The organism is Enterobacter cloacae complex sp. P16RS2, assembly GCF_014982155.1.
Lineage (GTDB): Bacteria > Pseudomonadota > Gammaproteobacteria > Enterobacterales > Enterobacteriaceae > Enterobacter > Enterobacter cloacae_M.
This window is the reverse complement of record NZ_JADCKW010000018.1, coordinates 897-105,424: the sequence shown is the minus strand read 5'-3', so window position 1 is coordinate 105,424 and position 104,528 is coordinate 897. Positions and strand designations below refer to the sequence as shown.

General features: G+C 53.9%; 98 protein-coding genes, 3 tRNA genes and 2 pseudogenes. 62 read left to right on the top strand and 41 right to left on the bottom strand.

Translation table 11 applies throughout. The features are described from left to right. Nucleotides 1–271 precede the first annotated feature (271 nt). The gene (locus tag INF68_RS13145) at nucleotides 272–3,052 is read left to right on the top strand and encodes a flavocytochrome c (RefSeq protein ID WP_045356684.1); all 2,781 of its coding nucleotides are present in this window, start codon (nucleotides 272–274) and stop codon (nucleotides 3,050–3,052) included. A 94-nt stretch (nucleotides 3,053–3,146) separates the two neighbouring features. After that, complete coding sequence (locus tag INF68_RS13140) at nucleotides 3,147–4,109, top strand: FAD:protein FMN transferase (protein WP_109845226.1); 963 nt, start codon at nucleotides 3,147–3,149, stop codon at nucleotides 4,107–4,109. Here INF68_RS13140 and dcuR read toward each other — a convergent pair. Then, complete coding sequence (dcuR, locus tag INF68_RS13135) at nucleotides 4,090–4,809, bottom strand: two-component system response regulator DcuR (protein WP_023312324.1); 720 nt, start codon at nucleotides 4,807–4,809, stop codon at nucleotides 4,090–4,092. The two genes, INF68_RS13140 and dcuR, sit on opposite strands and share 20 nt — an antisense overlap. Beyond that, entirely contained in the window at nucleotides 4,806–6,422 is a 1,617-nt protein-coding gene (locus tag INF68_RS13130; RefSeq protein ID WP_126786453.1) for a sensor histidine kinase, read from the bottom strand. The genes dcuR and INF68_RS13130 overlap by 4 nt, the downstream gene beginning before the upstream one ends. A gap of 164 nt (nucleotides 6,423–6,586) precedes the next feature. Here INF68_RS13130 and INF68_RS13125 point away from each other — a divergent pair, with 164 nt between their 5' ends. Next, entirely contained in the window at nucleotides 6,587–7,450 is an 864-nt protein-coding gene (locus INF68_RS13125; RefSeq protein WP_126786452.1) for an N-acetylmuramic acid 6-phosphate etherase, read from the top strand. A 52-nt stretch (nucleotides 7,451–7,502) separates the two neighbouring features. Here INF68_RS13125 and ompC read toward each other — a convergent pair whose 3' ends face one another. Continuing rightward, complete coding sequence (ompC, locus tag INF68_RS13120; protein WP_126786451.1) at nucleotides 7,503–8,615, bottom strand: porin OmpC; 1,113 nt, start codon at nucleotides 8,613–8,615, stop codon at nucleotides 7,503–7,505. Between the two features lie 284 nt (nucleotides 8,616–8,899). Here ompC and INF68_RS13115 point away from each other — a divergent pair, with 284 nt between their 5' ends. From INF68_RS13115 to INF68_RS13105, 3 genes are all read left to right on the top strand, one after another. Beyond that, entirely contained in the window at nucleotides 8,900–9,601 is a 702-nt protein-coding gene (locus tag INF68_RS13115) for a phosphohydrolase (protein ID WP_126786450.1), read from the top strand. A gap of 61 nt (nucleotides 9,602–9,662) precedes the next feature. Next, a complete protein-coding gene (locus tag INF68_RS13110) occupies nucleotides 9,663–11,078 on the top strand; it encodes a DNA cytosine methyltransferase (protein WP_045356674.1) in 1,416 nt (471 codons plus the stop codon). Beyond that, nucleotides 11,059–11,550 (top strand): very short patch repair endonuclease, encoded by a 492-nt coding sequence (locus INF68_RS13105; protein ID WP_126786449.1) that lies wholly within the window; start codon nucleotides 11,059–11,061, stop codon nucleotides 11,548–11,550. Before INF68_RS13110 ends, INF68_RS13105 begins: the two co-directional genes overlap by 20 nt. Here INF68_RS13105 and yedA read toward each other — a convergent pair. Continuing rightward, nucleotides 11,522–12,436 (bottom strand): drug/metabolite exporter YedA, encoded by a 915-nt coding sequence (gene yedA / locus INF68_RS13100; protein WP_126786448.1) that lies wholly within the window; start codon nucleotides 12,434–12,436, stop codon nucleotides 11,522–11,524. The two genes, INF68_RS13105 and yedA, sit on opposite strands and share 29 nt — an antisense overlap. 178 nt (nucleotides 12,437–12,614) lie before the next feature. On the opposite strand from yedA, the gene INF68_RS13095 reads away from it, so the two are divergent. The 3 genes from INF68_RS13095 (at nucleotide 12,615) to dgcQ (ending at nucleotide 15,549) form a co-directional block, all read left to right on the top strand. Then, nucleotides 12,615–13,526 (top strand): DUF808 domain-containing protein, encoded by a 912-nt coding sequence (locus INF68_RS13095; protein ID WP_023312316.1) that lies wholly within the window; start codon nucleotides 12,615–12,617, stop codon nucleotides 13,524–13,526. A gap of 78 nt (nucleotides 13,527–13,604) precedes the next feature. Continuing rightward, a complete protein-coding gene (locus INF68_RS13090; RefSeq protein WP_023312315.1) occupies nucleotides 13,605–13,787 on the top strand; it encodes a YodC family protein in 183 nt (60 codons plus the stop codon). 73 nt (nucleotides 13,788–13,860) lie between these two features. Next, nucleotides 13,861–15,549 carry a cellulose biosynthesis regulator diguanylate cyclase DgcQ gene (gene dgcQ, locus INF68_RS13085; RefSeq protein ID WP_126786447.1) on the top strand — a complete coding sequence of 563 codons (1,689 nt, stop codon included), beginning with the start codon at nucleotides 13,861–13,863 and terminating at the stop codon, nucleotides 15,547–15,549. Here the strand turns inward: dgcQ and INF68_RS13080 are convergent. Both INF68_RS13080 and yodD read right to left on the bottom strand, forming a co-directional pair. After that, entirely contained in the window at nucleotides 15,546–16,346 is an 801-nt protein-coding gene (locus INF68_RS13080) for a mannosyl-3-phosphoglycerate phosphatase-related protein (RefSeq protein ID WP_126786446.1), read from the bottom strand. The genes dgcQ and INF68_RS13080 overlap by 4 nt on opposite strands. A gap of 301 nt (nucleotides 16,347–16,647) precedes the next feature. Continuing rightward, nucleotides 16,648–16,875 carry a YodD family peroxide/acid resistance protein gene (gene yodD, locus INF68_RS13075; protein ID WP_008500310.1) on the bottom strand — a complete coding sequence of 76 codons (228 nt, stop codon included), beginning with the start codon at nucleotides 16,873–16,875 and terminating at the stop codon, nucleotides 16,648–16,650. Nucleotides 16,876–17,004: 129 nt separating this feature from the next. Here yodD and dsrB point away from each other — a divergent pair, with 129 nt between their 5' ends. Beyond that, nucleotides 17,005–17,193, top strand: a complete 189-nt coding sequence (gene dsrB / locus INF68_RS13070; RefSeq protein ID WP_013097741.1) for a protein DsrB — start codon at nucleotides 17,005–17,007, stop codon at nucleotides 17,191–17,193. A gap of 101 nt (nucleotides 17,194–17,294) precedes the next feature. Here the strand turns inward: dsrB and rcsA are convergent, their stop codons facing one another. From rcsA to fliF, 14 genes and pseudogenes are all read right to left on the bottom strand, one after another. Next, nucleotides 17,295–17,918: a transcriptional regulator RcsA gene (gene rcsA, locus INF68_RS13065; protein ID WP_008500313.1), complete on the bottom strand. Its 624-nt coding sequence runs from the start codon at nucleotides 17,916–17,918 to the stop codon at nucleotides 17,295–17,297. A gap of 286 nt (nucleotides 17,919–18,204) precedes the next feature. Continuing rightward, nucleotides 18,205–18,997, bottom strand: a pseudogene (gene fliR, locus INF68_RS13060) (flagellar biosynthetic protein FliR); the annotation flags it as partial. A 7-nt stretch (nucleotides 18,998–19,004) separates the two neighbouring features. Further along, a complete protein-coding gene (gene fliQ, locus INF68_RS13055) occupies nucleotides 19,005–19,274 on the bottom strand; it encodes a flagellar biosynthesis protein FliQ (protein ID WP_008500315.1) in 270 nt (89 codons plus the stop codon). A gap of 9 nt (nucleotides 19,275–19,283) precedes the next feature. Then, entirely contained in the window at nucleotides 19,284–20,021 is a 738-nt protein-coding gene (gene fliP / locus INF68_RS13050) for a flagellar type III secretion system pore protein FliP (RefSeq protein ID WP_008500316.1), read from the bottom strand. Next, a complete protein-coding gene (fliO, locus tag INF68_RS13045; protein ID WP_063409477.1) occupies nucleotides 20,021–20,395 on the bottom strand; it encodes a flagellar biosynthetic protein FliO in 375 nt (124 codons plus the stop codon). Before fliO ends, fliP begins: the two co-directional genes overlap by 1 nt. A gap of 2 nt (nucleotides 20,396–20,397) precedes the next feature. Continuing rightward, a complete protein-coding gene (gene fliN, locus INF68_RS13040; protein WP_008500318.1) occupies nucleotides 20,398–20,811 on the bottom strand; it encodes a flagellar motor switch protein FliN in 414 nt (137 codons plus the stop codon). After that, nucleotides 20,808–21,812: a flagellar motor switch protein FliM gene (fliM, locus tag INF68_RS13035; protein WP_008500320.1), complete on the bottom strand. Its 1,005-nt coding sequence runs from the start codon at nucleotides 21,810–21,812 to the stop codon at nucleotides 20,808–20,810. Before fliM ends, fliN begins: the two co-directional genes overlap by 4 nt. 4 nt (nucleotides 21,813–21,816) lie before the next feature. Continuing rightward, nucleotides 21,817–22,287: a flagellar basal body-associated protein FliL gene (fliL, locus tag INF68_RS13030; RefSeq protein ID WP_193525325.1), complete on the bottom strand. Its 471-nt coding sequence runs from the start codon at nucleotides 22,285–22,287 to the stop codon at nucleotides 21,817–21,819. Between the two features lie 106 nt (nucleotides 22,288–22,393). Continuing rightward, nucleotides 22,394–23,626 (bottom strand): flagellar hook length control protein FliK, encoded by a 1,233-nt coding sequence (gene fliK, locus INF68_RS13025; protein ID WP_109845217.1) that lies wholly within the window; start codon nucleotides 23,624–23,626, stop codon nucleotides 22,394–22,396. Beyond that, entirely contained in the window at nucleotides 23,623–24,066 is a 444-nt protein-coding gene (fliJ, locus tag INF68_RS13020) for a flagellar export protein FliJ (protein WP_126786445.1), read from the bottom strand. The genes fliK and fliJ overlap by 4 nt, the downstream gene beginning before the upstream one ends. Before the next feature lie 21 nt (nucleotides 24,067–24,087). Continuing rightward, nucleotides 24,088–25,458: a flagellar protein export ATPase FliI gene (gene fliI, locus INF68_RS13015; RefSeq protein ID WP_126786444.1), complete on the bottom strand. Its 1,371-nt coding sequence runs from the start codon at nucleotides 25,456–25,458 to the stop codon at nucleotides 24,088–24,090. Next, nucleotides 25,458–26,165, bottom strand: a complete 708-nt coding sequence (fliH, locus tag INF68_RS13010; protein WP_023312302.1) for a flagellar assembly protein FliH — start codon at nucleotides 26,163–26,165, stop codon at nucleotides 25,458–25,460. The genes fliI and fliH overlap by 1 nt, the downstream gene beginning before the upstream one ends. Then, nucleotides 26,158–27,156: a flagellar motor switch protein FliG gene (fliG, locus tag INF68_RS13005; RefSeq protein WP_023312301.1), complete on the bottom strand. Its 999-nt coding sequence runs from the start codon at nucleotides 27,154–27,156 to the stop codon at nucleotides 26,158–26,160. The genes fliH and fliG overlap by 8 nt, the downstream gene beginning before the upstream one ends. Then, a complete protein-coding gene (gene fliF, locus INF68_RS13000) occupies nucleotides 27,149–28,828 on the bottom strand; it encodes a flagellar basal-body MS-ring/collar protein FliF (protein ID WP_126786443.1) in 1,680 nt (559 codons plus the stop codon). Before fliF ends, fliG begins: the two co-directional genes overlap by 8 nt. A 228-nt stretch (nucleotides 28,829–29,056) precedes the next feature. Here fliF and fliE point away from each other — a divergent pair, with 228 nt between their 5' ends. Beyond that, on the top strand, nucleotides 29,057–29,371 hold the full coding sequence (fliE, locus tag INF68_RS12995; protein ID WP_008500329.1) for a flagellar hook-basal body complex protein FliE: 315 nt from the start codon (nucleotides 29,057–29,059) through the stop codon (nucleotides 29,369–29,371). A 74-nt stretch (nucleotides 29,372–29,445) separates the two neighbouring features. Next, nucleotides 29,446–29,859 carry a lipoprotein YedD gene (yedD, locus tag INF68_RS12990; protein WP_109845215.1) on the top strand — a complete coding sequence of 138 codons (414 nt, stop codon included), beginning with the start codon at nucleotides 29,446–29,448 and terminating at the stop codon, nucleotides 29,857–29,859. A gap of 102 nt (nucleotides 29,860–29,961) precedes the next feature. Here yedD and amyA read toward each other — a convergent pair whose 3' ends face one another. Genes amyA through fliD form a run of 4 tightly spaced genes read right to left on the bottom strand, consistent with a single transcriptional unit; the run spans nucleotide 29,962 to nucleotide 33,731 of the window. Next, nucleotides 29,962–31,449 (bottom strand): alpha-amylase, encoded by a 1,488-nt coding sequence (gene amyA, locus INF68_RS12985; RefSeq protein WP_126786442.1) that lies wholly within the window; start codon nucleotides 31,447–31,449, stop codon nucleotides 29,962–29,964. Between the two features lie 51 nt (nucleotides 31,450–31,500). Then, nucleotides 31,501–31,875, bottom strand: a complete 375-nt coding sequence (gene fliT / locus INF68_RS12980; RefSeq protein WP_087855440.1) for a flagella biosynthesis regulatory protein FliT — start codon at nucleotides 31,873–31,875, stop codon at nucleotides 31,501–31,503. Next, a complete protein-coding gene (gene fliS / locus INF68_RS12975) occupies nucleotides 31,875–32,285 on the bottom strand; it encodes a flagellar export chaperone FliS (RefSeq protein ID WP_087855439.1) in 411 nt (136 codons plus the stop codon). The genes fliT and fliS overlap by 1 nt, the downstream gene beginning before the upstream one ends. A gap of 9 nt (nucleotides 32,286–32,294) precedes the next feature. Beyond that, nucleotides 32,295–33,731, bottom strand: a complete 1,437-nt coding sequence (fliD, locus tag INF68_RS12970) for a flagellar filament capping protein FliD (protein WP_087855438.1) — start codon at nucleotides 33,729–33,731, stop codon at nucleotides 32,295–32,297. Nucleotides 33,732–34,051: 320 nt separating this feature from the next. Here fliD and INF68_RS12965 point away from each other — a divergent pair, with 320 nt between their 5' ends. From INF68_RS12965 to sdiA, 9 genes are all read left to right on the top strand, one after another. Next, nucleotides 34,052–34,912: a flagellin domain-containing protein gene (locus INF68_RS12965; RefSeq protein ID WP_087855437.1), complete on the top strand. Its 861-nt coding sequence runs from the start codon at nucleotides 34,052–34,054 to the stop codon at nucleotides 34,910–34,912. A gap of 158 nt (nucleotides 34,913–35,070) precedes the next feature. Beyond that, a complete protein-coding gene (locus INF68_RS12960; RefSeq protein WP_126786441.1) occupies nucleotides 35,071–38,502 on the top strand; it encodes a methyltransferase in 3,432 nt (1,143 codons plus the stop codon). A gap of 161 nt (nucleotides 38,503–38,663) precedes the next feature. Next, nucleotides 38,664–39,383, top strand: a complete 720-nt coding sequence (locus INF68_RS12955; protein WP_008500338.1) for an RNA polymerase sigma factor FliA — start codon at nucleotides 38,664–38,666, stop codon at nucleotides 39,381–39,383. 54 nt (nucleotides 39,384–39,437) lie between these two features. Continuing rightward, nucleotides 39,438–39,989 carry a flagella biosynthesis regulatory protein FliZ gene (gene fliZ, locus INF68_RS12950; RefSeq protein ID WP_008500339.1) on the top strand — a complete coding sequence of 184 codons (552 nt, stop codon included), beginning with the start codon at nucleotides 39,438–39,440 and terminating at the stop codon, nucleotides 39,987–39,989. A gap of 86 nt (nucleotides 39,990–40,075) precedes the next feature. After that, nucleotides 40,076–40,876 carry a cystine ABC transporter substrate-binding protein gene (gene tcyJ, locus INF68_RS12945; RefSeq protein ID WP_023336163.1) on the top strand — a complete coding sequence of 267 codons (801 nt, stop codon included), beginning with the start codon at nucleotides 40,076–40,078 and terminating at the stop codon, nucleotides 40,874–40,876. 106 nt (nucleotides 40,877–40,982) lie between these two features. Beyond that, a complete protein-coding gene (gene dcyD / locus INF68_RS12940; protein WP_109845211.1) occupies nucleotides 40,983–41,969 on the top strand; it encodes a D-cysteine desulfhydrase in 987 nt (328 codons plus the stop codon). A gap of 21 nt (nucleotides 41,970–41,990) precedes the next feature. Further along, nucleotides 41,991–42,659: a cystine ABC transporter permease gene (gene tcyL / locus INF68_RS12935; protein ID WP_023312289.1), complete on the top strand. Its 669-nt coding sequence runs from the start codon at nucleotides 41,991–41,993 to the stop codon at nucleotides 42,657–42,659. Beyond that, on the top strand, nucleotides 42,656–43,408 hold the full coding sequence (gene tcyN / locus INF68_RS12930) for an L-cystine ABC transporter ATP-binding protein TcyN (protein ID WP_008500343.1): 753 nt from the start codon (nucleotides 42,656–42,658) through the stop codon (nucleotides 43,406–43,408). Before tcyL ends, tcyN begins: the two co-directional genes overlap by 4 nt. Nucleotides 43,409–43,628: 220 nt before the next feature. Further along, nucleotides 43,629–44,351 (top strand): transcriptional regulator SdiA, encoded by a 723-nt coding sequence (sdiA, locus tag INF68_RS12925; protein ID WP_045356857.1) that lies wholly within the window; start codon nucleotides 43,629–43,631, stop codon nucleotides 44,349–44,351. Between the two features lie 66 nt (nucleotides 44,352–44,417). Here sdiA and INF68_RS12920 read toward each other — a convergent pair whose 3' ends face one another. Further along, on the bottom strand, nucleotides 44,418–44,642 hold the full coding sequence (locus INF68_RS12920; RefSeq protein WP_008500345.1) for a DUF2594 family protein: 225 nt from the start codon (nucleotides 44,640–44,642) through the stop codon (nucleotides 44,418–44,420). Nucleotides 44,643–45,108: 466 nt separating this feature from the next. Here INF68_RS12920 and uvrY point away from each other — a divergent pair, with 466 nt between their 5' ends. From uvrY to INF68_RS12890, 6 genes are all read left to right on the top strand, one after another. Continuing rightward, nucleotides 45,109–45,765 (top strand): UvrY/SirA/GacA family response regulator transcription factor, encoded by a 657-nt coding sequence (gene uvrY / locus INF68_RS12915; RefSeq protein WP_013096026.1) that lies wholly within the window; start codon nucleotides 45,109–45,111, stop codon nucleotides 45,763–45,765. Then, entirely contained in the window at nucleotides 45,762–47,594 is a 1,833-nt protein-coding gene (gene uvrC / locus INF68_RS12910) for an excinuclease ABC subunit UvrC (RefSeq protein WP_193525324.1), read from the top strand. Before uvrY ends, uvrC begins: the two co-directional genes overlap by 4 nt. A gap of 56 nt (nucleotides 47,595–47,650) precedes the next feature. Next, nucleotides 47,651–48,199 (top strand): CDP-diacylglycerol--glycerol-3-phosphate 3-phosphatidyltransferase, encoded by a 549-nt coding sequence (pgsA, locus tag INF68_RS12905; protein ID WP_023312285.1) that lies wholly within the window; start codon nucleotides 47,651–47,653, stop codon nucleotides 48,197–48,199. A 152-nt stretch (nucleotides 48,200–48,351) separates the two neighbouring features. Then, nucleotides 48,352–48,427 (top strand) — tRNA-Gly (locus INF68_RS12900). A 46-nt stretch (nucleotides 48,428–48,473) separates the two neighbouring features. Further along, nucleotides 48,474–48,547: transfer RNA gene (locus tag INF68_RS12895), tRNA-Cys, on the top strand. A gap of 12 nt (nucleotides 48,548–48,559) precedes the next feature. Next, nucleotides 48,560–48,646 (top strand) — tRNA-Leu (locus INF68_RS12890). 513 nt (nucleotides 48,647–49,159) lie between these two features. Here INF68_RS12890 and INF68_RS12885 read toward each other — a convergent pair. Beyond that, nucleotides 49,160–49,801, bottom strand: a complete 642-nt coding sequence (locus INF68_RS12885) for a hypothetical protein (protein WP_126786439.1) — start codon at nucleotides 49,799–49,801, stop codon at nucleotides 49,160–49,162. Nucleotides 49,802–50,481: 680 nt separating this feature from the next. Here INF68_RS12885 and INF68_RS12880 point away from each other — a divergent pair. Beyond that, entirely contained in the window at nucleotides 50,482–51,153 is a 672-nt protein-coding gene (locus tag INF68_RS12880) for a DUF2076 domain-containing protein (RefSeq protein WP_126786438.1), read from the top strand. Between the two features lie 278 nt (nucleotides 51,154–51,431). Here the strand turns inward: INF68_RS12880 and INF68_RS12875 are convergent, their stop codons facing one another. The 5 genes from INF68_RS12875 to INF68_RS12855 all read right to left on the bottom strand — a co-directional run bounded on the left by INF68_RS12875 (nucleotide 51,432) and on the right by INF68_RS12855 (nucleotide 56,438). Continuing rightward, nucleotides 51,432–52,148 carry an ABC transporter ATP-binding protein gene (locus INF68_RS12875; protein WP_047741683.1) on the bottom strand — a complete coding sequence of 239 codons (717 nt, stop codon included), beginning with the start codon at nucleotides 52,146–52,148 and terminating at the stop codon, nucleotides 51,432–51,434. Continuing rightward, nucleotides 52,145–53,020: an ATP-binding cassette domain-containing protein gene (locus INF68_RS12870; RefSeq protein ID WP_045356847.1), complete on the bottom strand. Its 876-nt coding sequence runs from the start codon at nucleotides 53,018–53,020 to the stop codon at nucleotides 52,145–52,147. Before INF68_RS12870 ends, INF68_RS12875 begins: the two co-directional genes overlap by 4 nt. After that, complete coding sequence (gene livM, locus INF68_RS12865; RefSeq protein ID WP_126786463.1) at nucleotides 53,017–54,291, bottom strand: high-affinity branched-chain amino acid ABC transporter permease LivM; 1,275 nt, start codon at nucleotides 54,289–54,291, stop codon at nucleotides 53,017–53,019. Before livM ends, INF68_RS12870 begins: the two co-directional genes overlap by 4 nt. 11 nt (nucleotides 54,292–54,302) lie before the next feature. Continuing rightward, nucleotides 54,303–55,217, bottom strand: coding sequence for a branched-chain amino acid ABC transporter permease LivH (locus INF68_RS12860; RefSeq protein WP_126786437.1), 915 nt, complete (start codon nucleotides 55,215–55,217; stop codon nucleotides 54,303–54,305). Between the two features lie 99 nt (nucleotides 55,218–55,316). After that, nucleotides 55,317–56,438: a branched-chain amino acid ABC transporter substrate-binding protein gene (locus INF68_RS12855; RefSeq protein ID WP_126786436.1), complete on the bottom strand. Its 1,122-nt coding sequence runs from the start codon at nucleotides 56,436–56,438 to the stop codon at nucleotides 55,317–55,319. Between the two features lie 425 nt (nucleotides 56,439–56,863). On the opposite strand from INF68_RS12855, the gene INF68_RS12850 reads away from it, so the two are divergent. The 9 genes and pseudogenes from INF68_RS12850 (at nucleotide 56,864) to INF68_RS12810 (ending at nucleotide 67,090) form a co-directional block, all read left to right on the top strand. Then, on the top strand, nucleotides 56,864–57,532 hold the full coding sequence (locus INF68_RS12850; RefSeq protein ID WP_126786435.1) for a YecA family protein: 669 nt from the start codon (nucleotides 56,864–56,866) through the stop codon (nucleotides 57,530–57,532). A gap of 377 nt (nucleotides 57,533–57,909) precedes the next feature. Continuing rightward, the gene (locus INF68_RS12845; RefSeq protein WP_126786434.1) at nucleotides 57,910–60,420 is read left to right on the top strand and encodes a type VI secretion system Vgr family protein; all 2,511 of its coding nucleotides are present in this window, start codon (nucleotides 57,910–57,912) and stop codon (nucleotides 60,418–60,420) included. Further along, a pseudogene (locus INF68_RS23505) lies at nucleotides 60,420–62,584 on the top strand (DUF3274 domain-containing protein). The gene INF68_RS12845 and the pseudogene INF68_RS23505 overlap by 1 nt, the downstream one beginning before the upstream one ends. A 13-nt stretch (nucleotides 62,585–62,597) precedes the next feature. Then, nucleotides 62,598–63,296 (top strand): hypothetical protein, encoded by a 699-nt coding sequence (locus INF68_RS12835; RefSeq protein ID WP_126786433.1) that lies wholly within the window; start codon nucleotides 62,598–62,600, stop codon nucleotides 63,294–63,296. Between the two features lie 3 nt (nucleotides 63,297–63,299). After that, nucleotides 63,300–63,995: a hypothetical protein gene (locus INF68_RS12830; protein ID WP_126786432.1), complete on the top strand. Its 696-nt coding sequence runs from the start codon at nucleotides 63,300–63,302 to the stop codon at nucleotides 63,993–63,995. 1 nt (nucleotide 63,996) lies between these two features. Beyond that, on the top strand, nucleotides 63,997–64,704 hold the full coding sequence (locus INF68_RS12825) for a hypothetical protein (RefSeq protein ID WP_126786431.1): 708 nt from the start codon (nucleotides 63,997–63,999) through the stop codon (nucleotides 64,702–64,704). 3 nt (nucleotides 64,705–64,707) lie between these two features. Continuing rightward, nucleotides 64,708–65,460, top strand: a complete 753-nt coding sequence (locus tag INF68_RS12820; protein ID WP_126786430.1) for a hypothetical protein — start codon at nucleotides 64,708–64,710, stop codon at nucleotides 65,458–65,460. After that, on the top strand, nucleotides 65,460–65,717 hold the full coding sequence (locus INF68_RS12815) for a PAAR domain-containing protein (RefSeq protein ID WP_047652360.1): 258 nt from the start codon (nucleotides 65,460–65,462) through the stop codon (nucleotides 65,715–65,717). The genes INF68_RS12820 and INF68_RS12815 overlap by 1 nt, the downstream gene beginning before the upstream one ends. Next, the gene (locus INF68_RS12810; RefSeq protein WP_126786429.1) at nucleotides 65,717–67,090 is read left to right on the top strand and encodes a hypothetical protein; all 1,374 of its coding nucleotides are present in this window, start codon (nucleotides 65,717–65,719) and stop codon (nucleotides 67,088–67,090) included. The genes INF68_RS12815 and INF68_RS12810 overlap by 1 nt, the downstream gene beginning before the upstream one ends. Nucleotides 67,091–67,209: 119 nt before the next feature. Here the strand turns inward: INF68_RS12810 and tyrP are convergent, their stop codons facing one another. Then, on the bottom strand, nucleotides 67,210–68,421 hold the full coding sequence (tyrP, locus tag INF68_RS12805) for a tyrosine transporter TyrP (RefSeq protein WP_126786428.1): 1,212 nt from the start codon (nucleotides 68,419–68,421) through the stop codon (nucleotides 67,210–67,212). A gap of 229 nt (nucleotides 68,422–68,650) precedes the next feature. Between tyrP and INF68_RS12800 the strand changes: the two genes are divergently transcribed. Beyond that, nucleotides 68,651–68,992 (top strand): hypothetical protein, encoded by a 342-nt coding sequence (locus tag INF68_RS12800; protein ID WP_126786427.1) that lies wholly within the window; start codon nucleotides 68,651–68,653, stop codon nucleotides 68,990–68,992. A 36-nt stretch (nucleotides 68,993–69,028) separates the two neighbouring features. Here INF68_RS12800 and ftnA read toward each other — a convergent pair whose 3' ends face one another. Beyond that, complete coding sequence (ftnA, locus tag INF68_RS12795) at nucleotides 69,029–69,526, bottom strand: non-heme ferritin (protein ID WP_014884366.1); 498 nt, start codon at nucleotides 69,524–69,526, stop codon at nucleotides 69,029–69,031. Between the two features lie 204 nt (nucleotides 69,527–69,730). Then, complete coding sequence (yecR, locus tag INF68_RS12790) at nucleotides 69,731–70,069, bottom strand: YecR family lipoprotein (protein ID WP_023312272.1); 339 nt, start codon at nucleotides 70,067–70,069, stop codon at nucleotides 69,731–69,733. A gap of 234 nt (nucleotides 70,070–70,303) precedes the next feature. Between yecR and azuC the strand changes: the two genes are divergently transcribed. Together azuC and INF68_RS12780 are read left to right on the top strand one after the other, a co-directional pair. Next, complete coding sequence (azuC, locus tag INF68_RS12785; protein WP_014884364.1) at nucleotides 70,304–70,387, top strand: stress response protein AzuC; 84 nt, start codon at nucleotides 70,304–70,306, stop codon at nucleotides 70,385–70,387. A 107-nt stretch (nucleotides 70,388–70,494) separates the two neighbouring features. Continuing rightward, nucleotides 70,495–70,746 carry a DUF2766 family protein gene (locus tag INF68_RS12780; protein ID WP_008500405.1) on the top strand — a complete coding sequence of 84 codons (252 nt, stop codon included), beginning with the start codon at nucleotides 70,495–70,497 and terminating at the stop codon, nucleotides 70,744–70,746. A gap of 42 nt (nucleotides 70,747–70,788) precedes the next feature. Here the strand turns inward: INF68_RS12780 and INF68_RS12775 are convergent, their stop codons facing one another. Together INF68_RS12775 and INF68_RS12770 are read right to left on the bottom strand one after the other, a co-directional pair. Further along, nucleotides 70,789–72,132 (bottom strand): anaerobic C4-dicarboxylate transporter, encoded by a 1,344-nt coding sequence (locus INF68_RS12775; protein ID WP_023312271.1) that lies wholly within the window; start codon nucleotides 72,130–72,132, stop codon nucleotides 70,789–70,791. A gap of 545 nt (nucleotides 72,133–72,677) precedes the next feature. Next, complete coding sequence (locus tag INF68_RS12770; protein ID WP_023312270.1) at nucleotides 72,678–73,181, bottom strand: non-heme ferritin-like protein; 504 nt, start codon at nucleotides 73,179–73,181, stop codon at nucleotides 72,678–72,680. Nucleotides 73,182–73,968: 787 nt separating this feature from the next. Between INF68_RS12770 and araF the strand changes: the two genes are divergently transcribed. From araF to otsA, 5 genes are all read left to right on the top strand, one after another. After that, nucleotides 73,969–74,958, top strand: a complete 990-nt coding sequence (gene araF, locus INF68_RS12765) for an arabinose ABC transporter substrate-binding protein AraF (RefSeq protein ID WP_003859687.1) — start codon at nucleotides 73,969–73,971, stop codon at nucleotides 74,956–74,958. Between the two features lie 71 nt (nucleotides 74,959–75,029). Then, nucleotides 75,030–76,544: an L-arabinose ABC transporter ATP-binding protein AraG gene (araG, locus tag INF68_RS12760; protein WP_047173093.1), complete on the top strand. Its 1,515-nt coding sequence runs from the start codon at nucleotides 75,030–75,032 to the stop codon at nucleotides 76,542–76,544. An 11-nt stretch (nucleotides 76,545–76,555) separates the two neighbouring features. Continuing rightward, nucleotides 76,556–77,545 carry an L-arabinose ABC transporter permease AraH gene (gene araH / locus INF68_RS12755; protein WP_185874187.1) on the top strand — a complete coding sequence of 330 codons (990 nt, stop codon included), beginning with the start codon at nucleotides 76,556–76,558 and terminating at the stop codon, nucleotides 77,543–77,545. A gap of 176 nt (nucleotides 77,546–77,721) precedes the next feature. Further along, nucleotides 77,722–78,525, top strand: coding sequence for a trehalose-phosphatase (gene otsB, locus INF68_RS12750; RefSeq protein ID WP_023312267.1), 804 nt, complete (start codon nucleotides 77,722–77,724; stop codon nucleotides 78,523–78,525). Next, nucleotides 78,500–79,924, top strand: coding sequence for an alpha,alpha-trehalose-phosphate synthase (gene otsA, locus INF68_RS12745; RefSeq protein WP_109845188.1), 1,425 nt, complete (start codon nucleotides 78,500–78,502; stop codon nucleotides 79,922–79,924). The genes otsB and otsA overlap by 26 nt, the downstream gene beginning before the upstream one ends. Nucleotides 79,925–79,939: 15 nt before the next feature. On the opposite strand, the gene uspC is transcribed toward otsA, so the two are convergent. After that, nucleotides 79,940–80,368 (bottom strand): universal stress protein UspC, encoded by a 429-nt coding sequence (gene uspC / locus INF68_RS12740; protein ID WP_023312265.1) that lies wholly within the window; start codon nucleotides 80,366–80,368, stop codon nucleotides 79,940–79,942. 794 nt (nucleotides 80,369–81,162) lie between these two features. On the opposite strand from uspC, the gene flhD reads away from it, so the two are divergent. From flhD to cheW, 6 genes are all read left to right on the top strand, one after another. Continuing rightward, nucleotides 81,163–81,513, top strand: coding sequence for a flagellar transcriptional regulator FlhD (gene flhD / locus INF68_RS12735; protein ID WP_008500415.1), 351 nt, complete (start codon nucleotides 81,163–81,165; stop codon nucleotides 81,511–81,513). Between the two features lie 2 nt (nucleotides 81,514–81,515). Next, nucleotides 81,516–82,094, top strand: coding sequence for a flagellar transcriptional regulator FlhC (flhC, locus tag INF68_RS12730; protein WP_013096051.1), 579 nt, complete (start codon nucleotides 81,516–81,518; stop codon nucleotides 82,092–82,094). A 123-nt stretch (nucleotides 82,095–82,217) separates the two neighbouring features. Continuing rightward, nucleotides 82,218–83,105 (top strand): flagellar motor stator protein MotA, encoded by an 888-nt coding sequence (motA, locus tag INF68_RS12725; RefSeq protein ID WP_008500417.1) that lies wholly within the window; start codon nucleotides 82,218–82,220, stop codon nucleotides 83,103–83,105. Then, a complete protein-coding gene (motB, locus tag INF68_RS12720; RefSeq protein ID WP_028018604.1) occupies nucleotides 83,102–84,031 on the top strand; it encodes a flagellar motor protein MotB in 930 nt (309 codons plus the stop codon). Before motA ends, motB begins: the two co-directional genes overlap by 4 nt. Before the next feature lie 4 nt (nucleotides 84,032–84,035). After that, the gene (gene cheA, locus INF68_RS12715; protein ID WP_126786426.1) at nucleotides 84,036–86,072 is read left to right on the top strand and encodes a chemotaxis protein CheA; all 2,037 of its coding nucleotides are present in this window, start codon (nucleotides 84,036–84,038) and stop codon (nucleotides 86,070–86,072) included. Nucleotides 86,073–86,091: 19 nt separating this feature from the next. Continuing rightward, complete coding sequence (cheW, locus tag INF68_RS12710; RefSeq protein WP_023312262.1) at nucleotides 86,092–86,595, top strand: chemotaxis protein CheW; 504 nt, start codon at nucleotides 86,092–86,094, stop codon at nucleotides 86,593–86,595. Between the two features lie 104 nt (nucleotides 86,596–86,699). Here the strand turns inward: cheW and INF68_RS12705 are convergent, their stop codons facing one another. Then, nucleotides 86,700–87,959, bottom strand: a complete 1,260-nt coding sequence (locus tag INF68_RS12705) for a dicarboxylate/amino acid:cation symporter (RefSeq protein ID WP_109845185.1) — start codon at nucleotides 87,957–87,959, stop codon at nucleotides 86,700–86,702. A 429-nt stretch (nucleotides 87,960–88,388) separates the two neighbouring features. Between INF68_RS12705 and INF68_RS12700 the strand changes: the two genes are divergently transcribed. The 11 genes from INF68_RS12700 to cheZ all read left to right on the top strand — a co-directional run bounded on the left by INF68_RS12700 (nucleotide 88,389) and on the right by cheZ (nucleotide 100,005). Next, nucleotides 88,389–88,961, top strand: coding sequence for a spore coat protein U domain-containing protein (locus INF68_RS12700; RefSeq protein ID WP_023312260.1), 573 nt, complete (start codon nucleotides 88,389–88,391; stop codon nucleotides 88,959–88,961). A 12-nt stretch (nucleotides 88,962–88,973) separates the two neighbouring features. Then, a complete protein-coding gene (locus tag INF68_RS12695) occupies nucleotides 88,974–89,522 on the top strand; it encodes a spore coat U domain-containing protein (RefSeq protein ID WP_126786424.1) in 549 nt (182 codons plus the stop codon). A gap of 16 nt (nucleotides 89,523–89,538) precedes the next feature. Continuing rightward, nucleotides 89,539–90,294 (top strand): molecular chaperone, encoded by a 756-nt coding sequence (locus INF68_RS12690; RefSeq protein WP_126786423.1) that lies wholly within the window; start codon nucleotides 89,539–89,541, stop codon nucleotides 90,292–90,294. Then, on the top strand, nucleotides 90,270–92,654 hold the full coding sequence (locus INF68_RS12685; RefSeq protein ID WP_126786422.1) for a fimbria/pilus outer membrane usher protein: 2,385 nt from the start codon (nucleotides 90,270–90,272) through the stop codon (nucleotides 92,652–92,654). Before INF68_RS12690 ends, INF68_RS12685 begins: the two co-directional genes overlap by 25 nt. Further along, nucleotides 92,651–93,613, top strand: coding sequence for a spore coat U domain-containing protein (locus INF68_RS12680; protein ID WP_126786421.1), 963 nt, complete (start codon nucleotides 92,651–92,653; stop codon nucleotides 93,611–93,613). Before INF68_RS12685 ends, INF68_RS12680 begins: the two co-directional genes overlap by 4 nt. Nucleotides 93,614–93,697: 84 nt before the next feature. Then, a complete protein-coding gene (gene tar, locus INF68_RS12675; RefSeq protein ID WP_126786420.1) occupies nucleotides 93,698–95,365 on the top strand; it encodes a methyl-accepting chemotaxis protein II in 1,668 nt (555 codons plus the stop codon). A 44-nt stretch (nucleotides 95,366–95,409) separates the two neighbouring features. After that, a complete protein-coding gene (gene tap, locus INF68_RS12670; RefSeq protein WP_045356785.1) occupies nucleotides 95,410–97,011 on the top strand; it encodes a methyl-accepting chemotaxis protein IV in 1,602 nt (533 codons plus the stop codon). Nucleotides 97,012–97,030: 19 nt separating this feature from the next. Then, the gene (cheR, locus tag INF68_RS12665; protein ID WP_023312253.1) at nucleotides 97,031–97,897 is read left to right on the top strand and encodes a protein-glutamate O-methyltransferase CheR; all 867 of its coding nucleotides are present in this window, start codon (nucleotides 97,031–97,033) and stop codon (nucleotides 97,895–97,897) included. Then, on the top strand, nucleotides 97,894–98,943 hold the full coding sequence (locus INF68_RS12660) for a chemotaxis response regulator protein-glutamate methylesterase (protein WP_023312252.1): 1,050 nt from the start codon (nucleotides 97,894–97,896) through the stop codon (nucleotides 98,941–98,943). Before cheR ends, INF68_RS12660 begins: the two co-directional genes overlap by 4 nt. A 17-nt stretch (nucleotides 98,944–98,960) precedes the next feature. Next, nucleotides 98,961–99,350 (top strand): chemotaxis response regulator CheY, encoded by a 390-nt coding sequence (cheY, locus tag INF68_RS12655; RefSeq protein ID WP_008500431.1) that lies wholly within the window; start codon nucleotides 98,961–98,963, stop codon nucleotides 99,348–99,350. A 10-nt stretch (nucleotides 99,351–99,360) separates the two neighbouring features. Continuing rightward, entirely contained in the window at nucleotides 99,361–100,005 is a 645-nt protein-coding gene (gene cheZ / locus INF68_RS12650; RefSeq protein ID WP_023312251.1) for a protein phosphatase CheZ, read from the top strand. A gap of 48 nt (nucleotides 100,006–100,053) precedes the next feature. Here cheZ and INF68_RS12645 read toward each other — a convergent pair whose 3' ends face one another. The 3 genes from INF68_RS12645 to INF68_RS12635 all read right to left on the bottom strand — a co-directional run. Further along, nucleotides 100,054–101,220: a fimbrial protein gene (locus INF68_RS12645; protein WP_126786419.1), complete on the bottom strand. Its 1,167-nt coding sequence runs from the start codon at nucleotides 101,218–101,220 to the stop codon at nucleotides 100,054–100,056. A gap of 4 nt (nucleotides 101,221–101,224) precedes the next feature. Beyond that, entirely contained in the window at nucleotides 101,225–103,681 is a 2,457-nt protein-coding gene (locus INF68_RS12640; protein WP_227412846.1) for a fimbria/pilus outer membrane usher protein, read from the bottom strand. 93 nt (nucleotides 103,682–103,774) lie between these two features. Next, a partial coding sequence (locus tag INF68_RS12635) for a molecular chaperone (protein WP_370552452.1) occupies nucleotides 103,775–104,528 on the bottom strand: 754 nt, incomplete at its 5' end.

Below are 104,528 nucleotides of genomic sequence, written 5' to 3'. Positions count from 1 at the left end.
GTTTTTATTAATCTTAAGTTTGTTTTGGTGAATTGGTTTTACCATTAATCATTTAACGAATTTTAAATTATTGTGAATGGCTGAATTACAATCGCTAACACCAATGTGTTATTTGTGTTATCGAAGGGATTAAATAGTTTTTTAACTAACGTAATAACTTTAGAAACTAAAAAAATCATTATATTAATATCATGACATCGGCAAATAACGACGAAATAAAAAATCAATCCGATAACGAATTCTTAATTTTTAAAAGTTTGGAGTTTCTATTATGAGCACTAACGAACGCATTCTTAGCCCTTTCACATTACCGAATGGTACTGAACTGAAAAACCGTTTGTTAATGGCCCCTATGACAACCTGTACCGGCTATTTTGACGGCACCGTCACCAGCGAGCTGGTGGAGTACTATCGTGCCCGTTCCGGCAGCATTGGCACCATCATTGTGGAATGCTGCTTCGTCGACGATCTCGGTCTCGCCTTCCCGGGTGCCATCGGTATTGATAATGACGAGAAAATCGCCGGGCTGGCGAAAATCGCAGAAGCCATTAAATCCAAAGGATCTAAGGCGCTACTGCAGATCTACCACGGCGGCCGCATGGTTGACCCGAAACTGATCGGTGGCCGCACCCCGGTTGGCCCGAGCGCCGTAGCCGCGCCGCGTGAAGGTGCCGCAACGCCGGTTGCTCTGACCGCAGAAGAAGTGGAAGGCATGATCGGCAAGTTTGGTGAGGCGGTGCGTCGCGCCATCCAGGCCGGTTTCGACGGCGTGGAAATCCACGGAGCAAACACCTATCTGATTCAGCAGTTCTACTCACCGAATTCAAACCAGCGCGATGACGAGTGGGGCGGCAGCCGCGATAACCGCGCGAAGTTCCCGCTGGCCGTGCTGGACATTACCCACAAAATGGTGCGCCAGTACGCGGACGACGCGTTTATTATTGGCTACCGCTTCTCCCCTGAAGAGATGGAAGTCCCGGGCATCCGCTTTGACGACACCATGTACCTGCTGGAAAAACTGGCGGCGCGCGGCGTGGACTATCTGCACTTCTCCGTCGGCGCGACCCTGCGTCCTTCCATTGTCGACACTCAGGATCCAACTCCGCTTATCGAAAAATACTGCGCGATGCGTTCTGAAACGCTGGCGCAGGTTCCGGTCATGGGCGTGGGCGGCGTGGTGAATGCTTCCGATGTGAATGAAGCGCTGGATCACGGTTACGACCTGATTGCCGTTGGCCGCGCCACCATCGCTTATCCGGACTGGACAGACCGCATTGCGGCCGGGGAAAGCCTGGAGCTGTTTATGGACAGCACCAAACGCGAAGAGCTCAGCATTCCTGAACCGCTGTGGCGCTTCTCGCTGGTAGAAGCGATGATCCGCGACATGAGCATGGGCGAATCCAAATTCAAACCGGGTACCTTTGCTGAGAAAGTGCAGGATGACGCTAACGAACTGGTGATTAACGTCAGTCTGGAAACCGACCGCATTGCGGACATTGAGCTGGCCTCCGGCCCGAGCGAAGACGTTGAGTTTGTGACCAGCTTTGAAGAGATCCGTACCCGCATTCTGGATGCCAACACCCCGCACGTGGATGCCATCACCGGCGCAACCAGCCAGAGTGAAGCGGTGAAGAAAGCGGTCTCTAAAGCGATGCTGAAATCCAGCAAAGCGCTGGCCGCGGAAGAGGGCGTCGACCCGAACGAAACCCGCAGCGTGGACGTGGTCGTTGTCGGCAGCGGCGGCGCCGGTCTGGCGGCAGCGATCCAGGCTCACGACGAAGGCGCGAGCGTGCTGATTGTCGAGAAAATGCCGACCATCGGCGGGAACACCATTAAAGCCTCTGCCGGTATGAACGCCGCCGAAACCCGCTTCCAGCGCGTGAAGGGCATTCAGGACAGCAAAGAGCTGTTCTATCAGGAAAGCCTGAAAGGCGGCGGCAACAAGAACAACCCGGAACTGCTGCGTCGCTTCGTCGAAAACGCGCCGCAGGCAATTGAGTGGCTGGCAACGCGCGGCATCATGCTGAACGACATCACCACCACCGGCGGGATGAGCATCGACCGTACTCACCGTCCAAAAGACGGTTCTGCGGTGGGCGGCTACCTGATCAGCGGCCTGGTGCGTAACGTCAACAAACGCAACATCGAGGTGATGCTGGATACCTCCGTCAGCGACATCATCTTCGAGAACGGCGAAGTGACCGGCGTACGTCTGACCACCGAAGAGAACGAAACCGTCACCGTGGCAACCAAAAGCGTGATTGTTGCCACCGGCGGCTTCAGCGCCAACAGCCAGATGGTGGTGAAATATCGTCCGGATCTGGAAGGGTTCGTCACCACCAACCACAAAGGGGCAACCGGCGGCGGCATCGCGCTGCTGGAGCGCATCGGGGCGGGTACCGTGGATATGGGCGAAATTCAAATTCACCCAACCGTTGAGCAGAACACCTCGTACCTGATTTCCGAATCCATTCGCGGCGGCGGGGCGATTCTGGTCAATCAGAAAGGGGAGCGCTTCTACAACGAAATGTCAACCCGCGATAAGGTCTCGGCGTCAATCATCGCGCTGCCGGAGAAATACGCATACATCGTCTTTGACGAGCACGTACGTGCCAAAAACAAAGCCGCGGATGAGTACATCGCAAAAGGTTTCGTGACCAGCGCCAGCTCGCCAAAAGCCCTGGCGGAAGCGCTCGGTATGGATTACCACGCTTTCCTCGCGACGCTGGAACGTTACAACGGCTTCGTTGAAAAACAGCATGATGACGATTTTGGTCGTACCACCGCGCTGCGTGCGCCTATCAACGAAGGGCCATTCTACGCCATTCAGATTGCGCCGGGCGTGCACCACACCATGGGCGGCGTGACCATCAACACCGAAACCTGCGTGCTGGACAGCAACCACAACGTGCTGCCAGGCGCGTTTGCGGCCGGTGAAGTAGTCGGCGGGATCCACGGCGGTAACCGTATCGGCGGTAACGCAGTGGCAGATATCATTATTTTTGGTACGCTTGCAGGACATCAGGCGGCTATGCGTTCGAAAAAGCAGTAAGACCCCTGTGTTGTAGGCCGGATACGCCCAGCGCTATCCGGCATTTTCCCCGGCGGCGCGGTGCCTGCCGGGGCTACATCTGAGGACTCCAGTCATGCCTGATGACCATCGCGTTTACAGTTATTCCGCCGTCCTGATGGGCTCACCCATTCTCCTGAAACTCTTCTCCCACGACGAAGCCCTCGCGTCCCGCGTGTTTCGCCTGATCAAACAGTACGAAGATCTGCTCACCGTCAACCGCGCGCACTCGCAGGTGATGGACATTAACCATGCGGCTGGCCAGCATCCGGTTACCGTCAGCCGGCCGGTGTTTGAGCTGATCCGCTGTGCAAAAGCGGCAAGCCTGTTCAGGGACAGCGCCTTTAACCTGGCGATAGGTCCGCTGGTGAAGCGCTGGAAAATTGGCTTTCAGGGGGACAGCGTTCCGCCTGCGGAGGAAATTGCGTCGCTGCTGGCGATAACCCGTCCTGAAGATGTCCTTCTTGATGAGGCCAGCAGCAGCGTGTTTCTGACCAGAGCGGGGATGGAGATCGATCTGGGGGCCATTGCCAAAGGCTATATCGCCGACAGGGTGCGTGATTACCTGCATAAAGAGGGCGCTGAGCTGGGGCTGATCAACCTCGGTGGAAACATTCAGACGTTAGGCTCGCCGGAAGGGGGCTGGAGCGTGGGGCTGAAAAAACCGTTCGCGGGGGATGCGCTGATCGGCACGATGACCGTAGAGAACCTGTCCGTCGTGACGTCTGGAACCTACGAGCGCTACTTTGAGCAAAACGGCAGGCGCTATCACCATATTCTCGATCCGCGCACCGGGTATCCGCTGGACAACGAGCTGGACAGCGTGACGATTGTTTCGAAAGACTCTATCGACGGCGATATCTGGACCACGCTGATGTACGGCATGGGGGTAGAGAAGGGCTGCGCTGTGCTGCGCTCTCGTCCTGATATCGAAGCGATTTTTGTGACCAAAACAAAAGAAGTGGTGATCTCATCGATGCACCACTTCCGTTTTACCTTGCTGGATAACGACTACCGCGTTACTGACAGTATTGCTTGAGCAGGCCGGTCTGCTCCGGCTGGAGACGATAGCGATACACCGGACGCCCGGTGGCACCGTAGTGAATGCTGGTGAACAGAATGTTGATTTGCGCGAGCCAAATCAGGTATTTACGGCAGGATACGCGGGAGATATTGACGGCGTTAGCCAGGTCATCGGTAGAAAATTCCGTCTCCGGGTGAGCGTCAATCCACTGGCAAATCGTGCGCAGCGTTTGCGGCGTTAACCCCTTCGGCAGCTTTTTACTGTCCGCCAGTTCCGGCGCCCCACCGTGGATCAGCCGGTCGACGTCGGCCTGCTCATAATACTGGTGCGAACCCATCAGGCTGTGCTTTGCCTTCCAGCCGTTCAGCGCCTCTTCAAAGCGCGGGAACTGGAACGGCTTAATCAGATAATCCACCACGCCGTAATGGATAGAGGTCTGGATCGTGGCGGCGTCAGCAGCCGACGAGATCATAATCACATCGATTGGGCGCCCGGATGCGCGAATAACGGGCAGCAGATCCAGCCCGTTATCCTGCTGCATATAGACATCCAGCAGCACCAGATCGACAGGGTGCCCGGGGTTATTAATGATGGCCTCGGCCTGGTTTAGCGTGGAGGCGACGCCGCAGCAGCTAAAACCTTCAACACGGTTGACATACAGACGGTTGAGGTCGGCTACCATGGCGTCATCATCGACAATTAATACATTTATCACGCGATATTCCTCTCGCTATCCCAGGGGATGTGAACAAAAAATTGGGTAAATACGCCTGGCTCAGACTCGACGGTGATATCGCCGCCGAGGTTCTGGATTTGCTGGCGAGCAAGGAACAGCCCAACGCCGCGGTTTTCACCTTTTGTTGAGAAGCCCTTTGTAAAAATAGCCTCCAGCTGAGCGGGATCAATGCCGGGGCCATCGTCGCTCACTTCGCAGCTGAGCCAGCCGTTCTGATAATGCAGCAGCAGGCCGATCTCACCTTCCTGCTGTCCTTCCATCGCGTCGAGCGCGTTTTCAATGAGGTTACCCAGCACGGTGATCAGCACCGCGACCTGCTCTTCACTCGCGGTATCCGGTATCTGGCATTCATCCGCCAGCGTCAGGGTGATGCCCGCTTCTTTCGCCCGATTGATTTTACCCAGCAGGAACCCGGCAATAACCGGGGATTTTACCTTGCTCTGTATCGTACCGATATCCGTCTGGTAATTATGTGCCGTCTGGATGATGTACTCTTCCAGCTTGTCGTAGCGCTTCATGTGCAGCAGGCCCAGGATCACATGCAGTTTATTCATAAACTCGTGCGTATGGCTGCGCAGGGCATCGACGTAGTTAACCATGCCATCAATACGCTGCATCAGCTGGCTGATTTCCGTTTTATCACGGAAGGTGGTGATGGCGCCGATCACCCGGTCCTGGCTTTTAACGGGCACCATATTGCACAGCAATAGACGACCGTTACAGCTGATCTCCTGATCCTGGCGCGCGGCGCCCGTCTTTGAAACTTCGCGCAGGCTGGCCAGAAGGGGGGCGCTGGCGTTTTCGGTCTGCTTGCCGGAGGGGAGAAGCAATATTTCTCTGGCGGTCTGGTTGATCATCGTCACGCGCCCGTGAATATCGACGGCCAGCACCCCCTCGCGAAGCGACTGCAGCATCGCCTGACGCTGTTCGAACAAGGCGGAAATTTCGTAAGGTTCGAGCCCGAACAGGATGCGTTTCAGTACCCGCACCAGACCCCAAATCGCCATGGAACTCATAAAAATACTGAACAAAATGGTCCAGACGGCGTTTAGCCGTCCGCGGGCAATCTGATCTTCCACTTTTTTGAGGGAGATACCGACCACCACCACGCCGATCTGGTCGTGCTGGCTGTCGTAAACGGGGGTGAAGACGCGAAGCGCTTCCGCGAGGGCACCACGGTTTACGGAGACATTCTCTTTACCTTCCAGTGCAGGCTCCAGGTCGTTGCCAATAAAGTGCAGGCCGATGAGGGCTTCGTTCGGGTGCGAATAGCGAATCCCCCGCATGTCGGTCACCACGGTGAGCAGCAGATCGTTGCGTTGGGTGACGGCTTTGGCGATGGGCTGAATGATATCCGCCTGGGGTGGCTGCATCAGGCCGCGTTGGATCTCCGGGCTGTTGGCCAGCGTTCTGGCGATACCCAGAGCCGTATCTTTAACATCATCGCGGGTCGCCCGGGTGATTTGTACGGAGTAGAGCGCAAAGACCACCAGCAGCACAGAGGCAATAATCGCGCACACCATCAGCGTGACCAGGGTGTTCAGCTTCATGGGGCGCTTGCGCGTCGTAAGGAAAGGCTGCAAATCGCTCATCAACACTCCGCGATAATTAAGAAAGGGGTAATTATCGCCGATGACGCACTTTTCTTAAAGCCATGTAAAGGCGTGGATTTGCTCCCCTTTTCGTGACCCTCCTCGCAGGTCGTCTATATAAAACACTTTATAGTGTGTGGGTACTCATAATAAGGAGGCTGTTTATGAGCGTTATGCTTACCGGTTTGGTCAAGGAAAGACGGCACGCCAGCACGATGAATATTGATAGATTGTCCACGCTGGACATGCTGAAAGTCATTCACCAGGATGATGCACTCATTTCTGCTGCTATTACCCCCTGTCTAGATGCTATTGCCCGCGTGGTGGACAACGCCGCCGCGACGCTCAGCCACGGCGGTCGCCTGATTGTTGTTGGCGCGGGGCCGTCAGGGCGCGTAGCGCAACAGGTTGCCGATGAATATGCGCCGGGCAAAACTCCTGTTATGGCCGTTACGGCACAAGAAGGGGAAGGGAGCTACGAGCGCGGCGTTGCCGATCTGCAGGCCATCAAGTTTGGTGAACACGATATGATGCTGGCCGTGACCGTCAGCGGAAAAACGCCGTGGGTCTGGGGGGCAATGCGCCATGCGTGGTCGCTGGGTTCACCGGTCGCCATTGTTACCGGCGATGCGCAAAGCGAAGCCGCGCAGCTGGCAAGCATGGTTATCGCTCCGGAGCTGGGGGCCGATGTCGTCGCAGGCTATATCAACACTAAAGCGGGGATCGCGCAAAAAATGATCCTCTCGATGATCGCCACCGGGCTGGCCGTCCGCACCGGACGGGTTTACAGCAACCTGCGCGTGGATCTTGAAGCAGGCACAACCAAATGGGCTGAACGGCAAATTGCGATTGTAATGGAAGCGGGGGGATGCACTCGGGCCGAGGCAAAAGCCGCGCTGGCGAGCTGTAACCATAACTGTAAAACGGCGGTATTGATGGTGCTAACAGGGCTGGATGCATGGAAAGCCCATGAGCTGCTGGCGCAGAATAACGGGTTTATCCGCGTGGCGCTGCAGGAAGCGCCGTAATGACAGCGAAGAAATAAAAAGGCCGCTATTGCGGCCTTTAGTATTTTGGGGATTAGAACTGGTAAACAAGACCTGCTGCTATGATGTCATCGGTGCTGATGCCATTCGCCTTGTAGAAATCGTCACCTTCATCCAGCAGGTTGATTTTGTAGTCAAAATAGGTGGACATATTTTTGTTGAAATAATAGGTCGCACCCACGTCCGCATATTTCACCAGATCTTTATCACTTCCGTAGTAGGAATTCAGATCCTTACCTTTAGACATCAGGAAAGAGACCGCAGGACGCAGGCCAAACTCAAACTGATACTGCGCGGTGGCTTCGACGTTCTGTGTTTTATTAGCGACAGCATATTCCTTATTGCCGTAAGGCGTCATATTGCGGGTTTCCGCATACATGGCTGCGAGATAGATATTGTTGGCGTCGTATTTCAGGCCAACGGTCCAGACGTCAGCCTTGTCACCACCAGCCGTTGTTTTGGTAACCTGATCGTTGGTACGGTCAGATGAGGCATATGCCGCAGCGGCGTTGAATCCCATACCGAAATCGTAGGAGGTTGAAATACCCCAACCATCACCGTTTTCTTTGCGGATATTACGGCTATTGTTGGTCCCTTCCTGATCGTTAGAGGCACTTTCATTATTGCCCTGATACTGAACCGCGAAATTCAGGCCCTGAGCCAGACCAAAGAAATCATTATTACGGTAGGTTGCAACACCGTTTGTACGGCCGGTCATAAAGTTATCGGTATAGGTATAGGAATCTCCGCCGAACTCAGGCAGCATATCGGTCCAGCCTTCAACATCGTAAACCACGCCGTAGTTACGACCGTAGTCGAATGAACCGTATTCACCAAATTTCAGACCAGCGAAGCCAAGGCGTGTCCATGACTGATTGCCTGAGTTCTCTGTTTTGTTAGCCTGAATATTATATTCCCACTGGCCATAGCCGCTCAGCAGGTCGTTGATCTGCGTTTCGCCTTTGAAGCCCAGACGAACGTAGCTTACGTCGCCATCTGAACCCGTGTCGTCAGAGAAATAATGCAGACCATCTACTTTACCGTACAGGTCGAGTTTATTGCCATTGCTGTTGTAAACTTCAGCCGCATTTGCTATGCCTGCAATTAATAATGCAGGTGCAATAATTGCCAAAACTTTTCTTTTCATTATATATTCCCTTAAAAGATAATTTATATGAATATATGTAATCACTCTCCGCAATTACAGGATGGATACTATTCCAGGATGTGTTATTTAGTTCTAAAAACAAATGTAATTAAAACCTTTTAAATATTACTAAATATTTCAATTGATCTCTTTATTTTTCTTGTGAATTAGTTTCTTGAATTTATATGGTGTAATTATTATTAAGTATTTCGAATTTCTATTTTTTAATTGCTTTAATTTGCCTGTGTTATAATTCTTTCTCTTTTAGACGACAGGACATGACGATGGAACTTGCCCGGTGGCAGCAACGATTTGAACACTGGCTCGAGGAGAATCACAGCACCGACGATACCGCACATGATATTTCGCATTTTCGTCGGGTCTGGATGACGGCGCAAAAAATCATGGCTGACCAGGCGGTGGAGCCGCTGGTGATTCTGACCGCATGCTATTTCCACGATATTGTCAGCCTGCCGAAAAACCATCCCGAACGCGGCCGGTCATCCCAGATTGCAGCGCGCAGGACGTGTGACATTCTGCGCCGCGACTTCCCTGATTTTCCGCCAGAGCACGCAGCCAGCGTCGCGCACGCGATTGAGGCGCACAGCTTCAGCGCCGGGATTGCGCCGCAGAGCATGGAAGCCAAAATTGTGCAGGACGCAGACCGACTGGAAGCGTTAGGCGCTATCGGTCTGGCGCGCGTCTTTGCCGTCTCGGGCGCGCTGGGCGTGCCGCTTTTTGATGCTGACGATCCCTTTGCCGATGCGCGTATCCTTGACGATCGTGCGTTTGCCCTGGACCATTTTCAGACCAAGCTGCTGCGATTGCCTGATACAATGCAAACGGAAATGGGCCGCGAGCTGGCACGTCACAATGCCGATTTCCTGATCCAGTTTATGGCGAAACTCAGTGCCGAATTACACGGTGACTGCATCGGGCTGGATAGCCAGGTGTTGAGCCGCTTCCGTCGCAGTTTGCGCAACTGAACTGTGGTAATCTGTTCCCAGTCTTTACTCTCCGGTTAAAAGAATGCAGGAAAATCTATCAGTGACAGAGCCCGCGCCCGAGCAGGCTGAGAAATCAACGGCAACGGTGCAGGCGTTGCTGCACCAGCTGTTGGATATCTATGATGCTAAAACGCTGGCCAATATGCTGGTGGCGCACGGCGAGAGCCACTGGAGCCCGGCGATCCTTAAGCGTCTGCTGACTAGCGAACGCGCAGGGCGTCGCCTGAGTGAAGGCGAGTTTCGTTATCTGCAAAACCTGCTTCCGCGTCCTCCTGCCGCGCATCCGAACTATGCCTTCCGCTTTATCGATCTGTTTGCCGGTATCGGCGGTATCCGACACGGTTTTGAAGCTATCGGCGGACAGTGCGTGTTTACCAGCGAGTGGAACAAGCATGCCGTCCGGACCTACAAGGCCAACTGGTACTGCGATCCGCACGAGCATCATTTCAACGCGGATATCCGCGATGTGACCCTGAGCCATAAAAGCGGCGTGAGCGATGAACAGGCCGCCGAGCATATTCGCCAGACGATCCCGGCGCATGACGTGCTGCTGGCCGGCTTCCCTTGTCAGCCCTTCTCGCTGGCCGGTGTCTCCAAAAAGAATGCCCTCGGACGCGCCCACGGTTTTGCCTGCGATACCCAGGGAACGCTGTTTTTTGATGTGGCGCGCATCATCGATGCCTGCCGCCCGGCCATCTTTGTGCTGGAAAACGTCAAAAATCTAAAGAGCCACGACGGCGGAAAAACCTTCCGCATTATCATGCAGACCCTGGACGAGCTGGGGTATGACGTGGCTGATTCACAGGATATGGGTGCGGACGATCCCAAAATCATTGATGGAAAACATTTCCTGCCCCAGCATCGCGAACGTATCGTGCTGGTGGGTTTCCGCCGCGATCTCAATCTCAAGGGGGATTTCACCCTGCGGGATATCCCGTCTCTGTATCCCGAGCGTCGTCCTACCGTAGCCGACCTGCTGGAACCTGTCGTTGACGCGAAATTTATTCTTACCCCGGTGCTGTGGAAATACCTCTACCGCTATGCCAAGAAGCATCAGGCGAAGGGCAACGGCTTCGGTTTTGGAATGGTAAACCCCAACGATCCGCACAGCGTGACCCGCACGTTGTCCGCTCGCTACTATAAGGATGGGGCAGAGATACTGATCGACCGAGGCTGGGACAAGGCGCTGGGTGAAAAAGATTTCGACGATCCGCACAACCAGCGTCACCGTCCGCGACGCTTAACGCCGCGGGAATGCGCCCGGTTGATGGGATTTGAGACCCCGCAGGGCTACCGCTTCCGCATTCCGGTTTCGGATACCCAGGCGTACCGCCAGTTTGGTAATTCGGTGGTGGTTCCCGCGTTCGCGGCCGTGGCAAAACTGCTGGCCTCGCGCATCAGACAGGCGGTGGCACTCCGTCAGGGTGAGGCCGTCAATGACGGATGTGCACGATAAGGCCACGCGCAGCAAAAATATGCGTGCCATCGGCACGCGTGACACCGCCATCGAAAAGCGCCTGGCCGGGCTGCTGACGCAGGCGGGGTTTGATTTTCGCGTGCAGGATCCCGCGCTTGCGGGTCGCCCCGATTTCGTCATCGACGCCTGGCAGTGCATCATCTTTACCCACGGCTGTTTCTGGCATCACCACGACTGCTACCTGTTTAAGGTCCCCGCGACGCGCACCGATTTCTGGCTGGATAAAATTGGCAAGAACGTCGAGCGCGACCGCCGGGATCTCAGCGCGCTGATTGCGCAGGGCTGGCGGGTGCTGATCGTCTGGGAGTGCGCGCTGAGAGGCAGATTAAAACTGAACGATACCGATCTGAGCGAACGGCTGGAAGAGTGGATCTGCGGCGGCGGCCAGACCGCGCAGATCGACACGCAGGGTATTCACCTGCTTAAGGTTTCTCCACCTCGCAAGGCGTGACCACCGGTTTTGCGGGCAGTAAATATTTGCCCAGGGTGACCAGCACGACGGCAAACACGATGATCCCTAAAGCGATCCATTCCACAGGTGAGAGCGTTTCTCCCCCCAATCCCGTTCCGAGCAGCACGGCCACGACCGGGTTGACGTAGGCATAGCTGGTCGCGACAGCCGGGGAGACGTTGCGGATCAGGAACATATAGGCGTTAATGGCGATGATAGAGCCGAACAGCGCCAGGTAGCCTACCGCCAGCAAGCCCGACAGCGGCGGCAGGGTTGTCAGCTTTTCTCCCGTAAGCATGGAGGCGAGCAGCAATACAATCCCGGCGGCGAGCATCTCTATCGCCCCCGCCATCATGCCGGTCGGCAGTTCGATACGCGAACCGTAGACGGAACCAAACGCCCAGCTCATCGAGCCAATCAGAATGATGATTGCACCCCACGGATTCCCGCTCAGGTTACCGCCGCTGTTCAGCAGAATGATGCCGGCAAGGCCAATACCAATCCCCAGCCATTCCAGCTTGCGGGTGCGGATACCAAAAAGGCGGCTAAAGCAGAGGGTAAACAGCGGTACGGTGGCAACGACCACGGCGGCGATCCCGGACGGTACGTTCTGGTGCTCGGCAATCGTTACAAACCCATTTCCCACCGCAAGCAGCAGCAGGCCGATCAGGGCGGCATTCATCATCGGGCGCAGCGGGGGAAGTTTATGCCCGCGCAGCAACAGGAAGGCCAGCAGCAGCACGCCAGCCGAGAGAAAGCGGATGCCAGCCATCATCAGCGGCGGCCAGCTTTCCACGCCGATGCGAATGACAAAGTAGGTTGAGCCCCAGATGATGTACAGCGAAAAGAGTGCCCCAATGAGCGGTAGCAATTGCCGGAAACGCATAATCCCTCACGACGAAATAAAAAGGTCGCTGATAGTAAACGCGAAAACTATCGCGCTGGCGAGCCCTTTAATTGTGTAGCTGATGTGAATTTTTTGTTGACGTGAGGTGGGTGTTTCCGGGTTTGCGCTTTTGCTCCATACTATTCACCTAATTACCAAAAAATGAAGGATTAAGATTTTGGCAGGAAGTAGCTTATTAACATTGCTGGATGATATTGCGACCTTACTGGATGACATTTCAGTGATGGGGAAACTGGCGGCGAAAAAAACCGCAGGCGTGCTGGGAGATGATTTATCGCTTAACGCCCAACAGGTGAGTGGGGTAAGAGCTAACCGTGAACTGCCGGTGGTGTGGGGCGTGGCAAAAGGCTCCTTCCTGAATAAGGTGATTCTGGTGCCGCTGGCGCTGCTGATCAGCGCGTTTATTCCCTGGGCCATCACGCCGCTGCTGATGATTGGCGGTGCATTTCTCTGCTTCGAGGGCGTAGAGAAGGTCCTGCACTCCTTTAGCGCGCGCAAGCAGAGCGATACGCCGGAGATGCGCCAGCAGCGTCTTGAAGCGCTGGCCGCTCAGGACCCGAAAACCTTCGAGCGCGATAAGGTCAAAGGCGCTATTCGGACCGACTTTATCCTCTCCGCGGAGATTGTCGCCATTACGCTGGGCATCGTGTCTGACGCGCCGCTTCTGAATCAGGTTCTGATCCTCTCCGGCATCGCCATTCTGGTCACCGTCGGCGTCTACGGCCTGGTGGGACTGATCGTCAAGCTGGACGATATTGGCTACTGGCTGGAAGAGAAAACGAGCGCGGTGGCAAGAGGCATCGGCAAAAGCCTGCTGGTGCTGGCCCCGTGGCTGATGAAGAGTTTGTCGGTGGTAGGCACGCTGGCGATGTTCCTCGTGGGCGGCGGGATCGTGGTTCACGGTATCGCGCCTCTGCACCATGCTATCGAACATTTTTCCTCGGCGCAGGGGGCCGTTGTCGCGGCAATTCTGCCCACGCTGCTGAATCTGGTGCTGGGCTTTATCATTGGCGCTATCGTGGTTGCGGCAGTGAAGCTGGTTGAAAAAATACGCGGCACGTCGCACTAATTGTTACCCCTTGTGGGATGCAAAAAGACCATTCCTCGTCTAAATTGAAACAGTTTCACCCTGATACAGGAGGCAGGTATGGTCTTTTTGGTCAGTGATGAAGTTAAGCCTAAGAAGGGCGGCCCACGTATGATTGTGACCGGGTATTCCAGCGGAATGGTGGAATGTCGGTGGCACGATGGCTATGGCATCAAGCGGGAAGCATTTCGTGAAGATGAGCTTCAGCCGGGGGACGGGCAGCACCAGCGGGACAAGGCTTAATCACATAACGCCCGGCTTTGCCGGGCGTTTTTATCTCCAGTACCGGGTGTAAGGCAGCGATCAGGGAGTGTGTGTGCAGCGCGATACCTTTGTTGTAAAAGAATCCTTTTTGCAATGGCTGCATAAGCGTAGCAATCCGGGGTTGATTGTTAATCTCTGTTTTCTGGTCGTTCTGGTATTTTCGACTCTACTGACCTGGCGCGAGGTGGTGGTACTGGAAGAAGCGTACATCTCCAGCCAGCGTAACCATCTGGATACGGTGGCCAGTTCGCTGGACAGGCAGCTGCAGAACAGCGTGGACAGGATGCTGCTGTTTCGTCAGGGCATGCGCGATGCAATCCAGACGCCGCTGGCATTTGATGTACTCCAGAACGCGGTATCACGCTTCGATACTGTCCGCATGCTACCTACCTGGCAGCTTGCCGTTGATAAAAAACGCACCCTTCCCATTAACGGTGTCTCGGATGCATTCGTCGAGAAAACCACGTTTCTGAATCGTGACGCTGAACGCCTCAGCCACGAGATTTCTGCCACGCTCGAAGTGGGGTATCTGCTCAGGCTGGCGTCGTCGAGAGCACAAACGGAAGCGCGCGTGATCTACGTCTCCCGCGCGGGATTTTTCGTTTCCACGGATACGCCGGACCAGGCGGGCGACATTACTTCCCGCTATTACCATCTTGTCACGCAGTCCTGGTTTACCCAGCAGTCAGAGCGGAACAATCGCGCTCGCGCGGTGCGCTGGTTCATCTCCACCCCCTCATCCAGGACCAATGATGAACGAATGATCACCGCCAGCGTCCCCATCTATTTCGATCATTACTGGTATGGCGTCGTGGCGATGGATTTTACGTTGGGCACCATGCAGCGTCTGCTGGCCGATGCGACGGAAGACCGAACGGAAGGGGAGTATCAGCTGTACGATACCCGGCTCAATATGATTGCCACCTCTGCCCATACGGAAAACGCGGTTAACCATTTTGACGAACGCGAAACGGCGCAGATTGCGCAGGCGATTGAGCACGCTACCGGCGGCGGGATCCGTCTCGGAAGCCGTTTTGTGAGCTGGGAGCGGCTCGATCACTTCGACGGCGTTGTCCTGCGGATCCACACCCTGCACGAAGGGGTACAGGACGACTTCGGCAGCATCAGTATCGTGCTGGCGCTGATGTGGGCGCTCTTTACCGCCATGCTGTTGATCTCGTGGCTGGTGATCCGCCGCATGGTGAGTAACATGTACACGCTTCAGCACTCGCTCCAGTGGCAGGCCTGGCATGACCCGCTTACCCGACTGAATAATCGCGGCGCGCTGTTCGACCGCGCAAGATTGCTGGCGGAAACCTGTCGCCAGCAGTCGCTGCCGTTCTCGGTGATTCAGATCGATCTCGACTGTTTTAAAAACATCAACGACCGCTTCGGCCATCAGGCCGGGGACAAGGTGCTCTCCCACACGGCAGGACTGATTGCCAGCGCGTTACGCAAGAATGATGTGGCAGGGCGCGTGGGCGGGGAAGAGTTTTGCGTCGTCCTGCCGGGGATCGGCCTGGAGGAGGCGAGAAGCGTCGCGGACCGTATTCGCTGCCGCATCAACAGTAAGGAGATCCTGGTGAAGAAGAGCACGACCCTGCGCGTCAGCGCGTCGCTGGGGGTCAGCAGCGCGGATGAAGCGGGAAACTACGAGTTTGAACAGCTGCAGTCCGTGGCGGACGTCCGGCTGTATCAGGCCAAACAGAGCGGGCGTAACCGGGTCGTCTGGCGGGATTAAGAGAAGAAGTGATCCAGCCCCTCCTGCCAGCCTGCCGGGCCGGGCTGTCGGGTGTGATAAACCCGGGCGGGGTTATCGTCCCGTAGCGTGATGCCCTCACGGTTAATGCCCTTAATCACTACCGCGAAGTCAACGCTGTCGAGCAGCGGCGCATCATTGGGACCGTCGCCGAGTCCCAGCGTGGTGGGTTCAATCTCTTCCAGCTCGCGGTATTGCTCAATCAGCCAGTTCACCGCAACGTCTTTGCCGCAGCGGGCGTCCAGTACATGCCAGAAGCGCGCGCCCTGCAGGCATTTCAGTCCGACATTCGCCAGCTCCTCTTCAAACTGAACCATTTTCTCGTCGGTATCGCGCCAGATGAGCGTGACGGACGCTTCATGCTTGCGGGCAAGCGCCGAACGGTAGCGCGACAGTCCGGTCCACTCGCTGATAACATGCTCATCCACGTCGTCAAAGGTAGTGAATTTATAGCCCGTCTGCAGGCGTATTTGCTCGATTCGCGGGCGAATATCCCGGTGCGTCATCCCCCTGATCTGGCGCTGAATCTTATCCCAGCGTACGTCAGGCTGAATCACCGCGCCGTTCTCGGCAATAAAAGGCAAGCCTTCAAGCCCCAGATCCAGCTGGAGATCCAGCATCTCTGCCGCGGTCTTGCTGCTGCAAAGAATGACCGGAACCTGATTATCCATCAGCCTGTCCAGCCAGGACATGGCGGGTTGCCACTCATAGGTGTGAATATCCAGCAGTGAACCATCCAGGTCAGAGAAAATCAGCAATGTATCCCGCAGTGAAGGCATAGCGACTCCTGGTAACAGATGCGTTTCGACCTAAGAAAATTCCTAAAAAATGATTGAGGCGAAAACCGGAGGTAAGAGGGGTGCCCCTGGCAAACCCGCATTCGGCGTGTGTTATTGCTCATAACAAAAAGCATTATGTTAAAAATATTATATTCATCGTAAGAATATATGCTTGTCAGCCAAATTCGTTGGGGATAGTGTGGCATGTACATCAGATTTCCTGGTGTAACGAATTTTCAAGTGCTTCTTGCATAAGCAAGTTTTGATCCCGGTCATCCCCATGACCGGGATTTTTTTCGCCCTACCGATTGGCTTCAGACACGCTAAAGTCGTGAATATCAAGCTCGAAGGCCTCCGCCAGCTCGCGATAGGTGTGATAATCCCTTCCGTTGACAATGACGCGGTCCGAATTGTCGTCCGACCGGCGGACTTCTGACTCACTGATCTCATTGATGGCGGCCAGCAGGGCATCGACATCCACCTCGACTTCGCGCTTGATGGTGTCGCTGTACTCTTTATCGGTCTTCATTACGGGGTTCCTCATTCAACCGTGTCCAACGGTAAGTATAGACTGTGCATAAAAACGCCATTCACACCGGGCGGCGATGTGCGTTTTTGCGTTTTGTTCTACACTGGCTCAAAACCAGAGGAGGAATGTATGAAGGTCAACGATCGGGTAACCGTTAAAACGGACGGTGGGCCGCGCCGCCCGGGTGTGGTGCTGGCAATTGAAGAGTTTAGCGAAGGCACAATGTACCTGGTATCGCTTGAAGACTACCCGCTCGGCATCTGGTTTTTTAACGAACTGGGGCATCCGGACGGTATTTTTGTCGAGAAGGCGGAGTAGCACGGCGTCGGGTAGCACATCGCGTGCCCGACAACCTCTCCAGAAGCAAAAATCTCTGGCCAGGCCAGAGATCAAAGGTAGGGTGCACAGGTCTTAAGCGACTAACGCATGTTGACGAAAATCCCGTTCGTCACATTATCGGTCAGGCGTACCACGTGGTAGATCACTTGCTTATTATGCGTTTTAATTTTCCTTTTAATATTTCCTTTGTGTGACGAAACGGTTTTCGCTTTAATATTCATCTGGTCAGAGATCTGAATAGTTCCTTGTCCCGCCATCCACATTCGCAGCATACTTGATTCAGTCCTGCTTAATGATAGGGTGGGTAAGTTAACCGCTCCTACATTTTTAACTTCTTTATTCAAATAATCACCCAGAATGTCATCCAGCGACTCGGGTTTAATCGATTTAGAACTGATCAATAAATTTTTACGGACCAACAAATACTCATCGAAATGGATATTCGCGATCGCCATAAAAACAATAAACAGGGTTTTTGGATGCTGATTAATGATTTGCTTAATGTGCTGACTGTTGGCTGGATCGTGAATGAAACAGTCCTCATTAATAAACACCACGCCTGGTTTTAGTTCGTCACAAGCGGCTGCGAGTTCGTCAACGGTGTGTGCATCGTTGATGTCTCTCTTTCTTACCCCTCTGCTTGCCAGGTACCCGGTTAACCCTAGCCGGGTGTAGCTGCATAAATCCATAATGATCGTTGACATGGCATACCCTCACTCAATGCGTAACGATAATTCACCATCTGCCTGAGAGCTCAAAACAGCCATACGGGATGGAAAAAATAATAAACCTGTGAGCATGACAAAGACTTTCAGGCGGACTCACTATCCCGTAAAGTTACGTATAATTTGCCAGGAATCTTCTTAAAGTAAAGTAAATATTAAGTATTGTGAGATGGTTAGAAACAATTAAACCGCGTCAGATATATCCTGGAAGATGTTTTACGCGTTTTATTTTAGGAATATCCTCAGAAAGACAATAGCAACAGTGAGGGTTATTATTTACGTGGCAGCTCGCTGACAATATCCGCTAACAGGTTGAATATCTCGCCGAATAAATGTTCACAGAAGGGAGCGATAAGTGGCATTAGTAATGACATTAATAAAATCCCAACCGTCAGCGTCAGCGGAAAACCAATGACAAATACTGAAAGCTGCGGTGCCATTCGGTTGAGTAAACCTAACGCCAGGTTGACGGTCAGCAGCAGGGTGATGATCGGCAGTGCCAGCATCAGCCCGTTCAGGAAAATTAGCCCCGCAGCGCGGGTAAGCGCGAGGAAAGCGTTGCTGTTCACCGGATTTTCGCCAATCGGCAGCGTATGGAACGTATCCACCAGCATGGAGATAAGCCAGAGATGGCCGTTGAACGACAGGAACAGTAGCATGGCGAGTAGATCGATAATGCGCGCCAGCACGGGCATGTTGAGATGACTACCGGGATCAACAAACGTGGCGAACGATAGCCCCATCTGCAGGCCGATCAGTTCCCCTGCGGTACGCACCGCGGCAAAGGCGAGCTGCATGGTAAAGCCGACGGCGACGCCAATCATCACCTGTTGCAGGGCCACCCACACCGCGTTCGCCGAGAAGATCGGAATATCCACGGGGGGAAGAGAGGGTGCGACGATAATGGAGATGATAATGCCCAGCCCCACCTTGACGCGCTTGGGTATCGATTTCTCACTGAGAATCGGGGCGGTGGATATCAGCGCCATGATGCGCAGCATCGGCCAGAAATAGACGCCGAGCCACTGAACCCACTGGTCGCTGGTGAAGTGCAGCATCGTCAGGTCAGCCGATGATGTACGGCAGATTGGTAAACAGGTTGCGCATATAGTCCAGCAACAGGTTCAGCATCCACGGCCCGGCCACGATAATCGCCACGAACACGGCGATGATTTTCGGGATGAACGACAGCGTCATTTCGTTAATCTGCGTGGCGGCCTGGAGAATACTGATAATCAGACCGGTAACCAGCGCGACAAGCAGCAGCGGCGCGGCAACGGCAATCGCGATTTTCATCGCCTCCGTGCCCATCATCATGACCGATTCGGGTGTCATTGCCGTTCCTTAACTGTAGAAACTCTGCGCCAGCGAACTGACCAGCAGCTGCCAGCCGTCGACCAGTACAAAGAGCATGATCTTAAAGGGCAGGGCAATGGTCGCGGGCGGCACCATCATCATACCGAGCGCCATCAGGACGCTGGCGATCACCAGGTCGATAATCAGGAACGGAATAAAGATGGTAAAGCCAATCTGGAACGCGGTTTTCAGCTCGCTGGTGACATAGGCAGGCAGAAGAATACGCATTGGCACCGCTTCCGGTCCCTGCAGCTCGCCGGTGTTGGACAGGCGGGCAAAGAGGGCCAGGTCGGCTTCGCGCGTCTGGCGCAGCATAAATTCCCGCAGCGGCTGCGCGCCTTTATCCAGCGCCTCCTGCATGGAGATTTTGTCTTCGCTGAACGGCTGATAGGCGTCGGTATAAATCTTGTCGATAACCGGCGACATAATGAAAAAGGTCAAAAACAGCGCCAGCCCAAGCAGAACCTGGTTTGGCGGTGCGGAAGGAGTTCCAAGCGCGTTTCGCAGCAGACCAAAGACGATGATGATGCGGGTGAAGCTGGTCATCATCAGCAGGATGGCCGGAATAAACGTCAGCGAGGTGATGAACACCAGCGTCTGCACCGGAAGCGACCAGCTTTGTCCGCCGCCCGCGAGAGGGGTGGAGACCAGACCGGGCAGCTGTGCATAAACCGCGGGAGCAAACAGGCCAACGCCCGCAAGCGTCAGGGATAACAAACGGCGCATCAGGATCTCCCGGAACGCTTAAGCAAACTCTTCATGACGGACTGAAAATCCGCAGGGACGTCTGCGCGCTCGTCAACCACAACAGGGGCGGGCGGCAGCTTGTGTAATACGCTGATGTTTGAGGCCGTGACGCCCAGGACCAGGCGCGCATCGTCTACCTCGACGATGACCACGCGCTCGCGTGGACCCAGCGTGGTGCTGGCGCTGACCTTCAGGCCGCGGGCACCGGCGGTTTTACCCGCCAGGCCAAAGCGCTTCGCCAGCCAGGCGGCGATAAGAATAAAGGCAATAATACCGAACAATGCCCCGCTCACCTGGAGCAGAGGCGAGCCGGGAACGGCAGAAGGCTGTGATATTGTTGCCTGGGTTTTCATGCTTAACGGCTCAGACGACGCATACGTTCAGACGGGGTGATGATATCGGTGATGCGTACGCCGTATTTATCGGCAACCACCACCACTTCACCCTGGGCAATCAGATAGCCGTTGATCAGGATATCCAGCGGCTCACCGGCCAGACCGTCAAGGGCCACCACGGAACCCTGCGTCAGGCGCAGCAGCTCTTTAATGGTCATGCGGGTGCGTCCCAGCTCAACGGTCAGCTTAACCGGGATATCCATGATCAGGTCGATGTCCTGCAGCGTGCCGCTGACGTCACCGCCGCCGAGCTGCTGGAATACGGCATCCGCTGCGCTTTTGGCCGGGGTCGCTTTTTGCTCGTTTAACGCGTCAGCCCACAGATCGTCCAGTGCTCCGCTGTTTTCATCGGACGGATTGTTCATGTCACTCATTTGGGCTGTTCCTCATTCAGCGAATTCAAAATCGGGTTGATCAAGTGCTCAACGCGTAACGCATACTGACCGTTAATCGTGCCGTACTGGCTTGTCAGCACGGGGACACCATCCACATGGGCAATAATGCGGTCGGGTTTTTCTATCGGCAAAACATCACCGGGTTGTAATTTCAGGATCTGAGATAACCGCAGCGGGATATCGGCGAAGCTCGCCACCAGCTCAAGCTGCGAATGCTGGACCTGGCGGACCAGGTTTTCACGCCAGTTCTGGTCTTCGTTGCGGGAATTCTCCAGCGGCGGGTTCACCAGCAGCTCGCGCAGCGGTTCGATCATGCTGAACGGCAGGCAGATGTTGAACTCGCCGGTCAGGTTACCGATCTCCACGTGGAACGGCGTGTTAACAACGATATCGTTCGGGGAGGTGGTGATATTGGTAAATTTCACCTGCATCTCAGAACGGACGTATTCCACTTCCAGCGGGTTAATCGCTTTCCACGCGTCGCTGTAAGATTCCAGCGCCAGCTTCAGCATGCGGTTAATGACGCGCTGTTCGGTGTGGGTGAATTCACGACCTTCTACTTTGGTCGGGAAACGCCCGTCGCCGCCGAACAGGTTATCCACCGCGATGAACACCAGGCTTGGCGAAAACACCACCAGGCCGGTGCCGCGCAGCGGCTTCAGATGAATCAGGTTAAGGTTGGTCGGCACCGGCAGGTTGCGGGCAAACTCATGATACGGCTGAATGCGGATCGCACCGACCGTGATATCCGGGCTACGACGCAGCAGGTTAAACAGCCCCATACGGAACTGACGTGCAAAACGTTCGTTAATGATCTCCAGCGCCTGCAGACGTTCACGTACCACGCGACGCTGTGTATTCGGGTCATAGGGACGAATATCGCTATCGCCGCCAATACCCGGTTGCGGATCATCACTTTTATCGCTGTCGCCGTTGAGCAGCGCATCGATTTCTGCCTGAGAAAGAATACTGTCGCCCATGTCGTTACCGCAGAATGAAGGCTGTATACAGAACGTCAGTGACTTCCTGCTTAGGTTGGCCGTTTACCAGCGGGGTCGCCAGCGTTTGTTTAATGGCGTCGACCAGCTTTTGCTTACCCACATCGGTAGCCAGCGCCGAAGCGTCCTGACGAGAGAACAGCAGCAGAAGGCGGCTACGCACTTCCGGAAGATAATCATTCAGACGCGCGCGCGTGGCTTCATCCTTCAGGCGCAGCGTAATACCGACATACAGCACACGATCCGCGTCACCGAGGTTCACGGTGAAGGTGTCCAGAGGGAAAAATACCGGCGCCGGCGGTGGTGCAGGTTCGGCTTTGGCCGCAGCGGTCGAAGGTTCCTGCTGCATACGCCAGTAACTATAGCCCGCGGTAGCGCAGGCGGCGAGCGTGATCAACACCAGCAGCAGGATCCAGATGGAACGCTTACTTTTTTTGGTGATAGCGGAGTCAGTCATCTGATACGAGCTTCCTGTTTCGGTACAGCTTAATAAGGTGATTATCCCGTGTCCTGCTGTCGTCAAAGCGTGGAAAAGACGGGGATAATCACGCTACCTCTGGCGTTTAGGCGAAGATGTCTACGGCACTGTTACCGCGCGCGGCGGATTGCAGAGCGGCAGGGACAGGCAGTAACTCATCGCTCTCGTCATTAAAGCCGCCGGTGTTGCCGGAACGCGAAGCCTGGTGCTGCTGCTGGGATGAGGACTGCTGCTGCCCGGCAAAGCTCTCGCTGCTGACGCTGCTTTGCGCAAGCTGAATGCCGTTCTCCGCCAGTGAGGTTCGCAGGACCGGCAGCGCGGCTTCCAGCGCCGCACGGACATGGCTGTGCGCAGAAACCATCTGCAGCTGCGCCTGGTTATCATCCAGCTTAAGCGAAATTTGCACCTGACCCAGATCTTCCGGGTGCAGACGCAGCTCGGCCGTCTGCTGGCCCTGTTTAGTGAACAGGGTGATGTGTTGGCTCAGGGACTGCTGCCATTCATGCGTACCCAGAGGCTGGCTTAACACCGGTGCGGTGGCGACGGTGGCGGCCGTCTGACTGGTCGCATGGCTGGACATAATCGGTGCCAGGGTCGCCGTCGGTGAGGCTGAGGAGGAGGAACTGGCAAGCTCCTGCTTCTCTGCCGTTGCGGCCACGGCCGGCGTGGCCGGCGCGTTACCCGACAGGGCCGGGTCGCTGTTTTTCGCCTGGCTCTGATAAGGCGCAGCACTCTGGGCTTTATCATGGCTTCCCGGAAGCGCGTTCAGGGACGGCTGGCCCGCGCCGTTTTGCGTCAGCGCCGCTGAACTCAGCGTTGCGGTGGCGGACACACCGTCACTGCCTGCCGCACGTGAGGTGCTGGTCTGCTGGTGCGGCAGCATGGCCATCAGCGCGCTTAACCCGGCCAGCTCCTCTTCGCTCAGCTCGCTTTTGCCGTCATCTTTGCTGTTGACCGCATTAAGCGTTTTCAGGGCATCACCCTTTGACAGCGGCACCAGCCCGGTAACCAGCGTATCAAGCGACGTAACGGGCGACGTTTCATCGCCATTCAGCGCAGTTTGACGCGAGAGCAGGTCGGCAATTTTGGCCTGCAGGGTGGTATCCCCTTTGGCGTCCTGAGCCACTTTTGACAGTTTACTGCCGGCGGCTTTCAGGTCAGCCAGGGTCAGCGGCGCATCTTTGCCCTTGCCCGTTGCGTCCGAGAGGGCGCCCGCCAGCAGAGAGAGAAAGTCCTGTGCACCGTCGGCGCCTTTCCCCGTTTGCGTGCCGCCTGACAGGTCGCTGTCGCTCATCAGCAGTTGTTGCAGTGTGATCATTCCGGTTTCCTCATTGATGCGCGCTGGGCAAACTCATCCATTTTTTTCTGATCCAGGCGGTTTTCCGCCAGGGTCGTTGCCGCGATCTGTCGGTCCTGTAAGGTCTGCCAGGCCTGCAGTCGCTGCTTCTTCTCGCGCCAGAAATTCAGCGCGGTATCGACTTTCTGGGTCCAATGGTGAAGCTGCTGGCGATGCTGATCTATCGCCTTCTCCAGCGTCTGGATAAACTGCTGATAGTTAATCCAGCGCTGGCTTCCAATGCCCTGTGTCATATCGGTATTGAGGTTGGTGCGATATTCATGCTGATAGTCGATTAACATCTTCAACTGTTCTTCAGCCTGCTGGCACCCGCGTCGCATTGCGCCAAGCTGCAATGCGGCATCATCAACTTCTTTTTCAGCCAGATCTTTCAGCGTTGATAACGCGCTGTTTTGCGCCATGACCTTCGCCCTCCACCTGTGTTACACCTGCGGGAAAATCAGCTCCAGAGCCTGAATTGAATCTTCCCAGTCGGCGCGTTCAAAAATGCCTTGTTGCAAAAATGCCTCCAGCTGCGGCCACAGGCTAATCGCCTTGTCGAGCATCGGGTCGCTGCCTTTGGCATACGCCCCCACGCTGACCAGATCGCGGTTGCGCTGGAAGCTGGAAAGCAGTTGTTTGAAGTTACGCACGCGGGCGTAGTGCTTCTCGGTTATCAGCGCCGTCATTGCGCGGCTGATAGAGGCTTCAATATCGATGGCCGGATAGTGTCCGGCTTCGGCCAGACGACGCGACAGCACAATATGACCGTCAAGGATCGCGCGCGCGGAATCGGCAATCGGGTCCTGCTGGTCATCGCCTTCCGTCAGTACCGTATAGAACGCGGTGATGGAGCCGCCGCCGCTGATGCCGTTCCCCGCGCGTTCCACCAGCGCAGGGAGTTTGGCGAAGACCGAAGGCGGGTAGCCTTTGGTCGCCGGTGGCTCACCGATGGCCAGCGCGATTTCACGCTGCGCCATCGCGTAACGGGTCAGGGAATCCATGATCAGCAGCACGTGCTTGCCGCGGTCTCGAAAATCTTCGGCGATACGGGTGGCATACGCGGCACCCTGCATGCGCAGCAGCGGCGACACGTCTGCCGGTGCGGCGATCACCACCGAGCGGGCGCGGCCTTCCGCACCCAGAATGTTTTCAATAAAGTCTTTTACTTCACGACCACGTTCACCGATCAGCCCCACGACGATCACGTCGGCCTGGGTATAGCGCGCCATCATGCCGAGCAGGACGGATTTGCCTACGCCTGAGCCGGCGAACAGGCCCATACGCTGTCCACGTCCCACGGTCAGCAGGGCGTTAATCGGGCGCACGCCGGTGTCCAGCACATGCTCGATGGGGGTACGCTGCAGGGGGTTGAACGGCTGGGTGATCAGCGCGCCGGTTTCGGTGGTGTCCGGGGAGGGCAGACTGTCGAGCGGTTTCCCGCTGCCGTCCAGCACGCGGCCCAGCAGGGCAGGACCGAGCGGCAGCTGTTTCCCGCTTTGCAGCCCGTCGCCAGAAATATTTTTGGCATACACGCGCGCGCCGGGCAGAATGCCTTCCACCTCTTCAAGCGGCATCAGGAACAGGCGCTGGCCGTTAAATCCGACCACTTCGCTTTCAACTTCACGCGTTTCCAGACCATCCTGACGCTCAATGACGCAGGTCGCGCCCAGCGGAAGCTGCAGGCCGGTGGCTTCGAGAACCAGACCGGTGGCGCGCGTCAGTCGCCCATAACGACGAACGGATGGCAGTAGCGCCATCTTCGTCTCAAAGTTGTCGAGCGTGGTGAGCCAGCGGGTGAGGCGCGCGGTCATCAGACGACTCCCGGTGCCGCCAGGCGGCACAGTTCCTGCCAGCGGGTGGCGACGCTGGCATCCAGATCGCCTTCATCGGCAGAGACTTTGCAGCCGCCGTGATGTAGCGACGGGTCGCCGCGCAGGCGCCAGCCGTGCAGGTTAAGCGTCGCGCCCAGGCTTTCTTCAACGCGCTGCAGGTCGTCCGGATGGACGCGCAGCTGAGGTTTCCCGCTGAACAGCGGCTCCTGCTGAAGCAGACCCTGAATTTGTTTGATAAGCGCGGTGTTATCCACCACGGGCGTCTGGCCGATGACCTGACGCGCGGCTTCCAGCGCCATCTGCATCAGTCGCGAGGCAATCACGCTGTCCAGCGCGTCCAGGGTGTGCTGAAACTCGCTGACCAGCTGCTGCATGCGGGCATGGATCGGCGCCTGCTGCTGGCGCGCCTGATCGATACCGTGCTCTAACCCTTTCGCCAGACCTTCCTGATACCCCTGCTCGTGGCCTTTCTGGCGGCCTTCGTTCAGACCGGCGTTATAGCCCTGCTCGTGCGCCTGCATTTGCAGCTGCGCCAGCATCTGGGCCTGCTGCTCCTCTTCGGTCAGCTCGGGCTGCTCGACGTCCGGGTCAAGCTCTTCGGTTGCGATGACGGCCGGCGTGAACTCGGAGAGGGGAGGCGCCAGATCGTCCGGCGTCCAGCGCTTCCAGGGCAGCTCATTAGACATAGGTGTCGTCTCCGCTGCCAATCACCATCTCGCCGGTTTCCGCCAGACGACGAACAATAAGCAGAATGGCTTTCTGTTCGTTTTCCACCTGAGACAGACGAACCGGGCCGCGGTTGGCAAGGTCGTCGCGCAGGATATCGGCCGCACGCTGAGACATGTTGCGCAGGAACTTCTCGCGCAGCGGCTGCTCGGCGCCTTTGAGGGCGATAAGCAGCGACTCGGAGTCCACTTCCTGGAGCAGGCGCTGGATGCTGCGGTCGTCCACTTCGACAAGGTTTTCGAACAGGAACATCTCGTCGATGATTTTCTGTGCCAGCTCGCCGTCGAATTCGCGAACCGCCGTAATGACGGCCTCTTCCTGCTGCGTTTTCATCAGGTTGATGATTTCCGCCGCCGTTCTCACGCCGCCCATTTTGCTGCGCTTGAGGTTCTGACCGTCGAGCAGGTTGTTCAGCACTTCGGTCAGCTCCGCCAGCGCGGCCGGCTGGACGCCGCCGAAGGTCGCGATACGCAGCATCACATCGTGACGCAGGCGTTCTTCGAACAGCGCCAGAATATCTGCCGCCTGACCGCGTTTGAGGTGGACAAGGATGGTGGCGATAATCTGCGGGTGCTCGTCGCGGATAAGGTCGGCGGCACTCTGCGGCTCCATAAAGTTGAGCGTTTCGATACCGCTGGCGGTATCGCGCGTTTCCAGAATGTCTTCCAGCAGGCTGGAGGCACGCTCTTCGCCCAGCGCCTTGACCAGCACGGAGCGCAGGTAGTCGTTGGCGTTGATGTTCAGCGCGGCAAACTGTTCGGCTTCCTGTTCAAACTCTGCCAGCACTTCGGTCAGCTGCTTGTTGGAGATCTGACGCACGTTGGCCATGGCCGCACTGAGAATTTGCACTTCTCGCTGGGAGAGGTGTTTAAACACCTCTGCCGCACGATCTTCGCCAATGGTCATCAGCAGGATGACGCTTTTATCGGTGCCCGTAAGCGTATTACTCATGTTCGTTACCCATCCACTGGCGGATGACCAGCGCCACGACGCGCGGATCGTTATCTGACATTTCGCGAATGCGCTGGCTCATCACCTCAGCGCCCATGCGCTGGTTAGCACGACGCTGCTGCAACTGTTCATCTTTGCTGAGGCGCACTTCAACCGCTTCTTCCGTTTCCTGGCGCGCATTCATCTGCTCGCGAGCCGCTTTTTCGGCTTCAGCACGGCGCTGGAGCTGCGGACGAACGCCCTTACGCCACAGCAGCCACGCGACAATCAGCACCAGCAGCCAGCGTCCTGCGGACATCAGCTGGTCGATAAACGCCTGCTGTTGCCAGAACGGCAGTTCACCGCCGGTCTCATCAACCGAGTTGAACGGTGAGTTCACCACGTTGAGGGTATCGCCGCGCTTCTCGGAGTAACCCATCGCTTCACGGGTCAGGTTTTCAATCTGCTTCATCTGCTCGGCGGTCAACGGCAACGGTTTGCCGTCCGCCAGCGTTTTGTAGTTCACCACTACCGCAACGGAAAGACGCTGAATATCGCCCACGTTCAGTTTAGTGTGGCGAATCGTCCGATCCACTTCGTAGTTCGTGGTTTCGTTACGGCTGCTGGTACGCGGACCGGCGTTACTGGTCGTTGAGGTGGTCTGCTGATTATTTTGTTGACCGTTCTGCTGATTGGCCGGCGGCGTAGAAATCGGTGCCGCGTTAGCCGGGGCAGGCTGGTTAGACAGCGCGCCCGGCACGCCGCCCGGGTTTGCACCGCCAATCTGCTCGCTGGTGTTGATCTGGCGCGAACGCATCACCGCCTGAGCCGCATCGCCGTTCGGGCTGTATTGTTCTTCAGTTTGTTCTTTATTCGCGAAGTCGATCTGGGCGGTTACCTGCGCGTGCACGTTGCTGTTGCCCACTACCGGGCCCAGGATCGCTTCGATACGACGCTGGAGACGGTTTTCGACATCGGCGGCATACTTCAGCTGCGCGTCATTCAGATCGCGACCGGCGGTATTGGACTGCGTCAGCAGGTGACCGCTTTGGTCGACCAGCGTCACGTTACCCGGCGGCAGACCGGCGACGGCGCTGGAGACGAGGTGCGTCACCGCGCTGATTTGCCCTTCGTCCAGCGCGCGGCCGGGTTCAAGGTTCACGGTAACGGACGCTGAAGGTGATTTCTGTTCGCGGACAAATAAAGAAGGTTTAGGCATCGCCAGGTGCACGCGGGCACTCTTCACCGGGCCTAATGTTTCAATGGTGCGGGCCAGTTCACCTTCCAGCGCACGCTGGTAGTTCACCTGCTCGCTGAACTGGCTGATACCGAATTTTTCCTGATCCAGCAGCTCAAAGCCAACCGCACCGCCTTTCGGCAGCCCCTGCTGAGCCAGACGCAGACGCAGCTCGTGCACCTTATCTGCCGGTACTTCAAGCGCACCGCCATTATCGGCAAAGCGATAAGGGATGTTCATCTGGGTCAACTGGGTGACGATGGCGCCGCCATCCTGATCGGAAAGGTTGCTGTAGAGCGTCCGGTAATCAGGGCTTTTCGCCCACAGGACCATCGCTACAAGGATCGCAATTGCGGCAGCGCCTGCCACGATCAACGGGATTTTAGGATTCGCGCGAAGGCGGTTCATCCACTCGAGTGATTTATTCTGCGGCGCTGTCGATGCTGTTGCACTCATTGCGCACCTCTTAAATCCTGGTGGTTTACGTTATTCGTGTAGAGAAACAAAACTGACTCCCGGGTCGGCAAACACGACAAAAGTTCCATATTGATGGCCCTGCCATTATTTGATGATTCGTGATTTTCTATGCGTCAAATAACCTGGTTTTTTCATGCTATTTACCGCCATTATCTTATTGACAAGCTGTTAGTCTTGACCGCGTAAAAAACCATCCAGGGGAGAGTCATGGCTATACAGGGCATTGAAGGGGTAATCAGTCAGTTGCAGGCAACGGCGATGACGGCCCGTAATCAGAATGTGGCAGATCAGCAGCCGAGCATCAGCTTCGCGGGGCAACTGCATGCCGCTCTTGACCGTATCAGTGATACCCAGACCGCCGCGCGCACTCAGGCAGAGAAGTTCACCCTCGGTGAGCCGGGCGTGGCGCTGAATGATGTGATGACCGATTTGCAAAAAGCCTCGGTTTCCCTGCAGATGGGGATCCAGGTGCGTAACAAGCTGGTCTCGGCGTATCAGGAAGTGATGGGGATGCAGGTTTAAGATCTGTCGATCTTCGCTGGCAGCCGCAGCGCTTTAATGCCACAATATTTTTTTCTTCGAATGCAGGAAAGATGATGAAAAAAATAGCAATTGCTGGCGCGCTGCTGGCACTGACCGGGTGCGTTCAGGTCGATAACTATAACGACGTGATCAAGCACCCTGTCCCGGCGCATCTGGCGGGATACTGGCAGTCGAAAGGGCCGCAAAGCAACATGGTAAGCCCGAATGCGATTGCCACGCTGGTGGTGACGGAAGAGGGCGATACGCTGGACTGCCGTCAGTGGCAGCGCGTGATTGCCGTGCCGGGTAAAATCATGCTGCGTTCAGACAGTTATTACAACGTGACCCGTAAGCTGGATATCTATCCGCTGGAGCGTGATGGCTCAACGCTGGAGTACGACGGGCTGGAGCTGCAGAAGGTCGATCGTCCAACGGTTGAGTGTGCCGATTACCTGAGCAAGAATCCGCTCGAGAGTAAGCTGCCCTGAGGGTAAACGCAAAACGGCAACCTCGTTGCCGTTTTTGGTGTTTGCGCCCTCTCCCTGTGGGAGAGGGACGGGGTGAGGGCATCAGGCCGCACTTTGCCAGTACTACAGCGCATCCTCTATCACCCAAACGCTGACGCTTCCCCCATTACAGGTAAACGTCCCTTCGCCATCCGCCGCCGTGGTGATGGTTTCTTCGCGATTGCCGAGAAAATCCCGCCACGTTTTGTTGCCGTAGTTTTCCCCAAGACAAATCACCTTCTCGCCAACGTCCCCGTTCGACATCACCACCACGCAGCCGGGATCGTCTTCCGTACCGCTGCGGCTGAAGGCGATGCAGTTTGGATGGTCGAAAAACAGCGTTTGCACGCCGTGGGCAAAACGCTGGCGCGCGAGGATCAGCTCGTGAAGCTGCTCAATCACCGGCATATCAATATGGTACGTTTCACCGTCTCCTCCCGCATCGTCATAGCTGGCGCCGAAGAGATCCGGATAAAAGACGCTCGGCACGCCATTTTCCCGCAGCAGGATCAGCGCGTAGGCCAGCGGTTTAAACCAGGCTTCGACCGGTGCTTCAAGCGCCTGCAAAGGCTGGGTGTCATGGTTCGCGACGAGGGTGACCGCATGAAACGGATCGGCTTCTACCAGGGTGCCGGTGAAGATTTGGCTCATGTCGTAATCCCGGCCCTGACGTGACGCCTCGTGGAATTTCATCTGCAGAGGGGCATCAAACAGCATGGTTTTGCCTTCGACCTGGTCAATATAGGCCTGAAGTTTATCCACCTCATGGGACCAGTATTCCGCCACGATAAACAGCGGCTGGTCGGCGACTTCCTGGACGTGCTCAATCCACTCTTTGTAAAACCACGCGGGAATATGCTTGACGGCGTCCAGACGAAAACCGTCGCAGCGCGTCTGTTCCATGACCCAGCGGGCCCAGTATTTGATCTCCTCGGTCACGGCGTGATTGCGAAAATCGATATTTTCGCCCATCAGATAATCGAAGTTACCCATCTCATCATCAACCTGATCGTTCCAGCCTTCGCCGGTGTAGTCGTTGACGATTTTAAAGATGCCGTCTTCATCGGGGTTTTCAATGTGGTCGACGCCGCTGAAGCATTTGTAGTCCCAGATAAACTGTGAGTACTGCCCGGCCCGGGCAGGGAAGGTATAGCGGGTCCAGGCTTCACACTCGATGACCTCATCGTCGATTTGCGTGCGGTCCTGTTCGTTCACGCGCTGAACGCGCACGGGCTCTTTTTCATCGGCGCCCATTTTGTGGTTCACCACCACGTCCAGCAGTACGGCAATGTCGTTGCGCTTGAGGGCGTCGATGGCTTCCAGCAGCTGCGCTTTGTCACCGTATTTCGTGGCGATACTGCCTTTCTGGTCAAACTCGCCCAGATCGAACAGGTCATAGGAGTCATAGCCGACAGAATACCCGCCTGACGCGCCTTTATAGGCGGGCGGGAGCCAGATCATGTTAATGCCGATTTCGTTAAGATTGGGGGCTAACGCCGTGACCTCTCGCCACAATTCACCGCCAGCAGGGTAGTACCAGTGAAAACATTGTAACAGGGTGGGGTTTTTCATCGTCCTTGCTCCAGAAGCCATTGGCAGACTTCTGGAGTATGGATGAAGAAATCATAGTTGTGTGTCGCGGGTAAAACTTTCTGGGTAAAGAATATTCCCTGACAGCTTTCCATAGGTAGACGTGATGGATTGCTGTTTGCCGGTGGTATCAATGAGCTCACGCAACTCTTTCATACGCAAGTTCAGTAAAACTTTAAGCTCGGCCTCATTTTCCAGCACCAGTTTGAGCAACTCTTTCGCTCTCTCGATCTGCAGCATATTGTTGGAGCTTATAGGATTCTGTGCAATACTTTCAACAATTTGCACATATTTGACTTCTTGTTCAATTAATTCATCCCATTTGCCTGAATGGGCGAGATTTAGCATGGAAATGCTGAGCGCATGCAAAGCATGCCAGTCAGTCAGTGATGGGATGGTATTTGTCATTAACGCATATCCTGGTGGCTAGAAGGCGCTTCACCGATTTGTTTCCACGCGTCGGCGATGTTGTTCAGTAATCCCTCAACTTCCATGATGGTCTCCACATCATTGTGCATATTAGCAAGTAACAATCGGCGTACCATATAGTCGTAAAGCGATGCCAAATTGTTGGACAGTTCACCTTCAGCATCCATATCAAGTCCAGCCTTGAGACCGTTATCAATGATACTGATTGCTTTTGAGAGCGCTTCTCCTTTAGATATCAAATCTCCCTGATCCAGAAAAAGTCTCGCCCGAACGAGGGCGCTCATGGCCCCATCAAAAAGCAAGACAATTAATTGATGGGGGCTAGCGCTCATCACAGCGCTTTCAATGCCCACCTTTTGATATGAAAGTGCACCATTTTGGCTATACATTTTAAATCCTTAACTACTGGACTTACTAAACTGAGTTGTGAGGTACGATGAGGTACTGTTCATTTTGGTTACAATGCTATCCAGCGCGGTAAATTGCGCTTTATAGCGAGCCATTGTGGCTTCTATGCTGGCTTCCGTTGCGGTATAGCGTTTATCTAGAGTTTTAATCGTGGCATTAATACCGTCCTGAGCACTTTGAATAACGCCTTCGCTACCGGCTGAGGTATCCAACATCTTGGTTAGCATGGTACCCATCGTTGTTGCCAGACCTGTCGTTTTACCATCGCCCATAAAGTAGGCCTGAACTGCTTCAGGGTTTTTTGTCAAGGCGGCATTTAGTTTGTCGGTGTCAACTTTCAGGTTGCCGGTAGAACCATCTGATCCCACTTTAGGATCTTGGGTAATGCCAAACTGTGCCATGATGGCATACGAACCTGACTGCACCTGCGTCAGTTGACTACGCAATTGTGCTTGTACACTTCGAACCGTGCCGTCACCTATCAGTGCGCCGTTAGAGGTTGACTGATTGTCTGCGCCTGCTTCTACGGGACTATATTTGGTTACGCTCGCGATTGTCGACTGAAGTGCATTGTATGCCGTCACCCAGTCGTTAACTGCTTTAGCCGTTGCATCTGTAGAACGCGTTACGTCCAAAGTTTCATCTGCTGAACTTTTGGCTTTCAAAGTGAGTGTGACGCCAGTTAATGCATCGTCAATTTTATTGCTAGAACGCTCGATCACAATGCCGTTAATTGATACGCGGGCATTTTGAGATGGTGTTTGTACGCTCATTGCGCTTGACGACATATCGTGGCCAATCAACTGCTGTAGCGTGTCGTCACCATCAACGGTGACCGTCATATCTCCATCGGTTCCTGTCGATTTTGAGGTCAGGAAAAGGCGATATTCCCCATCATCCGCTTTCATGACGGTAGCAGAAACGTTACCCCCAGCTTTATTGATTTCACTTGCGATGTTGGTCAGTGATGTTTGCGCGTCTGACAGTGTAATTTTTAGCGGATCTTTAGTACCGGGTTGCGTAATCGTCAAAGTTCGAGTGCCGCCGGAGGTCGTGCCGCCCAACTGTTTTGTATTGCTGTCGATACTTCCTGACATCAACACCTGAGCTTTAGCAACCTGACTTACATTAACTGTATAAGACCCTGTCGTGGCATCCGTTGAGGTTGTGGCTGAAAACGCTGTGTTCGTACTAGCGACGGAGGTTGCATTCCATACTGAGGCTTTACCCAGCGCAGTTGTTGCCGTTTGCAGATTCGTCAGGGCGCTTTGCAACTTACCGTAGGCGCTGAGCTGAGCTGTATAAGTCGTTTTCTGTTTGGTAATCGCACTAAGCTTAGTATTTTCAGCAGTTTCAAGGTTGTTATATAGGGTAGCGAGTGGCAAACCAGAACCAACACCCAAATTACTCAAATCAACAGTAGCCATGTCAGAATTCCTTGCGTCTTTGGTTTAACTTGACTCTGTATCGGCATCAACGAAGAAAAGTTTACACAGACAGTGAAAAAATTATCGACAGATTAGGGCAAGCAACAGGCGGTAAATAAGTCAATTGTCGGGCTAAAAGGTGGTCATGACGGCTACCGAGAAGAGTTGTATGAATTTAATTTGTTTAAAATCAATAAAATAAAATTTTTATTCGAATAATTCTAAAGTCCTTTGAAGTTGGGTCGATACCCTTTTTGACGGTGAGAGACGCCGTGAGTGTTAGGCACCGAACCTAAATTCAATTTTTGAAGGAAAAAAATATGGCAGTTATCAATACTAACCTGTTGTCCCTGACTACTCAGAACAACCTGAACAAATCTCAGTCTTCCCTGGGCACTGCGATCGAGCGTCTGTCCTCTGGTCTGCGTATTAACAGCGCGAAAGACGATGCGGCTGGTCAGGCAATTTCTAACCGCTTCTCTTCTAATATTAAGGGCCTGACTCAGGCTTCCCGCAATGCGAATGACGGGATCTCCATCGCGCAGACGGCTGAAGGTTCACTCAACGAAATCAACAACAACCTGCAGCGTATTCGTGAGCTGGCGGTTCAGGCACAGAACGGCACTAACTCCGCTTCTGACATTGACTCCATTCAGTCTGAAGTAAACCAGCGCTTGTCTGAAATTGATCGTGTTGCAAGCCAAACCCAGTTCAACGGTCTCAAAGTACTGAACTCTGCTGGCACCATTAGCATCCAGGTTGGTGCTAACGACGGAGAAAAAATCGACATTACTATCGGCGACAAAACTAACTGGAGCCTTCTGGCTGCGGGTGCTGCTGGCGCGGCAGGCGGGGCTGTTGCTGCTTCTGACCGTACAGTCAGTCAATCTGGTGTTGACGTTCTGGCAACGAATGTTCTTTCTACCATTGATAAAGCATTAAAAGCTGTTGATAATCAACGTTCTGACTTAGGTGCGATTCAGAACCGGTTCGAGTCCACCATCTCTAACCTGAACAACACTGTCACTAACTTGTCTGCTGCACAGTCTCGTATTCAGGATGCTGATTATGCCACCGAAGTATCAAACATGTCTCGCGCGCAGATTCTGCAGCAGGCTGGTACTTCAGTTCTGTCTCAGGCTAACCAGGTTCCGCAGACCGTTCTGTCTCTGCTGCGTTAATCTCTTAACACATAATGAAACCAGCCTAAGGGCTGGTTTTTTTTTGCCTGTACTAAGCGCAGATTAACCTTATCTTTCTTCATTAATTTTCGATATTGTTGGTAACTGCGTTCGATACAATAAACAATCAATAACGCACCTCATGAGTTCACTCCAATATGAATGATGCAGAAAACCTTACCCTAACGACAAAGCTCTCTATCACACCTGAATTAAGTTGGACCCCCGCTCAGGTTCATGCTGCATGCAGCCTATATAATATTAATTCCCCAACAGTTAAATATTCTCGCTTGCTGGTATTGGGATGCGGAGGGGGAGATGAGCTTCTGAGCATCGCAATGGCATATCCGTTTGCGAGTATAGTCGGGATTGATCTCATCACTGAGGGGAATGAGATACAGCAGCAAAAGCTGATGGTTCATGCTCCAGCCAACTTAAAACTCTATGCTTTATCCGTAGAGCAAATTTTAGGCCTTGAGGATAAGGGTTGGGATTATGTGGTCATTCATAATACTTTCTCTTATTTAAACCGACAGGTATCCTCCGCACTTTTGCAGCATCTAGGCGGATTGTTGGCGAATAATGGTGTCATTCTCTTCCAATGGGCGAGCCTGCCGGGAGCGGCACACTTGGATACGTTGCGAGATGCATTGCAGATATACAGTAGTCAGGTAACTTCACTTGAGATGCAGCTAGCCCGAGCCAAACTAATGCTTGCGAGTTTATCTCTTGCCAGCAATTCATTGGCGATGCGAGAAGAACTGAATAAAAGCGAACGACTTTCGGATACACTTTTTGCTCACCACTACTTGGAAAGCTCTCGTGACAGCGAATATCTGGTTGAGTTTCACTCAAGAATTAATAATCTTGGGCTCTGTTACGTGGGTGACATTGATACAGCAAGCGAACTGCCTGAGAGCTATGAGCTGAAAATTGGAGAACTCCATGCGGCGCTTGGAGAAAAGCAGCAGAAGGTGCTGCTTCAGCAAAACCTGGATCTGCTGACTTACCGTCCGGGACGTTTCAGTATTTTGACGAGTGAAAAAAATGCGGAAAAAGTTTCTCTCCTTCCTCTAAGAAGTGAGTTCCAAAAAATGCGTTTTGCGGGATCGTTCAGACGTACCGCGAGTGACGATCGAAACGTCTACTCTTCTCTTGCTGGACACGATGGGCTTAAAGTCGCAACGACAGATGAAGTTACGCTAGCAGTACTTGATTTACTTGGTGATGCATGGCCTCGAAGTGTAACTTTTGAACAAATCGTCTTTCACTGTGAGATTGTCGGTACGCAAGACGCGGAGGATAACAGGTCGGCGATTGAGAATATATTGTGGACTCTATTTCTAAAGCGGCTTCCCACACTACATATCTGTAAAGGACTGGATGTTTACAGCACAGACGAAGACCAACATGTGCATGTCCTGTCATCGGTCACAGCACAGTTAGCCGCCAATCCTCAGGCTGTGTGGTTAATCAATGGCTGGGGTGAGCGCGTAAGACTCACTGAAGCAGAACGTCGTCAACTGTTAACCCCTATTGTGGTGGAAAGTGAGAGCTGGGCCGTACTCGATTCTCTCTATTTTAAAGGCCTTTTGAATGCTGGTGGAGTTGGCTGGAAACATTTTCTGCAAGAGATGATTCGCTGTTGTCCTCCAACAGCTATATCAAAAATGGCAAGCGCCTTATTTCTGTATTCCAGTGATGAGAGTGCCTTCGGTTTTATGACGAATGAGCAGAGAAAAGCGGATAAAGTAAAGAACGTCGCCGAATTTGTTGAAGATGATGTTGAACTGACAAATGAGCAGCTACAGGTTATTCGCAACTATACACTGCGCGGACAGTACAGCAAAGCATATGATGTGGCGTGTTCCTTACTTGAGGGAAGTACTAATACTGGGGCGAAAGAGTATTTCTTGTGTGGCCTGGCTAAGAGAATAGGTGACTATGATACCGCACTGGTGAGGCTCTCGAGAGCGTTATCATACCATTCAACTAGTTTGTTCCTTTATTCTGAACTGGCATTTGCATTTGTATCATGTAAATATCACTGGCAAGCTTGGCGTTTGGCCAGTTCAATTCTTCGCTGTAATAAAAAGAGCTCCCCAGAATGGTATTTGTTAGCGTCGATTCATTATGATTTTAAACGGTTTGAGCAAAGTGAATATTGTGCACGTAAGGCTTTTGGCCTAGCGCCTGAAAGTAAACTTATCACAACATTACTTGGTGGAGCGCTATGTGAACAAACCAAACTAGATGAAGGAATAGCGTTCCTTCGCAAAGGAATAAAGAAAAAAGAGACCGATTATAGTCTTATGACAGGTCTTGCATTTATTTTGTCGCATAGTGCGGAGGCTAGCTTAGAAGATATTCTTGAAATCCATTACGATTATGGCAAGCAGGTCATGAAATGGGCGCATGCCCAAGATTTCTCAGGATATATCGAGAGGGATAAAGATCCAGAAAGAAAATTACGTATTGGGTTTGTTTCCGGGGATTTCCGAGACCGTCATCCGGTAGGCTTCTTTTTCTCTCCCATTTGGCACTCATTAGATCGTGGAAAATGTGAGCTTTTCGCATATAGCAATATACCGGCATCTCATGAGAATGAAGGTACGTTACGCTTTAAGGCCACCGCCGATCACTGGCGCAATGTACGACATATTAGTGATCTCGAAATGGCTGAAATGATTAAATTGGATGAAATTGATATTTTGGTCGATTTATCTGGTTATACCAGTGATCATCGCTTACCAGTCTTTGCACTCAAACCTGCACCCATTCAGATTTCATGGGTAGGCTATCATGCCACAACTGGACTTGAGGCTATGGATTACTATGCAACTATTTTTCCAGTGAAAAAGTCAGCCGATTTGGAGTCGCAATTCACCGAAAAGCTGATCTATATGTATTTGCCTAAAAACTTTGACCAGACCGGTGAAAATGTGGATGTGAATACGCTCCCGGCATTTAGCAATAGGTACTTTACTTTTGGTAGTTTCAATCGTACAAATAAATTGAATAATCGAGTTTTTGATGCCTGGACGGCAGTACTTAAACGGGTACCTGATTCCAGAATGATTGTGTGTAATATGCCAAAAGTAGTCTGGAAAGATGTGGCCTCGCAATTTAACCAGCGTGGGATTGACTCCAGTCGTTTCGAGTTGCGTGAATTAGCCGATATGAATACCTATCTCAAATACCACCATGACGTCGATCTCCTGCTGGATACTTTTCCCTTCACCGGTGGTACCGTAACAAGTCATGCTGCCTGGATGGGGGTGCCAACAGTGTCCTTTGCCGGCGAGACGTTGGTATCACGGCAAGGGGCTGCCATTATGTATTCTCTTGGTCTTCCACAATTTGTTGCTGAGAACGTAGATGAATATGTGAACATCGCGGTCCAATGGGCTGATAATAAACAAGAATTGAATAAGATAAGGCAGTCGTTGCGCTCACGGATGAATATTCAAAGTGATACTAAGCAGCAAATCGGTAACATGGTCGAAGAGATGTTTCGGACATGCTGGAAAATATATTGTGATGGCAAGCAACCTGAAAGCTTCTCAATAGGTGAACTCCCGAACATTTAAAAAAAGTTAAACAATCCCTAGGTGGATGATTCCTGTTTCATCCACCTAGGTTTAGGTAACCCTCCAAATAACCCCCGATTTCACCCACTATTCACTCGATTAAAACCCCTGCAGAATCGGATAATCATGCCGATAACTCAACTAACGCAGGGCTGTTTATCGTGAATTCACTCTATACCGCTGAAGGTGTAATGGATAAACACTCGCTGTGGCAGCGTTATGTCCCGCTGGTGCGTCACGAAGCATTGCGCCTCCAGGTGCGCTTGCCGGCGAGCGTGGAACTCGACGATCTGCTACAGGCGGGCGGTATCGGGTTATTGAATGCAGTTGACCGATACGACGCTCTGCAAGGAACGGCATTTACGACTTACGCAGTTCAGCGTATTCGTGGTGCGATGCTGGACGAGCTGCGCAGCCGTGACTGGGTACCGCGCAGTGTTCGCCGCAACGCACGCGAAGTGGCGCATGCGATGGGGCAGCTGGAACAGGAACTGGGACGCAACGCAACGGAAACCGAAGTGGCGGATCGTCTTGGCATTGCTGTTGAAGAGTATCGTCAGATGTTGCTCGATACCAATAATAGCCAACTCTTCTCTTATGACGAGTGGCGAGAAGAGCATGGCGATAGCATCGAGCTGGTGACGGATGAGCACCAGCAAGAAAACCCGTTACACCATTTAATGGAAGGGAATTTACGCCAGCGCGTCATGGAAGCTATTGAAGCTCTGCCTGAACGCGAACAGCTGGTATTGACCCTTTATTACCAGGAAGAGCTTAATCTCAAAGAGATTGGCGCTGTTCTGGAGGTGGGAGAGTCGCGGGTGAGCCAGCTGCACAGCCAGGCCATTAAACGCTTACGAACCAAGCTGGGTAAGTTATAGGTGATTGATTCACCTTAAAAATGCCGCACAACGTATTGACAACCAGGAGTTATCATGACGGTGCAGCAATCTAAAAGACGGCCTTTAAGCCGCTACCTGAAAGACTTTAAACACAGCCAGACGCATTGCGCCCACTGTAACAAGTTACTCGATCGTATCACGCTGGTTCGCCGGGGCGAAATCGTCAATAAGATTGCGATTTCGCGTCTCGACACGTTGATGGACGAAGCAGCATGGCTCGAAGAGCAAAAAGAGTGGGTGGCGCTTTGCCGTTTCTGTGGGGATCTCCACTGCAAAGAGCAAAGCGACTTCTTCGATATTATCGGCTTCAAGCAGTTCCTGTTTGAACAAACGGAGATGAGCCACGGCACCGTTCGCGAATATGTCGTTCGCCTGCGCCGCCTTGGGCAACATCTGACCGTAAACAATATTTCTCGCGATCTGCTGAAAACCGGTTATCTGGATGAAAATCTGGAGCCCTGGCTACCTGCGACCAGCACCAACAACTACCGGATTGCGCTGCGCAAGTATGCGCAATACAAGGTACAAATGCCGGGTGCCATAAAGCAGAAAGCCCACGCCGGAACAACTTCTGATATATATTAAAAAAGAATAAGATGTAGCGCAGTCGCCTTTGACGTTGCAGGCGATTTCTCTACACTACGTAAAAATTCCACTATATCGGGGTATTTATGAAATTTGCACTTCTGGGTCGTCAGGCGCTGATGGGTGTTATGGCCGTTGCGCTGGTTGCGGGTATGAGCGTGAAAACGTTCGCCGCAGAAAACCTGCTGAATAAAGTAAAAGAGCGCGGTACGCTGCTGGTCGGGCTGGAAGGAACCTATCCTCCGTTCAGCTTCCAGGGCGATGACGGTAAGCTGACCGGTTTTGAAGTGGAGTTTGCTGAAGAGCTGGCGAAGCACCTTGGCGTTAAAGCGTCACTGAAACCGACCAAATGGGACGGTATGCTGGCGTCGCTGGATTCCAAACGTATTGATGTGGTGATTAATCAGGTGACCATTTCTGACGAGCGTAAGAAGAAATATGACTTCTCTACGCCGTACACCGTGTCCGGTATTCAGGCGCTGGTGAAGAAAGGCAACGAAGGCGGAATTAAAACTGCCGCGGACCTGAAAGGGAAGAAAGTCGGTGTCGGTCTGGGTACCAACTACGAAGAGTGGCTGCGCCAGAACGTGCAGGGCGTGGATATCCGCACTTATGATGATGACCCTACGAAATACCAGGATCTGCGCGTGGGCCGTATCGACGCCATTCTGGTTGACCGCCTGGCCGCGCTGGATCTGGTGAAGAAAACCAACAACACCCTGGCGGTAGCGGGTGATGCGTTCTCTCGTCAGGAATCAGGCGTTGCCGTTCGTAAAGGTAACGAAGACCTGGTCAAAGCGATTGATTCCGCGATTGCCGACATGCAAAAAGACGGCAGCCTGAAGGCGCTCTCCGAGAAGTGGTTCGGTGCAGACGTCACGAAATAAGCTTCTGCCGCAAAAAAAGGCGCTTTTAAAAGCGCCTTTTTTATTTCTTTCGCGTCTGCGTGCATAATGAAAAATATCACATTTTGTCAGAGTTACCGGAGAACCCATGTCACTACAGAATTTAACGCGCTTTCCCCGCCTGGAGTTCATCGGCGCGCCGACGCCGCTGGAGTATCTGCCGCGATTTTCTGATTATTTAGGGCGCGATATTTTTATCAAGCGTGACGACGTGACGCCGATGGCGATGGGGGGCAATAAGCTGCGCAAGCTGGAGTTTCTGGCGGCTGATGCACTGCGCGAAGGCGCGGATACGCTCATTACCGCCGGGGCTATCCAGTCCAACCACGTTCGTCAGACGGCGGCAGTGGCGGCAAAGCTCGGGCTCCACTGCGTGGCATTGCTGGAAAACCCGATTGGTACGCGGGCAGAAAACTATCTCACCAACGGCAACCGTCTGCTGCTGGACCTGTTTAACGTGCAGGTCGAAATGGTGGATGCGTTGACCGATCCGGCCGCCCAGCTCGACGAGCTGGCGACGCGTCTGGAAGCGCAGGGGTTCCGCCCCTACGTTATCCCCGTCGGCGGTTCGAACGCGCTGGGCGCGCTGGGGTATGTGGAAAGTGCGCTGGAAATCGCGCAGCAGTGCGAGGGCGCGGTGAGCCTCTCCTCAGTGGTTGTCGCGTCCGGCAGTGCGGGCACGCATGCCGGGCTGGCGGTGGGGCTCGAACAACTGCTGCCTGACGTCGAGCTGGTTGGCGTGACGGTGTCCCGCAGCGTCGCGGATCAGAAGCCGAAAGTGGTCACTTTACAACAGGCGGTAGCCGCGCAGCTGGAGCTGAAGGCCAGGGCCGACATTCTGCTCTGGGACGACTATTTTGCGCCGGGTTACGGTACGCCTAACGAAGAGGGCATGGAAGCGGTGAAGCTGCTGGCGCGCCTCGAGGGGATACTGCTCGATCCGGTTTATACCGGCAAAGCGATGGCCGGGCTGATTGACGGCATTGCGCAGAAACGCTTTAAGGATGAAGGGCCGATTTTATTTGTCCATACCGGCGGGGCGCCTGCGCTGTTTGCCTACCATCCTCACGTCTAAAAATCAGGTCGAAAAATAATAATGCAAGAAAGTATTCAACTGGTTATTGATTCTCTGCCGTATCTGCTGAAAGGTGCGGTATTTACGTTACAGCTCAGTATCGGCGGGATGTTCTTCGGGCTGGTGCTGGGATTTGTGCTGGCATTAATGCGCATGTCATCCATCCTGCCGGTGCGCTGGCTGGCGCGCTTTTATATCTCCGTATTTCGCGGCACGCCGCTTATCGCCCAGCTCTTTATGATCTACTACGGCTTGCCGCAGTTTGGTATCGAGCTGGATCCGATCCCCGCAGCGATGATTGGTCTGTCGCTCAATACCGCGGCGTACACGTCAGAAACCCTGCGAGCGGCTATCTCCTCCATTGACAAAGGGCAGTGGGAGGCGGCAGCCAGTATCGGGATGACGCCATGGCAGACGCTGCGTCGGGCCATTCTGCCGCAGGCGGCGCGCGTGGCGCTTCCACCGCTGAGCAATAGCTTCATTAGCCTGGTGAAAGATACGTCCCTGGCGGCAACGATTCAGGTACCGGAACTGTTCCGTCAGGCGCAGCTCATTACTTCGCGCACGCTTGAAGTTTTTACAATGTATCTGGCCGCCTCGCTGATTTACTGGGTGATGGCGACGGTGCTGTCTGCCCTGCAAAACTACTTCGAAAACCAGCTTAACCGCCAGGAGCGTGATCCAAAATGAGTGCTATCGACGTCAAAAACCTGGTGAAAAAATTCCACGGTCAAACGGTGCTCCACGGGATCGATCTTGAAGTAGAGCAGGGTGAAGTGGTGGCGATTATCGGACCGAGCGGTTCGGGAAAGACGACGCTGCTGCGTAGTATTAACCTGCTTGAACAGCCGGAAGGCGGCACGATTCGGGTTGGGGAGATAACGATTGATACCGGGAAATCCATTAGCCAGCAGAAAGGGTTAATTCGCCGCCTGCGCCAGCATGTCGGCTTCGTTTTCCAGAACTTTAATCTCTTCCCGCACCGTACCGTGCTGGAGAACATTATCGAAGGGCCGGTTATCGTTAAAGGTGAGCCAAAAGAGGAAGCGACGGCGCGCGCGCGCGAACTGCTCGCCAAAGTCGGGCTGGCGGGGAAAGAGACCAGCTATCCGCGCCGTCTGTCGGGCGGCCAACAGCAGCGCGTGGCGATAGCGCGCGCGCTGGCGATGCGTCCTGACGTGATTCTGTTTGATGAACCGACCTCTGCGCTCGATCCGGAACTGGTGGGTGAGGTGCTGAACACCATTCGCCAGCTGGCGCAGGAAAAACGGACGATGGTGATCGTGACGCATGAAATGAGCTTTGCACGCGATGTTGCTGACAGAGCCATCTTCATGGATCAGGGGCGGATTGTGGAGCAGGGGCCAGCGAAAAGCCTGTTCGCTAACCCTCAACAGCCCCGAACCCGTCAGTTCCTTGAAAAATTCCTTATGCAGTAGAATTTTTGCACTAATTTGCTCCAGAAAGTTAGGCTGGAGCAAATTATTCTCCCTTCGGGGGCAGTCGTTTGTTTTTTTATTCCATCCGGCCCGGATAAACCTTATCAATAGTAAAGTTAATTGTGCTAATGCCGATATTTTGTAGTTAGAAAAAAGTTTTATGTGTTAGGTTATATTCACCATAATAATGATTATCTTTTAGAGGCTTCATTTAGTAAGTATGAAGGATTCAGACTTTTTCACCTGGCGACGGGATTGCTCCCTCCGGTTTCAGGAATTGACGAATACCGATGAGGTATATCGGGAGTTAGAGCGGCAAACTCAGGCGCTGGAATTCGATTATTACGCGCTCTGCGTGCGGCATCCCGTGCCCTTTACGCGCCCTAAAATCTCTTTGCAGACCACTTATCCAAAGCCGTGGATGGCGCAATATCAATCCGCGAACTATTTCGCTATCGATCCTGTTTTAAAAGCGGAAAATTTCATCCAGGGTCATTTGCCATGGACAGACGCATTATTTGCCGAGGCTCAGGAATTATGGCATAGCGCCCAGGACCACGGTTTACGCGCGGGAATAACGCAGTGCCTGATGCTGCCTAATCATGCGCTTGGCTTCCTGTCTGTTTCTCGTACTAGTGTACAGGAAGGGCCTTTTGCCCGTGAGGAAATAGAACTGCGGCTGCAAATGCTGGTGCAAATGGCCTTAACTTCTCTGATGCGTTTCGAAGATGGGATGGTAATGCCACCCGAAATGAAATTCAGCAAACGCGAGCGCGAAATTCTGAAATGGACTGCGGAAGGGAAGACGTCAGCGGAAATAGCGATCATTCTCTCTATCTCTGAGAATACCGTTAATTTCCATCAGAAAAATATGCAGAAGAAATTCAACGCGCCCAACAAAACCCAGATTGCGTGCTACGCGGCGGCAACGGGACTGATCTGACAGGATACTACGTTCTGCGTGACAGACGAACAAACGGCTGAATGCACTGCATCCAGCCGTTTTTTGTTACTGGCGGTAGGCTTGTTTGATTTGCTTAACGGTGTTAGCAAATACCGCAGATTCAGCCTGGTCTTCCATCTCCGCGATTTGTTTTTCCATTTTAATGATCACACGACCGGCATCAGCCTGGCCCATCGCCTGCAGCATCAGCGTCAGCAGTGCTTTCAGGCAGTTTACTTCCTGTGCCAGTTCCTGGTTATTCTCCGCAGTGGCAAATTCAGGTGTGCTCATTTATTTTCCTCATTATTAAACGGCGCTAAAGCGCGACGACGAAAGTCAAGGCGGCGGAGTATACCACAAGCTGGAGCAAAAAATGCAGTGCTTGTTTTTTGTACTTTTACGTGGGTGTTTAATTGCGTAAACAGAACGTACCGGTAAACTTAACCGCCGTTAAAGGCTATTAATTGTTTATGCCCGGCTCGCTTACCGTTAATTATTGTTACAAAAATTTGAGATCTGTTTTTTTGCAGGAAAAGCCTGCAAGTTTTTTGTAACTTTTTGAATACAGATGCTTAAAAAAAGCTGCAAAAGCCCTGAATGCATGGCCTCTCTTTCCACGGACTGTACAGCCTAATTTCCAAAAACGAGAGCAAAATCGAATAGCCGGTTTTTTAACGTTTTAATCTTGCGAGGAAAACCGTTAATATAAACCAAATTATCACTCAGTAGCGTTATCCCTATTCTGGAGACATTTCCTTTGATCAACGTCCTTCTTGTTGATGACCACGAACTGGTGCGCGCAGGGATACGACGCATTCTTGAAGATATTAAAGGTATTAAAGTTGCCGGTGAGGCGTGCTGCGGCGAAGATGCGGTAAAATGGTGCCGCACAAACTCGGCCGATGTGGTACTGATGGATATGAATATGCCCGGTATCGGTGGTCTTGAAGCAACACGCAAAATCGCGCGTACCTTTGTTGATACCAAAGTCATCATGCTGACCGTGCATACCGAAAACCCACTGCCCGCGAAAGTGATGCAGGCGGGCGCAGCGGGCTACCTGAGTAAAGGTGCTGCGCCGCAGGAAGTCGTCAATGCAATCCGTTCCGTGTTTGCCGGACAGCGCTACATTGCATCCGACATTGCTCAGCAGATGGCGCTGAGTCAGATCGAGCCCGAGAAAACCGAATCACCGTTTGCCAGTTTGTCCGAGCGTGAATTGCAGATTATGCTGATGATCACCAAAGGTCAGAAGGTGAATGAGATCTCGGAACAGCTGAATCTCAGCCCGAAAACGGTGAACAGCTATCGTTACCGGATGTTCAGTAAACTGAACATTCATGGTGACGTCGAACTGACGCACCTGGCCATCCGGCACGGTTTGTGTAATGCGGAGACGTTGTTAAGTCAGTGAGTGATGTGTTCGATTCAAAAGCATTTCTGAAAACCGTAACCAGCCAGCCTGGCGTCTATCGCATGTATGACGCTGGCGGTACGGTTATCTACGTGGGGAAGGCAAAAGATCTTAAAAAACGCCTCTCCAGCTATTTTCGCAGTAACCTGGCCTCCCGTAAGACCGAAGCGCTGGTCTCACTCATTCAGAATATTGATGTCACCGTCACGCACACCGAGACAGAAGCGCTGCTGCTTGAGCACAACTATATAAAGCTCTACCAGCCGCGCTATAACGTCCTGCTGCGTGATGATAAATCCTACCCGTTTATTTTTCTGAGCGGCGACACCCATCCGCGCCTCGCCATGCACCGCGGTGCAAAACACGCCAAGGGCGAATACTTCGGGCCGTTCCCTAACGGCTATGCCGTGCGAGAAACGCTGGCGCTGCTGCAAAAAATCTTCCCAATCCGCCAGTGTGAAAACAGCGTTTACCGTAACCGCTCGCGCCCGTGCCTGCAGTACCAGATTGGACGCTGCCTGGGGCCCTGCGTGGAAGGGCTGGTAAGTGAAGAAGAGTATGCCCAGCAGGTGGATTATGTGCGCCTGTTCTTAGCCGGAAAAGACGATCAGGTCTTAACGCAGCTGATCGCGCGCATGGAAAAAGCCAGCGCCGCACTCGAGTTCGAAGAGGCCGCGCGTATCCGCGACCAAATCCAGGCGGTGCGGAGAGTCACTGAGAAACAGTTTGTCTCGAATACCGGTGACGATCTCGATGTTATCGGCGTAGCCTTTGACGCCGGGATGGCCTGCGTGCACGTGCTGTTTATTCGCCAGGGCAAAGTGCTCGGCAGCCGCAGCTATTTCCCGAAAGTACCCGGCGGTACTGAACTGGGTGAAGTGGTAGAAACCTTTGTCGGCCAGTTCTATCTGCAGGGGAGCCAGATGCGCACGCTGCCTTCTGAGATCCTGCTCGATTTTAATCTTGACGATAAAACCCTGCTGGCCGATTCGCTCTCTGAACTGGCGGGCCGTCGGGTCAATGTACAAACCAAACCGCGCGGCGATCGCGCGCGCTATCTGAAGCTGGCGCGAACCAACGCGGCGACGGCGCTCACCACTAAGCTGTCGCAGCAGTCGACGGTGCACCAGCGCTTATCTGCCCTGGCGACGTTGCTAAAGCTCCCGGAAGTGAAGCGGATGGAGTGTTTCGACATCAGTCACACGATGGGGGAACAGACGGTGGCGTCATGCGTGGTGTTTGATGCGAATGGCCCACTGCGCGCCGAGTATCGCCGCTATAACATCACCGGGATCACGCCGGGCGATGACTATGCGGCCATGAATCAGGTGCTGCGTCGTCGCTATGGTAAAGCCATAGAAGAGAGCAAAATCCCGGATGTGATCCTGATTGACGGCGGGAAAGGGCAGCTCAGCCAGGCAAAAGCGGTATTTGAGTCGCTTGATGTCAGCTGGGATAAAAACCATCCGCTGCTGCTGGGTGTTGCAAAAGGGGCCGATCGTAAGGCTGGTCTGGAGACACTGTTCTTCGAGCCGGAAGGTGAGGGCTTCAGCCTGCCGCCGGACTCCCCGGCGCTGCACGTCATCCAGCATATTCGCGATGAATCACACGACCATGCCATCAGCGGTCACCGCAAAAAACGGGCGAAGGTAAAAAACACCAGTAGCCTGGAAACGATCGAAGGCGTGGGGCCAAAACGTCGGCAGATGCTGCTGAAATATATGGGCGGATTGCAAGGATTACTCAACGCCAGCATGGAGGAAATTGCAAAAGTGCCGGGTATTTCGCAAGGGCTGGCAGAAAAGATCTACTACTCGTTGAAACATTGAGGGCTCTGTAGCAACATAGAGCTAAATTTTACTGACAACAAACAGTTACCGTCATTATGCAATTTAATATCCCTACGTTGCTCACTCTCTTTCGTGTTGTACTCATTCCGTTCTTTGTACTGGCGTTTTATCTGCCGGTCGTCTGGGCACCTTTCGCCTGCGCATTGCTCTTTCTGATCGCGGCAGTCACCGACTGGTTTGATGGCTATCTGGCCCGTCGCTGGAATCAAAGCACCCGTTTCGGTGCCTTCCTCGATCCGGTGGCAGACAAAGTGATGGTCGCTATCGCCATGGTGCTCGTGGCCGAGCACTATCACACCTGGTGGGTGACGCTGCCCGCGGCCACCATGATCGGCCGCGAGATCATTATCTCTGCGCTGCGCGAGTGGATGGCGGAACTGGGCAAACGCAGCAGCGTGGCGGTCTCCTGGATTGGTAAAGTCAAAACGACGGCGCAGATGGCGGCGCTGGTCTGGATGCTCTGGCGTCCGAACGCCTGGGTTGAGTGGGCGGGAATTGGTCTGCTGTGGGTGGCGGCAGTGCTGACGCTGTGGTCCATGCTGCAATATTTGAACGCTGCTCGCGGGGATTTGCTTGATCAGTGATCGTTTCGCCGTAATTTTCAGCAAACGATCCAGGGTTGCAAAAAATAACGTTGACTCATAACGTCATATCAGTAGAATGCAACGCATCGAACGGCGGCACAGCAAACCGGACGATAATGAAATCAAGTGGTTAGACGTTTACTTGATGACATGCGGGAATAGCTCAGTTGGTAGAGCACGACCTTGCCAAGGTCGGGGTCGCGAGTTCGAGTCTCGTTTCCCGCTCCAGATTAAAGACATGCGCAGTAGCGGGTGTCAGTTTGAAAAGTTTTACGGCGCGTTAGCAAAGCGGTTATGTAGCGGATTGCAAATCCGTCTAGTCCGGTTCGACTCCGGAACGCGCCTCCACTTTCTTCCCGAGCCCGGATGGTGGAATCGGTAGACACAAGGGATTTAAAATCCCTCGGCGTTCGCGCTGTGTGGGTTCAAGTCCCACTCCGGGTACCATGGGAAATAAAGAATAAAATCAATGATAAGCAGTGTCGTATAAACCACCGAAAGGTGGTTTTTTATTATCTGTTTTTCGCCATTGCCATTGTTTCGCCATTCGGCTTCGCCAGAGAAAGAGGGTATTACTGCACCTCGAACACCAACCAAACGCGTACCACGCTATAGGTTACCAGCTGATTTCATCCCATCCGATGCTTTTCCATAATCTAATTATGGCAGGAAGCAGTCAAGCCTGACCCTCTAACGCCAGGCCCACCAATCGGGGGGCTTTTTGCTGGAGTAAGAGCAATTGAGGTCTTCAACGTTCGTCAAAAACCTTGAGTATCGCAATTCGGTATATAAAGTAACCAAGTACAATGAGAGCACCAGACGCTGCGCCCCAGATAAAACGGGATTCGTCTTTTGAAAATGAAAAGAAATAAATACAGGACAATAGGCCCGCAGAAGCAATTCCCATCCCCAACCCGCGCAGAATTCTGGATGCTATTAGTTTGATAATGTCCTGAGTGTTCATAATCCACCAAAAAAGTATTTACATACTTCGTTAAATTCATGCTTGTTTACATCTGCTACGCTGCATGCGTCAAGAAAAGGTTTCAATTTATCTTCAACAAGAAAATACAGAAGATCCAAATCACCCATACTCTTAAGTCGGTAGTAGAGTGCAGGGTTTTGGTTTTCAAGCTTTCTGGCCGTATAGATAGCTCTCGATGTTTCTGCGCCAATCGTCAGAGCACTTCCGATGACTACGCCAGCGGCGAACGAGGTCATAATACATGTCGATACGGCAGCACCTAGCTTTACTCCGGTTAGCTCAGCGAATATGAATTTACCAGCCATTACGCCTGTAAAATTTTGTGCAATACCCTGAATACTGTCCATGTTAACTTTTGACATGAACTCTCTGATTACGGCATTAACTATTTTTTTAGCTTCCTGATGAACCGATATCCCTCGTTTGAGCATGTTAGCCATCCTCACTCGATCATCAAAATTAGAATGACGATGAGTCGTGTCCATGAAGTCATATCCGAGGTAATACATACTGACCGGGAAAGAGAGCATTCCTTGGGCTACAGAAGCCAGGAAACCGGAATCGCCAACATCCAGACTTTTCAGCATCCTTTTTGCCAGAGATTTCGCGCTGTCCAATTCAAACCTTCCTTATGGTTTTGCTTGTGAAACAGACAGAATGATAATGAGGATACTACGAAAAAGAAAATGCAAAAGCCCCACCGAGTTGATGGTGAATTGTAGAGTTACACTTTTGTCGAAGCGTCGACGCCATGTAGACGCTGATTTTGAAGCAGCCATTCAAACGCTTGATCTTCCGCTGGATTGTGAGAAAAACTGGATTTAGCTCTCCGAAAATAGTGGCAGCAGAAGTGCAATCATCACCAGTGATTACCTGCGATTACCATATAAAAGAGTCTTACGTATCATAAGCTTATGATGCGTAAGGCTCTCTTATAGTTGTTAAAATCCCTCGGCGTTCGCGCTGTGTGGGTTCAGGTCCCACTCCGGGTACCATGGGAAACAAAGAATAATCAAAGCAATAAGCAGTGTCGTGAAACCACCGAAAGGTGGTTTTTTTGTGCCTTTGGCTTAGGGCGAAGTGATCGTATCTCATCGTCGTCCCGATCCTGCTGTGCCCGAGAATTTGCTGTTATACCAGAAGGTTAAGCCTGACTCTCTAATAACAAGCCCAGAAAGCAGGGCAATTTTCAGCTAACCTGCAACCAATCTTAAACAAACATTTCACTCGCCAGACACAGGTTGCCGCCGCTGATAAACTGGTTGGTATCCACCCTGGAGAGCGGAAGGTTATTGTCATGCAATATGAAGAACAGCAGCTTATCAACGGCCTTTTCGAGCGTCTAAAACAGACCGGACAACAAAACAGCCAACGGGATGCAGATGCAGAGCGTCAGATCGCTGAATTTGTCAGACAGCAGCCTGCGGCCCCCTACTATATGGCGCAGTCGATTTTGATTCAGGAAGCGGCGCTGAAACGCCTACAGGCCCGGGTTCAGGAGCTTGAAAGCGAATTAGCCGCGCAAAAAAGCAAACCCTCGACGGGCGGCAGTTTCCTCGGCGGCCTGTTTGGTGGCGGGAAAAGTAACCCGCAGCCTGACAACAGCTGGAATGCCCAGCCGCAACAGCCACCGGCGCAGGATTATTCTCGGGCGCAAGCTACTCGCGGCGGCGGTTTTATGGCTGGCGCGCTCCAGACAGCCGCTGGCGTGGCCGGTGGCATAGCGCTTGCCGAGATGCTTACCAGCATGTTCCATCAGTCGCGGCCGGAAGAGATCGTGAACATCATCGAAGAACCGACAATGCCCGTCGGTGGCGAACCGTTTGTCGGTAATCAATACGGCGAGGTTAATAACATCTCTGACACCCGTTTCCTCAACCAGAACGATCCGTTAGGCAGTAATAACGACGTCTGGCAGAATGACGATGTAGATGACGACTACAGCGATGACGACGATAGTTTTATTTAACGACGTTATCGTGTAACCACCGAAATGAAGTGAACCCCGAAAGTCAGGTATCCAACTTTCGGGGTTTTGCGTTTCCGGGTCAAAAAAGCCTTCGCGGCTAAGCCTGAAGGCTCATAAATCACATTCTTTTTACTACGTTTCTTACTAACAAACCTGTAAGAATTGCCGAAAGCAATCCAAACAAAGAGGCGATATCGACTAACGTATACTCCAGTTCTTCTATCCCATATGTGCCGAAATGATCCATCACGGAATCAGCCCATTTGGCAGATATCAAATCACACCCCACCTAAATACGCCTTCCTCACCTCCTGATTCCCCAGCAGCTCTTCACCGCTGCCGCTCAGCCGGATCTGTCCGTTAACCATCACATACCCGCGGTCGGAAAGCTTCAGCGCGTGATGCGCATTCTGCTCCACCAGAAAGATGGTCATGCCGTTGCGGGCCAGCTCGCGCAGCGTCTGGAAGATCTGTTTCACCACAATCGGCGCCAGACCGAGGCTCGGTTCATCCAGCAGCAGCAGCTTCGGACGGCTCATCAGCGCCCGGGCGATCGCCAGCATCTGCTGCTCCCCGCCGGACATGGTCATCGCGCGCTGCTTGCGCCGCTCTTTAAGGCGAGGGAAGAGGTCAAACATGGTTTGCATATCTTCAGCCGCAAACTGGCTGCCGATGGGGATGGTTCCCATCAGCAGGTTCTCTTCAACGGTCATATCCGGGAAGATTCGTCTGCCTTCCGGCGCCTGCGCAATGCCTCCGGACGCGACGTAGTGGGTGGATTTATGGCTGATATCTTCGCCGCTGAAAAGGATCTGTCCGCTGCGAATACGGGGCTGGCCAAAGATGGACATCAGCAATGTCGATTTACCCGCGCCGTTTGCGCCAATCAGCGCCACGGTTTCACCCTTATTGACCTCGAGGGAAACCTGCTTCAGCGCCTGAATGACGCCGTAGAACACGTCCACCTCGCGAAATGCCAGCAGCGGTTCGCTCATAGGGTGACCTCGCTTTCATCCGTACCCAGGTAGGCGGCAATAACCTTTTCATCATGCTGGATCTGCTCGGGTTTTCCCCTGGCAATAACATCCCCGTGGTCGAGCACGATAATGTCGTCCGAAATCTCCATCACCATCCCCATATCATGCTCAATCAGTAGTACCGTGATGTCATGATGATCCCGCAGAAAGCGAATAATGCTGCTGAGCTTATGCGTTTCAACTGGGTTAAGCCCGGCGGCGGGTTCATCCAGACAGATCATTTCCGGCCCGGTGCACATTGCTCGCGCAATTTCCAGACGCCGCTGCTGGCCGTACGACATCTCTCCCGCCAGGCGATTGGCGCACTCCACCAGATCCACCACTTCCAGCCAGTAGAAGGCCCTGTCCAGGGCGTCGCTTTCCGCCCGCCGGTATGCCGGCGTATTTAAGATCCCGGCAAGCAGATTGCGGTTAACGCGCATATGCTGCGCAACCAGCAGGTTTTCTACGACAGACATCTCGCGAAAAAGACGGATATTTTGAAACGTGCGCGCCAGCCCTGCGCGGTTGACCAGATGCGTTCCGCCGAACATTTTGTAGAAAAGACGCTGCCCGAACTGCGCGGGGTTAATCCAGTCTCCCGGCTGGAATTTTTGTCCGAGCACCTGAATAACGTTGGTCGTTTTATGGCGGGTATTAAATAAAATGTTGCCGCCGGAGGCCCTGTAGAAGCCCGTCAGGCAGTTAAACACGGTTGTTTTTCCCGCCCCGTTTGGCCCAATCAGGGCGGTAATTGAGCCACGCTGAACGTCCAGGTTGACGTCGTTTAGCGCCTTAATCCCGCCGAAGTGCATCATCAGATGTTCAACGCGTAATATCGTTCCGTTCATGGCGCGACGCCCTTACGCACGGCAAACCCGCTGCGGTTAATGCGGATCAAACCGCGCGGACGCCAGATCATCATCACCACCATGAGCATGCCAAACAGCAGGACGCGGTACTCGGCAAAACTGCGCAGCAGTTCCGGCGTTACCGTGAGCACAAAGGCGGCCAGCACCACGCCAAGCGTCGAGCCCATCCCGCCCAGCACCACAATGGCGAGGATCAGCGCCGATTCAAAGAAGGTAAAGGAGGTGGGATTCACGAACCCCTGATAGGTGGCGAAGAACACCCCGGCAATGCCCGCGGTCGACGCGCCCAGCGTAAAGGCGGAGAGCTTAACCAGAACATGATTCAGCCCCATCGAGCGGCAGGCAATTTCGTCTTCACGCAGCGCTTCCCACGCCCGACCAATCGGCATCCGCGTCAGGCGGTGCTTGATATAGAGCACCAGCATCACCACCAGGAACAGCACCGCGTAGATAAAAATAAACTTCATGTTCGGGTTGTAGGTCAGGTGGAAAAATTCGTGGAAGGGCACGCCGCCTTCTTTCGCGCGTCGTCCAAATTCCAGGCCGAAAAAGGTGGGGGGAGGGGCCGAGACGCCGTTTGGGCCGCCGGTGAAGGTCAACCAGTTGTTCAGTATCAGGCGAATGATCTCCCCGAACCCGAGGGTGACGATGGCCAGATAGTCACCGTGCATGCGCAGTACCGGGAAACCGAGCAGGGCGCCTGCGGCGGCGGCCATGATTGCCGCCAGTGGCAGCATGCTCCAGAAGCCTAAGCCGAGATACTGGTATCCCAGCGCCAGACCGTACGCCCCAATTGCGTAGAAAGCGACATATCCCAGATCCAGCAGGCCGGCCAGACCCACGACGATATTCAGCCCCAGACCGAGAAGCACGTAGATCAGCCCGAGAATGGCGACGGTCAGCACATATTTAGTGGCGACAAACGGAAAGCAAATCGCAAGGGCAATTACCAAAGGAATAATCCAGCGCATGCGGCTTTTGTATTCCGGTGGCCGGACATATACGCCCGCGCTATCGGCTTCGAAGCGCGCCTGGAAACGGGCGCCATCGGCGGTACCTAAAAAGACGCTCAGCAGAAAACGCCCGAGCATGACGATGCCAACCATCCAGGCCAGCCGTTGCCCGGCGAAGTTAAAGCTGTACCCGTCCAGCACCACGCCCGCTATGGGGCCGAAAATAATCAGCGCTATCAGCCCGGAAAAAATCGCGTCCAGCATGCAGCGTTTAAGTGAAAAACCGTGTGATGTCATCATTATCTCCCTCACACTTTGGCCACAATCGGGCGCCCAAGCAGGCCCTGGGGACGGAAAATAAGGATCATGACCAGCAGGCCGAACGAAAAGACGTCTTTATAGTCCGAATTCACCATGCCCGAGAACTGGGCTTCCGCCACGCCAAGGATTAGGCCACCGAGCATGGCGCCGGGAAGGGAGCCGATGCCGCCGAGCACCGCCGCAGTGAAGGCTTTAATGCCGATCACGAACCCGACGTAGAAATCAAAGGTGCCGTAATTCATGGTGATCAACACCCCCGCCAGACCGGCCATCGCCGCGCCGATGACAAAGACCAGCGAAATAATCCGGTCGGTGTTAATGCCCAGAATGGAGGCCATCTTACGATCCTGCTGTACCGCGCGGCACATCCGGCCCAGCCGGGTACGGTTGATTATCCAGGTGAGCACCAGCATGCCGGTAAACGAGGCAACCAGAATAAACACTTTGGTGTAGGTTATCTGCACGAAGCCGTCGCCCAGATGCAGGCGAATCACGCCGTCCAGCATGGTCGGCACTCCTTGCTGACGCGGACCCTGGCTCAGCTGCGCGTAGTTTTGCAGGATAAGCGACATCCCAATGGCGGAGATCAGCGGCGCCAGGCGCGTCGAGTTGCGCAGCGGCTTGTAGGCGATACGCTCGATGGTCCAGCCGTACACCCCGGTGACCACAATGGTGAACACCAGCGTCCCGAGAATGAGCAGCGGGAACGACTGCAGACCGAAGAACGAGAGCAGCGCCAGGCCAATGGCGCAGAGATACGCGGAAATCATATACACTTCGCCGTGGGCGAAATTGATCATCCCGATAATGCCGTACACCATGGTGTAGCCGATGGCGATTAAACCGTAGACGGAGCCCAGCGTTAAGCCATTGATTAACTGTTGCAGGAAGAATGTACTCATCTTAGCGCGCTCGTTTTATAGGCTGCGCAATGCGCGCAGCCGGATGTTTATTACGCGCCGACGGGCATGCCCGCCGACGTTGAGCGTGACTCCGTCCCGTTACTGCACTTCCTTATATTTTCCTTTGTCGTCCCACTGGTAAACCACGTAGTCAGACACTTTCAGATCGCCTTTGCTGTCCCAGGCTTTTTTGCCCATCACCGTGTCGACGGAATTGGCTTTCAGCCACTCGCTGGCTTTGGCGGAGTCCTTGCCGCCGGTGGCCTTGAAGGCCGCGGCAATGGCCTGTACGGAGGCATAGGAGTAAAGGGTGTAACCTTCCGGCTCGAATTTACCTGCGCGGAATTTCTCGATAACCGCTTTACCGTCCGGGATGAGGCGCGGGTCTTTACCGAAGGTCATGTAAATGCCGTTGGTATATTGCGTGCCCCCCGCAGCGGTCACCATCTCTTCGTTGACAATACAGTCGCCGGAGAAGAATTTCGCCTGCACGCCCTGTTCACGCATCTGGCGAACCAGCGGGCCGGCTTCCGGGTGACAGCCACCGAAGAATACGACGTCCGGTTTTTGCGCGCCGATCTTGGTCACCAGCGCGTTAAAGTCTTTTTCACCGCGGGATAACCCTTCATACATCACATCCTGTACCCCGCGCTTCGCCAGCGCCGCTTTGGTGGCGTCAGCCAGGCCCTGACCATAGGTGTCTTTATCGTGAATGATGACCACGCGCTTGGCTTTCAGCTTGTCGATGATGAAGTCGCTGGCCACCTGACCCTGCTGGTCATCGCGGCCGCACATGCGGAACATATCGCTCATGCCGCGTTCGGTGATCAGCGGGTTAGTTGAGCCGGGGGTAATCGAAATAATGCCCGCGTCGCTGTACACCTCGGAGGCGGGCATTGTGGAAGATGAGCAGAAATGGCCGACCACGGCATTGACTTTATCCTGGTCAACTAAACGGTTTGCGACGGCGACGGCCTGCTTGGGCTCGCAGGCGTCATCCCCCTGAACCAGTTTGATCTTCTCGCCGTTAATACCGCCTGCGGCATTAATGTCTTCAGCGGCCTGCGTTGCGCCATGCCAGTACTGATCGCCATAGGTCGCATTGGGACCCGTGAACGGCCCGGCCACGCCAATCACAATATCTGCCCGGGCGGAAAACGCCGTCACCAGGCAACCGGCCAACACAAGAGAAAGAGGAGTTCTGATTAATTTCAGCGACATTATTATGTTCCTTAGCAAAGAGGTTTTTGCACCACGGCGTAAACCCGAACGCCCGACGGCGCAGCCAATCCGAAACACGAGCAAGAACAAAATGCACTAAACGAACAAGATACAGACGGCATCCTGCATAGTACGGCGAGATTTCCCTGCGCAGAGAAGCGCGAAGAACGTTAAGCAAAAACGTTGCCAGAATGGTTAACCCATTGACGGGCATGTGACATGTTTGAGTATAGAGCCCCGCGTTATGCCGCCTTAGGGGAGGAGAAGAAATTACAGCGGAGATCACATATCGTTAACAATAAAGCCCATAAGTTGTGCAAAGGTCACGATTTGCACGTTTTTGCAGCAATAAAGACCTAAACTTCAGCCCGGAGAGGAGTGAGATATGTGTTAGGATCGTTTCCTTTTTTGCAGGAGTATCAGCGATGACTGAAGGCCCATTGAATGAAAGCGAAATGGCGTGGCTTGAAGAGACGTTAATGTCTTACGGTCATGATGACGCGTCCGTGATTGACGTGTCCGAACTGGACGGCATGCTTACCGCAGTGCTTTCCGGTCCTGTTGTCGTTGAGCCAGATGCCTGGCTGGTGGCGGTGTGGGGTGGCGAGAAGTACATTCCGCGCTGGAAAAACGATCGTGAGATGAACCGTTTTATCGATCTCTGCTTTAAGCATATGAACGATATCGCCGAGCGCCTGAGCGAGTACCCGGATCAGTTTGAACCTATGTTCGGTTATAACGACGTGGACGGTGAGAGCTATACCGTGGTGGAAGAGTGGTGTTATGGCTACATGCGCGGCGTGGCGCTGACGGACTGGTCAGCCTTGCCGGAAGCCCTGAAGGCCGATCTTGACGTGATTGCCCTGCACGGGACGGAAGAGAACAGCGAGAAGCTGGATGAACTGTCCGAAGAGGAGTACATCTCCAGCATCGAAAGCATCCAGCCTGCGGCGCTGCGCCTGTATAACTACTGGGTAAACAATCCGCAGCAGCCGGAAGTGAAGAAGCCGACGGTGAACGGCACGAAGGTCGGACGTAACGATCCGTGTCCTTGCGGCAGCGGGAAGAAGTTTAAGAGCTGCTGTTTGCACTGAAACATTTTTGTGGCATTGGTTCGTTCACCTTAAGACCAGTAGAAAATAATACGGTCTTTACCTGTGAACGAGATAAGGGGCCGTCGAGGCCCCTTATATGGCAAGGCGTATCAGACCGTGAATAAGCTGAATGTCTATTGTTGCTCATCGAATATCTTTGATCTCTACACCCTGAAGTGCTTAGTTGTATTCTTGGATTGTCATATATCTTTCTGGTATTTATCTTTTCATTTGACTCATGAATGTTTATTTTGCGCTTATTTATGCGTTGAATAAATTAAATCCTTTATCCCTTTCTGTGAAATAAGGTTTTAATGTTCGGCCTCCGGGCGTATATTTTGATTAACCTTATCGGTTGTTCAAAAGGATAATTGACGATGGCAGGACAATCAGACACGGTTCAATATCAGGATACACTGAATCGTTATTTACTTTATTTTCCCAGAAATAAAACCGTTTTATCTGATGTTCACTCGTTTAGCGGGGAAGAAGAACTCAGTAAACCTTACCGTTATACTATTCGCTTTACCAGCCCAACACCGAACATCGCGGTTAAAGACGTCCTTAACCAGATAGCCGAGTTTATTCTGCGTGCCCCGAATCCGAGAGCAGGCTGGCATCATCAGGATCCCTGGCTGCCGGTGCGGCAGATAAATGGCGTAATCACGTCATTTTCCCGTCTGAAGTCGTCCGCTGATGAAACGCTGTATGAATGCGTGCTGGAGCATGAACTGGCGCTGATGGACCGAAATTACCGTTCGGCCGTGTACATGGATATGACGGTGCCTGAGCTCGTCACGAAGTTAATGAAGGACAGCGGACATTTTCAGGGTTACAACATCGATTTCGACCAGCTGGGCTTCAGCTACCCGCTGCGGGAAATGGTTATCCAGTGGAAAGAAACCGATCTCCAGTTTATCCGCCGCCTGCTGGCCGAAGTCGGGATCTGGTTTCGCTTTGAAAATCACGACAAGGTACCGGCCGAAACGGTGGTGATTTTTGGTGACGGGGGCCGTCGCTACGTTTTCAGCGATAAAAAGCTGCCATATGTCCGTCATTCGGGCATGACCAGTCATGAAGAGTACGTTACCGGGCTCGAAGAGCGCTACCAGCTCATTCCCGAAAACGTGCTGGTCCGCACCTATAACTATCGCGATCCGTTTTCTCCGCAGGCGGATAAAACCATTACCGACAACGACATTCCTGACGGGATAACCCGCGGCAAACAGTACCACTACGCCGATCACTTTCTGAGTGAAGGCGACTTTTATGGGCAGGAGGCGGAAACGGCTACGTTTTACGCGCGCCTGCGCTATGAGCGTCTGCTGAACAATCAGAGCGTGCTGGGGCTGACGACCAGCGATCCGGAACTGCTGCCGGGCGTGATGTTTAACCTGACAGGAGATATTCCTGCCGGGTTTAAGCCCGGATTCGTTGTCACCACGATGACGCTCTCCGGCAGCCGCGCGGAGCACTATCGCGCCATCCTGAAGGGCATTCCTTATCTGCACGGCTACAGCTACCGTCCGGACTATCTGCCGCGTCCGGTGATAGCCGGAACCGTGCCCGGCCGCGTGGCGGCCATTAATCGCGATCCCACGTATGCCGGAGTCGATGCGCAGGGCCGCTACCGCGTGAAGTTTGATTTTGACCTTGATGAAAAACGTGACGGCTTTGAAAGTGCGCTGATGCGTCTGGGCAGACCGTACGGCGGGGATGTGTTTGGTTTTCACTTCCCGCTGCTGGACGGGACGGAGGTGGCAGTCGCCTTTGAAGGCGGCGACCCGGACAGGCCGTATATCGCGCACGTCATGCATGACGGCAGCCATCCGGATTTGGTCACAAACCGCAACGATACCCGCAACGTGATCCGCACGGCCGCCTCGAACAAAATCCGCCTTGAGGATCGCCGGGGTGAGGAACATATCAAGATTTCCACGGAGCACGGCAAGGGACAGGTCAGCGTCGGCCACCTGGTCGATGCCACGGGGAAAAAACGCGGGCAGGGCGTGGAAGCCCGCACCGATGACTGGATGGCGCTGCGTGCCGCCAAAGGGGTGCTCATTACCACAGAGGCCCAGCCCCGCGCGCAGGGCCAACAGCTGGATATGACGGCCGCCATCGCGCAGCTGGAAAAAGCATTGTCGCTGGCGATGACGCTGCAACAAAGCGCGTTAACGGCCGGTGCCGGGAATGTGGATACCGATCGGCAAAACCAGCTGGCTCAGGTGATGAACCAGCTGACAGGGCCGGGCATTCTGGCGTATGCCGAAAAAGGTGCCGCACACGTCACCCCGCAGAGCCTGCAGCTGTCCGCCGGGAAAGACCTGATCGCAACAGCAGGACAGGATGCCAGCGTGAACGTGGTGAAAAAATTCTCGCTGGCCGTGGGGGAAAAACTCTCGCTGTTCGTCCGCAAGCTCGGCATCAAGATAATTGCCGGTGCCGGGGATATCACGACGCAGGCCCAGCGTGGTGCCATGCACATGCTCTCGCAGAAAGATTTCACGATGGCGAGCACTGCCGGGAAGCTGAACGGCAGCGCCAAACAGGGCATACAGCTGGTCTGTGGCGGCGGCGGGATCCGAGTCAGTCCGAACGGACTGGTCACCATCTTTTCGCCAACGGGAATCGAACTGAAAGGACCCAACCTGAAGTATGACGGTCCGGAAAGCGCGCAGGTCACGGTCCCGCCGTTCAATAAGGGCGCATTTAAACTCCGCTACCAGCTGCACGCCGGAGACGACCCGGAGCAAATTCTCGCAAACAAAAAATTCAGGCTGACCAGCTCGGCCGGAAACGTGGTTGAGGGTGTTACGGACAGCAACGGTCATTCATCGTTACTCGATGCCGATGACCTGGATACCTACAAAATGGAGTTACTGTAATGACGGAAGCGAGAAAAAGCCCGTATGCGCCACGGGTAATATCAGAAGGGGATATTCCTGTACACAGGGATTTGGGGGAAGTCGCTCAGACCTGCCGTGTGGGCGTACCGCGCCCGATGCCGGGGATCGTTATTCTGGTCCACGGCGTGAATGATGTAGGCGAAGCGTACCAGAACCAGGAGAAGGGCATTATCGCGGGCCTGAGTAAACGTCTTGGCCGCACAGACTTTTACACCCATGAATGGGGGGAATACAGAATCACCCGTCCCGGCCGTTCACCGGTTATCCCGTTTTACTGGGGGTATAAGCCCGTCACCCATGCGGATTATGTTGCAGATCAGAAGCGGTACCGGGATGAAGTGGGTAAGCTGAAAGACCAGGCTCACCTGCCGTACGATGCCTATCAGGAAGATAACCCTGATAAAAAAGCCGATCTGGGTAATGACGGCAAAGGTGCGTTTAAGTACCAGAACGATAACTTTGGTAATGCGCTTGACGCGAACTTTGCCAAAGGGGGCGGCACCTTCGCGAACGCCACAACCAATATTCCCGACATGCTGGGGCCGGGGGCGGGCGGTGTGGCGCTGGCGGCTGCGGGATTTGCATCACTGCATATGAATGACGGGGATTACACTCACCCCATCTATGAAAACCCCCACCGGATTTACCAGTTTTTTGCCGCTCAGCGCCTCGCTGATTTGATTATTCAGATCAGAACCGAAGATGAAACTAAAAAAGATGTGATTAACATTGTGGCGCATAGTCAGGGCACGATCATCACCATGCTTGCCAATATGCTGGTGGTGCAGGCGGGTTTGACGCCGGTGAACTGTGTCATCCTGAATCATTCCCCGTATTCACTGGAATCCCGCACCGCGGAAAATATTCAGCCCGGCCATCACCAGACAGATAAAGCCCGGCAGGATACGTTTAAAAATTTCTGTCGGCTGATGGCAACGCATTACAAAGGCGGTGTACTTGATGACGCTGCGCTGAAGGAAATGGAAGGGGCCTGCACCCTGCGTAAACCGTCCGATAATCCATTGCGCAAAGACGTCAGGTTTTGCCGGGATAATAACGGGAAAGTCTATAACTACTTCTGTCCTAATGATGGCGTCGTGTCTCTGGCAAACGTTCAGGGTTTTGGCTGGCGGGGCATCCCAAAACTATCGCTGGCGATATTCCAAATTTATATCAGCGGGTCTTTTACCAGCATGGTGAGGTAGGGCTGGCTCCGACAGGAAAAGAGTTTACTTTGCCTGCGCGCATGACGGGGGATGCGGATTACAGCGGACCCTTAAGCACCAATTATCCTGATTCGGGATCTGGCGTGATTGTGAACGGGGAAGAATTGCCGGAGACGTTTATCTTTGCACTCCAGGGGCAGAATAATCATCTCAACAACGATAAGAAAACAAGCGATAAGCCTTACACCGCTGGCATCGATTCGCTCAGCCCGGATGCCTACATTTCGTATTCTGCAAAAGCCCATTCCATCAAACTGACGGAGAGCGCCACGTATGCCGTCAGCCGTTACCAGGGCGTCAGCTGGAGTCCCGGCCATATACTGACAGACGATGAGCTGCAGGTCGAAACACTCGGGATGAAAGAGCGTATCGGGTATGACACCAGGGTGATTCGTGGGGTGGTGACAGGAACGAAGGACTTTCTGAATGTCACGCTGACCTGGCTTCGTCCCCGCGACGAACTGGAAAAGGAATGGATGAAGGCAGATCCAGTCAGTTACAGCCAGCATTCTTCTATCGTGGCGAGCGAGTACGCGCCGTCTCATGCGATGGCGTTTGACCTGGCAATCGGCCAGTGCCGGGCGTTCGACTATAAAGCGGGTAAATTCTGGGAAGATCTGCTGCACCGCGCGGACTGGCGTGATCCGCAGAATGGCAATCAACATGCTAGAGACTATTACCGATCAGGAAAATTGAATGAAGCCTTGACCAAATGGTTTATGAATAAACCCAATGATGTACTGCCTAAAGGCGAGTTCGGCGTGGTCAACCAGTTTAACAACGCTACGACGGTTAAGCCGTCCCGTGACCTGGCCGCAGGGAATCAGGAGGTGGCAAATCTACAGTGGGATATGCCTAAGTCAAAATCTGACGGTGACCTGGGAATAACGAAACAAAAATCGTGGTGGGAATCATGACAGGGAGACAGATATGAGTCTGAAATACACAACGGGTATGGCCTTAGTTGCGGTACTTATAGGGTCTGGTTGCCAGGCGAAAGAACCGCCGACCCAGGTAGTTTACCGTTTTGATGACCACCGTTATCTGGAACTGAAGGGCTGGGACTGTGAAGGTGAACTCTGGTACACGGATACAAAGAGAGGTATTCATACCGAACCGGTCAGCCAGTATTACCGATTATTTACCCGCAAATTTATCCATCCCTCAGAACGATATATTGCAATAACAGGCTGGGGCGCTGGTGGGTTTATGGTGTCCAAAGACTACGGACAAACCTGGCATTCTGTAGGTATTGCACCCGGTCACAATGAGCCAAATGGTGATGATGGTCCTCCTTATGAAGACGTTCTTTCTTTCACAGTCGTCAACGATCAGGGTTTTTTACAGACGAAACACCGGCTGTATATGTCATCAAAGCCGTTTGATGATCCGCGTATTTTACCTGGAGGCCCAGGTATTTTTTATAGCCTTGCTAATGGGGAAAAAGACAGTATTACTTCGGAAGCACCAGGATGGGCTTGGGGATTGATTTACTTCACGCGAGAAGGACTTGTTGGAAAAATAATGAGTCATGAAGCCAACTATCAGGATCTTCCTGACAGGGTACCGGAAATAAAGGGTTATACCGGCTGGGACCATATGCGGTGCGATATGGATGCGGGGCGATAAAGCATGAAAGGATTATGCACAGGTCTGACAGCTGCAGCTGTATTTATAGCAGCGGGTTGCCAGGCGAAAGAGCCGCCGACGCAGGTGGTTTATCGGTTTGACGATCATCGCTATCTGGAGCTGAAAGGTTGGAACTGCGAGGGCGAACTCTGGTATACGGATACAAAACGGGGCATTCATACCGAGCCTGTGAGTCAATTTTATCGGATATTTACCCGAAAATTTATTCATCCCTCAGAACGTTATATTGCAATTCCCACTTGGGATTCTCCCGGCTCCATGATTTCGAAAGATTATGGGCAAACCTGGTATCCTTCTTCGTTTGCTCCCAGCGAAAATGAACCTAATGGTGATTCATCACCTCCTTACGACGATATTATTTCTTTTACCGTCGTCAACGATCAGGGTTTTTTACAGACGAAACACCGGCTGTATATGTCGTCAAAGCCGTTTGATGACCAGCGTACTCTGCCCGGTGGATCTGGGATTACATATACCGCGTCAGATGGCACTATACATCACCTAAAGCCTAATTCTTCTGGTCCTGCCTGGGGGCTGGATTACATCACCAAACAAGGTCTGAAAGAAGATATTGTCCAGTTTAAAACGAACTATCAGGACCTCCCCGATAAAGTGCCGGAAGTAAAAGGTTATACCGGCTGGGATCATATGCGTTGCGATATGGATGCGGGGCGATAACATGAAAGGATTATGGACAAGTCTTACAGCTGCAGCTGTATTTATGGCAGTTGGTTGCCAGGCGAAAGAGCCACCGACGCAGGTTGTATACCGTTTCGATGACCATCGCTATCTGGAGCTGAAGGGCTGGGACTGTGAAGGAGAACTCTGGTATGTCGATGCTAAGAAAGGCATTCATTCGCAAATAGCCAGTCAATTTTATCGAATTTTCACGAAAAAATTTGTGCATCCTTCAGAACGCTATATTGCCATTCCCTGGTGGGGGAATGTAACGGGTGGTTTTTCAGTATCGAAAGACTATGGACAAACGTGGGTAAAAGGTGGTGCATCAATGTCATCGGGAGAAAATGAACCTGATGGAAGTAATGCCCCTTATTACGACGACGTTCTTTCTTTCACAGTCGTCAACGATCAGGGTTTTTTACAGACGAAACACCGGCTGTATATGTCGTCAAAGCCGTTTGATGACCCGCGTACTCTGCCCGGTGGATCTGTGATTACATATACCGCGTCAGATGGCGCTATACATCACCTAAAGCCTAATTCTTCTGGTCCTGCCTGGGGGCTGGATTACATCACCAAACAAGGTCTAAAAGAAGACACTGTCCAGTTTAAAACGAACTATCAGGACCTCCCCGATAAAGTGCCGGAAGTAAAAGGTTATACCGGATGGGACCACATGCGGTGCGATATGGATGCGGGGCGATAAAGCATGAAAGGATTATGTGTAGGGATTATTACTATTGCTGTTTTATTTGCGGCGGCTTGTAAGGCTTCAGAACCGCCAACACAGGTGGTTTACCGTTTTGATGATCATCGCTATCTGGAGCTGAAGGGTTGGAACTGCGAGGGCGAACTCTGGTATACGGATACAAAACGGGGCATTCATACCGAGCCTGTGAGTCAATTTTATCAAATTTTTTCTAAAACATATATTCACCCATCAGAAAAATATATTGCCGTACCGACAAAAAATGTATCGGAATTTATCATTTCAAAAGACTATGGGAAAAACTGGCAAATAGCTGTGTTTGCGCCAGAAAGTTTAGAAATTAGATTGAGGGCGTGGTCTAATCAGTCTGTTCATCCTGATCAGCAAAACGCTATTTCATTTGCAGTTATTAATGACCAAGGTTATTTGGTCATTAAGCCATATGATGGAGGAAACAAAAATCAGCGTGACTTCATATATATGTCATCTAAGCCATTCGATGATCCCGGTTTTAAAAGTAAAGATTATATCAATATTGGTTTAGATAAAAATTATAAGCCTTTACAAATGCCTAAATCATTCAGCGATTGGTCATGGGGAACGCTCTATATAACTAATGGTGAGTTAGACCAAACAGGCTTAAAAGAAATGAAAAAATATCAGGGGCTGCCCGATAAGGTTCCGGAAGTAAAAGGCTATACCGGCTGGGAGCACATGCGTTGCGATATGGATGCAGGAAGGAAAGGATACTAATGAACGGCGTAATTCGACTCAATGACCCGCTGGTGAGCGGCGGGAAAGTAATTAAGGCGTCAGGCGCGCAATTTATGGGCCTGCCTGTGGCTCTGAAAGGCGATGAAGTGACGTGTACGGAGCATAAAGGAACGTTCCCTATCAATGAATGCCACCCAACCTGGACGATGAATGACCGCGGCGTGGTCGTGGACGGCTGTAAAGCGGCGTGTGGTTGTGCTATCCGGACCACGCTACCTGTTGCGGGGGCTGTGTGATGAACTGGTGGTTGTATCCTAAGCAGGACGAATTTAAAGACGACTACCCCTATCTGGCAGTATTTATCTTATATGTGATCGTCGTGATTATCGGTATTGCTGTTCGGGCAGTCACCTGGCCGGGTAATAAACATGTTGATCTCGATTTTCTTGCCCAGTCCGTTGTTATTCCGGTTGTTTTTCTGACGGGGTTCGTTCAGATGTGGTCTGTCGTGTATCACGGCATGAGGCACTACATGGAAACGAGGCTGCTGATTGCCGCCCGGCAGGAATACAAGGTTGTCAGCTTTGCCAGGGGGAATATTACCCTTGCTGGCTGGTCCGTACTCACTCCACCAAAGGCAACAAAGGAACTGGCACTGAGAATGCTGAAACTTGAGGGAGAGTTTCCGCTGGCCGCTAAAATGCCGTTGAAAATCGAGCTGGAAGAATCGTTCGATTTCACGAGGGCCGGGCAGGCAGTATCCCGCGTTCTGGAGCCCATGGCAGGGAAACTTTCTCGGTACCAGCAGATTGAAGCGCTGGTGTGGGTTCGGGGCGGGGATGAATCCTGTAGCGATGAACTCCGGCGCGTGCTTGAACGTTCTGCGATCGCGACGAAGAAAATCACTTTTTTACCTGAATGCCCGGACTATACGCAAGTCACGGAATGGATAAATCTGTCGAAAAGCTACGTCGTTAAACGGCTGCTTATCTGCGTCGATCTGCATTCTGACGAAGAAGCATCTAAACAGATGGAAAATGTTACGGCACTTCTCTTCACGAACGACTACGTCAAAACAGCAGGAGAAAAACCGGTTTATTTTTATCAGCCGATGACGGGTGTCACAGACGTAGAAAGTAAAATGCCCGTTTATCTGAGGACAGAAACCGTCAGCAAGCCTAAGCAACTCTGGTATACCGGGTTATCCCGCACAGAGAAGTATCCGCTGCTGGAAGTGCTGGACGAGAACAAAGTGGTGCCGGACAGGCTGGAGCTTGAAGCATCGTTCGGTGAGCGCTCTGCCGGTTATCAGTGGCTGATGCTGACGCTGGCCGCTGATGCGATTATGTACGGGCAGGGCGATCAGCTTGTGGCCGCGTCCGCACAGAACCATTTTGCCATGGCCGCGCTATCCTCCCGGTTGACCTGCCAACCCGATTACCCCGAAGAAAAAAGATATACGTTGCCGTGGCAAGCTGGCGGGATTGGCGGTCTGATGTTGTTTTTTGGGCTGATGTTAATCATTGCCAGCGCTGGTGACGACGGTAAAACTCTGTCCGGCTGGTTTATAACGATAATGGCGGTTCTGTTAATAGGTTTATTCATTGGGATGGGGGCATTGTTTACCTGGTATTATGGTGACAAAGCTTATGAGCACATGGGGATGTGATGATGAATGAACAAATGATTTTAACGACAGCACACTGGATGGTTATGATCAGGATATAAGGGATTTATTAAAGGGGAATCTTTCCCTATGAAAGCGGATAGTTTCCCCTTAAACCTTTGTTATCCCACTTCCGGCAGCATCCCGGCTGCAATCAACATCTGCACCAGAATAATCACCACACCACAGCAAAACACCACGCACAGCAGCGGTTTTCCTCCCGCCACGCGATACCCTTGCTGAGGATGCTGCTGGCGGCTTTTCCACGCCAGCAGGGAAGGGAGCAGCAGGGCCAGGATAGAGAGCGCTACCCCCGCATACCCCAGCGCCATCACAAACCCGCGTGGATAAAACAGCGCAAAAGCGAGCGGCGGCAGGAAGGTGATGGCCCCCGTCTGCAACCGTCCGGCCGCGGTATTGCGGCGCTGGAACAGATCGGCCAGATAATCAAACAGGCCGAGCGCCACGCCCAGGAACGAGGTTGCCAGCGCCAGGTCGGCAAACAGGTGTACCGCCAGCTCCACGTGCGGGGAGGTAACAACCTCGCGCAGCGCCAGCAAAAAGCCGTTCAGGCCAGCGTGTTGCGCCATCAGCCCAATAAAGGTTGAGGAGTCAATGCTGCCCAGCGTCACCAGCTGCCAGAAAATATAGGCGATCAGCGGGATCGCGCTGCCGATAACAAAGACGCGGCGCAGCTTGCGGATATCGCCGTTCATATAGCTGACGATGCTCGGCACGCTGCCGTGGAAGCCAAACGAGGTGAAAATGACCGGGATCGCGGAAAGCGCCAGCCCTTTTTCCAGCGGCAGCGTCAGCAGGTTGACCTTATGCACGTGCGGCGCCAGCAGCACCAGCATGATAATCAGGAAGAGAATTTTGGCGCTGAACAGAAAGCGGTTAAACAGATCGACCAGCGATGTCCCCACGCAGACCACGCCGCCGCCGATGAGCGCAAAGAAGATAGCCCCCGTCGCAGGGGTAATGTCAGAGCCAAACCAGTCGTTGACGCTGGAGGCGATGAGTTCCCCGGCGCCGCTGATATAGGCGGCGGTCAGGGCGTACATCAGGAACATCATGCTAAAGCCGGTTATCCACTGGCCGTAGCGTCCCAGATAGCGCGCCGCAAGTGAACCCAGGCCGGTGTCGGCGGGGACGTGCTGGTAAACCTCAAGCAGCAGCAGGGCGGTGTAACACATCAGCACCCAGAGCGTCCCCAGCAGTACCAGGGTCATGCCAAATCCTACGCCCGCGGCCGCCAGGGGCATGGCCAGCATTCCTGCGCCAATTGTCGTTCCGGCGACGATAAAAATACTTCCCAGGGTTCTGTTTTTCACGCTTTCCTCTACAACGATGCTTAACCGCGACAAAATCTGCGGCGCAGAGTAAGGGAAAAGCCGTAATTCGTCAAATCACCGTTACAAGTAGTGTAATGAATAATTTACGGATTATTGGTGCTCTGATCCTTTTTAGGTGGATGCCTACTTCATAAGGGCAATATTGCTGGGCGATATTTCGGCGTAACGTAAACAATAAATATAAATTATCAAATTAAGTGAGGGTTTTATGGCTGGAGAGAATCCCTTCACCGCGGCATGGAGTCGGGGAGGTAACCTGTTGTGCCATGGCCACTGGATAATCAGCTGGCAGAACCAACCCCTGATACTTCCCGAGTCCCGCCGCGAAAAGGATATGGGCACCTGGGCAATCTATTCGGTTATCGATCCTGAAGATCAAACCTTTGCACAAGGCTTACAGGAAGATGAGTGGATCGTTGAGAATGTCGATTGGTTAACGGATATGTTCTTCGAGGTGGGTATTCCGCTGGAGACGTCCAGCTACCGCTATTTTTACCAGGCGGTGAATCCTCATGACTGGCGCTGCACCAGCTGTGCGGGGTGTATGTAAATTAACGCGGTGCCGGTTTTCGGCACCGCGCTGAAATTAATTCTGCGTATCGAGGGTGGAAAGTTCTTTATCAATAAAGTAAAGACCTTCGCCGGATTTCCCCACCAGAGACAATTTATCCAGTACGGATTTAAACAGCTTCTCTTCTTCGTGTTGTTCAGCGACATACCACTGCAGGAAATTAAAGGTTGGATAATCCTGGCTGGTCATCGCGGCGTGGACCAGTTCGTTAATTTTCTGCGTGATCAGCTGCTCGTGCTCGTAGGTGGCGCGGAAGAGTTCATCGAGAGAATTATACTCAGCAAAAGGTGAAGCCACGGTTTCAATGCGCGGCAGGCTGCCCGTATCCGTAAGATAATCAAACAGACGCTGCATGTGGGTCATCTCTTCCTGAGCGTGACGACGCAAAAACGCGGCCGCACCTTCGAAGCTGTGATAGCTGCACCAGGCGCTCATCTGCTGGTAGAGCAGGGATGAAAAAAGCTCAAGGTTCATTTGTGCGTTGAGCTTGTCGATCATTTCAGTTTTCAGCATGGTGACGCTCCGGATTATTATTTCTGGTTCACAATGAGCGACACTATAATTTGTTATTTAATTATTTGCAAAACGTAAATTTTTTATTTTATTTATTTAAAATACGAATGGGAATAAAACGCACTGGCGATTTTTATAATTTATTAATGAGAATTGTTTTTGTTCGTAATGAAATAAACTGCCAGCAAACGCTGGCAGCGTTGATTAATACCAGGGATTATTTGTCTTAGGGTTAACGGCGTAACCCATACATTTATACTGGATAGTCACGCTCTCGTTCAGACACAAAGAGCCACTCGTCAGGGTGCAGGTTTTAATGGGCTGACCATAGGCTGAGGCAGTGGCATACCCCATGCTCTGACACGCTTTTGCTGCCGTGCCGTTATTCACATACTCATCGGAATACGCATTTTGCAGCGCTGCCTGGCCGTAGTCGAGGCGGACGATGCCGTTCGGCGCGTCGCGGCTGCTGACTTCAGCCTGGCGGTTGATACTACACCCCGCGAGCAGCAGGATTGTGCCGGCTACAATGACTCTTTTCATGGTTCGCTCTGAGTGGATGGAAATAGCTTATCGTACCCGCAGATGCCCGCTGCAATGCCTGGAATAGCCGGACAATCTGCCCTCACTCTTCGCAACGGGTGAGAGGGGAGCGCTATCAGGCCAAACTCTGATAAAAATGTGATGAGTATCACAAAATGATTGATTTTTGTGATGATGGTCATATTATAAACACGTTGACAATAAAGTTGTATAACAAGTTAATGGAGCATCATCGTGAAACTGCGCAAAATCCTGAAAAGCATGTGGGCCAATTACTGCCGCACGTTCAAAGACGTGCCGCCAGGCGCCATGTTCTGATAAAAAAACCTGCTTCGGCGGGTTTTTTTGTACCTGCAGGCGATGAAGGGAAGATGTCAGGGGGCGTGTTTTGCTACTATGGCGGCCTTTAAATAAGGAGAAAACCCATGTCACAAAACCTGAGCGCCGATCAGGAACTGGTCTCTGACGTTGTCGCCTGTCAGCTGGTTATCAAACAAATCCTTGATGTTCTGGACGTGATTGCGCCGGTTGAAGTGCGCGAGAAGATGTCTACGCAGCTGAAAAACATCGATTTCGCCAGCCATCCTGCTGCCGCTGACCCGGTTACGCTTCGTGCGATCCAGAAAGCCATCGCGCTGATTGAGCTGCGATTCACGCCGCAGGGTGAGTCCCACTAAAACAGGGAAAGGGGCGACGGCACGTGTCGCCCTTTGATGCTGTTAAAAGAACGTCTGGACCAGCAGGTAGCTCGCCGCGCACGCGCAGCTTACTCCAATCAGCCCAGGCAGAATAAAGCTGTGGTTGATGATAAATTTGCCGATGCGGGTGGTGCCTGAACGGTCAAAGCCGATGCAGGCCAAATCACTGGGATAGGTCGGCAGGACAAAATAGCCGTAGGACGCCGGGAAAAAGGCGATCAGCATTTTCGGGTCGATGCCCAGCATGAGGCCCATTGGCGCAACGGCCGTCAGCGCAGCCGCCTGGCTGTTCACCAGTTTTGACACCAGAAACAGCACAATGGCATACGTCCACGGGTGGCTCTTCACCACGCCTTCCAGCGCCAGCTTTAACTCGTCGAGATGCGCCTGGAAAAAGGTATCGCTCATCCACGCCACGCCGAACACCGAGAAGATCGCGACCATACCGGCCTTGAACACCGCGCCGTTGGAAATGGCCGACGCATTAACCTTACAGGCCATTAGCATCACGGCGCCCGCAATTAGCATCATCATCTGAATGACAAGGTTCATCGACAGCGCCGTCATTTTGCCTTTCACTTCAAAGGCGGGGCGCAGTTCCGGGAATGCCCCCAGCAAAACGACCACGGCAATACCAGCAAAGAAAATCCACGTGGACCAGTAGGCCTGTTTAGGGAAACGCTGATTCATTAACGTCTCCGTACCGCCGTAGATAAACTCGCGCTGCTTAGGATCTTTTAGCTTTTCCTGAAACTCAATGTCGTCCGCCAAATCTTTCCCACGGCGTAAGCTCCACAGGGCCGCAATGGCTACGCCGAAAAGCGAAGCGGGAACCGACACGGCGAGAATTTCCAGGATCCCCCACGCGTGGCCGATCCCATGCTGGGCCGCCAGGATGGACACCAGCGACACAACGGCAACGGAAACGGGGGATGCCGTAATCGCCATCTGTGATGCCACCGATGCCACGGCCATAGGGCGCTCCGGGCGGATCCCTTTTTTCAGGGCGATATCCGCAATGATGGGGAACATGGTGTAGACCACATGGCCGGTGCCGCACAGAAAGGTCAGCATCCAGGTGGTGAAAGGGGCGAGCAGGGTGATGTGCTGCGGGTGTTTGCGCAGCAGGCGTTCAGCAAACTGCATCATGACGTTGAGGCCGCCCGCAGTCTGCAGCGTAGCCGCACAACCTATCACCGCAAGGATGGTCAGCATAACGTCAACCGGCGGTTTACCCGGTTGCAGACCAAAGACAAAACATAAAATAAAAAGACCAATGCCGCTGATTAACCCAAGCCCCATACCGCCGAAACGCGTACCCGTCAGCAGGCAGAGGAGAATGACAACAAACTCAATGGTGATCATGATGCTCCCTCGTCAATGATTATGTAACTAAATAAATCATCACACGTTGTGTGGTTAATCATTGGGAGCCAGATCTGATTTGTTAAATTTCAGCAAAAGCAGAAGGTTGGAGATGGGAAGGGGACTTTATTTCGTATGGGACGTAAATTCACATTCAACAGCGATTCAAGGTGTTTTAATCAAATTAAAAACTAACAGCGACGTCCTGGTCCGGCTGTAAATCGCCGAAGCGATTCCGTAAGGCCGGGGCGAGGCGCAGGGATGCGCCGAGAGGGCGTGGCCTGTAGGGATGCAGGCTCATGCCCGACCCGAAAGCCTGAAGGAATAAGCTGAGGGTACCGCGAAGCGGCGATTTACCGCCGGGAGCCCGGGTTGCCAGGGTGGTGGCGATTGAGCCACCCTGGCACGTTCACCGGTTATGTCGTTACAGAGTGGCAAGGAACATAAAGTGAACGGAATGACCACTACAGCCGTATGTTCCCCTCTCCCCAGAGGGGCGAGGGGATTATTTCGTGCCTTACCCCGTGCAGAAGCAAATTAAAAACTCAGTGGTGCTGTACCGCCACAATGTCGAGCAGATGACGGTCGGTTTGCTCAGGACATAAACCCGCCTGCTGCGCATTATGGATCTCATCCGCCAGCGTCTTCAGCAGCATGCCATCCTGCTGCTGCTCTTTGTCCATATCACGTAAGAATTTGAGCGTCGTAATGTCCTGCTGCGCTTTGGCTTCATCGGCCAGTTTGCTGAGCGTGCTGCAGCGTTGCTCGTACTCTTCAAGCGTTTTCTGAAACAGTTCTTCCAGGCAGGAGTAGTTTTCATTGATCCCATCAAGGGCTTTAACGACAGGATTTGCCCCTGCGGCTTTCAGAAAATTGAAGACACGCATCATATGGGTGACGTTACTTTGCGCCTGCGAGCGAAAGAATGTAGCAGACCCCGTAAGACTATTCTCGGCACACCACGCACTTAAGTGAAGGTGCAGGTTCGAGGCGTAGAACTCAAGGTTCATCTGCGCGTTAAGTTTTTGCATCATCGTTTGGGTAGCCATACTCATATCCTTATTGACTGTGGGACGTGATGTCCGTTGCTTAACCTGAGCGCCAGGCAAATACGAAGAAAAGAGCAGAAATAGACATTCTGCCGTGACCGAAGTCGACCGAAATTCACTTCCTGTGTTCGATATAAATAAGCATACCCTTGTCTTGAGTCTAAGAAAACTCTTAATCAGGCTGTATTTACCATACATTACAAAGTTTAATATAGTACATAAATACAATTAGCTCGCCATGAATTGAATGTGACTTAATAAGATAATAATTAAGGGTTTTTACCGTTAAGGCACACTGTTACTCTTTCGGAAATATTAAGTTGGAATATTATTCCGAGAAAAAGAGAAATACGGTTTAATCGTTTCGAATATATGATGTGCCAATAAAATTGCGCTAAATCAATTTCTGCGAAATAACGTTTTTACAGGTGCGTTGTACATTCTTGATGAAAAACATGTTGAACCCCTTTAACGCCAGCTGCGTTTTGCCCGCTGAGGGGCATCAGGGATATCTTGGCTAATCTTATGGATAATTCTGCTTAACCCCTTTCTATTTGTCTGACAAATCCCGCCTTTTTTATGTCATTTTTCGCTGAATTTATGTACGCAATTACTGTAATTCTGCGGTGTGATGGGGCTCTCTTATGGATGATTAATTTCCCGCTAAAACTATCACCAGCAATAACGCTTATGACGAGGTAAGCGCTAATGCCTTGTTTTAAGTCCGATTAAATAAGAAGCACGCACTTATTCCCTACAGAAAAGAATGCTAAAGCTGGAGTTTACCATGCACAAATTTACTAAAGCGCTGGCGGCCATCGGTCTGGCTGCCGTTATGTCACAATCCGCTATCGCTGAGAATTTAAAACTCGGTTTTTTGGTAAAACAGCCCGAAGAGCCCTGGTTCCAGACTGAGTGGAAATTCGCAGATAAAGCCGGGAAAGATTTAGGTTTTGAAGTCATTAAAATCGCCGTGCCTGACGGCGAAAAAACCCTGAACGCCATCGACAGCCTGGCGGCCAGCGGTGCAAAAGGTTTCGTTATCTGTACCCCGGATCCAAAGCTGGGGTCGGCAATCGCGGCGAAAGCGCGCGGTTACGATATGAAGGTCATCGCGGTTGACGATCAGTTCGTTAACGCCAAAGGCAAGCCGATGGACACCGTCCCGCTGGTCATGATGGCGGCGACAAAAATCGGCGAACGCCAGGGCCAGGAGCTCTATAAAGAGATGCAAAAGCGCGGCTGGGATGTCAAAGAGACCGCGGTAATGGCTATCACGGCTGACGAGCTGGACACCGCCCGTCGTCGTACTACCGGTTCAATGGATGCGCTGAAAGCGGCCGGTTTCCCGGAAAAACAGATCTATAAAGTCCCAACCAAATCCAACGATATCCCGGGCGCTTTCGACGCCGCGAACTCTATGCTGGTCCAGCATCCGGAGGTCAAACACTGGCTGGTGGTCGGCATGAACGACAACACCGTGCTGGGCGGGGTACGCGCGACGGAAGGCCAGGGCTTCAAGGCGCCTGACGTGATCGGGATTGGCATCAACGGCGTTGACGCCGTCAGCGAGCTGTCCAAAGCGCAGGCTACCGGCTTCTACGGTTCTCTGCTGCCGAGCCCGGACGTTCACGGCTACAAATCCAGTGAGATGCTCTACAACTGGGTAACCAAAGGGGCCGAACCGCCGAAATTTACCGAAGTGACCGACGTGGTGCTGATTACCCGCGACAACTTCAAAGAGGAGCTGGCGAAAAAAGGGTTGGGCGGTAAGTAATACGCGGTGATTGTGCCCCTCATGCTTCGTGAGGGGCCAGACGTACACACTACAGGAATCACGGAGACGTTATGCGACAGTCTGATCCGTATCTCTCTTTTCGCGGCATCGGGAAAACTTTCCCCGGTGTTAACGCGCTGACCGATATCAGCTTCGACTGCTATGCCGGCCAGGTTCACGCCCTGATGGGGGAAAACGGCGCGGGGAAATCCACGCTGTTGAAGATCCTCAGCGGCAACTACGCGCCTACGACCGGCACGCTGGCCATTCGCGGCGAAGAGGTGGCGTTTGCCGATACCACGGCGGCGCTCAATGCCGGGGTTGCGATCATCTATCAGGAGCTGCACCTCATTCCTGAGATGACCGTGGCGGAAAACATCTATTTAGGACAGCTCCCGCACAAAGGCGGCGTGGTAAATCGTTCGCTACTTAATTATGAAGCGGGGCTGCAGCTTAAACACCTGGGTCTGGACGTCGATCCCCAGACGCCGCTGAAATATCTCTCCATCGGCCAGTGGCAGATGGTTGAAATTGCCAAGGCGCTGGCGCGTAACGCCAGAATTATCGCCTTCGATGAGCCCACCAGTTCGCTCTCTGCGCGTGAAATAGAAAATCTGTTCCGCGTGATCCGCGAATTGCGTCAGGAAGGCCGTACGATTTTGTATGTCTCGCACCGCATGGAAGAGATATTTGCCCTGAGCGACGCCATCACCGTCTTTAAAGATGGGCGCTATGTGCGCACCTTTACCGACATGCAGCAGGTTAACCATGACCAGCTTGTTCAGGCGATGGTCGGACGCGAGCTGGGTGATATTTATCACTGGCAGCCTCGTCAGTATGGCCCTGAACGTCTGCGCCTGGACAGCGTCAAAGCGCCGGGCGTGCGCACGCCGATTTCGTTATCCGTTCGCAGCGGCGAAATTGTCGGCCTGTTTGGTCTGGTGGGGGCGGGGCGCAGTGAATTAATGAAAGGCCTGTTCGGCGGAACCCGTATTACCGAAGGGCAGGTTTCTATTGATGGTGAACGGGTCGATATCCAGAAACCGGCCCACGCGATCGGGGCGGGCATGATGCTCTGCCCGGAAGACCGTAAAGCCGAGGGGATTATTCCGGTGCATTCGGTACGCGACAACATCAATATTTCCGCTCGCCGCAAGTTTATTCGCGCAGGCTGCCTGATAAACGATGGCTGGGAGTCGAGCAATGCCGACCACCATATTCGCTCGCTGAATATTAAAACGCCGGGTCCGGAACAGCTGATCATGAATCTTTCAGGCGGAAACCAGCAGAAGGCGATTTTAGGCCGCTGGCTGTCCGAAGATATGAAGGTCATTTTGCTGGATGAGCCGACGCGCGGTATCGATGTGGGGGCAAAACACGAGATTTATAACGTGATCTATGAGCTGGCAAAACGCGGCGTGGCGGTGCTCTTCGCCTCCAGCGATCTGCCGGAGGTGCTTGGCGTGGCCGACCGCATTGTGGTGATGCGTGAAGGCGAAATTGCCGGTGAATTACTTCATGAACAGGCGAATGAACAACAGGCGTTGAACCTCGCCATGCCTAAAGTCAGCCAGGCTGTCGCCTGAGTAAGGAGTTAATGATGTCCTCTGTTACTACATCCGGAGCGCCGAAGTCGAAGTCGGCGCTGAGCGTTGGGCGTATCTGGGATCAGTACGGCATGCTTGTGGTCTTTGCCGCGCTGTTCCTCGCCTGCGCGATCTTTGTCCCTAACTTTGCCACCTTCATTAATATGAAGGGGCTGGGGCTGGCCATTTCCATGTCCGGGATGGTGGCCTGCGGGATGCTGTTCTGTCTGGCCTCCGGCGATTTTGACCTGTCGGTAGCGTCGGTGATTGCCTGTGCGGGCGTCACGACGGCAGTGGTGATCAACATGACGGAGAGCCTGTGGATTGGCGTTCTGGCCGGTCTGCTACTCGGCGTCATCAGCGGTCTGGTGAACGGGTTTGTTATCGCACGCCTGAAGATTAACGCTCTGATCACCACGCTTGCGACGATGCAAATTGTCCGCGGGCTGGCCTATATCATCTCCGACGGTAAAGCTGTTGGGATTGAAGACGAGCGCTTCTTTACCCTGGGTTACGCCAACTGGCTGGGGCTGCCTGCGCCAATCTGGCTGACCGTGGCCTGCCTGATCCTGTTCGGCTTCCTGCTCAACCGGACCACCTTTGGCCGCAATACGCTGGCGATTGGCGGTAACGAAGAGGCCGCTCGTCTGGCCGGGGTGCCGGTAGTGCGAACCAAGATTATTATCTTTGTGCTCTCAGGGCTGGTTTCTGCCGCCGCGGGAATTATTCTTGCGTCGCGCATGACCAGCGGCCAGCCGATGACCTCTATTGGTTACGAGCTGATCGTCATTTCGGCCTGCGTTTTAGGGGGCGTTTCCCTCAAGGGTGGCATCGGAAAAATCTCATATGTTGTGGCCGGTATCCTTATTTTGGGCACCGTAGAGAACGCCATGAACCTGCTGAATATTTCGCCGTTCTCGCAGTACGTCGTGCGTGGCCTGATCCTGCTGGCAGCCGTGATTTTCGACCGTTACAAGCAAAAAGCGAAGCGTACCGTTTAGTCCTTTTCCCCACCTTTTATTGCTCAACTTATAACCATAGTTGACCCCTTAACCGCCTCGCCAGTAATACTGGCGGGGCGGTTGTCAAATGGCGAGCCACGTCACACTGTCTATACTTACATGGCTATGAAAGAGGTAAAGGCGTTTACCTCTCGTAAACCGTAAGGAGGAAAAGGGTGGCTGACTTGTTAACCGCACCGCCTGTACTGCCCGGAAAATATGCTTTCTTTTTTGACCTCGACGGGACGCTCGCCGGGATCCAGCCGCATCCTGACGACGTGGTCGTCCCGGATACGGTGCTAGAGAATTTGCAGCAGCTCTCAAGACTGAACGAGGGCGCATTGGCATTGATTTCAGGGCGCTCAATGGCCGAGCTGGACGTGCTCGCCAGTCCTTACCACTTTCCGCTAGCCGGTGTACACGGAGCGGAGCGCCGCGATATCCATGATCAACTGCACGTTGTATCACTTCCTGAGACCTTAATTAAGGCGTTACACACTCAACTCTCCTCGGCGCTTGAGTCGCTTCCGGGCACTGAACTGGAAGAGAAGGGCATGGCTTTCGCTTTGCACTATCGGCAGGCACCGCATCACGAGGCGGCGGTCTTTGCGATTGCTCGCAGCGTGGCCGATGCACACCCGCAGCTCGCGCTGCAGCCGGGGAAGTGCGTCGTTGAGATAAAACCTGAGGGGATTAATAAAGGTGCTGCTATTGCGGCGTTTATGGCGGAACCGCCATTTAAGGGACGTACACCGGTATTTATTGGCGATGACCTGACCGACGAGGCCGGGTTTCGCGTGGTGAATCAGGCCGAAGGGATCGCCGTCAAGGTGGGGCCTGGTGACACCGTTGCCGAATGGCGACTGGCGGATGTCGCCAGCGTCTGGCAGTGGATATCTGACATCGCTAACCAGCAACAACAACAAATAGCGCAAAGCAAAGGGGGAAACCATTATGGGTCGCTTAGTCGTCGTCTCTAACCGAATCGCACCGCCTGACGATAAAAAAGCCAGTGCAGGTGGCCTGGCGGTAGGGGTGTTAGGTGCCTTAAAAGCCGCTGGCGGGCTGTGGTTTGGCTGGAGTGGGGAAATCAGTGAAGAAGAGAAACCGCTCAAAAAGGTGACGCGCGGAAACATTACGTGGGCTTCATTTGCATTGAAAGAGAAAGACTATGACGAGTATTACTCGCAGTTCTCAAATGCCGTCCTGTGGCCTGCGTTTCACTATCGTCTTGACCTGGTCAAATTCCAGCGTGAATCTTTCGAAGGCTATTCGCGCGTGAATGCGCTGCTGGCGGATAAACTGCTGCCATTAATCGAAGAAGACGATATTTTATGGATCCACGATTATCACCTGTTGCCCTTCGCGCGCGAGCTGCGAAAGAGGGGGGTGAAAAACCGGATCGGCTTCTTCCTGCACATTCCTTTCCCGACGCCGGAAATTTTTACCGCGCTGCCGCCGCATGAAGAGCTGCTGGAGGCGCTGTGCGATTACGATTTGCTGGGCTTCCAGACCGAAAATGACCGCCTCGCGTTCCTTGACTCCGTGTCTGGCAAAGCGCGTCTGGTGACCAAAGGCGGGAAAACCCATACGGCGTGGGGGAAAACCTTCCACACCGAGGTCTATCCAATAGGGATTGAACCTGACGAAATCGCGGAGCAGGCTTCCGGCCCGCTGCCGCCGAAGCTGGCGCAGCTTAAGAATGAACTCAAGCACGTGAAAAATATCTTCTCGGTTGAGCGTCTTGATTATTCCAAAGGGCTGCCGGAACGCTTCCTGGCGTATGAAACGCTGCTGGATAAATACCCGCAGCATCACGGGAAAATTCGCTATACCCAGATTGCGCCGACGTCGCGCGGTGAGGTTCAGGCCTATCAGGATATTCGCCATCAGCTGGAGACAGAAGCAGGGCGCATTAATGGCCGCTACGGCCAGCTGGGCTGGACGCCGCTGTTTTACCTGAATCAACACTTTGACCGTAAGATCCTGATGAAGGTCTTCCGCTATGCGGACGTTGGGCTGGTCACGCCGCTGCGCGACGGGATGAACCTGGTGGCGAAAGAGTATGTGGCTGCCCAGGATCCTGCCGACCCGGGTGTTCTGGTGCTTTCCCAGTTTGCCGGGGCCGCAAATGAGCTCACGTCGGCACTCATCGTTAACCCTTACGACAGGGATGACGTGGCTAACGCGCTGAATCGCGCCCTGACAATGCCGCTCACGGAACGTATTTCCCGCCATGCTGACATGATGGAAACAATCCGGAAGAACGATATTAACCACTGGCAGGCGCGTTTTATTCAGGATCTCCGGGATATCGCTCCGCAAAGTCATGAAGGCGATCTGCAAAAAAAGATCGCTACCTTCCCTAAACTCGCCTGATTTACTGCTGGGGGGCTAATGCCCCCCAAGCGGCACTAATAGCACATCGACCTGGCTCGACGCGACAATAGATTTCGCCGCGCAGGCTGCCCGCGATAAAAAGCTGTGGTTATGGTTCCCGCAAATCACTAAATCAATATTTTGTTTACGACACATATCGAGAATATGGGCGTTAAGTTCCCCGGTCGCAATAACGGTCTCATAAACAGGATATTGTGCCTTTTCCACTAGTTCGCGCAGAAATTGCTGCGTTTCTTCCTGCAGAACCTCGCGAATATCCTCCAGCATGGGCGCGGCCAGCTGATTATACATCTCTGGCTCTGCGGCGAGCGTGATGAGGCTGATGCGGGCATTGTGGGGTCTGGCAATGGAAACTGCCCGGGCGACGAGCTGATGGCTTTCGGGGGAAACTGCAACGGAAACAAGAAGATGGGAGTAACTCATGGCGCACTCCTTGGGTGTCTGAAAGACAGCGTTTTACCACCTTTACCGCGAAATCCCTGGTTCTGCAAGAGCAGATTACGACATTAGTGTGAAGCTTATCATAATTATTCATTAATTATTCTTATAAGAAGAATAACTGAAAAATGCGCCTAAATGAAAAAAATTAACAACTTAACGTAAATCACACAAATCCACGCTTTGACTGTTAAATCGTTTTGATGCGTTACAAACTCATTTCGAATGATCACGTCCTGAAACATCTTTTTTGTGCTACCTGCATAACTATATGTTTTTTCACGGTAAGAAAAATGTTTCCAGGAGAGGGGCTTGATGTAAATGTTTCCGCGCGACGCTTACGGCTGGAAAAGCACGTTGCATGCCAGTTTGGATCACCCTTCTGCATGAGTATTCGTCAATTAAGAATACAAAACAGTACTGATTGGCTAAATATTGAACAAATTACAAGTCATACTGATGGATTTATGGGTCATATTCACTTAAATTGTGTGACGTGGATCACATTTTTTTTAAATTTGAGGGTGGCTGGATTGTATGTGTCAAAACTGACGAGTAGAGTTTGCGTCGAATTAGGAAAAATCTTAGTTATTTGTAAGAAATGATAAATCATGTAAGAGACGCATTCGCGGTTTCTCTCTTACGGTTTCAGTGAATACAAACCTAAATTCAACTATGCATTTAGCCTTTTCTTTTTTATACCGGGTGATTTCCCGGCGACATCACGGGGTGCGGTCTTTCCGCATAAAAATAATAGTTGGTTATTCGGGATGGGAACAATGCATACATCCGAGTTGCTAAAACATATCTATGACATCAATTTGTCGTATTTACTGCTCGCGCAGCGTTTGATTAGTCAGGACAAGGCGTCCGCGATGTTTCGTCTGGGTATTAACGAAGAAATGGCAACCATGCTGGGCGGCTTAACCCTCCCGCAGATGGTTAAACTGGCTGAAACGAATCAACTGGTTTGCCAGTTCCGTTTCGATGATTCACAGACAATAACGCGTCTGACGCAGGAATCCCGTGTGGACGATCTCCAACAGATCCATACCGGCATTCTTCTTTCCACTCGCTTGCTTAACGAAATCAGCCAGCCTGATGACGTAGCCCGTAAGAAAAGGGCCTAGCAATGAGCGAGAAAAGCATTGTTCAGGAAGCGCGTGACATACAGTTGGCCATGGAGCTGATTACACTGGGTGCTCGTTTACAAATGCTGGAAAGCGAGACTCAGCTGAGCCGTGGTCGTCTCATCAAACTGTACAAAGAGTTACGTGGTAGTCCCCCGCCGAAAGGCATGCTGCCGTTTTCTACCGACTGGTTTATGACGTGGGAGCAGAATATTCATGCTTCGATGTTCTGTAATGCCTGGCAGTATCTTCTCAAAACCGGTTTGTGCAGCGGCGTTGACGCCGTGATCAAAGCGTACAAACTTTACCTTGAACAATGCCCACAGCAGGAAGAAGGCCCTCTGCTGGCGCTGACCCGCGCATGGACGCTGGTGCGTTTTGTTGAGAGCGGAATGCTTGAACTGTCGCGCTGCAACTGCTGCGACGGCAATTTTATTACCCATGCTCATCAGCCTGCAGGCAGCTTCGCCTGTAGTTTATGTCAGCCTCCATCCCGCGCAGTAAAAAGACGTAAACTTTCCCGGGATGCTGCCGATATTATTCCACAACTGCTGGATGAACAGATCGAACAAGCTGTTTAACCCGAACGTGTGGGAAAGATTCCAGCAGCGGTAAGCAATTACCGCTGCTTTTTTTTACCCCGCAAACGGTAAACGCTGCGAGCTGGACGTCCTTGCCATAGTCACTAGCGGAAGGATGATGTCGTGCTTATCTTATTAGGTTACCTGGTAGTTCTCGGTACAGTTTTCGGCGGTTACATGATGACCGGCGGGCACCTTGGAGCACTCTATCAACCGGCTGAACTTATTATCATCGGCGGTGCAGGGGTAGGGGCTTTTATCGTTGGTAACAACGGTAAATCGATCAAGGGCACGCTGAAAGCAATTCCGTTGCTGTTCCGTCGCTCGAAATACACCAAAAGCATGTATATGGATCTGCTGGCACTGCTCTATCGCCTGATGGCGAAGTCGCGTCAGCAGGGCATGTTCTCGCTTGAACGGGATATCGAAAACCCGAAAGAGAGCGAAATTTTTGCCAGCTATCCGCGCATTCTTGCTGACGCCATGATGCTGGATTTCATCGTCGACTATCTGCGACTGATCATCAGCGGCAACATGAATACCTTCGAAATCGAAGCGCTGATGGACGAAGAGATCGAAACCCACGAAAGCGAATCAGAAGTGCCGGCCAATAGCCTGGCGCTGGTCGGCGACTCGCTTCCGGCATTCGGTATCGTTGCCGCGGTAATGGGCGTGGTTCACGCCCTGGCCTCGGCAGACCGTCCGGCAGCCGAGCTGGGCGCGCTGATTGCCCACGCGATGGTGGGGACTTTCCTCGGTATTTTGCTGGCGTACGGCTTCATTTCGCCGCTGGCGAGCGTTCTGCGCCAGAAGAGCGCGGAAACCACCAAAATGATGCAGTGCGTGAAGATCACGCTGCTCTCTAACCTCAACGGTTACGCGCCACCGATCGCGGTTGAGTTTGGCCGTAAAACGCTTTACTCCAGCGAGCGTCCGTCGTTTATCGAGCTTGAAGAACACGTGCGTGCGGTGAAAAACCCAAACCAACAGACGACAACTGAGGACGCATGAAAAACCAGTCCCATCCGATCGTCATCGTAAAAAAACGCAAGCACAAGGGCGGCGGGCATGGCGCACACGGCTCGTGGAAAATTGCGTACGCCGACTTTATGACGGCAATGATGGCGTTCTTTCTGGTGATGTGGCTGATCTCCATCTCCAGCCCAAAAGAACTGATCCAGATTGCCGAATATTTCCGCACGCCGCTGGCAACGGCGGTAGCCGGCGGGCCGCGTATCTCTAACAGCGACAGCCCGATCCCGGGCGGCGGCGATGATTACACCCAGCAGAAGGGTGAGGTGAAAAAAGAGCCGAACATCGACGAGCTGAAAAGAAAGATGGAGCAGGCGCGTCTGAAGAAACTGCGTGGCGATCTCGATCAGCTGATTGAAGCGGATCCGAAGCTGCGCGCGCTGCGCCCGCATCTGAAGATCGACCTGGTGCAGGAAGGGCTGCGTATTCAGATTATCGACAGCCAGAACCGCCCAATGTTTAAAACCGGGAGTGCGGAAGTCGAACCGTACATGCGCGACATTCTGCGTGCTATTGCACCGGTGCTGAACGGCATTCCTAACCGAATCAGCCTGTCAGGACACACGGATGATTTCCCGTACGCCAGTGGGGAGAAGGGATACAGCAACTGGGAGCTTTCTGCCGATCGTGCCAACGCCTCGCGTCGCGAGCTGGTGGCAGGTGGGCTTGATGATGGCAAGGTACTGCGCGTAGTCGGCATGGCCGCAACCATGCGCGTTTCCGACCGCGGGCCGGATGATGCCATCAACCGTCGTATCAGTCTTTTAGTGCTGAACCAGCAGGCGGAGCAGGCCATCCTGCATGAAAACGCCGAAAGTCAGAATGAGTCACTGGACGATTTAAAACAGCCTGGGGCCGTTCCTTCGGCTGCCGTTCCAACATCGCCACCAGCCAATCCGAGGTGATAGCGTGAGCATGGATATTAGCGATTTTTACCAGACATTCTTTGATGAAGCCGACGAATTGTTGGCCGATATGGAGCAACACTTGCTCGATTTGGTGCCCGAAGCACCGGACTCCGAGCAGCTCAATGCCATCTTCCGTGCGGCGCACTCTATTAAAGGCGGAGCCGGAACGTTTGGATTTACCATCCTGCAGGAAACGACCCATTTAATGGAAAACCTGCTTGATGAAGCACGACGCGGTGAGATGCAGCTCAATACCGACATTATCAACCTGTTTTTGGAAACCAAAGATATTATGCAGGAACAGCTCGACGCCTATAAAAGTTCGGCAGAGCCTGATGCCGCCAGCTTTGAATACATCTGCAACGCGCTGCGCCAGCTCGCCCTGGAAGCAAAAGGTGAGGTCGCAGCAGCCGTTGTCCCTGCGGCGAAACTGAGCGTTGTCGATGCGGTTGCTGCCGACGAGGCCGCGCCAGCCGCTGCACAAGCGGGCAAACTGCGCGTTGTGCTGTCACGTCTCAAAGAGAATGAAGTTAACCTGCTGGAAGAAGAGCTGGGTAACCTGGCGAAATTAAGCAACGTGGTAAAAGGCAAAGACAGCCTTGCCGCGACGCTTGATGACGGTATTGGGCAGGACGATATCGTGGCGGTACTGTGCTTTGTGATCGAAGCTGACCAGATCGCTTTCGAAACCGAAACGGCTGCGGTTGACGTCCCTGCCGCTGCGGAAGAGGTGGCCGCTGTCGCTCAGGCCGCCGCACCGGCTGTGGCTCCTGCGGCTCCGGCGCTGAAGGCCGTGCCAAAAGAGGCCGCGGCACCTGGCCGTGGAGAGAAACCTGCCGCGCGCTCCAGCGAGTCAACCAGTATCCGCGTTGCCGTTGAGAAGGTCGACCAGCTGATTAACCTGGTGGGTGAACTGGTGATCACCCAGTCGATGCTGGCCCAGCGTTCTAACGAACTGGACCCGGTCACGCACGGCGATCTGATCACCAGCATGGGCCAGCTGCAGCGTAACGCCCGCGACCTGCAGGAATCGGTCATGTCCATCCGTATGATGCCGATGGAATATGTCTTCAGCCGCTTCCCGCGTCTGGTCCGCGACCTTGCCAGCAAGCTGAATAAACAGATTGAACTGACCCTGATGGGCAGCTCAACCGAACTGGATAAGAGCCTGATCGAGCGCATTATCGACCCGTTAACGCACCTGGTGCGTAACAGCCTCGACCACGGTATCGAACTGCCGGAAAACCGCATTGCCGCCGGAAAATCCCCGGTCGGTAACCTGATCCTCTCTGCTGAACACCAGGGCGGGAACATCTGCATCGAAGTGACCGACGACGGCGCGGGTCTTAACCGCGAGCGCATCCTTGCAAAAGCGATTTCGCAGGGGATGGCGGTCAATGAAAACATGACCGACGAAGAAGTGGGCATGCTCATCTTCGCGCCGGGCTTCTCTACCGCAGAGCAGGTGACCGACGTGTCCGGACGCGGCGTAGGCATGGACGTGGTGAAACGTAACATCCAGGAGATGGGCGGCCACGTTGAGATCCAGTCTAAACAGGGTTCCGGCACCACCATTCGCATCCTGCTGCCGCTGACGCTGGCGATCCTCGACGGCATGTCTGTCAAAGTGGCGGACGAAGTCTTTATCCTGCCGCTGAACGCCGTGATGGAATCCCTGCAGCCGCGTGAAGAAGATCTGCATCCGCTGGCGGGCGGCGAGCGCGTCCTCGAAGTGCGCGGTGAGTACCTGCCGCTGGTGGAACTGTGGAAAGTGTTCGAAGTGGACGGGGCGAAGACAGAGGCCACGCAGGGCATCGTTGTGATCCTGCAAAGCGCGGGCCGTCGCTACGCGCTGCTGGTCGATCAGCTGATTGGCCAGCACCAGGTGGTAGTGAAGAACCTCGAAAGCAACTACCGCAAAGTGCCGGGTATTTCTGCCGCCACCATTCTGGGTGATGGTAGCGTGGCGCTGATCGTCGATGTGTCGGCGCTTCAGGGATTAAATCGTGAACAACGTGTGGCGTACACAGCCGCCTGATTAAGTAGAAGGTAATAACATGACCGGTATGAGTAATGTAACGAAACTGGCGGGCGAGCCATCAGGGCAGGAATTCCTGGTATTCACTTTAGGCGATGAGGAGTACGGCATCGATATCCTGAAAGTGCAGGAAATCCGTGGTTACGACCAGGTTACCCGCATCGCTAACACGCCTGCTTTTATTAAAGGTGTCACCAACCTGCGTGGCGTCATTGTGCCAATCGTGGACCTGCGCGTGAAGTTCAGCCAGGGCGACGTTGACTACGACGACAACACCGTGGTGATCGTTCTGAATCTGGGGCAGCGCGTGGTAGGTATCGTGGTGGATGGCGTATCTGATGTGCTTTCCCTGACCTCTGACCAAATTCGTCCTGCGCCGGAGTTTGCGGTCACGCTGTCGACCGAATACCTGACCGGCCTGGGCGCGCTCGGCGAGCGTATGCTGATCCTGGTGAACATTGAGAAGCTGCTGAATAGCGATGAGATGGCGCTGCTGGATATCGCCGCGAGTCACGTAGCGTAGGTAAATGCAAAACGGCAACCCAGGTTGCCGTTTTTTATGTTTGCTCCCTTTCCCTGTAGGAGAGGGCAGGGGTGAGGGCATCAGGCCTCACCCTTTTTTTCACCTTACGCTTCCTGCTTTACCAGCTCAGCTTCCGCTTCCCGCGCGCCTTCATTCTGCGACAGCATCGCGGTCGCGATCCCATTCCCCAGCACGTTAATTGCGGAACGGCCCATGTCCAGGAAGTGGTCGATCCCCATCAGCAGCAGAATACCCGCCACCGGAATGTTAAAGCTTGGAATGGTTGCTGCCAGCACCACCAGGGATGAACGCGGTACGCCCGCAATCCCTTTCGACGCCAGCATCAGAGTCAGCATCAGCACCGTCACTTCAGAGAAGCTCAGGTGAATGTTGTACGCCTGAGCGATAAACATCGAGGCGAAAGAGCAGTACACCATCGAACCCACCAGGTTGAAGGAGTAGCCAATCGGCAGAACGAAAGAGGCGATGTTGCGTGAGCAGCCAAAGCGCTCCAACTGCTCCAGCGTTTTCGGGTAGGCGGCTTCAGAGCTGCTGGTGGTAAACGCCACCAGGACCGGATCTTTCAGCATGCTGACCAGGCGAAACACCTCTTTTTTCAGCACCATGTAGCCCACGGCCAGGAGCACCATGCAGGTGAGAAGAATGGCAACATAGTAGCCGCCAATAAAGGAGGCGTAGTTCAGCAGAATGCCCAGACCCTGCGTGGCAATGACGGATGAAATCGCCGCGAAAATGGCCAGCGGAGCAACGTACATTACGTAACCCGTTACCTTCAGCATGATATGGGAAACCACATCCAGCGCGGCCACCAGCGGCGCGTTGAATTTTTGCCCCAGCGACGCGCCGCCGATGCCGAAGAACATCGAGAACACCACAATCTGCAGGATCTCATTGTTCGACATCGCCCCCGCGATGCTGGTCGGAATGGTGTGCGACAGGAACGCTTTCAGCGTCATGCCGCTAACGGCCAGGCCGGTATCTACCGCTTCTGTCGGAACCGTCAGGTTCAGACCGCTTCCCGGATGCTCCAGCGTGACGATGAACAGGCCAACCAGAATTGAGAGCACGGATGAGCTGATAAACCACACCATCGCTTTGCCGCCAACGCGGCCAATGGTGGAGGTTTCGCCCAGCTTCATAATGCCGACGGTGAGCGTGCTGAAGACCAACGGTGCAATGACCATTTTGATTAGACGGAGGAAAATATCGGTCAGAAGGGTAATATTATCCGACCAGGCTGTGATGGCATCCGCAGATGCATACTCATGAATTGCTGCCCCTGAAAGAATACCCGCCAGCATGAATATCACGATGAAGAGTGTGAGTTTGTTTGCACTTGCCACGAAAAAAGACCCTCTATGCGCTTCAGATGTAGCCCGCATCGATACATATAAATTTTTTATTACGATGCGGGAAATTATTCGGCACATAAATTGACGCAAAGTGTAGGGGGATACAACTCCTTTTTAAGTTTTATTAATTTTGTTGTTAATGCGTCGACGATATATTGTGATCGATGTCACACTTTAATGGATATATTCTCCCCGAATAGAATAAAATTGCTGCCTGAATTAATTTAACCTTCTGTTATTTATAAGAAAAATGAGTCAATAAGATATATGCCTTATGCGTTAAGGGTCAGGTGGTCGAAGCGATATCCGTAAACTAAATTCTCAATAACCCCCTCAGAGGAACGTTAAGCGGGGCTAACATCTTGAACGACAAAAATAAAATGTGGCAAGGGAACGGAGACGTCATCTGGAGGGTGGTAAATGAAAAGAAAACTTCTTTTGATCTGCGCAGGCACCTTACTGGCTGCGACAACGGCGCATCAGGCGCTGGCCGTCACCAGCAGCGGCACCATCGGTGCAACGCTGACGCTGACAAACGGGTGTCTGATAAACGGCTCGCCCGCACAAAGTGGCATTAACTTCGGTACGCTCGATTTCGGTACCCATCCGGCAACCTTTTCCACGCTTACGACGCAGCTGAGCGGCGCCAGCGGCGGAAACACCTTCACCATTCAATGTACGACCGCCAGCTATACGGTCGCAATCACCGGTAATACCCACTCCACCGCGCCCGGCTCGGTTGTCGGTTCGCCGGGCACGCCTGAACGATATCTGGTGAATACGGCCAACGCGGCACAGGGCGTGGCCTATAGCCTGTACAGCGACAGCGGGTTTAACACCGTGATTGCCAATAACGCCGCGCTGCCGATCGCGTCCACGGCAGGCGGGGTGGACAGTTACACCCTGTACGGACGGATTACCGGCGGCGGTAACAGCGTGACGGTCGTCCCGGGAACCTACACCGACACGATTAACGTCAGCGTCACCTACTAGTCCCGAACCGCCATGAAGGCATCTCTCACAGGTCTGCGCAAACGCGCAGAGGGACGCGTGCAGCCTTTTTTCGCGCTGATCGTCGGATTGCTCATGATGCCCACGGCGGATGCGGTGACATCCCAGTCGTTTAAGGTCAGCGCGACGATTGTCCCGGGATGCGCGGTGGCCACCGGTAGCGGAGGGCTTCTCGGTACGCTGGATTTTGGCAGCCATAACGGCGTCGAGAGCGCGCCGGTCAGTACCAGCTTTGTGCCAAACGGGGCGTTGTCTATTGCCTGTACGCCAGGCGTGGCGCTGAGCATGAGCATTAATGGCGGTCAAAATTATTCATCCGTTCGCCGCATGAAGCGCGCGAACGGCGTCGAAATGGTGCCATACCGGCTCTACAGCAGCAGCTCGCTGGCCGCGAACAGCGAAATTGGCGTCAACCAGGCGATAGCGGTGACCTATACCAACAGCAATAACATCGCGCTGCCGCTTTTTGGCGTGGCGCTACTGACCGGGTTTAGCCCGGCGGGAACCTATTCCGATCAGCTCACCGTGACCTTGTCATGGTAATAAAGGGAGAGTGTTGATGAAGCCATTTATCAGACCGGTTTGTCTGGCGGGCGCGTTGGGAATGGCGGTTGCTGGCCAGGCGCAGGCGGCGGCCACCATCCTGCTATGGCCGATCGATCCGTGGCTTGCTGCGGACGCCAACGCCACGGAGCTGTGGATCCAGAACCAGGGAAACAGCGCCACGACGATGCAGGTCCGCATCGTGCGCTGGAAGCAGGAAGACGGACACGAGCGCTATACCGCGCAGCAGGACGTGGTCGCCAGCCCGCCCATCGTCACGATTGGCACGGGCAGCAAGCAGCTCATTCGCCTTATCAAACAGGCTACGGTTCCTGCAGGGGTCGAACAGGCCTATCGCATTATCGTCGATGAAATCCCCCAGCCGGATGCCAAAGCCGAACCCGCTATCGGCCTGAAATTGCAGATGCGTTACTCCATCCCTCTGTTCGTATATGGGCAGGGGATCCCGACCATCAAAGAGGGGGCGCATCACGCGCTGGCGGAGACCCAAAACCTGAGCTGGCGGGTGACGCAGGCGGAGGGTAAGCCTGCGCTGGAGGTCAAAAATCGGGGGGATGTCCACGTCAGGCTGAGCCAGGTGGCGCTGGAGCAGGGAGGTCAGAAACGCACGGTGGCGGAAGGATTGCTGGGTTACGTTCTGCCGGGCAGTACCCGCAGCTGGCCTATACCCGCTGGCGTTCGTCAGCCAGAGCGGATGAGCGCGCAGATTAATGCCAGGGACGAACAATGGCAGTCGACGCCCGTCAACTGAAGCCGGCGATGATGATACTGCTATGCGTCAGTTCCGCGACCCTGGCCGAGCCCGGCGACGATAGTTTACCGCCGCCTCCCCAGGCACAGGCGGTAAATGATGAAGCGGTTTTCCAGCTGGCCCTCGTGCTCAACCACTACGATACCGGCCTGGTCGTGCCCGTGACGCAGCGTAAAGGCGCTTTCTTTATCTCCAGCGCCGATTTGCTGCGCGCGGGGCTGCCCCCGGCGCACGTTCCCACCGGCGAGGTAAATCTCTCCTCGCTTGCTCAGGTTCGGGTGGAGTACGACAGCGCCGCGCAGCGCCTGCTGCTGACCGTTCCCCGCGACTGGGTGACGGCCCGCGTGACGCCTTTCAGCGCGCAAACGGCGCAGGCCAAACCGCACTATGGGCGCGGGGCGCTGCTGAATTACGATCTCTACACCAACCACACGGAACATATCGGCGGTCAGGCGTCGATCTGGCATGAGTTCCGCTACTTCAACGAGAACGGCTCGTTTTCCTCGACCGGTTACGCGCGGGAAAATTTTACCGGTAACGACGGACAGCAGGAAGGGTATGTACGCTATGACACGACCCTGCTGTTCACCAACGAAGATGACGCGATGAGCTGGAGCGCCGGGGACGTGATCAGCGATGCCCTGAGCTGGAGCTCCAGCGTGCGAATGGGGGGGATAAGCGTCGGGCGGGATTTCTCCCTGCGTCCTGACCTGGTGACATGGCCGCTGCCCGAGTTCGCGGGTGAAGCCGCGGTACCCACTTCGGTCGATCTCTTTATCAACGGCTATCGCTCCGGTTCAACCCAGCTTCAGCCGGGGCCCTTCACCCTGACTAATCTGCCCTATATCAACGGCGCCGGGGATGCGGTTCTGGTCACGACGGATGCGCTGGGGCGCCAGGTAAGCACCACGCTACCGTTTTACGTCACCAGCGACCTGCTCAAACAAGGGCTGAGCGACGGCGCCGTGACGCTCGGCAGCCTGCGGCGCAATTACGGTATCAAGAATTTTGACTACGGTCCGGCAGCCGGCAGCGGCTCGTATCGCTACGGGATGACGGACTGGCTAACCCTCGAGGGCCACGCGGAAGGGGCGCAGGAGCTGGCGCTGGGCGGCGCGGGGACGGTAATAAAACTCGGCCAGTTTGGCGTAGTGAATACCTCTTACTCGCAAAGCCGCATGCGCGGTGATGCGGGCGGGCAAATCAACTGGGGTTACCAGTACAGTACCAGCGAGTTTAGCGTCGCCACCCAGCACACGCGCCGTGACCGCGGCTTTGGCAATCTGGCCCTTTACGATCAGCCGACGGTGTATGACGAAAACGATAAGCCCATCGCCAGCTTTAGCCGTAATACGGACCAGTATTCGCTGACCTTCAATCTGGGACGGTACGGCAACATCGGTGCGGCCTGGATCGGCGTGGAGAGTTTTGACAGCCAAAAAACCGAACTGCTCAATCTCTCCTGGAGCCGCAATCTCTGGGGGGCGAGCAGCATTTACCTGGCCGGCAGCCGGGATCGGCAGCGGGGAGACTGGACGGTCGCGCTGTCGCTGCAGGTGCCGCTGGGGGCTCGCGACAGCGCTGCCGTCACCGTCGAAAACACTCCGGATGCAGGCAGTACCCAGCGCATTAACTACAACCACTCCATGCCTTCTGACGGTGGGTTCAGCTGGAACATGGCCTGGGCCAACCAGTCAAGATCCAGTGATTATCAACAGGGTACGCTGGGATGGCGCAATAACAACATTGAGCTGCAGGGCGGCGGCTATGGCGAAAGGGATACCATGACCTGGTGGGGCGAGGCGATGGGCGCCGTTGTGCTGATGGACGGCGAGCTGTTCGCGGCGAATAAGATCAACGATGCGTTTGTGGTCATCAGCACCGACGGCCACCCGGACGTGCCCGTCAGCTATGAGAACCAGCCCGTCGGTAAAACCAATAATAACGGCTACCTGCTGGTGAGCGGGGTGTCGGCGTATTACCCGGCAAGCTACCGGATTGATACTTTGAATCTGCCGGCGGATACCCGTCTGAAAGAGACCGAACGCCGGATCGCGATTCGGCGCCACAGCGGCTATCTGGTCGATTTCCCGATGGAGCAGGAGCGGGTGGCAAGCGTCATTCTGCATGATGCGCGCGGGAAGGCGTTGCCAGTGGGAAGTCAGGTTCGACGCGCCTCGCGCAGCAATGCGGTGGTGGGGTATGACGGCATCGCCTGGCTGGAAAATCTTAGCGATGTGAACCCGCTGGAGGTGATCGCGCCTGATGGAAAACGCTGCCGGGCTACCCTGACCGTGGGAGCCAACCCGGAGCACAAGCTGCAAACCTACGGGCCGCTGATTTGCCGGGAGGAGCCATGACGCGCCTGCTGCTGTTGATCATGCTGCTGTTCTCCGGCGGCAGCTGGGCGGCGTGTACCGTCAGTACGGTTAATGCGTCGTTTGGCAGCGTCACCTCGTTCGCGCTTAGCGGTACCGGAGAAGTTCAAACGACCGGCACGCTGGTGGTGGCCTGCGATGCCGTACTGAATCTGCTGACCAGCGACTCGGTAACGCTGACCTACACCGCGGCATCGGTTTCGGGCAGCAGCCGGGCCACGATGAAACGCACGGATAATGCGGCCATCACCGACGTGATCCCCACCCGGCTGTGCGGGTTATCGGGATGCGCGAGCAGCAGCGAGGTACAGATAAGTAAATCGTATACCTGGAGCGGGAATACCCTGCTGGGGTTGCTGGGGTCAAAGCAGTACAACATTCCGCTCTATTTCCGCACCGTCGCCGGGCAAAACGTCACTGCCGGGCCATATCAGGTGCAGTTAACCTTCAGCATTAACTACAGCGTGTGCTCCGTGGGCGCGCTCGGCCTTTGCTCAATCAATCAGACGGGAACCGCGACAACCACCATCCTGCTCGATATGACCGTCACCAACGACTGCAGCGCCATGACCACGCCAGATGTGAACTTCAACAGCGCACCGCTGGTGCAAAGTTTCCCCACCGTCTCGCAGGCGATTGCCGTCACCTGTACCAAAGGAAGTTCGTATACCATCGGCATTAATAACGGTGCCAACGCGCTGAACAACGTGCGGCGTATGGTGAGCGGCAGCAATACCATGAGCTACGACATCTATAAGGAAGCCACCGGTAACCGCTGGGGCGGCAGCGGCAGCGAGCGCTGGTCCAGCGCGGTATCGTCCCAGGTCAGTAGCGACGGTTTACTCCGCACCTTCAACTACACCGCTAAGGTCCTGACCAATCAGGCCACGCCGCCCGCCGGAACCTACACCGACACGCTGATTGTCGACGTGGCGTTTTAACCCCGCGCTTTTCCCTTTCGCAAATGTAAAGTTCCTGTGGGCTGTGCCGATAACACCGTTAATAAATCTATGAGAAGGTGTTGTATGTTGAACCGTATCCGCGTTGTCACAATGCTCATGATGGTGCTGGTCATTTTCGCACTTCTTCAGCTCGTCTCCGGCGGGCTTTTTTTCTCGTCATTAAAACAGAACCAGGACAGCTTCGCGGCCTCGAACGATCTCCGCCTGCAGCAGAGTGAACTCACGTCGACGTGGGATCTGATGCTGCAAACGCGTATCAACCTGAGCCGCTCGTCCGCGCGCATGATGATGGACCCCAACAATCAGCAGAGCAGCGCGAAAACCGATCTGTTGAAAAATGCCCGCGCCACCCTCGCTGACGCCGCGAAACATTACGACGCCTTCAAAAAGATCGCCCCGCAGCCTGCTATGGAGCAGGTTAGCCAGAATATCGATGAAAAATACAATGCCTACCATACCGGCCTGACAGAGCTGATTCAGTTCCTGGAGAGCGGCAACATGGACGCCTATTTCGCGCAGCCAACGCAGGGGATGCAAAACGCACTCGGCGCGGCGCTGGGGGAATACGCGAAGGCCAGCGGCGATCTCTATCACTCGGCCTTTACGGAAAGCCAGAATGACTACCGCTTTGCGAAATGGCAGATGGCGGTGCTGGCGCTGGCGCTGGTTATTGTGCTGGTTGCGGTCTGGTACGGCATTCGCCATATCCTGCTGAACCCTCTCGGCCGCGTCATTGCCCACATTCGTGAAATTGCCAGCGGTGACCTGACCAAAACGCTGACCGTTTCCGGGCGCAATGAGATCACCGAGTTGGCAAACAGCGTTGACCATATGCAGCGTTCGTTAATCGAAACCGTCGCCAACGTCCGTAACGGGTCGGAGGCGATCTATACCGGCACCAGCGAAATTGCGATGGGCAATAACGACCTCTCTTCGCGCACCGAACAGCAGGCTTCCGCCCTGGAAGAGACGGCCGCCAGCATGGAGCAGCTCACCGCGACCGTGAAGCAGAACGCCGATAACGCTCGCCAGGCGTCTCAGCTGGCGGAAAGCGCCTCCGAGACGGCGCAGCGCGGCGGCCGCGTGGTGGATGGCGTGGTGAAAACCATGCACGAAATCGCCGACAGCTCGAAGAAAATCGCCGACATCATCAGCGTCATCGACGGGATTGCCTTCCAGACCAACATTCTGGCGCTGAACGCCGCCGTGGAAGCGGCGCGCGCGGGCGAACAGGGGCGAGGGTTTGCCGTGGTGGCCGGGGAAGTACGCAACCTGGCCAGCCGCAGCGCCAACGCGGCAAAAGAGATCAAGTCCCTGATTGAAGATTCCGTCTCCCGCGTGGATACCGGCTCCGTGCTGGTGGAAAGCGCCGGGGAGACCATGAATGACATCGTGAATGCCGTCACCCGCGTGACGGACATCATGGGTGAAATCGCCTCTGCGTCCGATGAGCAGAGTCGTGGTATCGACCAGGTTGCCCTGGCGGTATCGGAAATGGATCGCGTGACACAGCAAAACGCCGCGCTGGTGCAGGAGTCCGCTGCGGCGGCCGCTGCTCTGGAAGACCAGGCGAGCCGTCTGAAGATGGCCGTCTCGGCGTTTCGTCTCGCTTCACTCGCTGGAAACTCGGTCACCCCGCAGGCGACGTATCGCGCGCCAGCCGTTGAATCGGCTGCAAACCGTACGCGCACCGCGACGACCGGACAAGATGAAAACTGGGAAACATTTTGACTGACAATTAAACCGCGGCTGCTTGCCGCTTGATGGGAGCGTGGATGTTAAATCGTATTCGTATCTCGACCACACTGTTTTTGATTCTGATCCTTTGCGGTGTGTTGCAGGTTGGCAGTAACGGGTTGTCTTTTTGGGCGTTTCGCGATGGCTATCAGAATTTGCAGGAAGTTGAGGCGAGTAATCAGCAGCGCTCCGCACTGGCACAAACGCGTGCCGTGCTGTTGCAGGCAAGCACTGCGCTGAACAAGGCGGGAACCTTAACCGCGCTGAGTTATCCGCCGGATGACATTAAAGCGCTGATGGCGACCGCGCGCGACAGCCTGAAGCAGGCTGATGCACAGTTTAAAGCCTTTACGGCGCAGGCCGCCGATAGCGAGAAAGAGAAAGCGCTGAAGGCCGCCATGAAGACGAACTTTGAGCAGTGGTATAGCGATCTGGACCACCAGGCGACGTGGCTTGAGAACAACCAGCTTTCGGACTTTATGACCGCACCGGTTCAGGCGTCTCAGGCGGCGTTTGACGGCAGCTTTAACGCGTGGCAGCAGGATATTAACCAGTCTGTTCAGCGTGCCGGTGACCAGAGCCGTCAAAGCTATCACATGTCGGGCATCATCTTTGCCGTGGTGGTGATTCTGGCAGGGCTGCTGACCGGCGGGGCGCTGCTCTGGTCACGCAGGATGATCGTGCAGCCGCTGGCGATTATCAGCAGCCACTTCGACAGTATTGCGAAAGGGGACCTGGCGCGTCCGGTAGCGGTGTTCGGCAAGAACGAAATTTCGGCGATCTTTGCCAGCCTGAAGGCGATGCAGGGATCGCTGCGGGAAACGGTGAGCGACGTGCGGCAGGGCAGCTATGCCATGCACACCGGGATCTCTGAGATTGCGGCGGGTAACAACGATCTCTCGTCCCGCACCGAGCAGCAGGCGGCCTCGCTGGCGCAGACGGCGGCCAGCATGGAGCAGTTGACCGCGACGGTAGGCCAGAACGCCGATAACGCGCGCCAGGCGTCTGACCTGTCAAAACAGGCGGCGATGACGGCGAAGAAAGGCGGTGACCAGGCGTCACATGTCGCGAGCACCATGCAGGAGATTGCCACCAGCTCGCAGAAAATTGGCGACATCATCAGCGTGATTGACGGTATCGCGTTTCAGACCAACATTCTGGCGCTGAATGCTGCCGTGGAAGCGGCGCGCGCCGGTGAGCAAGGGCGTGGATTTGCGGTGGTGGCGGGGGAAGTGCGTAACCTGGCGAGCCGCAGCGCCAACGCGGCGAAAGAAATTAAGGTCCTGATCGAAGAGTCGGTCTCGCGCGTTCAGCAAGGCTCAACGCTGGTGGATACCGCGGCGAAAACCATGCACGAGATCGTCACCTCCGTCACGCGGGTTAACGACATCATGGGCGAGATCGCCTCGGCGTCGGACGAACAGCGCCGCGGCATTGAGCAGGTTGCCCAGGCTGTCAGCCAGATGGATCAGGTGACGCAACAGAACGCCTCGTTAGTTGAGGAAGCGGCAGCGGCAACCGACCAGCTGGCAAGCCAGGCGGATCGTCTGACCGGACTGGTCGCGGTATTTAATGTGAAAGAGCACGTTGAAGCAGTAACAGAAGTCGGGCGGTCGCAGGCCGTGCCAGTTGTATCCTGAATGTAATTAAGAAGGCGCTATGACATCACCAATGCCCCCTGGGCAAACGTCATTATTGTTGCAGATGACACAGCGCCTCGCGCTGTCCGACGCGCATTTTCGTCGGATATGTCAGTTAATCTACCAGCGTGCGGGGATCGTGCTTGCGGATCATAAGCGGGACATGGTCTACAACCGTCTGGTGCGGCGCTTGCGTACGCTGGGGCTGGATGATTTTGGCCGCTATCTGAGCATGCTCGAGGCGAACCAGAACAGCGCAGAGTGGCAGGCTTTCATTAACTCGTTAACCACCAACCTGACGGCGTTTTTCCGGGAGGCTCACCACTTCCCGGTACTGGCCGAGCATGCGCGCCGTCGCACCGGGGAGTATCGCGTCTGGAGTGCGGCCGCCTCGACGGGTGAAGAGCCGTACTCCCTGGCGATCACCCTTGCCGACACCCTGGGCATGACGCCCGGACGCTGGAAAGTCTACGCCAGCGATATCGATACCGAGGTGCTGGAGAAGGCGCGTAACGGCGTGTATCGCCAGGATGAACTGAAAACGCTGTCGCCGCAGCAGCTGCAGCGTTATTTCATGCGCGGCACGGGCCCGCATGAAGGCCTGGTGCGCGTACGCCAGGAGCTGGCGAACTGTGTCGAATTCGCGCCCGTTAACCTGCTGGATAAGCAGTACAACGTGCCGGGGCCGTTCGACGCCATTTTTTGCCGTAACGTTATGATCTATTTTGATAAAACGACGCAACAGGACATTCTGCGTCGGTTTGTTCCGTTGCTCAAGCCTGACGGTTTACTGTTTGCCGGGCACTCGGAAAACTTCAGCAACCTCGCGCGTGAGTTTAGCCTGCGTGGGCAAACGGTATATGCGCTGAGTAAGGAAAAAGCATGAGTAAAATCAGGGTGTTGTCTGTCGATGATTCAGCGCTGATGCGTCAGATCATGACTGAAATTATCAATAGCCACAGCGACATGGAGATGGTGGCCACTGCGCCCGATCCTCTGGTAGCGCGGGATTTAATTAAAAAATATAACCCCGACGTGCTAACGCTGGATGTCGAGATGCCGCGCATGGATGGCATAGATTTCCTCGAAAAATTAATGCGGCTTCGGCCCATGCCGGTGGTGATGGTCTCCTCCCTGACCGGAAAAGGATCGGAAATCACCCTGCGCGCGCTGGAGCTGGGGGCGGTGGATTTTGTCACCAAACCGCAGCTCGGCATACGCGAAGGGATGCTGGCCTACAGCGAAATGATCGCGGAGAAGATCCGCACCGCGTCGCGTGCGAAGCTTGCAGCCCATACGCCATTGGCCGCGCCTGCGACCCTGAAGGCCGGTCCCTTACTCAGCTCGGAAAAACTGCTGGTCATTGGGGCGTCAACCGGAGGAACAGAGGCAATTCGTCATGTACTCCAGCCATTGCCGCTTTCAAGTCCGGGTATTCTGATCACTCAGCATATGCCGCCAGGCTTTACCCGTTCGTTTGCCGAACGCCTGAACAAGCTGTGCCAGATCAGCGTGAAGGAGGCGGAAGACGGCGAGCGCGTGCTCCCGGGACATGCCTATATCGCCCCGGGCGACAAGCATATGGAGCTGGCGCGCAGCGGCGCTAACTATCAAATCAAAATTCATGACGGACCGCCGGTCAACCGGCACCGTCCGTCGGTGGATGTGCTGTTTCATTCGGTGGCGAAACATGCGGGGCGCAACGCCGTTGGGGTGATCCTGACGGGGATGGGCAACGATGGTGCCGCCGGAATGCTTGCAATGCACCAGGCTGGCGCCTGGACGATTGCGCAGAATGAAGCAAGTTGTGTGGTGTTCGGCATGCCGCGCGAGGCCATCAATATGGGTGGCGTGAGCGAAGTGGTCGATCTTAGCCAGGTAAGCCAGCAGATGCTGGCGAAAATCAGTGCCGGACAGGCAATACGTATTTGACTCAGGAGTATTATTTTATGGCGGATAAAGAGCTTAAGTTTTTGGTTGTGGATGACTTTTCCACCATGCGTCGTATCGTGCGCAACCTGCTGAAAGAGCTGGGCTTCAACAACGTTGAAGAAGCAGAAGACGGCGTTGATGCGCTGAACAAACTGCAGGCTGGCGGGTTTGGTTTTGTTATCTCCGACTGGAACATGCCTAACATGGACGGTCTGGAACTGCTGAAAACCATTCGTGCCGATGCGGGAATGGCGTCTATGCCGGTTCTGATGGTTACTGCAGAAGCGAAAAAAGAGAACATCATTGCCGCTGCACAGGCGGGCGCAAGCGGCTATGTGGTGAAGCCATTCACCGCGGCAACCCTGGAAGAGAAGCTCGGTAAGATCTTCGAGAAACTCGGCATGTGAGGTGATGGAAATGTTGCAACCTGCTATGAAACCCGTTGAAGAACATTCGCCGAGCGATATCATCGTCCGCATCGGCAGCCTGACGCGCATGCTGCGTGACAGCCTGCGCGAGCTGGGTCTGGATCAGGCGATTGCCGAAGCGGCGGAAGCCATTCCTGATGCCCGCGATCGTCTGGACTATGTTGTGCAGATGACCGCTCAGGCTGCAGAGCGTGCGCTGAACAGCGTTGAAGCGTCACAGCCGCACCAGGATGCGATGGAAAAGGGGGCGAAAGCGCTGAGCAAACGCTGGGACGAGTGGTTTGAGAATCCTATCGAGCTGGCGGATGCCCGCGAGCTGGTGACGGATACCCGTCAGTACCTGGGTGATGTGCCGGGCCACACCAGCTTCACCAACGCCCAGCTGCTGGACATCATGATGGCGCAGGATTTCCAGGACCTCACCGGTCAGGTGATCAAGCGCATGATGGATGTTATCCAGGAGATTGAGCGTCAGCTGCTGATGGTTCTGCTGGAGAACATTCCGGAACCGGCAGCCCGTCCAAAACGCGAGAACGAAAGCCTGCTCAATGGTCCACAGCTCGACGCCAGCAAGGCGGGCGTTGTGGCAAGCCAGGATCAGGTCGACGATCTGCTGGACAGCCTCGGCTTCTGATTGTTGTGATTACCCTCAGGCTGCGGCGTCAGCCTGAGGGTATTTCGTTTAGCGAAGATCCATCTTCACCGTCACGTTACCTTCAAAGCGGCCGGGGGCCGGGGGGGCATTCGTCGTGCTGACCGGTACAGCCTGAATTTTGACCACACCATTTCCCTGATCGTCCATCGTTACCGGAAACTCATAGGTACCATCCAGCGCAACGTTCTGACTGTTTTCATCATATACGCGCACCCCGAGATCGTCCCTGTCCAGAAGTTTTGCAATGTACGGCGTACTGCTATCCGCGACCCCCTGATCTGCTGTCAGCGTGAGCTTTATGCGGTCCGTGTTTCCCACTGCGTTATCATCACAGTGGTAGGCAATATCAACGTTTTTGATGGCATAACGTTTTGGCGGTTGCCCCTTGATGACGAATTGCTTGCTGACGATGCTGCCGAACTCAACCTCAATAGTGCTGCCGGCGTTGATAACGCAGCTTAGCGGCGCAGAAAGCGTGCCGCTAAACCAGATATCAGAGACCTGATCTGCCTGCCCTGGATCGCAGCTTCCCCCCGAGCCGAAATAAAGACAGGCGTAGTTTTGAGCGACGATCGTCGAAGGGATAACCTCTTGACCCAGGATGGGTTTTTTAACGTGAAGCAGGATCGCAACGACGTTCCAGCGGAAATTACGCTTTACTGTAGCGGCGTTGCTCGGCTGGGTGCCACTACTGCAAACGTTGGCATCTCCCTCCGTTTTGGCGAGTGCATTCTCGGTAGTGTTACGCATATTAGCTCTGGACGTCGGGTATTCATTGATAGCTAACGGGTTCAATGAAGTACCGTCCGGAGAGTTGATTGCATCCGCGTAGGCGGTGATATCAGCATCGATCTTATCGGTCAAATAGCCGTATCCGTTTGTTCCCGGACTCAGCGGGCTCCCGGCAAACGTTTTTTCATAGACCATGCTCGAAGAAAACATATTTCCGGGACAGCTGCAGTTGGCCACTATCACCGGGCCATTGCCGACCAGATGATTTGGCACATCATAGTCATGATTGGCGACATTTTCGCTGGACGAAAACTCATGATCGAACGACGTGGTGTAGGCTTGCGGCGCACCGAAGCAGTTACGAAGTAAAGTCGCGGCTCCCCTGCACGGGCTGGTTGCGGTCAGGCTCAATGCCGTAGCCAATAAAGCCCAGATGGCCCGTTTCGTGAGTATAGTTTTCATGTGCTTATTCCTGCTGACAAAGCTCGCTAACCGAGCGAATACCGTTAGGGCTTTCGGTTTGGTTGGCTGACTGTTGCGTAATGCTGGCGCGGCACTGTTGGCCCGTGCCGTTGCCCCATTTCACGGTGATCTGCGCGGTCTCTCCAATGCCTGCCAGATAGACGGTGCCGGTTTCATCGACAATACCGCTAATCACCGGGTCGCTACTGGTCGCGATGGCGCCGAACGGAACGGGGAGGCCGTTTGGACGCTTCAAGGTCACCAGCATCCGATAGCCTGTGTGGGCGTCAAATCTGGCCAGCACCGCCGCGTTGCGCGAGGGAATGACGGTGATGGCGGTATCGCTGCTGTCCACATTTTCCGGCAGGCTCGCGGTATCAATACGAATATTGTTCTCCTGGTACGGAGTGAGCGATGGAATGACTGCGTTACCCTGCCAGTCGGTCTGAATACCCCGCTGGTTCAGGAAACGGACGCCGGACGCGTCGTTGGCGTTGACGATAGCAAACTGGCTGCCTAAAGGTTGAGCCAGCGTGACGCCCTGAGGATGGGCAACAATACCGCCGCTAATGCCGTAGTTAAGCTGCTGAGAGTCATCAGTGGAGGCGTAATAGCCTGCGGTCAGGTTGGCGTATTGCGAGCGGTAGCTGCCGTAGACGCTGCTGACATCTTCCCCGTCGTGGTTGGAATGGCTCTGCTGCAACGAGTAGCTCAGACGCTCGTCGTCCAGCAGCGTGCCGCTGAGGCCCACGTTTTGCCGCGTATAGCCATTTTTAGTATTGCTGATGTTATAGCTACTCCAGGCGCGTGGCAGCCATCTGGCGAGAGGAATGCTAAACCCTAAAGAGACCATTCTGTCAGACTCTTCGTCGTTGGTTTTGCTGTACGTATAGGCCACGTGATAACTCGTGCCGGCAATAACGGTATTTAATCCAACCGACAGGCTGCGCTCTTTTTTAGATGTGCCCCAGTAATCCTGCTGATAACCGTTAAGATACAGACTCAACCCAGCAACGGTTTGGCTCACGCTGGCCTGAATGCGGTTGCGTTTATTGTAACGAAACAGCAGATCGTCTTCGTGACCGTCACGCTTTTGGTTGGCGTCGGCAAAGCTGTAATACCCGCGGCTGGTGTATCGGTAGCTGCCGAGGCTGAAGTTGGTATTGGTCGAATCCAGTTTACCGGTATAAAGCAGACGCCATGACTGGCCGGTATGCTGGCTGTTATCGTCTAGCCGGGTGTCGGCCAGGGTAACGTCAGCCGACAGCGAGCCCAGCGGCCCGAGCGCCAGACCGGCTCCGGTATTGGCGGCGTTATAGTCTTTCGAGAGGGTCAGCCCTCCAAACCAGGTGAGAAGGTTATTTAAACCGTAAATCATGCTTCCCTGGAAAAAGTCGGGTTCCTTTTGGTCGCTCCCGCTTTCAGCACGATAACGGCCTGCGGTCATTTCATACTTCATACGCCCTGGCCGCAGCATAACCGCGATACTGGAGTAGGGCTGCGTAAAGCGATGCTCGGTGCCGTCAGCCTCTTTCACCGTAACGTCCAGATCGCCGCTGTTGGTCGTGGAGTAGAGATCGTTGATTTCGAACGCGCCCGGCGCGACATTTTGCTGATAGATGAGATAGCCGTTCTGGCGCACCGAGACTTCTGCATTTGAACTGGCGATGCCGCGTATGACAGGGGCATAGCCGCGTTGGCTATAGGGAAGCATCTCTTCATCCGACGCAAGGTTAACGCCCCGGTACTGTAAGCTATCAAATACCTCGCCACGCGTGCTGCTTTCTCCGGCCGTGAACTGCGCCTTGAGGGCGTCAACATCATGCTGCAGAAAGGTATTGATATTTTCCCACAGGTTTTCACTCTCTGAATTGCTCCACGTAGAATAGTTGCGCACTCGCCAGCCACCCAGGTTGGCGCCGGTGCGCAAATTCAGATACTGACTGGTGGCGCTGCTGTCGCCGCTGTCCTTATTTTTTGATCCTGAAAAAGCGTAGTCACTGAACAACACGGGAACACCGTCGTCCCAGCGCGAGGGATCGATGTAATCGTGACCAGTCCCACTTAACGCAGCCTGAGGAATACTCAACGCTAACGTCATGGTTGAAAAATCAAGCCGCGCGGAGGCCAGAGGGATATAGTTGCTGATATCTTTGGGCAAAGCCGTATTGGCGGGTAACGTAAGCAAGGCGGGATACCGGTCGATAGCAATCCCCCATGCCCGCAGCATATCCGGTGTGAGCTGCGGTATCAGTGACCCTTCCGGCGAGCTGACGTAAGCGATATTGGTGGTACTCAGGCGGCGTTCGTTCACCTGCACTCGTGAAGAATAGGTGCCGGGTAGCTGAGCATTCGACTTTGAAAAGAGTGAAAGGTCGATATCCTGCTGTGCCAGCATGTCTCCTTCCAGCGATGAGGGAGAGAAACGATACTCACGGGCCAGCGTCGAGAAGCTCGCCATGAGCAAGACACCGCCAAGGCAGCGAAGAAGCGGATTCAGTCTAAAGAGCCGCCCGTATGACAAATCAATACGTCCTGTCATCATCGCGGTCTTTTAATCCTGCGCCAGTGTGGAAGTGTATTTTTCTGAAGCATTGCCGTAATCGGTGATGCAGCGCCAGGTGACGCTCGTCCCTTGAGCATTGTCAGGGAGAGGAATGTCAACGCGGGATTTAGGGGCAGCCATATCGGCTTTCTCCACTTTGTGCGAGCCCAGCGCAAGCGAATCAAAGACGCTGTAGAACTCCCCCGCGTTGATGACAGTGAGCTGCTGACCATGACGAGCGAAGCGCAGGTTTTTGCAGGTTTCAGAGGGTGTTCCGCTCAGACCTACAGGGCGCCAGAACAGTTTCAGACGCGTTTTATAGATTAACCGCAGGACGTTTTTGTCACCCTCATCTGTAGCCGTGGCAGGAACGGTTCGCACGTTCATATAGAACAGCGACTCTTTATCCCCTGCTAAGGCTGTCCCGTTCCAGGTAATGCGCAGGCTTTGCTCTTTTTGCGGATCGAGTCGAAAGAGAGGGGGTGTCACGATAAACGGTCCGTGCGTTTTACCATCACCCGTATCCGTCCATGACTGTATTAACCATGGAAGCTCTTTATCATTATTTTGTAAGGGGAGGGCAACTTCCTTTTTCGCGGCATCGTAGATTATGCGTGTGCGACCGATCTGAATACCTGCTGCGTGACAAAAAGTGCTTGCAATGACAGGAATGCATAATAAGACCTGGAGTGATATGCGCATAGTGAAACCTTTAATAAAGGACGTTGAGGGGGATGATAATAGTCCGAATCCGGATTCGGAC

Coding starts and splice junctions, on each gene's coding strand:
- INF68_RS12685 (WP_126786422.1), top strand. CDS start 90,270: ATGGCAGTCGACGCCCGTCAACTGAAGCCGGCGATGATGATACTGCTA.
- uspC (WP_023312265.1), bottom strand. CDS start 80,368: ATGAGTTACTCCCATCTTCTTGTTTCCGTTGCAGTTTCCCCCGAAAGC.
- INF68_RS12780 (WP_008500405.1), top strand. CDS start 70,495: ATGTCACAAAACCTGAGCGCCGATCAGGAACTGGTCTCTGACGTTGTC.
- tcyN (WP_008500343.1), top strand. CDS start 42,656: ATGAGTGCTATCGACGTCAAAAACCTGGTGAAAAAATTCCACGGTCAA.
- INF68_RS13145 (WP_045356684.1), top strand. CDS start 272: ATGAGCACTAACGAACGCATTCTTAGCCCTTTCACATTACCGAATGGT.
- INF68_RS12830 (WP_126786432.1), top strand. CDS start 63,300: ATGAAAGGATTATGCACAGGTCTGACAGCTGCAGCTGTATTTATAGCA.
- INF68_RS12660 (WP_023312252.1), top strand. CDS start 97,894: ATGAGTAAAATCAGGGTGTTGTCTGTCGATGATTCAGCGCTGATGCGT.
- fliP (WP_008500316.1), bottom strand. CDS start 20,021: ATGCGCCGTTTGTTATCCCTGACGCTTGCGGGCGTTGGCCTGTTTGCT.
- INF68_RS12965 (WP_087855437.1), top strand. CDS start 34,052: ATGGCAGTTATCAATACTAACCTGTTGTCCCTGACTACTCAGAACAAC.
- cheW (WP_023312262.1), top strand. CDS start 86,092: ATGACCGGTATGAGTAATGTAACGAAACTGGCGGGCGAGCCATCAGGG.
- fliG (WP_023312301.1), bottom strand. CDS start 27,156: ATGAGTAATACGCTTACGGGCACCGATAAAAGCGTCATCCTGCTGATG.
- yedA (WP_126786448.1), bottom strand. CDS start 12,436: ATGCGTTTCCGGCAATTGCTACCGCTCATTGGGGCACTCTTTTCGCTG.
- tcyJ (WP_023336163.1), top strand. CDS start 40,076: ATGAAATTTGCACTTCTGGGTCGTCAGGCGCTGATGGGTGTTATGGCC.
- INF68_RS12860 (WP_126786437.1), bottom strand. CDS start 55,217: ATGAGTACATTCTTCCTGCAACAGTTAATCAATGGCTTAACGCTGGGC.
- fliS (WP_087855439.1), bottom strand. CDS start 32,285: ATGTATAGCCAAAATGGTGCACTTTCATATCAAAAGGTGGGCATTGAA.
- INF68_RS13105 (WP_126786449.1), top strand. CDS start 11,059: ATGACGGATGTGCACGATAAGGCCACGCGCAGCAAAAATATGCGTGCC.
- sdiA (WP_045356857.1), top strand. CDS start 43,629: ATGAAGGATTCAGACTTTTTCACCTGGCGACGGGATTGCTCCCTCCGG.
- dsrB (WP_013097741.1), top strand. CDS start 17,005: ATGAAGGTCAACGATCGGGTAACCGTTAAAACGGACGGTGGGCCGCGC.
- cheZ (WP_023312251.1), top strand. CDS start 99,361: ATGTTGCAACCTGCTATGAAACCCGTTGAAGAACATTCGCCGAGCGAT.
- INF68_RS12850 (WP_126786435.1), top strand. CDS start 56,864: ATGACTGAAGGCCCATTGAATGAAAGCGAAATGGCGTGGCTTGAAGAG.
- INF68_RS12680 (WP_126786421.1), top strand. CDS start 92,651: ATGACGCGCCTGCTGCTGTTGATCATGCTGCTGTTCTCCGGCGGCAGC.
- INF68_RS12845 (WP_126786434.1), top strand. CDS start 57,910: ATGGCAGGACAATCAGACACGGTTCAATATCAGGATACACTGAATCGT.
- pgsA (WP_023312285.1), top strand. CDS start 47,651: ATGCAATTTAATATCCCTACGTTGCTCACTCTCTTTCGTGTTGTACTC.
- INF68_RS12640 (WP_227412846.1), bottom strand. CDS start 103,681: ATGGCGAGCTTCTCGACGCTGGCCCGTGAGTATCGTTTCTCTCCCTCA.
- fliJ (WP_126786445.1), bottom strand. CDS start 24,066: ATGGCGCAAAACAGCGCGTTATCAACGCTGAAAGATCTGGCTGAAAAA.
- INF68_RS13130 (WP_126786453.1), bottom strand. CDS start 6,422: ATGAGCGATTTGCAGCCTTTCCTTACGACGCGCAAGCGCCCCATGAAG.
- INF68_RS13115 (WP_126786450.1), top strand. CDS start 8,900: ATGGAACTTGCCCGGTGGCAGCAACGATTTGAACACTGGCTCGAGGAG.
- INF68_RS12815 (WP_047652360.1), top strand. CDS start 65,460: ATGAACGGCGTAATTCGACTCAATGACCCGCTGGTGAGCGGCGGGAAA.
- flhC (WP_013096051.1), top strand. CDS start 81,516: ATGAGCGAGAAAAGCATTGTTCAGGAAGCGCGTGACATACAGTTGGCC.
- INF68_RS12825 (WP_126786431.1), top strand. CDS start 63,997: ATGAAAGGATTATGGACAAGTCTTACAGCTGCAGCTGTATTTATGGCA.
- INF68_RS12700 (WP_023312260.1), top strand. CDS start 88,389: ATGAAAAGAAAACTTCTTTTGATCTGCGCAGGCACCTTACTGGCTGCG.
- INF68_RS13080 (WP_126786446.1), bottom strand. CDS start 16,346: ATGCCTTCACTGCGGGATACATTGCTGATTTTCTCTGACCTGGATGGT.
- INF68_RS12800 (WP_126786427.1), top strand. CDS start 68,651: ATGGCTGGAGAGAATCCCTTCACCGCGGCATGGAGTCGGGGAGGTAAC.
- ftnA (WP_014884366.1), bottom strand. CDS start 69,526: ATGCTGAAAACTGAAATGATCGACAAGCTCAACGCACAAATGAACCTT.
- fliK (WP_109845217.1), bottom strand. CDS start 23,626: ATGATCACACTGCAACAACTGCTGATGAGCGACAGCGACCTGTCAGGC.
- otsA (WP_109845188.1), top strand. CDS start 78,500: ATGGGTCGCTTAGTCGTCGTCTCTAACCGAATCGCACCGCCTGACGAT.
- araF (WP_003859687.1), top strand. CDS start 73,969: ATGCACAAATTTACTAAAGCGCTGGCGGCCATCGGTCTGGCTGCCGTT.
- INF68_RS12695 (WP_126786424.1), top strand. CDS start 88,974: ATGAAGGCATCTCTCACAGGTCTGCGCAAACGCGCAGAGGGACGCGTG.
- INF68_RS12835 (WP_126786433.1), top strand. CDS start 62,598: ATGAGTCTGAAATACACAACGGGTATGGCCTTAGTTGCGGTACTTATA.
- tar (WP_126786420.1), top strand. CDS start 93,698: ATGTTGAACCGTATCCGCGTTGTCACAATGCTCATGATGGTGCTGGTC.
- cheR (WP_023312253.1), top strand. CDS start 97,031: ATGACATCACCAATGCCCCCTGGGCAAACGTCATTATTGTTGCAGATG.
- rcsA (WP_008500313.1), bottom strand. CDS start 17,918: ATGTCAACGATCATTATGGATTTATGCAGCTACACCCGGCTAGGGTTA.
- INF68_RS12690 (WP_126786423.1), top strand. CDS start 89,539: ATGAAGCCATTTATCAGACCGGTTTGTCTGGCGGGCGCGTTGGGAATG.
- INF68_RS12855 (WP_126786436.1), bottom strand. CDS start 56,438: ATGTCGCTGAAATTAATCAGAACTCCTCTTTCTCTTGTGTTGGCCGGT.
- motB (WP_028018604.1), top strand. CDS start 83,102: ATGAAAAACCAGTCCCATCCGATCGTCATCGTAAAAAAACGCAAGCAC.
- araG (WP_047173093.1), top strand. CDS start 75,030: ATGCGACAGTCTGATCCGTATCTCTCTTTTCGCGGCATCGGGAAAACT.
- livM (WP_126786463.1), bottom strand. CDS start 54,291: ATGACATCACACGGTTTTTCACTTAAACGCTGCATGCTGGACGCGATT.
- ompC (WP_126786451.1), bottom strand. CDS start 8,615: ATGAAAAGAAAAGTTTTGGCAATTATTGCACCTGCATTATTAATTGCA.
- INF68_RS12770 (WP_023312270.1), bottom strand. CDS start 73,181: ATGGCTACCCAAACGATGATGCAAAAACTTAACGCGCAGATGAACCTT.
- INF68_RS12870 (WP_045356847.1), bottom strand. CDS start 53,020: ATGAACGGAACGATATTACGCGTTGAACATCTGATGATGCACTTCGGC.
- fliI (WP_126786444.1), bottom strand. CDS start 25,458: ATGACCGCGCGCCTCACCCGCTGGCTCACCACGCTCGACAACTTTGAG.
- INF68_RS13090 (WP_023312315.1), top strand. CDS start 13,605: ATGGTCTTTTTGGTCAGTGATGAAGTTAAGCCTAAGAAGGGCGGCCCA.
- fliO (WP_063409477.1), bottom strand. CDS start 20,395: ATGAAAACCCAGGCAACAATATCACAGCCTTCTGCCGTTCCCGGCTCG.
- amyA (WP_126786442.1), bottom strand. CDS start 31,449: ATGAAAAACCCCACCCTGTTACAATGTTTTCACTGGTACTACCCTGCT.
- fliZ (WP_008500339.1), top strand. CDS start 39,438: ATGACGGTGCAGCAATCTAAAAGACGGCCTTTAAGCCGCTACCTGAAA.
- fliF (WP_126786443.1), bottom strand. CDS start 28,828: ATGAGTGCAACAGCATCGACAGCGCCGCAGAATAAATCACTCGAGTGG.
- fliM (WP_008500320.1), bottom strand. CDS start 21,812: ATGGGCGACAGTATTCTTTCTCAGGCAGAAATCGATGCGCTGCTCAAC.
- fliH (WP_023312302.1), bottom strand. CDS start 26,165: ATGTCTAATGAGCTGCCCTGGAAGCGCTGGACGCCGGACGATCTGGCG.
- cheY (WP_008500431.1), top strand. CDS start 98,961: ATGGCGGATAAAGAGCTTAAGTTTTTGGTTGTGGATGACTTTTCCACC.
- fliT (WP_087855440.1), bottom strand. CDS start 31,875: ATGACAAATACCATCCCATCACTGACTGACTGGCATGCTTTGCATGCG.
- INF68_RS12775 (WP_023312271.1), bottom strand. CDS start 72,132: ATGATCACCATTGAGTTTGTTGTCATTCTCCTCTGCCTGCTGACGGGT.
- INF68_RS12960 (WP_126786441.1), top strand. CDS start 35,071: ATGAATGATGCAGAAAACCTTACCCTAACGACAAAGCTCTCTATCACA.
- yedD (WP_109845215.1), top strand. CDS start 29,446: ATGAAAAAAATAGCAATTGCTGGCGCGCTGCTGGCACTGACCGGGTGC.
- fliL (WP_193525325.1), bottom strand. CDS start 22,287: ATGACTGACTCCGCTATCACCAAAAAAAGTAAGCGTTCCATCTGGATC.
- INF68_RS12645 (WP_126786419.1), bottom strand. CDS start 101,220: ATGAAAACTATACTCACGAAACGGGCCATCTGGGCTTTATTGGCTACG.
- INF68_RS12920 (WP_008500345.1), bottom strand. CDS start 44,642: ATGAGCACACCTGAATTTGCCACTGCGGAGAATAACCAGGAACTGGCA.
- flhD (WP_008500415.1), top strand. CDS start 81,163: ATGCATACATCCGAGTTGCTAAAACATATCTATGACATCAATTTGTCG.
- INF68_RS12875 (WP_047741683.1), bottom strand. CDS start 52,148: ATGAGCGAACCGCTGCTGGCATTTCGCGAGGTGGACGTGTTCTACGGC.
- INF68_RS12820 (WP_126786430.1), top strand. CDS start 64,708: ATGAAAGGATTATGTGTAGGGATTATTACTATTGCTGTTTTATTTGCG.
- INF68_RS13125 (WP_126786452.1), top strand. CDS start 6,587: ATGAGCGTTATGCTTACCGGTTTGGTCAAGGAAAGACGGCACGCCAGC.
- fliN (WP_008500318.1), bottom strand. CDS start 20,811: ATGAGTGACATGAACAATCCGTCCGATGAAAACAGCGGAGCACTGGAC.
- araH (WP_185874187.1), top strand. CDS start 76,556: ATGATGTCCTCTGTTACTACATCCGGAGCGCCGAAGTCGAAGTCGGCG.
- dcyD (WP_109845211.1), top strand. CDS start 40,983: ATGTCACTACAGAATTTAACGCGCTTTCCCCGCCTGGAGTTCATCGGC.
- fliQ (WP_008500315.1), bottom strand. CDS start 19,274: ATGACACCCGAATCGGTCATGATGATGGGCACGGAGGCGATGAAAATC.
- fliD (WP_087855438.1), bottom strand. CDS start 33,731: ATGGCTACTGTTGATTTGAGTAATTTGGGTGTTGGTTCTGGTTTGCCA.
- tap (WP_045356785.1), top strand. CDS start 95,410: ATGTTAAATCGTATTCGTATCTCGACCACACTGTTTTTGATTCTGATC.
- INF68_RS13140 (WP_109845226.1), top strand. CDS start 3,147: ATGCCTGATGACCATCGCGTTTACAGTTATTCCGCCGTCCTGATGGGC.
- yodD (WP_008500310.1), bottom strand. CDS start 16,875: ATGAAGACCGATAAAGAGTACAGCGACACCATCAAGCGCGAAGTCGAG.
- yecR (WP_023312272.1), bottom strand. CDS start 70,069: ATGAAAAGAGTCATTGTAGCCGGCACAATCCTGCTGCTCGCGGGGTGT.
- fliE (WP_008500329.1), top strand. CDS start 29,057: ATGGCTATACAGGGCATTGAAGGGGTAATCAGTCAGTTGCAGGCAACG.
- INF68_RS12880 (WP_126786438.1), top strand. CDS start 50,482: ATGCAATATGAAGAACAGCAGCTTATCAACGGCCTTTTCGAGCGTCTA.
- tcyL (WP_023312289.1), top strand. CDS start 41,991: ATGCAAGAAAGTATTCAACTGGTTATTGATTCTCTGCCGTATCTGCTG.
- INF68_RS12810 (WP_126786429.1), top strand. CDS start 65,717: ATGAACTGGTGGTTGTATCCTAAGCAGGACGAATTTAAAGACGACTAC.